The organism is Paraburkholderia sp. Cy-641, assembly GCF_011752945.1.
Taxonomy (GTDB): Bacteria; Pseudomonadota; Gammaproteobacteria; order Burkholderiales; family Burkholderiaceae; genus Paraburkholderia.
In genome coordinates this window covers 56,881-161,713 of record NZ_VWWM01000009.1, presented here as the reverse complement: position 1 = coordinate 161,713, position 104,833 = coordinate 56,881, and the positions used below count along the sequence as shown (strand labels likewise).

Annotated in this window: 80 protein-coding genes, 3 tRNA genes and 2 pseudogenes (1 of these 85 cut by a window edge); 51 read left to right on the top strand and 34 right to left on the bottom strand. The window is 65.3% G+C overall.

All coding sequences use genetic code 11. From position 1 onward, the window contains the following. Positions 1-684: squalene/phytoene synthase family protein (locus F3J20_RS07710; RefSeq protein ID WP_167282889.1), on the bottom strand; the 684-nt coding region annotated here is incomplete at its 3' end. A 230-nt stretch (positions 685-914) separates the two neighbouring features. Here F3J20_RS07710 and F3J20_RS07705 point away from each other — a divergent pair. After that, positions 915-1,001: transfer RNA gene (locus F3J20_RS07705), tRNA-Leu, on the top strand. Between the two features lie 158 nt (positions 1,002-1,159). On the opposite strand, the gene F3J20_RS07700 is transcribed toward F3J20_RS07705, so the two are convergent. From F3J20_RS07700 to F3J20_RS07690, 3 genes are all read right to left on the bottom strand, one after another. Beyond that, positions 1,160-1,447 carry a hypothetical protein gene (locus tag F3J20_RS07700; protein WP_167038285.1) on the bottom strand — a complete coding sequence of 96 codons (288 nt, stop codon included), beginning with the start codon at positions 1,445-1,447 and terminating at the stop codon, positions 1,160-1,162. A gap of 134 nt (positions 1,448-1,581) precedes the next feature. After that, positions 1,582-2,031: a MarR family transcriptional regulator gene (locus F3J20_RS07695; RefSeq protein WP_167038283.1), complete on the bottom strand. Its 450-nt coding sequence runs from the start codon at positions 2,029-2,031 to the stop codon at positions 1,582-1,584. A 63-nt stretch (positions 2,032-2,094) separates the two neighbouring features. After that, a complete protein-coding gene (locus F3J20_RS07690) occupies positions 2,095-3,240 on the bottom strand; it encodes a glycerate kinase (protein ID WP_167282887.1) in 1,146 nt (381 codons plus the stop codon). Positions 3,241-3,760: 520 nt separating this feature from the next. Here F3J20_RS07690 and tig point away from each other — a divergent pair. The 8 genes from tig (at position 3,761) to F3J20_RS07650 (ending at position 13,032) form a co-directional block, all read left to right on the top strand. Further along, positions 3,761-5,107, top strand: a complete 1,347-nt coding sequence (gene tig / locus F3J20_RS07685; protein ID WP_167038279.1) for a trigger factor — start codon at positions 3,761-3,763, stop codon at positions 5,105-5,107. A gap of 191 nt (positions 5,108-5,298) precedes the next feature. Beyond that, the gene (gene clpP / locus F3J20_RS07680; protein WP_167038277.1) at positions 5,299-5,952 is read left to right on the top strand and encodes an ATP-dependent Clp endopeptidase proteolytic subunit ClpP; all 654 of its coding nucleotides are present in this window, start codon (positions 5,299-5,301) and stop codon (positions 5,950-5,952) included. A 198-nt stretch (positions 5,953-6,150) separates the two neighbouring features. After that, the gene (gene clpX, locus F3J20_RS07675) at positions 6,151-7,422 is read left to right on the top strand and encodes an ATP-dependent Clp protease ATP-binding subunit ClpX (protein WP_085481416.1); all 1,272 of its coding nucleotides are present in this window, start codon (positions 6,151-6,153) and stop codon (positions 7,420-7,422) included. A 200-nt stretch (positions 7,423-7,622) separates the two neighbouring features. Continuing rightward, complete coding sequence (gene lon / locus F3J20_RS07670; RefSeq protein WP_167038274.1) at positions 7,623-10,043, top strand: endopeptidase La; 2,421 nt, start codon at positions 7,623-7,625, stop codon at positions 10,041-10,043. Between the two features lie 372 nt (positions 10,044-10,415). Continuing rightward, positions 10,416-10,688 (top strand): HU family DNA-binding protein, encoded by a 273-nt coding sequence (locus F3J20_RS07665; RefSeq protein WP_167038272.1) that lies wholly within the window; start codon positions 10,416-10,418, stop codon positions 10,686-10,688. A gap of 113 nt (positions 10,689-10,801) precedes the next feature. After that, a tRNA-Val gene (locus F3J20_RS07660) sits at positions 10,802-10,877 on the top strand. Between the two features lie 57 nt (positions 10,878-10,934). Continuing rightward, positions 10,935-11,011, top strand: a tRNA-Asp gene (locus F3J20_RS07655). 86 nt (positions 11,012-11,097) lie between these two features. Further along, the gene (locus tag F3J20_RS07650) at positions 11,098-13,032 is read left to right on the top strand and encodes a SurA N-terminal domain-containing protein (RefSeq protein WP_167038270.1); all 1,935 of its coding nucleotides are present in this window, start codon (positions 11,098-11,100) and stop codon (positions 13,030-13,032) included. A 183-nt stretch (positions 13,033-13,215) separates the two neighbouring features. On the opposite strand, the gene F3J20_RS07645 is transcribed toward F3J20_RS07650, so the two are convergent. Next, positions 13,216-13,557 (bottom strand): hypothetical protein, encoded by a 342-nt coding sequence (locus F3J20_RS07645; RefSeq protein ID WP_167282886.1) that lies wholly within the window; start codon positions 13,555-13,557, stop codon positions 13,216-13,218. Positions 13,558-13,674: 117 nt separating this feature from the next. Beyond that, on the bottom strand, positions 13,675-14,379 hold the full coding sequence (locus tag F3J20_RS07640) for an arylesterase (RefSeq protein WP_167282885.1): 705 nt from the start codon (positions 14,377-14,379) through the stop codon (positions 13,675-13,677). On the opposite strand from F3J20_RS07640, the gene F3J20_RS07635 reads away from it, so the two are divergent. Beyond that, positions 14,378-15,064 (top strand): ABC transporter ATP-binding protein, encoded by a 687-nt coding sequence (locus F3J20_RS07635; RefSeq protein ID WP_167038264.1) that lies wholly within the window; start codon positions 14,378-14,380, stop codon positions 15,062-15,064. The two genes, F3J20_RS07640 and F3J20_RS07635, sit on opposite strands and share 2 nt — an antisense overlap. 188 nt (positions 15,065-15,252) lie before the next feature. On the opposite strand, the gene pgi is transcribed toward F3J20_RS07635, so the two are convergent. The 3 genes from pgi to F3J20_RS07620 form a co-directional block, all read right to left on the bottom strand. After that, complete coding sequence (pgi, locus tag F3J20_RS07630; RefSeq protein ID WP_167282883.1) at positions 15,253-16,875, bottom strand: glucose-6-phosphate isomerase; 1,623 nt, start codon at positions 16,873-16,875, stop codon at positions 15,253-15,255. A 521-nt stretch (positions 16,876-17,396) separates the two neighbouring features. Further along, positions 17,397-19,214, bottom strand: coding sequence for an NAD(P)H-hydrate dehydratase (locus F3J20_RS07625; RefSeq protein WP_167282882.1), 1,818 nt, complete (start codon positions 19,212-19,214; stop codon positions 17,397-17,399). Between the two features lie 364 nt (positions 19,215-19,578). Continuing rightward, positions 19,579-20,874, bottom strand: coding sequence for an FAD-dependent oxidoreductase (locus F3J20_RS07620; protein ID WP_167282880.1), 1,296 nt, complete (start codon positions 20,872-20,874; stop codon positions 19,579-19,581). A 289-nt stretch (positions 20,875-21,163) separates the two neighbouring features. Between F3J20_RS07620 and purL the strand changes: the two genes are divergently transcribed. Beyond that, positions 21,164-25,246 (top strand): phosphoribosylformylglycinamidine synthase, encoded by a 4,083-nt coding sequence (gene purL, locus F3J20_RS07615; protein ID WP_167282879.1) that lies wholly within the window; start codon positions 21,164-21,166, stop codon positions 25,244-25,246. A gap of 249 nt (positions 25,247-25,495) precedes the next feature. Here purL and F3J20_RS07610 read toward each other — a convergent pair whose 3' ends face one another. The 5 genes from F3J20_RS07610 to F3J20_RS07590 form a co-directional block, all read right to left on the bottom strand. Further along, positions 25,496-26,275 (bottom strand): peptidylprolyl isomerase, encoded by a 780-nt coding sequence (locus tag F3J20_RS07610; protein ID WP_167038254.1) that lies wholly within the window; start codon positions 26,273-26,275, stop codon positions 25,496-25,498. Positions 26,276-26,284: 9 nt separating this feature from the next. Next, a complete protein-coding gene (locus F3J20_RS07605; RefSeq protein WP_167282878.1) occupies positions 26,285-26,596 on the bottom strand; it encodes a BolA family protein in 312 nt (103 codons plus the stop codon). 1 nt (position 26,597) lies between these two features. Continuing rightward, positions 26,598-27,128, bottom strand: a complete 531-nt coding sequence (locus F3J20_RS07600; protein ID WP_167038250.1) for a septation protein A — start codon at positions 27,126-27,128, stop codon at positions 26,598-26,600. 347 nt (positions 27,129-27,475) lie between these two features. Further along, on the bottom strand, positions 27,476-27,898 hold the full coding sequence (gene msrB, locus F3J20_RS07595; RefSeq protein ID WP_167038248.1) for a peptide-methionine (R)-S-oxide reductase MsrB: 423 nt from the start codon (positions 27,896-27,898) through the stop codon (positions 27,476-27,478). Between the two features lie 85 nt (positions 27,899-27,983). Further along, on the bottom strand, positions 27,984-29,540 hold the full coding sequence (locus tag F3J20_RS07590) for a protein adenylyltransferase SelO (RefSeq protein ID WP_167282876.1): 1,557 nt from the start codon (positions 29,538-29,540) through the stop codon (positions 27,984-27,986). A 304-nt stretch (positions 29,541-29,844) separates the two neighbouring features. Between F3J20_RS07590 and F3J20_RS07585 the strand changes: the two genes are divergently transcribed. The 3 genes from F3J20_RS07585 (at position 29,845) to F3J20_RS07575 (ending at position 35,184) form a co-directional block, all read left to right on the top strand. Further along, the gene (locus F3J20_RS07585; protein WP_167282875.1) at positions 29,845-31,539 is read left to right on the top strand and encodes a 3-(methylthio)propionyl-CoA ligase; all 1,695 of its coding nucleotides are present in this window, start codon (positions 29,845-29,847) and stop codon (positions 31,537-31,539) included. Between the two features lie 162 nt (positions 31,540-31,701). Beyond that, positions 31,702-33,807: a 3-hydroxyacyl-CoA dehydrogenase NAD-binding domain-containing protein gene (locus F3J20_RS07580; RefSeq protein ID WP_167282874.1), complete on the top strand. Its 2,106-nt coding sequence runs from the start codon at positions 31,702-31,704 to the stop codon at positions 33,805-33,807. A gap of 198 nt (positions 33,808-34,005) precedes the next feature. Beyond that, positions 34,006-35,184 (top strand): acetyl-CoA C-acyltransferase, encoded by a 1,179-nt coding sequence (locus F3J20_RS07575; protein ID WP_167282872.1) that lies wholly within the window; start codon positions 34,006-34,008, stop codon positions 35,182-35,184. 290 nt (positions 35,185-35,474) lie between these two features. On the opposite strand, the gene F3J20_RS07570 is transcribed toward F3J20_RS07575, so the two are convergent. After that, positions 35,475-35,768 (bottom strand): contact-dependent growth inhibition system immunity protein, encoded by a 294-nt coding sequence (locus F3J20_RS07570; protein ID WP_167282897.1) that lies wholly within the window; start codon positions 35,766-35,768, stop codon positions 35,475-35,477. A 395-nt stretch (positions 35,769-36,163) separates the two neighbouring features. Here F3J20_RS07570 and F3J20_RS07565 point away from each other — a divergent pair, with 395 nt between their 5' ends. The 4 genes from F3J20_RS07565 (at position 36,164) to F3J20_RS07550 (ending at position 39,715) form a co-directional block, all read left to right on the top strand. Further along, entirely contained in the window at positions 36,164-36,649 is a 486-nt protein-coding gene (locus tag F3J20_RS07565; protein WP_167038238.1) for a PaaI family thioesterase, read from the top strand. A 120-nt stretch (positions 36,650-36,769) separates the two neighbouring features. Next, complete coding sequence (locus tag F3J20_RS07560; protein ID WP_167282871.1) at positions 36,770-37,768, top strand: NADP-dependent oxidoreductase; 999 nt, start codon at positions 36,770-36,772, stop codon at positions 37,766-37,768. A gap of 42 nt (positions 37,769-37,810) precedes the next feature. Beyond that, positions 37,811-38,701, top strand: coding sequence for an SDR family oxidoreductase (locus F3J20_RS07555; RefSeq protein WP_167038234.1), 891 nt, complete (start codon positions 37,811-37,813; stop codon positions 38,699-38,701). A gap of 54 nt (positions 38,702-38,755) precedes the next feature. After that, entirely contained in the window at positions 38,756-39,715 is a 960-nt protein-coding gene (locus F3J20_RS07550) for an alpha/beta hydrolase (RefSeq protein ID WP_167282870.1), read from the top strand. A gap of 12 nt (positions 39,716-39,727) precedes the next feature. Here the strand turns inward: F3J20_RS07550 and F3J20_RS07545 are convergent, their stop codons facing one another. The 5 genes from F3J20_RS07545 to F3J20_RS07525 all read right to left on the bottom strand — a co-directional run bounded on the left by F3J20_RS07545 (position 39,728) and on the right by F3J20_RS07525 (position 43,048). After that, positions 39,728-40,576 (bottom strand): NRDE family protein, encoded by an 849-nt coding sequence (locus tag F3J20_RS07545; protein ID WP_167282868.1) that lies wholly within the window; start codon positions 40,574-40,576, stop codon positions 39,728-39,730. Between the two features lie 231 nt (positions 40,577-40,807). Then, positions 40,808-41,881, bottom strand: coding sequence for a folate-binding protein YgfZ (locus F3J20_RS07540; protein WP_167282867.1), 1,074 nt, complete (start codon positions 41,879-41,881; stop codon positions 40,808-40,810). 159 nt (positions 41,882-42,040) lie between these two features. Further along, the gene (locus tag F3J20_RS07535; RefSeq protein WP_167282866.1) at positions 42,041-42,307 is read right to left on the bottom strand and encodes a hypothetical protein; all 267 of its coding nucleotides are present in this window, start codon (positions 42,305-42,307) and stop codon (positions 42,041-42,043) included. Continuing rightward, positions 42,304-42,738 (bottom strand): DUF2778 domain-containing protein, encoded by a 435-nt coding sequence (locus F3J20_RS07530; RefSeq protein ID WP_240162727.1) that lies wholly within the window; start codon positions 42,736-42,738, stop codon positions 42,304-42,306. The genes F3J20_RS07535 and F3J20_RS07530 overlap by 4 nt, the downstream gene beginning before the upstream one ends. A 4-nt stretch (positions 42,739-42,742) precedes the next feature. Next, on the bottom strand, positions 42,743-43,048 hold the full coding sequence (locus F3J20_RS07525; RefSeq protein WP_167038225.1) for a hypothetical protein: 306 nt from the start codon (positions 43,046-43,048) through the stop codon (positions 42,743-42,745). Positions 43,049-43,253: 205 nt separating this feature from the next. Here F3J20_RS07525 and mltG point away from each other — a divergent pair, with 205 nt between their 5' ends. The 10 genes and pseudogenes from mltG to F3J20_RS07475 all read left to right on the top strand — a co-directional run bounded on the left by mltG (position 43,254) and on the right by F3J20_RS07475 (position 53,389). Further along, positions 43,254-44,264: an endolytic transglycosylase MltG gene (gene mltG, locus F3J20_RS07520; RefSeq protein WP_167282863.1), complete on the top strand. Its 1,011-nt coding sequence runs from the start codon at positions 43,254-43,256 to the stop codon at positions 44,262-44,264. Next, on the top strand, positions 44,264-44,884 hold the full coding sequence (tmk, locus tag F3J20_RS07515) for a dTMP kinase (RefSeq protein ID WP_167038681.1): 621 nt from the start codon (positions 44,264-44,266) through the stop codon (positions 44,882-44,884). Before mltG ends, tmk begins: the two co-directional genes overlap by 1 nt. A gap of 107 nt (positions 44,885-44,991) precedes the next feature. Next, entirely contained in the window at positions 44,992-46,035 is a 1,044-nt protein-coding gene (locus tag F3J20_RS07510) for a DNA polymerase III subunit delta' (protein WP_167282862.1), read from the top strand. A 64-nt stretch (positions 46,036-46,099) separates the two neighbouring features. Further along, positions 46,100-46,615, top strand: coding sequence for a GNAT family N-acetyltransferase (locus tag F3J20_RS07505; protein WP_167282860.1), 516 nt, complete (start codon positions 46,100-46,102; stop codon positions 46,613-46,615). A gap of 141 nt (positions 46,616-46,756) precedes the next feature. Continuing rightward, positions 46,757-47,548, top strand: a complete 792-nt coding sequence (locus tag F3J20_RS07500; RefSeq protein ID WP_167282858.1) for a TatD family hydrolase — start codon at positions 46,757-46,759, stop codon at positions 47,546-47,548. A 51-nt stretch (positions 47,549-47,599) separates the two neighbouring features. Then, a complete protein-coding gene (locus F3J20_RS07495) occupies positions 47,600-48,355 on the top strand; it encodes an ankyrin repeat domain-containing protein (RefSeq protein ID WP_167282857.1) in 756 nt (251 codons plus the stop codon). Positions 48,356-48,597: 242 nt separating this feature from the next. After that, entirely contained in the window at positions 48,598-48,954 is a 357-nt protein-coding gene (locus F3J20_RS07490) for a Rap1a/Tai family immunity protein (RefSeq protein ID WP_167038213.1), read from the top strand. Positions 48,955-49,113: 159 nt separating this feature from the next. After that, positions 49,114-50,342 (top strand): annotated as a pseudogene (locus tag F3J20_RS07485) (mechanosensitive ion channel family protein). A 209-nt stretch (positions 50,343-50,551) separates the two neighbouring features. Beyond that, a complete protein-coding gene (gene otsA, locus F3J20_RS07480) occupies positions 50,552-51,964 on the top strand; it encodes an alpha,alpha-trehalose-phosphate synthase (UDP-forming) (RefSeq protein WP_167038211.1) in 1,413 nt (470 codons plus the stop codon). A gap of 357 nt (positions 51,965-52,321) precedes the next feature. Next, positions 52,322-53,389, top strand: coding sequence for a glycosyltransferase family 4 protein (locus F3J20_RS07475; protein WP_167038209.1), 1,068 nt, complete (start codon positions 52,322-52,324; stop codon positions 53,387-53,389). 116 nt (positions 53,390-53,505) lie between these two features. On the opposite strand, the gene F3J20_RS07470 is transcribed toward F3J20_RS07475, so the two are convergent. The 3 genes from F3J20_RS07470 to F3J20_RS07460 form a co-directional block, all read right to left on the bottom strand. Further along, positions 53,506-54,093 (bottom strand): YSC84-related protein, encoded by a 588-nt coding sequence (locus tag F3J20_RS07470; protein WP_167038207.1) that lies wholly within the window; start codon positions 54,091-54,093, stop codon positions 53,506-53,508. A 441-nt stretch (positions 54,094-54,534) separates the two neighbouring features. Beyond that, complete coding sequence (locus F3J20_RS07465) at positions 54,535-54,984, bottom strand: hypothetical protein (protein ID WP_167282855.1); 450 nt, start codon at positions 54,982-54,984, stop codon at positions 54,535-54,537. Positions 54,985-55,279: 295 nt separating this feature from the next. Further along, the gene (locus F3J20_RS07460; RefSeq protein ID WP_167038203.1) at positions 55,280-55,585 is read right to left on the bottom strand and encodes a PsiF family protein; all 306 of its coding nucleotides are present in this window, start codon (positions 55,583-55,585) and stop codon (positions 55,280-55,282) included. A gap of 567 nt (positions 55,586-56,152) precedes the next feature. Here F3J20_RS07460 and F3J20_RS07455 point away from each other — a divergent pair. The 5 genes from F3J20_RS07455 to F3J20_RS07435 are packed head-to-tail and all read left to right on the top strand — an operon-like array spanning position 56,153 to position 61,281. Beyond that, positions 56,153-58,558: an ATP-binding protein gene (locus F3J20_RS07455; RefSeq protein ID WP_167282854.1), complete on the top strand. Its 2,406-nt coding sequence runs from the start codon at positions 56,153-56,155 to the stop codon at positions 58,556-58,558. Between the two features lie 32 nt (positions 58,559-58,590). Beyond that, positions 58,591-59,322, top strand: a complete 732-nt coding sequence (locus tag F3J20_RS07450) for a methyl-accepting chemotaxis protein (RefSeq protein WP_167282853.1) — start codon at positions 58,591-58,593, stop codon at positions 59,320-59,322. Then, the gene (locus F3J20_RS07445) at positions 59,319-59,858 is read left to right on the top strand and encodes a hypothetical protein (protein WP_167282851.1); all 540 of its coding nucleotides are present in this window, start codon (positions 59,319-59,321) and stop codon (positions 59,856-59,858) included. The genes F3J20_RS07450 and F3J20_RS07445 overlap by 4 nt, the downstream gene beginning before the upstream one ends. 27 nt (positions 59,859-59,885) lie before the next feature. Further along, positions 59,886-60,884 (top strand): chemotaxis protein CheX, encoded by a 999-nt coding sequence (locus F3J20_RS07440; RefSeq protein ID WP_167282848.1) that lies wholly within the window; start codon positions 59,886-59,888, stop codon positions 60,882-60,884. A gap of 31 nt (positions 60,885-60,915) precedes the next feature. Beyond that, positions 60,916-61,281 (top strand): response regulator, encoded by a 366-nt coding sequence (locus F3J20_RS07435; RefSeq protein ID WP_167038193.1) that lies wholly within the window; start codon positions 60,916-60,918, stop codon positions 61,279-61,281. Positions 61,282-61,436: 155 nt separating this feature from the next. Here F3J20_RS07435 and F3J20_RS07430 read toward each other — a convergent pair whose 3' ends face one another. From F3J20_RS07430 to F3J20_RS07410, 5 genes are all read right to left on the bottom strand, one after another. Beyond that, the gene (locus tag F3J20_RS07430) at positions 61,437-62,825 is read right to left on the bottom strand and encodes an FAD-dependent oxidoreductase (RefSeq protein WP_167282846.1); all 1,389 of its coding nucleotides are present in this window, start codon (positions 62,823-62,825) and stop codon (positions 61,437-61,439) included. A gap of 84 nt (positions 62,826-62,909) precedes the next feature. Then, entirely contained in the window at positions 62,910-63,887 is a 978-nt protein-coding gene (locus tag F3J20_RS07425; protein WP_167282844.1) for a cyclase family protein, read from the bottom strand. Between the two features lie 93 nt (positions 63,888-63,980). Then, a complete protein-coding gene (locus F3J20_RS07420) occupies positions 63,981-64,682 on the bottom strand; it encodes an AraC family transcriptional regulator (protein ID WP_167282842.1) in 702 nt (233 codons plus the stop codon). A gap of 368 nt (positions 64,683-65,050) precedes the next feature. Then, complete coding sequence (locus F3J20_RS07415) at positions 65,051-67,225, bottom strand: malate synthase G (protein WP_167282840.1); 2,175 nt, start codon at positions 67,223-67,225, stop codon at positions 65,051-65,053. Between the two features lie 91 nt (positions 67,226-67,316). Next, positions 67,317-67,721 carry a heme-binding protein gene (locus F3J20_RS07410; protein ID WP_167282838.1) on the bottom strand — a complete coding sequence of 135 codons (405 nt, stop codon included), beginning with the start codon at positions 67,719-67,721 and terminating at the stop codon, positions 67,317-67,319. Between the two features lie 382 nt (positions 67,722-68,103). Between F3J20_RS07410 and F3J20_RS07405 the strand changes: the two genes are divergently transcribed. The 8 genes from F3J20_RS07405 (at position 68,104) to F3J20_RS07370 (ending at position 82,959) form a co-directional block, all read left to right on the top strand. Continuing rightward, the gene (locus F3J20_RS07405) at positions 68,104-68,985 is read left to right on the top strand and encodes an MOSC N-terminal beta barrel domain-containing protein (protein ID WP_167282835.1); all 882 of its coding nucleotides are present in this window, start codon (positions 68,104-68,106) and stop codon (positions 68,983-68,985) included. Positions 68,986-69,500: 515 nt separating this feature from the next. Further along, positions 69,501-72,050 carry a nitrite reductase large subunit NirB gene (gene nirB, locus F3J20_RS07400; protein WP_167282833.1) on the top strand — a complete coding sequence of 850 codons (2,550 nt, stop codon included), beginning with the start codon at positions 69,501-69,503 and terminating at the stop codon, positions 72,048-72,050. Between the two features lie 111 nt (positions 72,051-72,161). Continuing rightward, positions 72,162-72,515, top strand: a complete 354-nt coding sequence (gene nirD / locus F3J20_RS07395) for a nitrite reductase small subunit NirD (RefSeq protein ID WP_167038178.1) — start codon at positions 72,162-72,164, stop codon at positions 72,513-72,515. A gap of 14 nt (positions 72,516-72,529) precedes the next feature. Beyond that, positions 72,530-76,774 carry a bifunctional nitrate reductase/sulfite reductase flavoprotein subunit alpha gene (locus tag F3J20_RS07390; protein WP_167282831.1) on the top strand — a complete coding sequence of 1,415 codons (4,245 nt, stop codon included), beginning with the start codon at positions 72,530-72,532 and terminating at the stop codon, positions 76,772-76,774. A 161-nt stretch (positions 76,775-76,935) separates the two neighbouring features. Beyond that, positions 76,936-78,303, top strand: coding sequence for an MFS transporter (locus F3J20_RS07385; RefSeq protein WP_167282829.1), 1,368 nt, complete (start codon positions 76,936-76,938; stop codon positions 78,301-78,303). Between the two features lie 143 nt (positions 78,304-78,446). Continuing rightward, complete coding sequence (locus tag F3J20_RS07380) at positions 78,447-78,908, top strand: SRPBCC family protein (protein WP_167038172.1); 462 nt, start codon at positions 78,447-78,449, stop codon at positions 78,906-78,908. Next, positions 78,892-79,272 (top strand): metalloregulator ArsR/SmtB family transcription factor, encoded by a 381-nt coding sequence (locus F3J20_RS07375; protein WP_167282827.1) that lies wholly within the window; start codon positions 78,892-78,894, stop codon positions 79,270-79,272. Before F3J20_RS07380 ends, F3J20_RS07375 begins: the two co-directional genes overlap by 17 nt. Before the next feature lie 393 nt (positions 79,273-79,665). After that, positions 79,666-82,959, top strand: coding sequence for an autotransporter outer membrane beta-barrel domain-containing protein (locus F3J20_RS07370; RefSeq protein ID WP_167282825.1), 3,294 nt, complete (start codon positions 79,666-79,668; stop codon positions 82,957-82,959). Positions 82,960-83,162: 203 nt separating this feature from the next. Here F3J20_RS07370 and F3J20_RS07365 read toward each other — a convergent pair whose 3' ends face one another. Together F3J20_RS07365 and F3J20_RS07360 are read right to left on the bottom strand one after the other, a co-directional pair. Further along, entirely contained in the window at positions 83,163-83,528 is a 366-nt protein-coding gene (locus F3J20_RS07365) for a hypothetical protein (RefSeq protein WP_167038166.1), read from the bottom strand. Positions 83,529-83,834: 306 nt separating this feature from the next. Then, the gene (locus F3J20_RS07360; protein ID WP_167282823.1) at positions 83,835-86,090 is read right to left on the bottom strand and encodes a hypothetical protein; all 2,256 of its coding nucleotides are present in this window, start codon (positions 86,088-86,090) and stop codon (positions 83,835-83,837) included. 254 nt (positions 86,091-86,344) lie between these two features. Between F3J20_RS07360 and F3J20_RS07355 the strand changes: the two genes are divergently transcribed. Next, positions 86,345-86,968, top strand: coding sequence for a glutathione S-transferase (locus F3J20_RS07355; RefSeq protein WP_167282821.1), 624 nt, complete (start codon positions 86,345-86,347; stop codon positions 86,966-86,968). Positions 86,969-87,181: 213 nt separating this feature from the next. Here F3J20_RS07355 and fabV read toward each other — a convergent pair whose 3' ends face one another. Continuing rightward, the gene (gene fabV, locus F3J20_RS07350; protein ID WP_167038161.1) at positions 87,182-88,378 is read right to left on the bottom strand and encodes an enoyl-ACP reductase FabV; all 1,197 of its coding nucleotides are present in this window, start codon (positions 88,376-88,378) and stop codon (positions 87,182-87,184) included. 1,026 nt (positions 88,379-89,404) lie between these two features. On the opposite strand from fabV, the gene F3J20_RS07345 reads away from it, so the two are divergent. Both F3J20_RS07345 and F3J20_RS07340 read left to right on the top strand, forming a co-directional pair. Beyond that, positions 89,405-91,969 (top strand): transglycosylase domain-containing protein, encoded by a 2,565-nt coding sequence (locus tag F3J20_RS07345; RefSeq protein WP_167282819.1) that lies wholly within the window; start codon positions 89,405-89,407, stop codon positions 91,967-91,969. 139 nt (positions 91,970-92,108) lie between these two features. Then, positions 92,109-92,483: a hypothetical protein gene (locus F3J20_RS07340; RefSeq protein ID WP_240162726.1), complete on the top strand. Its 375-nt coding sequence runs from the start codon at positions 92,109-92,111 to the stop codon at positions 92,481-92,483. A 222-nt stretch (positions 92,484-92,705) separates the two neighbouring features. Here the strand turns inward: F3J20_RS07340 and F3J20_RS07335 are convergent, their stop codons facing one another. Then, on the bottom strand, positions 92,706-93,914 hold the full coding sequence (locus F3J20_RS07335; RefSeq protein WP_240162725.1) for a DNA-binding protein: 1,209 nt from the start codon (positions 93,912-93,914) through the stop codon (positions 92,706-92,708). Between the two features lie 384 nt (positions 93,915-94,298). On the opposite strand from F3J20_RS07335, the gene F3J20_RS07330 reads away from it, so the two are divergent. From F3J20_RS07330 to F3J20_RS07300, 7 genes and pseudogenes are all read left to right on the top strand, one after another. Then, positions 94,299-95,630 (top strand): hypothetical protein, encoded by a 1,332-nt coding sequence (locus tag F3J20_RS07330; protein WP_167282817.1) that lies wholly within the window; start codon positions 94,299-94,301, stop codon positions 95,628-95,630. Positions 95,631-95,699: 69 nt separating this feature from the next. Further along, positions 95,700-95,840, top strand: a pseudogene (locus tag F3J20_RS07325) (DUF488 domain-containing protein); the annotation flags it as partial. Positions 95,841-95,897: 57 nt separating this feature from the next. Next, positions 95,898-96,500 (top strand): uracil-DNA glycosylase family protein, encoded by a 603-nt coding sequence (locus F3J20_RS07320; RefSeq protein ID WP_167282815.1) that lies wholly within the window; start codon positions 95,898-95,900, stop codon positions 96,498-96,500. A 50-nt stretch (positions 96,501-96,550) separates the two neighbouring features. Further along, positions 96,551-97,783 (top strand): tyrosine-type recombinase/integrase, encoded by a 1,233-nt coding sequence (locus tag F3J20_RS07315; protein ID WP_167282813.1) that lies wholly within the window; start codon positions 96,551-96,553, stop codon positions 97,781-97,783. A 364-nt stretch (positions 97,784-98,147) separates the two neighbouring features. Next, a complete protein-coding gene (locus tag F3J20_RS07310) occupies positions 98,148-98,753 on the top strand; it encodes a DUF2760 domain-containing protein (protein WP_167282811.1) in 606 nt (201 codons plus the stop codon). Continuing rightward, complete coding sequence (locus tag F3J20_RS07305) at positions 98,750-100,621, top strand: Hsp70 family protein (RefSeq protein ID WP_167282809.1); 1,872 nt, start codon at positions 98,750-98,752, stop codon at positions 100,619-100,621. Before F3J20_RS07310 ends, F3J20_RS07305 begins: the two co-directional genes overlap by 4 nt. Positions 100,622-100,646: 25 nt before the next feature. Beyond that, complete coding sequence (locus F3J20_RS07300) at positions 100,647-103,607, top strand: Hsp70 family protein (protein ID WP_167282807.1); 2,961 nt, start codon at positions 100,647-100,649, stop codon at positions 103,605-103,607. Positions 103,608-103,688: 81 nt separating this feature from the next. Here the strand turns inward: F3J20_RS07300 and F3J20_RS07295 are convergent, their stop codons facing one another. Both F3J20_RS07295 and F3J20_RS07290 read right to left on the bottom strand, forming a co-directional pair. Next, positions 103,689-103,961 carry a hypothetical protein gene (locus tag F3J20_RS07295; RefSeq protein WP_167282805.1) on the bottom strand — a complete coding sequence of 91 codons (273 nt, stop codon included), beginning with the start codon at positions 103,959-103,961 and terminating at the stop codon, positions 103,689-103,691. A gap of 294 nt (positions 103,962-104,255) precedes the next feature. Further along, positions 104,256-104,833, bottom strand: partial view of a sensor domain-containing diguanylate cyclase gene (locus F3J20_RS07290; protein ID WP_167038143.1) — the 3' portion only. Its footprint extends 415 nt past the window's final position; the window shows 578 of its 993 coding nt (coding positions 416-993); its start codon lies off the right edge, out of view; its stop codon occupies positions 104,256-104,258.

Sequence of the window (104,833 nt, the reverse complement as noted above, 5' to 3'; positions counted from 1 at the left end):
GCCGGCGGGCACCGCGGCGAGCGCGGTCTGCACCGCATCGCGCGCGCGGCTCGTTTCGAAGCGCATCAGCTCCGTGAACGCGTCGGTGTATTTGCGGTTGATCAGATCGGCCGCGGTGACGTTGAAGCGCTGCATCTCGTCGATCGGAATGTAGATGCGCCCGTGGCGTGCGTCGTTGCCCGTTTCCGCGACGAACTGCGCAAGCATCAGCGCCTCGCCGAGCGGCGCGGCCCAGTTCGAATCCGGTGCGGCGTCGTGGGCGGCAGGCGCCGCGGCGCGTGAAACCAGCGCCGCAAAGCTGCCGCCGACGCCGCGCACGTAGCGCCGCAGATTCGGATAGTCGAGATAGCGTGCCTGGTCGAGGTCCATCTCGAAGCCGCCGAGCAGTTCCTGCAATGCCGGATATTCCATCTTCACATCGGGCAGATACGCAGCCAGCGCCTTCGATACCGGATGCGACGGCGAGCCCCCGGCCAGCGCGGCGATTTCGTTTTGCCACCAGGCGAGCTTCGTGCGGCCGATGGTGGGGTCGCTCGTTTCCTTGACCGTCTCCTCGAACTCGCGGCGCAATGCGAAGAGCGCCGTCAACAGCGGCTGACTGGCCGCGCGCGCCTGGCGAAGCGCATAGTAGGTGCCCGATCCTGGCGGCGCCGCTTTCTGCTGGCAGTATTCGTCGAAATTCACTGGCTTGGCGTGTGAGGAAGGACTGACGGGAAGAGTGCTCGGCGGATGTCGCGGCGCCTTTGCATCGAGCCGAAAATTGTAGCATCGGCGCCGCTCGCGCAGATATCGGCAGGGGCAGACAAGCGCGAATCAATCGGTTAGAATCTCGCGCTTACGCTTTTGGGCGCGCCTTGTGCGTGCTTTTGAGCGAACAGGACAAGCGGGCAAGACGCATCGCGGCGTGCCCGGCTGCGAGGGTGGCGAAATTGGTAGACGCACCAGGTTTAGGTCCTGACGCCCGCAAGGGTGTAGGGGTTCGAGTCCCCTCCCTCGCACCATTTATCTGTAGCGAAAAACCCCGTCAAGTCTTTGGACCGACGGGGTTTTTTGTTTTGCGTTCAGACTTTTCGGGCCAGGCTTGTCATACGGCCTGTGCCCGCGGTTGCATGCATGCGGGCGCGGGCGCTGTGCCAGGTGGCCGCTGGCGCCGGGCGATTCAGGCGTCCGGCGTTCCCGGCTGCTGCTGCGAGCCTGGCAACTCCGCCTGAGCGGCGCCTTCGAGGAAACGGCGCGTCGATTCGAAAGCCTGCAGCATCTGATCCGGCCACGGCGTTTGCAGCATGACTGCCTGATGGTTTTCGAATGCCGACGACAGCAGTTTCGCCAGTTCGGGCGAACGAAGATGACGCAGCACGACGCTGAGCGCGATCGCTGTCGCCTGGCTCGCGCCGGCGGTCTGGAGTTCTGACGCGGTGAGTGCCGCGAGCTGTTTGTTGATGTCCACTGCAACTTCCCTGGATGAAAAAACGAATGAAGGCGCGCTGGCCAAGGCCGGATTCTGACATGCGTGGCCGGTTGTCGCGCGGTGGCGCGTTATGCCCGCGCTTGCACTTGCACTCGCCGCGCGTCGTGCAAGCGCTACTCGCGCGCTAGCATCGCATCGATGACCTTGTCGAGTGCGGTGCCGAACGCGGCTTTCTCGTCGTCGTCGAGACAGGCGAACATATCGCCGTTCCACCTGCGCGCGATTGGCATCACCTTGCGATACAGCGCGCGGCCCTCGGGCGTGAGCGACACCAGCACGACGCGGCCGTCGTCGGCGCTCGGCTGCCGTTGCACGAGCCCCTGGCGGATCAGCGCTTCGGCGGCGCGGCTCGCCTGGCTTTTGTCGAGATTGGCGTGCCGCGCCAGTTCCATGATCGAGAACGGCCCGAACGAGCCCACCGACGCAATCACGCGCGCCTCGGGCAGCGTCACGCCGAGCTTCGCCTGATAGCGCTCGCCGATGCCGCGCTCGGCCAGTTTGGTCAGCACATGCAGACGGTACGTGAGGAACTGCTCGAGCCCGGCTTTAACGGAGTCCTTCATGGTCGTCCCGTAGTGAGTGGAGCGGTCGTGGCGTCGTGATTGTTGCCGCAGCCGTTGCGCGGGTCAACGCACGCCGTATTTCAATCGGGTCAGCTGTTCAGCTTCGTTGGCGAGCAGGCGTGCCGCATCGCGAATCGCCACGTCGAGCGTGATCGGCCCCGGTGCCGGCGAAAAGCAGCCGCTGAAGTGTTCGGCAAGGCGCGGCAACGCGGCGGGATCGACGGCGCCCGAGAGCAGCGTGGCAGGCACACCCGCGGCACGTGCATGGGCGCAGGCGATGAAGGGCGCCTTGCCGTGCAGCGTTTGCACGTCCGAGCGGCCTTCGCCCGTAATTAGCCAGTCGGCGCCCGCGAGCGCGGCATCGAGCCCGAGTTGCCGCGCGACCGTTTCCGCGCCGGGCTCGAACTGCGCGCCGAGCATGTGCAGTGCGAAGCCCAGGCCGCCGGCCGCGCCCGCGCCCGGCTGATCGCGCGCGGTGCGCCCGAGCGCGGCTTCGAGCAGATCGGCAAAACGCGCGAGCGCGGCGTTGATCGGTGCGACCTGTTCCGGTTTGACGCCTTTCTGTGGGCCGAAGACGGCGGTTGCGCCGTGCTCGCCGGTCAGCGGATTGTCCACGTCCGACATGCCGACGAAGTTCGTGTCGGCGAGCCGCGCGTCGAGTTGCGAAACGTCGACGCGCGCCACATGGGCGAGCTGTTCGGGCGTACCTTCGAGCTCGTTGTCCTGCGCGTCGAACAGCTTCAGGCCGAGGCCGGTCAGGAGACCCGCGCCGCCGTCGTTCGTGCTGCTGCCGCCCAGCGCCACGAAAAAGCGCCGCACGCCGGCATCGAGCAGCGCGCGAATCGCTTCACCCATGCCGTAGGTGCTGCGCGCCTCGACGGGCACGCCCATTCCCACGGGGTCCGTAATGCCGACGATCTCGGCCGTTTCGACGATCGCGCTGCCGTCCGCGAGCAAGCCCGTAAGCGCTTCACGCAAGGGGCCCGCCGCGCCGCGCACACTCAGCGAGCGGCGTTCGCCGCCGCTCGCGAGCATGGCGTCGAGCGTGCCTTCGCCGCCGTCGGCCATCGGGCAGATGCGCACGCTGGCGTCGGCGCGCGCGCGCTGGATGCCGGATGCAATCGCCTGCGCGACCTGTTCTGCGCTGAGCGAGCCTTTGAATGAATCGGGAGCGATGACGACGACGGGCGAGGGCGACGAGTTCGGCATGGTGTCTCTGAAAAATTTGAGTCGTTGTGAGCAATGGCGCGGCGGGTGAAGCGAGTCGGCGATGGGCAGGCCCAACCGAGGTCGTTAGCTTAGCAGCATGGGCGCGTCGGCTGAATATGTCGAACGGCATAGGCGGAATCGGCCGGAAAGACACGGCAGTCGCATGCGCTCGAACGCAAGTTCGTCAAGCGCTCGCGCACGAGTACGAGGGACTTGCTCGGCGACATCAGGAGGGCATTCGAAAACGGCGCCATGCAGACGAAAAACACCGCGAAATGGCCCACAAAGCGGCCTGAATGCGGGGAAAAATCGATGCAATCATCGAATCCCGGCTAAGCGCGCAAATAGTTTGCTAAAATATTTGGCTCTTTGGACTCAACCGTGCTGCTGGCGGCCTGCAGCCCGCGGCGCAGGCGCGAGATCGATGCAATCGCGGCGCAATCGGCGCGAAGCGACATCGAGCAGCGGCACGGAGAAGATATAACTGATTCGCTCGAATAATTTTAGGACGATTGAAGCCATGGCAAACGTTGTTGAAAACCTCGGCAAGCTCGAACGCCGCGTGACGATTTCCCTGCCGAAGGATGCCGTGCAGAAGGAAGTGGATTCGCGTATCCGTCAACTCGCGAAGAACGTGCGCATGCCGGGTTTCCGCCCGGGCAAGGTGCCGCTCAAAATGGTGACGCAACAGTATTCGGGTCAGGTGGAAGCCGAAGTGCTGAGCGACAAGGTCGGCAAGGAATTCTTCGACATCAGCCGCACGGAGAACCTGCGCGTCGCGGGCCAGCCGAGCTTCGCGCCGAAGGCCGAGGCCGTGGAAGGCAGCTACGCGTTCGACGCGACCTTCGAGGTGTATCCGGAAGTGAAACTGGGCGACGTCGCCGAGGCTGAAATCGAGCGCACCACGACCACGATCAGCGAAGAAGAAATCGACCGCACGCTGGACATCCTGCGCAAGCAGCGCGTGCACTTCCACGCTCGCGGCGAAGCCGGCGAGCACGGCGACGGCGGCGCGGACACGGCGGCTAAAGACGGCGACCGCGTGACGGTCGACTTCGTCGGCAAGCTCGACGGCGAAGCATTCCAGGGCGGCAGCGCCGAAGACTTCGCATTCGTGCTCGGCGAAGGCCGCATGCTGCCGGAGTTCGAAACGGCGGCGCTCGGCCTGAAGGTCGGCGAAGCGAAGGAATTCGACCTGAAGTTCCCGGACGACTACCACGGCAAGGACGTGGCGGGCAAAACCGCGCAATTCACGGTCACGATGAAGAAGATCGAGTGGGCGCATCTGCCGGAAGTCGACGCTGAATTCGCGAAGTCGCTCGGCATCGAAGACGGCGATCTGACCAAGATGCGCACCGAAATCAAGGACAACCTCGAACGCGAAGCGAAGCGTCGCACGCAAGCCATCGTCAAGAACCAGGTGATGGACGCGCTGCTGAAGATCTCGGAACTCGACGTGCCGAACGCGCTGATCGAACAGGATCAGGAGCGCCTCGTGGCGATGGCTCGCCAGGATCTGGAGCAGCGCGGCGTGCCGAACGCGAAGGACGCGCCGATCCCGGCCGCGATGTTCAAGGAGCAGGCAGAGCGTCGCGTCAAGCTGGGCCTCGTGCTGGCCGAACTCGTGAAGGCTAACGAACTGCAGGCGAAGCCGGAGCAGATCCGCGCCGAAGTCGACGAATTCGCGAAAAGCTACGAAGACCCGAAGGAAGTCGTCCGCTGGTATTATTCCAACCAGCAACGTCTTGCTGAAATGGAAGCGTACGTCGTTGAAGCCAACGTCGTCGATTTCGTCCTCGGCAAGGCCAAGGTAACGGACAAGGTGGTGAGCTTCGAAGAACTGGCAAACGCAACGGCGCAAGCTTAAGCGTCGCTGCAACGCGGCGTGCCGGCTGTCGGAGCGACGGCCCGCACGCCGTTTTTTTGTGCTGTGAAGATGCGTAGTGCCGCATGCGATCGCGCGGCGCGCACGCACCGATCGTGCACTTGAATACGGGCTCGTCGCACCAACCTGTCTCGCATCTACATCCAGAATATTTCCAGACAAGGATCCATTGCATGACCTTTCGCGCCCAAATGCTGGACACGTTGACCTCCCAGTCGTCCCGGGATCTCGAAGCGCAGGCACTCGGTCTGGTGCCGATCGTCGTGGAAACGAGCGGCCGGGGCGAGCGCTCGTACGATATCTATTCGCGTCTGCTGAAGGAACGCATCGTGTTCCTCGTGGGCGAAGTGAACGACCAGACGGCCAATCTCGTCGTCGCGCAGATGCTGTTTCTCGAAAGCGAGAATCCGGACAAGGACATCTCGTTCTACATCAACAGCCCCGGCGGTTCCGTGTCGGCGGGTATGGCGATCTACGATACGATGCAATTCATCAAGCCCGACGTGTCGACGCTGTGCATGGGGCTCGCGGCGAGCATGGGCGCGTTCCTGCTGGCAGCCGGCGCGAAGGGTAAGCGCTTTGCGCTGCCGAATTCGCGCGTGATGATTCACCAGCCGCTCGGCGGTGCGCGCGGCCAGGCGTCGGACATCGAAATCCAGGCACGCGAGATTCTGTATTTGAAGGATCGGCTGAATCATCTGCTCGCGCACCATACGGGTCAACCTGTGGAGCGCATCGCGCGCGACACGGATCGCGACAATTTCATGTCCGGCGATGATGCGCAAGCCTACGGTCTCGTCGATCAGGTCGCGCACAAGCGTCCTTGATCTGGTACGGTTTTGCTCCGCTGTTTTGTCCAGAAATTGGGGCAAAAACGTCATCGGCTCGGTTGTGAAATGGTCAACATCCGTCCGGGCGTCTGCGGCAAACGCCGTTATCTTGCTCACTAGTCCTGTCTTGCCCGAACTGCGAGGCGGGGGCAAACGGCGTATCATGTAATCCGGTGTCCGGAGGCTCACACATCTATGGCGGACAAGAAAGGTTCTAACAGCGAAAAGCTGTTGTATTGCTCGTTTTGCGGCAAGAGCCAGCATGAGGTAAAGAAACTGATTGCTGGCCCGTCGGTGTTCATCTGCGATGAATGTATCGACCTGTGCAACGAGATCATTCGCGACGAAGCGGCGGGTGCGGGAATCGAGGCGGGCTTGTCGAAGTCCGACCTGCCGACTCCGCAAGAAATTCGCGAAATTCTCGATCAATACGTGATCGGCCAGGAGCGCGCGAAGAAGATTCTCGCCGTCGCGGTCTACAACCACTACAAGCGTCTCAAGCATCTCGACAAGAAAGACGAGATCGAACTCTCGAAGAGCAACATCTTGCTGATCGGCCCGACCGGCTCCGGCAAGACGTTGCTCGCGCAGACGCTGGCACGCCTTCTGAACGTCCCGTTCGTGATTGCCGACGCAACCACGCTGACGGAGGCCGGCTACGTCGGCGAAGACGTCGAGAACATCATTCAGAAGCTGCTGCAAAACTGCAATTACGAAGTGGACAAGGCGCAGCGCGGCATTGTCTACATCGACGAAATCGACAAGATCAGCCGCAAGTCCGACAACCCGTCCATCACGCGCGACGTGTCGGGCGAGGGCGTGCAGCAGGCTCTGCTGAAGCTGGTCGAAGGCACGATGGCATCGGTGCCGCCGCAAGGTGGTCGTAAGCATCCGAACCAGGACTTCATCCAGGTCGACACGACGAACATTCTGTTCATCTGCGGCGGCGCGTTCGACGGCCTCGAGAAGGTCATTGTCGATCGCACCGAGAAGACCGGCATCGGCTTCGGCGCCAGCGTGAAGAGCAAGCAGGACCGCGACGCCGGCGAAGTGCTGCGCGAAGTGGAACCGGAAGACCTGATCAAGTTCGGTCTGATTCCCGAGCTGATCGGCCGTCTGCCGGTGGTTGCCACGCTCGGCAAGCTCGACGAAGCGGCGCTGATGAAAATTCTCGTCGAACCGAAGAACGCGCTGGTCAAGCAGTATCACAAGCTCTTCAACATGGAGCGTGTCGAACTCGAGATCCGGCCCGCCGCGCTGCAGGCCGTGGCGCGCAAGGCGATCCGCCGCAAGACGGGCGCGCGGGGTCTGCGCTCCATTCTGGAACAGGCGTTGCTCGACGTGATGTACGACCTGCCGCAAATGAAAGGCGTCAGCAAGGTCATCATCGACGACAACGTCATCGATGGCGACGGCAAACCGCTGCTGATCTACGAAGACGCGCCGAAGGTCGCGGGTTCGAACTGATCGGCTTTAGAGTTCTGCAAAAAGGCCGTTCATGGCGACGTGAACGGCTTTTTCGTTTATCGTGTGGTCAGGCTGATTGTTTTCACTATGGAGTCATTGAATCTTCGGAGTCTCTGAACTTTTCCCACACGCGAAGGCTTGCAATATTTTCTGCTGGCCTCACCTATCGAACGAACTGATTCCACTCATGGGGAAATGAAATGTCAGGAACCCAACTCCTCCCGCCGGAACGCATTACGCTGCCGCTGCTCCCGCTGCGCGACGTAGTCGTTTTCCCGCACATGGTGATTCCGCTCTTCGTAGGCCGCCCGAAGTCGATCAAGGCTCTCGAAGCAGCGATGGAAGGCGGCAAGCACATCATGCTCGTCGCCCAGAAAACGGCTGCGAAAGACGAGCCGACCGAAAAGGACATGTACGAAGTAGGGTGTGTTGCCAACATCCTGCAGATGCTGAAGCTGCCCGACGGCACGGTGAAGGTGCTCGTCGAAGGCTTGCAGCGCGCGAAGACGCTTTCCATCGAAGAGCAGGAAACGCAATTCTCGTGCGAAGTCATGCCGCTCGAACCCGACCACGCCGACAGCGCTGAAACCGAAGCGCTGCGCCGCGCGATCGTGTCGCAGTTCGACCAGTATGTGAAGCTGAACAAGAAGATCCCGCCGGAGATCCTGACCTCGCTGTCGGGCATCGACGAGGCCGGGCGTCTTGCCGACACGATCGCGGCGCATCTGCCGCTCAAGCTCGACCAGAAGCAGCACATCCTCGAGATGTTCCCGGTGATCGAGCGGCTCGAGCATCTGCTCGCGCAACTCGAAGCCGAGATCGACATCCTGCAGGTCGAAAAGCGCATCCGCGGGCGCGTGAAGCGTCAGATGGAGAAGAGCCAGCGCGAGTACTACCTGAACGAACAGGTCAAGGCGATCCAGAAGGAACTCGGCGAAGGCGAGGAAGGTGCGGACCTCGAAGAACTCGAGAAGCGCATCACGGCCGCGCGCATGCCGAAGGAAGCGAAGAAGAAGGCCGACGCCGAGCTGAAGAAGCTCAAGCTGATGTCGCCGATGTCGGCGGAAGCGACCGTCGTGCGCAACTATATCGACACGCTGATCGGCTTGCCGTGGCGCAAGAAGAGCAAGGTCAACAACGACCTCTCGAATGCAGAACGCGTGCTCGACGAAGACCACTTCGGTCTCGAGAAGGTGAAGGAACGCATTCTCGAATATCTCGCGGTCCAGCAACGTGTCGACAAGGTCAAGGCGCCGATCCTGTGCCTCGTCGGGCCCCCGGGCGTGGGCAAGACTTCGCTCGGCCAGTCGATCGCGCGCGCGACGAACCGCAAGTTCGTGCGCATGGCGTTGGGCGGCGTGCGTGACGAAGCCGAGATTCGTGGCCATCGTCGTACGTACATCGGCTCGATGCCGGGCAAGATCCTGCAGAGCCTGACCAAGGTCGGCGTGCGCAATCCGCTCTTCCTGCTCGACGAAGTCGACAAGATGGGCCAGGATTTCCGCGGCGATCCGTCGTCGGCGCTGCTCGAAGTGCTCGATCCGGAACAGAACCACACGTTCGCCGATCACTACGTCGAGGTCGACTTCGATCTGTCGGACGTGATGTTCGTGGCGACGTCGAACTCGCTGAACATTCCGCCGCCGCTGCTCGACCGGATGGAAGTGATCCGTCTGTCGGGTTATACGGAAGACGAGAAAGTCAGCATCGCGCAGCGTTACCTGTTGCCGAAGCAGAAGAAGAACAACGGTCTCAAGGATGGGGAGATCGAAGTGACGGAAACCGCGATCCGCGACATCATTCGCTACTACACGCGTGAAGCGGGCGTGCGTTCGCTCGAGCGTGAAGTGTCGAAGATCTGCCGCAAGGTCGTGAAGATGCTTCTGCTGAAGAAGGCCGAAGGCGCGGTGAAGGTCGACGGCAGTAACCTCGACACCTTCCTCGGCGTGCGCAAGTACGACTTCGGTCTGGCCGCAAAGGAAAATCAGGTGGGCCAGGTCACGGGTCTCGCGTGGACGGAAGTGGGCGGCGATCTGTTGACCATCGAAGCCGCAGTGATGCCGGGCAAGGGCAATGTGATCCGCACGGGTTCGCTCGGCGACGTGATGAAGGAATCCGTCGAAGCGGCGCGCTCGGTCGTGCGTTCGCGTTCGCGTCGTCTTGGCATCAAGGACGAAGCGTTCGAGAAGCAGGACATTCACATCCACGTGCCGGAAGGCGCGACGCCGAAAGATGGTCCTTCGGCCGGTATCGCGATGACGACCGCGCTGGTGTCGGTGCTGACCGGTATTCCGGTGCGTGCCGATGTCGCGATGACGGGTGAAATCACGTTGCGTGGCGAAGTTCTGCCGATCGGCGGCCTGAAGGAGAAGCTGCTCGCGGCGCATCGCGGCGGCATCAAGCTCGTGCTGATTCCGGAGGAGAACGTCAAGGACTTGACCGAGATTCCGGACAACGTGAAGAACGCGATCGAAATCGTGCCGGTCCGCTGGATCGACAAGGTGCTCGAACTGGCGCTCGAACGTGTGCCGCAACCGTTGCCAGAAGAAGAGCCGAAGCCGGCAGCGCCTGTCGCGGCCGAGCCAGGCAAGGATTCCGCAACGGAAGTCGTGAAGCACTGACGCTCGCGAGAACGCGCTAAAGCATTCGGTTGCGAAGTGCTCGGCTGAAGCAAAAAACCCGCGGTTACGGCCGCGGGTTTTTTATTGCCTGCGCGAAGTTCATAAAGTCCCGTGAGTGTCTTGCACGCTCACTTCAAAAAGACGCTGAAAGCGCGAACAGCGATTCATCGCAAACACGCACGCCATCGAGCCAGCCGTCGCAATATCGGCTGATCGAAAGGCGCTTCCCAAACAGCGCTCATCCGGCTCAACCCCGCTTGACACGAGGGTTTCGGCTAATTCTAATGAGCCGGCCCGGCATTGCCGCCGGTCGCGTGAAGCAGGCGCTGGAAAGCGCCATCACGATTCCATACACATTCTCGGGGGACAGGAATGAACAAGACGGAATTGATCGATCACATTGCGCAGCAGGCCGATATTTCGAAAGCTGCGGCAGGCCGTGCACTCGATGCCGTGATTACCGGCGTCAAAGGTACGTTGAAGAAGGGCGATTCGGTGACGCTGGTCGGTTTTGGCACGTTCGCAGTCGGCAGGCGTATTGCGCGCACCGGTCGGAATCCGCGCACTGGCGCCGAGATCAACATCAAGGCCGCGAAAGTTCCCAAATTTAGGCCTGGCAAAGCGCTGAAGGATGCGCTAAACTAACGGGCTTGCTGCTTGAGGAATCGCCTGAAATAGGTTGCTTGATCGGATCGCGGATCGGGCGCGTAAATCGGCATAACATCGGCAGCAAGGAATGAAGCACTGAATCACGAAACGGGTGCTTAGCTCAGTTGGTAGAGCGGCGCCCTTACAAGGCGTAGGTCGGGAGTTCGAGCCTCTCAGCACCCACCAGTTTCATGATTCGGCAGCCGTATTTCAGGCAGCGAATGCAGCAAAAGCGCAGTATAAGGAGTGGTAGTTCAGTCGGTTAGAATACCGGCCTGTCACGCCGGGGGTCGCGGGTTCGAGTCCCGTCCACTCCGCCAGTATCCACGAAAGGCGAACTCCGGTTCGCCTTTTTTATTGCCCGCTGTTGTAAGATCGGGCGTTCTGTTTTTGGCACCCCTCACGCATGCTCGATTTCTTCCGCAACCACCAACGCCTGATGATGTTCATGCTCGTCCTCGTCATTCTGCCGGGGCTGGGTTTTGTGGGTATTCAGGGCTTCCGCGGCTTCTTTGACGAGAGCACGAACGTCGCAAGCGTCAACGGTCACAAGATCACTCGCGTGGAGTACGACGACGCGATGCGTCAGCAGCTCGACCGCGCGCGTCAGATGCTCGGCGCGCAGTTCGACATGAAGGCGTTCGATACGCCGGAGCGCCGTCGCGAGATGCTCGACGGCATGATCGAGCAGCGCGTGCTAGCCGACGAAACGCAGCGCCTGCACCTGACCGCATCGGATGAAGCCGTGCGCCGCGCGTTGCTGGCCGACCCGGTGATTTCGTCGCTGAAGAATCCCGACGGCTCGATCGACCTCGACCGCTACAAGCAACTGCTCGCGATGCAGGGCATGACGCCCGACCAGTACGACGAGCGCGTGCGCTACAGCCTGTCGATGCAGCAGCTGCCCGCGAGCATTCAGGCAAGCTCGTTCACCTCGAAGACGCTCGCGCAGCATCTGACCGAGCTGGCCGAGCAGCAGCGTGAAGTGCAGGGCATCGCGTTCCATCCGCGTGACTATGCCGCGCAGATCCAGCCGACCGACGCGCAACTGCAGGCGTATTACGACGCGCATCGTAACGATTTCGCGACGCCGGCCACCGCGACGATCCAGTACATCGTGATGTCGCCGGCCGCACTCAGCGCATCGGCACAACCGAGCGACGCGGACCTGAAGAAATACTACGACGACAACATCGCGCACTTCCGCACCGAAGGCGAAGTGCGTGCGAGCCATATCCTGATCGCGGCGCCGAAAGACGCGAGCGCGGCCGACAAGGCCAAGGCGAAGCAGAAGGCCGAAGAGTTGCTCGCGCAAGTCAAGGCGCATCCGGACCAGTTCGCGCAGATCGCCCAACAGAACTCGCAGGACCCGGGCTCGGCAGCGAAGGGCGGCGATCTCGGCTACTTCGGCCGCGGCATGATCGCGGGTGGCCAGGCGTTCGACGATGCGGTGTTCGCGCTGAAGAAAGACGAGATCAGCGGCATCGTGCAGACCGATTTCGGTTTCCACATCGTCAAGGTGACGGACGTGAAGCCGGCGGTCACGAAGCCGTTCGACGAAGTGAAGGACCAGATCGCCGGCGAGCTGAAGACGCAACTGGCGGCCAAGGCGTTCACCGACAACTCGGAAGGCTTCACGTCGCTCGTCTACGAAAAGGCGAAGAGCCTGCAGCCGGCCGCCGACAAGTACAAGCTGCAGGTACAGACCGCGACGGTCACGCCGCAGCCGGACCCGAAGCTGCCGCCCGACAGCCCGCTGAACAACGCGAAGTTCCTCGCAGCCGTGTTCGCGAGCGATTCGGTGTCCGCGCACAACAACACGCAGGCGATCGACGTCGGCGGCAACACGCTGATCGCCGCGCACGTCACCGACTACAAGCCCGCCGCGGTGCCGGCATTCGATGTCGTCAAGGATGCGGTGCGCCAGAAGGTGATCGCGGTCCAGTCGAACGAGGCCGCGCACAAGGACGGCGCCGCGAAGCTGGCCGAGTTCGAGAAGTCGAAGACGACGGCGGGTTTCTCCTCGCCGCTGAAGGTGTCGCGCAACGACTCGCAGGGCGTGCCGCCCGCCGCACTGAGTGCAATCTACAAGGCGGATGCGCAGAAATTGCCGGCCTACGTCGGTGTCGATCTCGGCGACGATGGCTATGCGATCTATCGCGTCAACCAGGTCGTGGCCGCCGCGCCGGCCGATCCGCAGCGTCTTGCCGCGGCGCAGCAGCAGATCGCGCAGATCGACGCGCAGTCGCAGTCGGAAGCCTTCGTGAAGGCGCTGCGCGAGCGCTCGAAGGTGAAGTACTACGGCTCGCTCGACAGCAGCGCGCAGACGGGCGACCAGTAAGCGGCGCTCGCCAGGGCAAAGCAAAACGAAGCACAGCAAAGCGCCCCGCAGCGTTTTGCACCTACGAAAAAGCCCCGCAATCGCGGGGCTTTTTCATTGGCCGATAGCGCGGGAAGCATGCACGGTGAGTCACGCAACGCGCGGCCTCATCCCCGCTTCATAGCCTCACCTCACAGCCTCACCTTACAAACATCCGCTGATCGCGCCGGTGGCCTCGCTGCCGGCCGCGCCATTGGAGCGGAAACCGACCCACGTGCCCTTGCCGCTGTACGACGGACGCACCACCGCGGCCGCGCCGTTAGGCGGCTGCTGGCCCGGCACGTAGACGTCCACGGCCTGGTCGTTGGCGAGGGTGTTCTGCGAGACCACCTGTTGTTGCGAAGCGTCCGCCCATTTCTGCGCGATGCAGCTGGCGACGGCGCCGGGCGGCTGCTGGCTTTGGCCGACGGATTGAACGCCGGCCGGCGGTTGGGCGGCACAGGCCGAAAGGGCAACGGTCAAAGCGATTAACGGTAGGTATTTCACGTTATCTCCTCAGGAGTCGCTCGGGAAGCGAGCCGGGTCGCACGGGATTGCGGGAGTATCGGGACGACTCCGGCGATCCGTGTTCCCCAAGTTCCGGAAACAAGTCGTTGGCAGTTTTCAGTGCGGCGAACTTGTGCGAAGGAGTGGCTTGACAGCGGGCCACACGTTGTTGAGTAGCAGGGGCTGTGCCTGCACCGCCGGATGAATCTGGTCGGCCTGGAACATCTCCGGTTTGTCCGCGATGCCGGCGAGCAAAAACGGCACGAGCGGCACGTTAAACTCCTTCGACAGCTGGCCGTACAGACCATGGAACTTCTGCGTGTAGTCGGGGCCGTAATTGGGTGGGACGTACATGCCGATCAGCACGACCTTCGCGTGACCCTGCTGCGCCTGTTCGATGATCGTGCGCAGGTTGTCCGCGGTCGTGGAGAGCGGCACGCCGCGCAAGGCGTCGTTGGCGCCGAGCTCGACGATCACGATGCTCGGCTTCAGACGCAGCATCAGCTCGGGCATGCGCGCCCGTCCACCGCTCGTGGTGTCGCCGCTGATGCTTGCATTGGCAACGCTATAATCGATGCGCTTTTCGGCGAGCCGCTGGCGCATCAACGCAACCCAGCCCGTGTCGCGAGGCAGGCCGTATTCGGCGGAGATGCTGTCGCCGAGCACGACGATCACGGGCTTCGCGGGTTCCGGCGCATTGGCCGCATGCGCCGGCGAGGACATCGAAAACACGGCGGCAGCCATCAGGGTCGCGCCGAATGCCGCAGTCAGCGCCGCGGCGCGAGGGGCGATGGCGCGCACTTTCAACCTACGCTTCACCATGCCAAACAGAACTGATCCAGTCATTGAAGTGCGGGGTTTGTGCAAGAGGGTTAAGGATGCGACGGGCGAACTGACGATTCTCGACGACATCGATCTTGCCATCGACGCCGGCAGCAGCGTGGCGATCGTCGGTGCATCCGGCTCGGGCAAGTCTACGCTGCTCGGCTTGCTCGCGGGATTGGACAGCGCGAGTTCGGGCTCGGTTCGGCTGCTTGGCCGCGAACTCACCGAATTGAGCGAGGACGAGCGCGCCGCGCTGCGCAGCGGCTCGGTCGGTTTCGTGTTCCAGTCATTCCAGTTGATGCCGCATCTGACCGCGCTCGAAAACGTCACGTTGCCGCTCGAACTGCAAGGCGGCATCGGCACGCGCGAGGCCGCGGCGCGTGCGCGTCATCTGCTCGAACAGGTAGGGCTCGGGCAGCGTACCGGTCATTATCCGAAGCTCCTGTCGGGCGGCGAGCAGCAGCGCGTCGCGCTCGCGCGCGCGTTCGTCACGCATCCGGCCATCCTGTTCGCCGACGAACCGACCGGCAGCCTCGACGCCGCCACCGGCCACGCGGTGATCGATCTGATGTTCGAGATGAATCGCGCGAACGGCGCGACGCTCGTGCTCGTCACGCACGATATCGAACTCGCGCGCCGTTGCGACACGACGGTGACGATCGAAGCGGGGCGGCTGGCGTGAGCCGCGCATCGGCGTAACCGGACCCGAAGGCGGTCGATGCAAAAACAAAGCGGGCTATAGCAGCCCGCTTTGTTATTCCGCTTCAGGACGTGTATCCGCTTCGCGGCGCGTGGCCCGAGCGCATGATGTTCGCACTCGCACTCGCACTCGAACCCGCACCGAACCCCACGCCATCCACGCCCGATGCTTCAGCGCTTCAACGCCGCGCGCGCCCGTGCGATCAACGCCGACGTCGACGAATCATGCTGCTTCACGTCGGCGCTCGCCGCGCCCAGATCGGCCTCGACGACCTTGCCGAGAATCTTGCCCAGCTCGACGCCCCACTGATCGAACGGATTGATGTTCCACACCGAGGCCTGCACGAGCACCTTATGCTCGTAGAGCGCGATCAACGCGCCGAGCGTGCGCGCGGTGAGCGCATCGACGAGCAGCGTCGCGGTCGGACGGTTGCCGGGGAACGTGAGGTGCGGCGCGAGTTCGGGCTTGTCCGGGCCGGCCACCTTCTTCGCTTCGTCGAGCGTACGGCCGAGCATCAGCGCTTCGCTCTGCGCGAAGCAGTTCGCGAGCAGTTTCGGATGATGGCTCGCAAGCGGATGCTCGGGCGTCAACACCGCGATGAAATCGATCGGCACGATCGTCGGGCCCTGGTGCAGCATCTGGAAGAACGCGTGCTGACCGTTCGTGCCCGGCTCGCCCCACGTGACGGCCGAGGTCGGATAGTCGACCATCGCGCCGTCGAGCCGCGCGGACTTGCCGTTGCTTTCCATTTCGAGCTGCTGCAGATACGAGGGCAGGAAATGCAGCGCTTCCGAATACGGCGCAACGAGGTAGCTTTGCGAGCCGAAGAAGTTGCGATACCAGATGCCGATCATGCCGAGCAGCACCGGCAGGTTCTTTTCGAGCGGTGCGCTGCGGAAATGCTGGTCCATCTCGTTGGCGCCGGCGAGCAGTTCGTCGAACTGCCGCGGGCCGACCGCGATCATGATCGACAGACCCACGGCCGACCATAGCGAATAGCGGCCGCCGACCCAGTCCCACATCGAGAACACGTTCTCTTTCGCAATGCCGAACCTGACCACTTCCGCCGTATTGGCCGACACGCCGACGAAATGCTTTGCGAGCGCGCTTTCCGGGCAGCCTTTCTCGACGAACCAGTCGCGCAGCGAGCGCGCGTTGGTCATCGTTTCGAGCGTCGTGAAGGTCTTGGAGACGATGATCGCGAGCGTTTCTTCGGGATCGATCTGCTGCATCACGTTGTAGAGATCGGCGCCGTCGACGTTCGACACGAAGTGCGTGTCGATCTCGGGCGTCGCGAGATGATGCAGCGCGTGCACGACCATCTTCGGTCCGAGGTCCGAGCCGCCGATGCCGATGTTTACGACGTGGCGAATCCGCTTGCCGGTATAGCCGGTCCACTGGCCGTTGCGCACCTGCTCGGCGAAGGCGGCCATTTTGGCGCGCTCGGCCTGTACCTCGGCGAAGAACGGCGCGTTCGGATCGGTGGCGCGCAAGGCGGTGTGCAGCGCGGCGCGGCCTTCGGTCGGGTTCACCACTTCGCCGGCGAACATCGCGTCGCGGCGCTTTTCAACGCCGGCTTCGCGCGCGAGCTGCACGAGCAGTTTCAGGGTTTCGTCGGTGATGCGGTGTTTCGAGAAATCGGCCGCGAGACCGCCGCCGCCGAACGTGAGGCGCTCGGCGCGAGTGGGGGCGGGATCGTTCTCGGGGGCGAACCAGTCGCGCAGATGCGCATCGCGAATCTTCTCGTAATGCGTCTGCAGCGAGGACCAGGAGGGGAGCGAGTTCTGGGTCATAGCGTCCGTCTAACCAAGGGGCACGAGGAAAAGGCGCGCGCCTGAAGCGCGGCCGAGAGTGATGCGGCGATGCAGTCAGAGCGATGCCGCGCGGCCGGGTTCGTCGGGTGAGGGCGGCGGCCAGTGTGCGGTCAATGCCCGTCAGCCTTGCAAGCTCGCGAATTGCGTGGATTGCATGAATCTCGCGAAAGTGCGATGCATGCGAGCGCTGAATTTCGTCACCCTGCGCGATCGATCCGGCACGCGGCGCAGACAGCCAGTATAGCGGGGATGCGTGACGGGCTGCAGTGCCTTGAGCGCGAACGCAAAGGTTGGGATGAGTGGTGCGGGCGTTGGTGTAAAGGCTGGGGGCGAAAATGCTCAAAGCGAAGGCTCAAAGCGAAAACCGGTCGCCAGCGCTCGACGCGACAGACTTGCGATCGGTCAGCGCAATTCCGGCACACACGATCTCCGCATGAAGCGCACATCGCTCGCGCTTCATGCCCGATTCACGCCCGCTTTATGCCCGCCTCATGTCCCCATCATGCAACCGTCGGCGGATAGAACAACCGGTTGATCAATTCGCGCACCATCGGCGCGAGTTCGCCGGCCGTCAGACCCGCGGGGCCGCGGCCTTGCGCGGTCAGCATGTCGGCGGCGAGGCCGTGCAGATAGACGCCCGCGAGCGCCGCTTCATAGCGCGGCAGATGCTGTGCCAGCAAGGCGCCGATGATGCCGCCGAGCACGTCGCCGGTGCCGCCCGACGCGAGCGCGGCGTTGCCGCTCGGGTTGATCGCGAGGCGGCCGTCCGGCGCCGCGACGATCGTGCCGACGCCCTTCAGCACGACTACGCTCGCGAGGCGCGCGGCGAGCGCGCGTGCGGCGGCAAGGCGGTCGCGCTGCACGGCGGGCGCGTCGTTGCCGAGAAGGCGTGCTGCTTCGAGCGGATGCGGCGTCAGGATGCAGGGATCGCCTTGCGCGCCGCGCGCGGCCACTGCGGCGGCAAGTGCGGGGTCTTGTGCGATCAGGTTCAGTGCGTCGGCATCGAGAAGCTTCGGCACGTCGAGTTGCAGCACGTCGCGCAGCACTTGCGTCGCGCGTTCGCGTTGCCCCATGCCGCAGCCGATCGCGAGCGCGTCCATTGTGTCGAGCGGCAGTGTGTCGGGTGCGTGCAGCATCAGTTCGGGATGCGGTGGATCGTAGGGCGGTGCGCCGTCGCCGAGCAGCGCGACGTGGACCTTGCCCGCGCCCGCGTAGAGCGCGGCGCGCGCCGCGAGGATCGCCGCGCCGCACATGCCGGTGTCGCCGCCGACCACCGCGAGGCTGCCGAACGTGCCCTTGTGGGTCGCGAAATCGCGCGGCGGCATGAAGGCGCCGAAGAGGTCGGGCGCGTTTAGCCGGATGGCGGCGAGCGGGGTGCTGAGGAGGCGGCTGTTTGTGCTGTTGATGGCGTTGCCGTTGCTCGTATCGTTGCTTGTGTCGCTGCCCGTGCCGCTTTCCACACCGCCGCTTGCACCGTGATTCGTACTGCCGCTCGCCGCGTGTCCCATAGCGCGACTCGCAGCGTGGTCCGCATCACTGTTCGCGTCAGTGACAGCCCCACTCGCATCGCCATTGCCACCACCATCGACCCCTCTGCCCAAGCCGATCGGCGCGAGCATCAGATGGCCGGCGAGGTCGCGGCCTTGCGCGGTGAAAAGTCCCGGCTTCGCGCCGATGAACGTGATCGTGTGCGTCGCGCGGACAGTCGCTGCGCCGCTGCCGCCGACCACCGTACCGGTGTCGCCATCGAGGCCGCTCGGCACGTCGAGCGCAAGCACGATGCCGTGCGTCGGACGCGTCGCGCTGCGTTGCGACAGCAGACGCGCGACGCTCGCGAACACGCCATCGAGCGGCCGCACGAGGCCGATGCCGAACATGCCGTCAACGAGCCAGCCATAGCCATCGAGCGAGGCGGGCGCCGCCGCGCTAATCGGCACGCCGGCGGCGCGCGCGAGGTCGAGCGCCCAGCGCGCGTCGGCCGGCTTCACCTCGACCGGCATGCAGAGCTCCACGGTGACGCCAGCCTTGTGCAACTCTGTTGCTACAACCAGCGCGTCGCCGCCGTTGTTGCCGGGGCCGGCGATCAACCAGACACGTTGCTGCGATTTCGTCACCGACGTGTCGGCGGCGATCCGTTCGAGCAGGAAGCGTGCGGCGGTGTGACCTGCGCGCGCCATCAGCGTGTGCTCGGGCAGCGCGGCGGCGGCCTGCGATTCGGCGATCCTCAGATCGTTCAGCGTGAGTAGTGGCAGCGCGCGATGGGGCGGGGCGGTCAACGGACCGAGAAACGTGGGTAGCGAGTTTTCTGCGTCTGTCATGGCGAATCCGGCGGTGCGCCCGCGGCGAGGCGGGCAGGCTTGGGAATCGCTATGGTAGTGCCGATGTCGTGTCGATGGGCGCGTGCTGTGTGGCGACGTCGCCGCGTGCGCGGCGGAACGCCCGGCATGCGAGCGGTGAGGGCGTGCGCCAATGAGTCGGCGTAATGAGGGGCAGCGGATAAGCCCCCAGCCTTGATCGAGGTATCGCGACCGCATGGACCGTCACGCCTTGAGCGCGTCTTGTCGCGACATAGCCGGAGGGAGAAACCGGCCTGCCGGCGTTGGAACTCAAAACGCCAAGAACTAGCAAAACGCCAGAAACCGGCAAGAACCGCCGCCAGCCCCACGCGTCCTGGCACGAGCTTTACTGAAACCGCTCCGGCCGCAACGCCGCGAGCGTTTCCGGCGGAAGCGCCGACGCCTGCTCCGTCATCAGATCGGCGACGAGCCGGCCCGAGCCCCAGGCCAGCCCCCAGCCCGCCGGCCCATGTCCGGCGTTGACGAACAGACGCGGATGCAGCGCGTTGCCGATCACCGGTAAGCCATCCGGCGACAGCAGCTTCACGCCTTCCCACGGCAGCGCCGCCGAAATCCGCGCGGCGCCCGGAATCCAGTCGTGCGTCGCCTGGCCGAGCAGCGCGAGCGCCTCACTGGTCAGCGCCTCGCCGAGCGGCTTGTCGAGCTGGCTCGCGCCTTGCAGCACCGCGCCGCCGGCAATGCGCAGCCGATGGTTCATGCGGCTGATGCCGATGCGCTTGACCGCATCGACGATCGCCACGTGCGGCGCGCATTCCTCGTGCGCGATCGGCGCGACGAGCGTATGGATGCGCAGCGCATGCAGCGGCAGCCGCAGGCCCGCGCGCTCGAGCAGCGCGAGGCTGCCGTGGCCGGCCGCGACCACGACCGCGTCGGCATGCACCACGTCGACTTCGCGTGCGCGCAGCACGTCGTCGCGCGGCGTGAGTTCGACCGTCGCGCGCTGGCTTTCGAGGCGGATCGCCGAGACTTCGCGGCCCAGCATGAACTGCACGCTGCCCTCGATATCGAGAGTCTGTTTGACGAGCTTGGCGAAGAGCGGGCAGTTCGCGGTGCGCTCGTGCTCGAACAGCACGCCGCCCGCGAATGCCGGCTCGGTCGGCACCGCATGCTCGAAGGCCGCGCATTCGGCTGGTGTCAGCACGTGATGCGGCACCTCGAACCGGCGCAGCAGATCGAATGCGGCTGAGTTCTGTTCCCATTCGTGAGCGGCGCGCACGAGGTAAAGCAGTCCGCTTGCCTGTTCGAATTCAAGCCCGAAGCGCGCTTCCACGTCGGCCATCGATTCGCGCGAGGCTTCGATCAGCGGGCGCAGCAGCGCGTACTGGCGCGCGAACGCCTCGGGTTCCTGCAGCTCGGCGAGCCGCTTGACGAACTGCCGCGCGGGCCCGTTGAAGCCGGTCTTGCTGATCACGCCGTTTTTCGCGTTGTGGCGGCTGGCCATGAAGGTCGGGCCGAACCAGACGTCGAGCGGCGTGGGCAGCACGGCGCCGCCTTGTCCGTAAGTGGCGCCTTGCGCGACGGTCGCGTGCCGTTCGACGACGCAGACGCGGTGGCCGGCCGCGCGCAGGTGATAGGCGGTGGCGACGCCCGCTATCCCGCCGCCAATGACGATGACATCCATGCTCTGATTCGATGTGCCGACGGGCCGCTCGCGCGCCTTCCCGTTGGGCGTGACATGCGGCGCGCTACCGCGTGAGACCTCGTTCGCGCGCCGATCGGGTGAAAGGGCGAATGATAGCAGCCAAACCGCCGGCGCGGCGACGCGCACGGCACCGCGCGGCGCGCTTCGCGCGTGCGCCGAAGCCCGCTGGACGCCCGTTCCCGGGGTATAATCCCGGACTTCCTTTCCGCCTCACGTCGCCTGCATGCGCGACTCTCCGGCATCATTGAGCGACGCAACGTCAAGTCCCATGGCCCACTTCTCGTGTTTCCCCGGCGCTTCGGCCCTTTCCGATTTCCGTCAAACCCGCCTGCTCGAAACGCTGACGCGCATCGACGCGAATATCACCGGCGTGCGCGGCCAGTATCTGCACTTCGTCAACGCCCAGACCGAACTGTCCGCTGAAGACAGCGCGAAGGTCGAGGCGCTGATGCACTATGGCGATCCGTTCGAAGCCGGCAAGGAGCGGGGCGCCGTCGAGACCTTCCTTGTCGTGCCGCGCTTCGGCACCGTGTCGCCGTGGGCCAGCAAGGCAACCGACATCGCGCAGCTGTGCGGCCTCGCCCAGGTGCGCCGCATCGAGCGCGGCGTCGAGTACACGGTCACGCTGAAAAGCGGCCTGCTCGGCGGCAAGAAGGCGCTCTCCGACGAAGCGCGCGCGGCCGTCGCCGCGGCGCTGCACGACCGCATGACCGAGAGCGTCGCGCCGTCGCGCGAGCATGCGCTGCATCTGTTCGACGAACTGCCGGCCAAGCCGCTGCAAACCGTCGACGTGCTCGGCCGGGGCCGCGCCGCGCTCGAAAACGCCAACGCGGAACTGGGCCTCGCGCTCGCCGACGACGAAATCGACTACCTCGTCGACGCCTTCACGAAGCTCGGCCGCAACCCGACCGACGTCGAACTGATGATGTTCGCGCAGGCCAACAGCGAGCACTGCCGCCACAAGATCTTCAACGCGGACTGGACCATCGACGGCGAGAAGCAGGACATTTCGCTGTTCAACATGATCCGCAACACCGAGAAGCTGAATCCGCAGGGCACGATCGTCGCCTATTCGGACAACTCGGCGATCATGGCGGGCGGCATGGCCGAGCGCTGGTTCCCGCGCACGCCGGCCGAAGCCGGCGCGAACGGCTTGCCCGAGCACTACCGCCGCGGCGTCGAGCTCACGCACACGCTGATGAAGGTCGAAACGCACAATCACCCTACCGCGATCTCGCCGTTCCCGGGCGCCGCGACCGGCGCGGGCGGCGAAATCCGCGACGAAGGCGCGACCGGCCGTGGCGCGCGTCCGAAGGCGGGGCTCGCGGGCTTCACGGTGTCGAACCTCGAACTGCCGGACGCCGTCGAATCGTGGGAAAACGCGCGCGATGCCGCGCAGCCGCTCGAACAGCGCAATCCGGCCGCGCAGCACGAAGCCTACGGCCGTCCGGACCGCATCGCCTCGCCGCTGCAGATCATGATCGACGGTCCGCTCGGCGGCGCCGCGTTCAACAACGAATTCGGCCGGCCGAACCTCGGCGGCTATTTCCGCGCTTACGAGCAGAACGTCGGGGGCCTCGTGCGCGGCTATCACAAGCCGATCATGATCGCCGGCGGCATCGGCAATATCTCCGACCAGCACACGCACAAGCACGATCTGCCGGAAGGGTCGCTGCTGATCCAGATCGGCGGCCCGGGCATGCGCATCGGCATGGGCGGCGGTGCTGCGAGTTCGATGGCGACCGGCACCAACACGGCCGAACTCGACTTCGACTCGGTGCAGCGCGGCAACCCCGAAATCGAGCGGCGCGCGCAGGAAGTCATCAACGCGTGCTGGCAGCTCGGCGAGAAGAACCCGATCCTCAGCATTCACGACGTCGGCGCGGGCGGTCTGTCGAACGCGTTCCCCGAAGTGGTGGACGGCGCGGGCAAGGGCGCGGTGTTCGAACTGCGCAAGATCCAGCTTGAAGAAAGCGGCCTGTCGCCGCGCGAAATCTGGTCGAACGAAGCGCAGGAGCGCTACGTGCTCGCCATCGCGCCGGCCGATCTGCCGGCGTTCGAAGCGATGTGCCGGCGCGAGCGCTGCCCGTTCGCGGTGATCGGCACGGCCACCGCCGAGCGTCAGCTGAAGCTGATCGATGCGGAGCAGAACGAAGCCGCGCATCAGCCCGTCGATATGCCGATGGAAGTGCTGCTCGGCAAGCCGCCGCGCATGCATCGCGACGTCAGGCGCGTCGAGCGCAAGCTCGAACCGGTCGAGGTGACCGGCCTCGCGCTGCAGGACGTCGCGCAGAGCGTGCTGCGCCATCCGACGGTGGCGAGCAAGTCGTTCCTGATTACGATCGGCGACCGCTCGGTCGGCGGCACGACCGCGCGCGACCAGATGGTCGGTCCGTGGCAGGTGCCGGTGGCCGACGTCGCGATCACGACGATGGACTACGCCGGTTTCCGCGGCGAAGCGATGACGATGTCCGAGCGCACGCCGCTCGCCGTGATCGATGCGCCGGCTTCGGGCCGCATGGCGGTCGGCGAGGCGATCACGAACATTGCCGCGGCGCCGATCGCGTCGCTCGACAAGCTCAAGCTGTCGGCCAACTGGATGGCCGCGTGCGGCGCACCGGGCGAAGACGCGGCGCTCTACGACACGGTCAAGGCGATCGGCATGGAGCTGTGCCCGGCGCTCGGCATCAGCATTCCGGTCGGCAAGGATTCGCTGTCGATGCGCACGCGCTGGGAAGACCGCGGCGTCGCCAAGGAAGTGGTCGCGCCGGTCTCGCTGATTATCTCGGCATTCGCGCCGGTCGAAGACGTGCGCCGCCATCTGACGCCGCAACTGCGCCGGGTCGCCGACGCCGGCGATTCGGTGCTGATCGCGATCGACCTCGGCCGCGGCAAGCATCGTCTCGGCGGCAGCATCCTCGCGCAGGTCACGCAGCAGGTCGGCGACACGGTGCCCGACGTCAACGATCCCGAAGACCTCAAGCGCTTCTTCAACGCGATCCAGTCTCTCAACCGCGACGGCAAGCTGCTCGCGTACCACGACCGCTCGGACGGCGGCCTGTGGGCGACGGTCTGCGAAATGGCGTTCGCAGGTCACGCGGGCGTGTCGCTGAACGTCGACATGCTCGTGCTCGACGCGAACCACGAATCCGATTACGGCGACGCGAAGGACTGGGCCAAGCAGACGAGCGGCCGCCGCGAAGACCGCACGATTCGCGCGCTCTTCAACGAAGAGCTCGGCGGCGTGATCCAGGTGCGCGCGGCCGATCGCGACGCCGTGCTCGGCGCGTTGCGCGAGCACGGCCTGTCGGCCTGCTCGCATGTGATCGGCAAGGTCAACGAGCGCGACGTGATCGAGGTCTATCGCGACGCGAAGAAGGTCTACGAAGCGCCGCGCGCCGAACTGCATCGCACGTGGAGCGAAGTGAGCTGGCGCATCGCGCGTCTGCGCGACAACCCCGCTTGCGCCGATGCCGAATACGACACGCTGCTCGACGCGGCCGACCCCGGCATCGTGCCGGCGCTGAGCTTCGATCCGGCGCAAGACGTGGCGGCGCCGTTCGTGGGCAAGGGCGCGCGTCCGCGCGTCGCGATCCTGCGCGAGCAGGGTGTGAACTCGCACCTCGAAACGGCCTATGCATTCGATCGCGCCGGTTTCGACGCGCACGACGTCCACATGAGCGATCTGCTGGCGGGCCGAGCGAATCTCGCCGACTTCGCCGGCGCGGTCGCCTGCGGCGGCTTCTCGTACGGCGACACGCTCGGCGCGGGCGAGGGCTGGGCGAAGACGATCCGCTTCAACGCGCAACTGGCCGACATGTTCGCGGCGTTCTTCGGCCGTGACGACACGTTCGCGCTCGGCATCTGCAACGGCTGCCAGATGATGAGCAGCCTCGCCTCGATGATTCCCGGCGCCGAAGCATGGCCGAAGTTCACGCGCAACAAGTCGGAGAAATTCGAGGCGCGCTTCTCGCTCGTCGAGGTGCAGGCATCGCCGTCGATCTTCTTTGTGGGCATGGAAGGCTCGCGCATTCCGGTCGCGGTCGCGCACGGCGAAGGCTTTGCGGACTTCTCGCAGCAGGGCGACAAGTCGAAGGTCGCGGTGGCGATGCGTTATATCGATCACCGTGGCGAGGCAACGGAGCAGTATCCGTTCAACCCGAACGGTTCGCCCGAGGGTATTACGTCGGTCACCACGGCCGATGGCCGTTTCACGGTGCTGATGCCGCACACCGAGCGCGTGCACCGCACGGTGCAGATGAGCTGGCATCCGCAAGGCTGGGGCGAGATCGGCACGGACGCGAGCCCGTGGCTGCGTGTGTTCCAGAACGCGCGCCGCTGGCTCGGTTAAGCGACGTGGTGATGCGGCGGTAATGCGTTTGCGTGGACAAGGCACGTCGCCCAGCGCGACGGCCTTGTCGGCTCGGCCTTGCATCCGGGCAGGTTGTAGCGAACGGCCCACATAACGCGAAATTCGCAGCGTCGTGAAGTCCGCCGCGAACTGCTCGCAACGCTACGGCAATAAAAAAGCCGCCCGAGGGCGGCTTTTTTGTTTCTGGCTTCGGAAGAGGCAGGGCTTGCGTAACCTGCTTCCCGGCGCTTACTGAATCTTCGCGTTCTTGCGCAAACCTTCCTCGAACGCCTGCAGCTTTTCCTGCTGGATCTGCTGCACGATCTGCGCGCGCACCTGTTCGAGCGGCGGCGGCGTGATGGCGCGGATGTCGTCGACGCGGATAATGTGCCAGCCGAATTGCGTGTGCACCGGCGTGTCGGTCATCTGGCCTTTCTGCAGATGCGTGGCTGCGTCCGCGAATTCTGGCACGTAGGCCTTCGGGTCCGACCAGTCGAGATCGCCGCCGTTCTTGCCCGAGCCCGGGTCCTTCGAGTACTGCCTGGCCAGGTCTTCGAAGCTCGCACCCGCCTTGATCTTCGCGATCAGGTCCTTCGCCTGCTGCTCGTTGTCGACGAGGATGTGGTGCAGGTGATATTCCTTGCCGCCCGCGTCCTTGATCAGCGCGTTGTAGCGCGCGGTGACTTCGGCGTCGGTCGGCTGGTTGTTCTTCACGAAGTCTTCGATCAGCGCGCGCAGCACGACGGTTTGCTGCGCGACCGCGACTTGCGCCTTGACGTCGGGGCGGTTCGGCAGGCCACGACGCAGCGCTTCCTGCATCAGGATTTCGCGGTTCACCAGTTCTTCGCGCACGGCCTGCTGCAATTGCGGCGTGTTCTGCTGGCCTTGATGAACCAGTTGATCGATCAGCGCATCGGCGCGTGCCTTCGGAATCGGCGTGCCGTTCACGACGGCGATGTTCTGTGCGAATGCAGGTGCGGCCGCGAATGCAGCCAGCAACACCCAGAGGCGGGTTTTCTTCAAGGTCATCGAGAGTTCCTAGCGGGGCAACAAAGCAAATTCTTCGGGCGTATACGCCGTGATGGCAAGGGCATGGATGCCGCGCTGCATGGCATCGGCCAGCGCATCATACACCATGCGATGCCGCGCCACGCGGGCCTTGCCGGCAAATGCGGCGGCCACGATCGTGACACTGAAATGACCGCCGGCCGCAGCGCCGGCGTGGCCCGCGTGCTGCGCGCTGTCGTCGGTGATGCGGATCGACTCGACCGGCGCGAGCGCAGCCGAAAGGCGCGCCTCGATCAGCGCGGCGCGCTCGGCGGTCGTGGCGTGCATGAACAGATCGCTCATGTCATTCTTCCTTCATGTACTTCGACAGCCACAGGCTCTGTCCGACGATGAACACGAGCAGGCAGCCGGTGGCGCCGAACAGCTTGAAATTGACCCACTGGTCGGTCGTGTAGTGATAGGCGACGAACAGGTTCAGGAGGCCGAGCAGCACGAAAAACACCGCCCAGACGAGGTTCAGCTTGCTCCAGATCGCGTGCGGCAGCGTGATCTGCTTGCCCATCATCGCTTCGATCAGGTTCTTGTTGAAGCCGAGTTGCGAGACGATCAGCGCGACGGAAAACGCCCAGTACAGCACGGTCGGTTTCCATTTGATGAAGGTGTCGTTGTGCAGCACGAGCGTCGCGCCGCCGAACACGACGACGACGCCGAGGCTTACCCACAGCATCGGGTCGACCTTGCGATGGCGGAACGCGACCCACGCGATCTGCACCAGGGTTGCGACGATCGCCACTGCCGTCGCCGTGAAAATGCCCCAGATCTTGAAGGCGACGAAGAACAGGATGATCGGGAACAGATCGAACAGGAATTTCATTATCTGGTCGGGAAGTCGGAGAGTGAGTGGAGCGGTAAATCAGGCAACGGGTTGAGTGACGCAGTGCGTGCGGCAATGGCTGATCGCTGCGCGCCCGCCGTTGCGCAAGCGGGCGGCCCGCGCGATAAGACCCGTGACGGCTTGCGGGCGCGGTGCCGCGAGCGGCACCGCCAGCCGGCGGCACGAGGCGCCCTCGCATGCTGCCCAGACACGACCACGTGACGAACACGCTACGGACAGGTCACGAACACGGCCCGAAAGCCGGCTGAAGGGCGCCGCGCGCGGCGCAACGCCCGAATCCCTGGGCCATGCCTGCCACCGGCCTTGCCCTTGGATTTCGCGCCGCGTTACTTGGGCTCGAATTGTAACGCAGCCGAATTGATGCAGTAACGCAGACCAGTCGGCGCCGGTCCGTCTTCGAATACGTGGCCGAGGTGCGCGCCGCACTTCTTGCATTGCACCTCGATACGCAGCATGCCGTGCGAACGGTCGGTCTTCTCGGCGATCACCTCGCCGTCGATCGGCCGGAAGTAGCTCGGCCAGCCGCAGCCCGCGTCGAACTTGGTGTCCGATTCGAACAGCGGGGTGCCGCAACAGACGCAGTCGTAAATGCCGCGCTCCCAGTGATCGTGATAGCGGCCCGTGAACGGGCGCTCGGTGGCCGCGTGGCGCGTCACCTGATATTCGATGTCGGAGAGCTGCTTGCGCCATTCGGTATCGCTTTTCTGGACCGCGGGGGCGTCGTGCTTGAGATCGTCGGGATTGTTCATGGTCGCTTCCTGTCTCGGGTCGGGCCTGGAAATGCCCGGTTTCAGTCTCGGTATGTTGAAGGCGGAGCCGCCCGCGCGTCACGCGTCACGACGAACAGCTGACTTCGAGCGAACTCGCCCAGTCGGGCGGCAGGCCCGCATACGCGGCGTATTCGGGCTGTTCGTCGAACGGGCGGCGCAGCACGGTCGCGAGCCGTTCCACTTCGGAAAAATCCTTTTCCTTCGCGCGCTGGATCGCGGTTTCCGCCAGATGGTTGCGAAGTACGAATTTGGGGTTCACGCGGTTCATTGCAATGGCGCGCGCGGCGTCGTCGCGTGTTTCTTCGGACAGCCGCGCGCGATAGTCGTTCGCCCAGGCGTCGAAGGCGGCGCGGTCGAGGAACAGGTCGCGCACCGGCGCGTCGCTGCTCGCATCGTGTTTCGACAAGCTCGCGAGATGGCGGAACGTCAGCGTGAAATCGGCGCGGTTTGTGTGCATCACTTCGAACAGGCGATTCACGAGCGCGTCGTCGCCTTCGCGCGCGTGTTCGAGGCCGAGCTTCGCGCGCATGCGGTTAGCGAGCTCCGGCGCGAACCGGTCCTTGAAGCCGCCGAGCACGCGTTGCGCGTCTTCGATCGCCTTGTCGCCGCGCACGCTTGCGTCGTGCCGTTCGCCGAGGATCGGCAGCAGCCCTTGCGCGAGGCAGAACAGGTTCCAGTAGGCGACCTGCGGCTGCCGCTGGTACGCGTAGCGGCCGTGCGTATCGGAGTGATTGCAGATGTGGTTCGCGTCGAAGCCGTCCAGGAAACCGAACGGGCCGTAGTCGATCGTGAGGCCGAGGATCGACATGTTGTCGGTATTCATCACGCCGTGACAGAAACCGACCGCCTGCCAGTCGACCATCAGATCGGCGGTGGAGCGCACCGCCTCGTCGAGCAGCGCGAGATACGGGTCGTCGGCTTCGCGGCAATGCGGATAGAAGCGTTCGATCACGTGATCGGCCAGCGTGCGCAGCGCATCGACGCGATCGTTCGCATAGAAGTGCTCGAAGTGGCCGAAGCGCACGAAGCTCGGCGCGACGCGCGTGACCACCGCGGCGGTTTCGATCGTCTCGCGCCGCACCGGCTGATCGGAGCCGATCACGCACAGCGCGCGCGTGGTCGGAATGCCGAGATGATGCATCGCTTCCGAGCACAGATATTCGCGGATCGACGAGCGCAGCACCGCGCGGCCGTCGGCCATGCGCGAATAGGGCGTGAGGCCCGCGCCCTTCAGTTGCAGTTCGAAGCGCTGGCCGTCGTGTGCGAGTTCGCCGAGGCCGAGCGCGCGGCCGTCGCCGAGCTGGCCGGCCCACACGCCGAACTGGTGCCCCGAGTACACCGACGCATACGGCAGCGCCTCAGCGGGCCAGTTGCGCGTCGCGTTGCCGCAGAACAGTTCGATGAAACCCGGATCATGCTCGATGCCTGGCGGCAAACCGAGCAGCGCGGCGGTCTCGGCCGAAAAGCCGACCTGGTACGGTGCGCTGAGCGGCGCGGCGGGCAGGCGCGTGAGAAACGTGCTGCCGAGCCGCGCGAAGGCGTTGTCGGGGGGAGTGGCGAGTGTGTTGGAAAGATCCGTCAAAGCTGCGGATAGCCCTGCAATGCTTGGGGAAAACGACATGTTGAGCGCCTCTGGATTAACCGATATTGTAAGTCCGCGCCCGCGGCGCTGCTGGCTGGCCGCCTGAACGGGTTCGGACGGAGTTGCTTCGTTCGGTGCCGCCTGGTTCAGCCTGGTTCCTTTGGGTCCGTTGGGTCCCATTCGGCCACGGTCGCCGCCGCAACGATTTTCCGCCTTGCGCGCCTCAACCGCTTGCCGATCCGAATCGAAGTAAATTACAGCCAGGCAGGGCGAATCGAAACGCCAGCCGACCGCAACCCGAACGCAATCCGCCCCTATCGACAAGCCGAGGAGACTCCGCCTTATGACGACGCCGTTGCTGGGCCAGATGATGGACGTGCCGCTCACCGTGTCATCGCTGCTCGCGCACGCCGCGCGGCATTTCGGCAGCACCGAGATCGTGTCGCGCCGCATCGAAGGCGATCTGCATCGCTACACCTACCGCGATTGCGAGCAGCGCGCGAAGCAGCTCGCGCAGGCGCTGATCGCGCTCGGCGTCGAGGCGGGCGAGCGGGTCGCGACGCTCGCCTGGAACGGCTACCGGCATCTCGAAGCGTATTACGGCACGGCTGGCTTCGGCGCCGTATGCCACACGATCAACCCGCGGCTCTTTCCCGACCAGATCGCCTACATCGTCAATCACGCGGACGACGCCTACGTGCTGTTCGACACGACGTTCGCCGCGCTCGTCGATACGCTCGCGCCGCAGTGCCCGAAAGTGCGCGGCTGGATCGCGTTGTGCGACGAAGCGCATCTGCCGTCGATGCAAACGCCGGTGCTCTGCTACGAAACGCTGATGGCCGCGCAGGACGGCCACTTCGCGTGGCCCGCGCTCGACGAGCGCCAGGCCTCGTACCTCTGCTATACGTCGGGCACGACCGGCAATCCGAAGGGCGCGCTGTATTCGCATCGCTCGACGGTGCTGCATGCGCTCGGCGCCTCGCTGCCCGATGCGATGTGCCTGTCCGCGCGCGACAGCGTGCTGCCCGTGGTGCCGATGTTCCACGTCAATGCATGGGGCATTCCGCATGCGGCGCCGCTGACCGGCGCGAAGCTCGTGCTGCCCGGCAAGGATCTCGACGGCAAGTCGCTCTACGAACTGATGGAGCGCGAGCGCGTCACGTATTCGGCCGGCGTGCCGACCGTCTGGCTCGGTTTGCTCAACTACCTGCGCGAAGCGGGCGTGAAGTTTTCCTCGCTGGAGCGCACGGTGATCGGCGGCTCCGCGTGTCCGCCCGCGATGCTGCGCACGTTCGAGGACGACTACGGCGTGCAGGTCATCCACGCATGGGGCATGACGGAAATGTCGCCGCTCGGCACCTTGTCGAAACTGACGTGGGAGCAGAGCCAGCGGCCGGTGGCGGAGCAGCGCAAGCTGCTCGAAAAGCAGGGCCATACGATCTATGGGGTCGACATGAAGATCGTCGGCGAGGACGGCCGCGAATTGCCGTGGGACGGCGTCGCGTTCGGCGATCTGCACGTGCGCGGACCATGGGTGATCGACCGGTATTTCCGCAAGGACGACGCGCCGCTCGTCGACGGCTGGTTCCCGACCGGCGACGTCGCGACGATCGACCCCGACAGCTTCCTGCATATCACCGACCGCTCGAAGGACGTCATCAAGTCGGGCGGCGAATGGATCAGCTCGATCGACGTCGAGAACGTCGCGATCGCGCATCCGGGCGTGGCCGAAGCGGCCTGCATCGCGTGCGCGCATCCGAAGTGGACCGAGCGGCCGCTGCTCGTGGTCGTCAAGCGCGCGGGGCACGAGCCCACGCGCGAGGAACTGCTCGCGTTCTATGACGGCAAGGTCGCGAAGTGGTGGATTCCCGACGACGTCGTGTTCGTCGACGAACTGCCGCACACGGCGACCGGCAAGCTGCAGAAGCTCAAGCTGCGCGACCGGTTCCGCGACCATGTGCTGCCGTCCGCGCTGGACGACGCCCGCGATTGTCCGCTAACGCCGCTTGCGGCCGACGCCAGGGGAAACCCTGTCTGACTCTAAATTGAACGATCGTTCTTTTTTGTGTATTCTGTCTGCTGACCCCGGATTCATCGGTCGAAAAAGTCCGACAATGAGCGGACCCGATCACGGACCCGATGAGCCGGACGGGCGGCGCATCACGCGCCGCCTCATTGCATGGATCGCATGGAGGCAGGCATGGCGGTAAACGACGCAGTAGTGGACTACACGACTCATGACGGCGTGGCCGTCATCACGCTGAACAATCCCCCTGTGAATGGCCTCGGACTGTCGACGCGAGCGGGCATCGTCGAAGGGCTCGAGCGCGCGCAGAACGACCCGGCCATCAAGGCCGTCGTGCTGACGGGAGCAGGCAAGGCCTTTTCGGGCGGCGCCGACATCACCGAATTCAATACGCCGAAGGCGACCCAGGAGCCGACGCTCGCGACCGTCATCAAGGCCGTCGAAGGCAGCGCGAAGCCGGTCGTCGCGGCGATTCACAGCGTCGCGATGGGCGGCGGCCTCGAACTCGCGCTCGGCGCGCATTACCGCGTTGCCGCGGCCGGCGCGCAGATCGCGCTGCCCGAAGTGAAGCTCGGCATTTTGCCGGGCGCGGGCGGCACGCAGCGTCTGCCGCGCGCGATCGGTCTCGAAGCCGCGCTGAACATGATCGTCTCGGGCGCGCCGGTGCTCTCCGAAAAGCTCGCCGACTCGGGCCTGTTCGACGAAGTCGTCGCGAACCCGGCCGAACTCGCCGAAGCCGCGCTCGCCTTCGCGCGCAAGGTGGGTTCGAAGGCGGGCCCGCACCCGAAAGTGCGCGAGCGCAAGATCGAGCATCCGAACGCAGCCGGTTTCATCCAGTTCGCGCGCAACAGCGTCGCGGCAATCGCGAAGCATTTCCCGGCGCCGCACAAGTGCATCGACGCGGTGGAAGCCGGCGTGCAGAACGGCTTCGACAAGGGCCTCGCCTTCGAGCGCGAACGTTTTCTCGCGCTCGTGCAGACGCCCGAGAGCCGCGCGCTGCGTCATGCGTTCTTCGGCGAACGCGCGGCGAGCAAGATTCCCGATGTGCCGTCCGATACGCCGGTGCGCGAGATCGGCCAGGTGGCCGTGATCGGCGCGGGCACGATGGGCGGCGGTATCGCGATGAACTTCATCAACGCGGGCATTCCGGTCACGCTGCTCGAAACGAAGCAGGAAGCGCTCGACCGCGGGCTCGCGACGATCCGCAAGAACTACGAGGCGACGGTCAGGAAGGGCAAGCTCAAGCCTGAGGTGATGGAACAGCGCCTCGCGCTGCTGAAGCCGACGCTTTCCTACGACGACCTGAAGAGCGCCGACCTGATCGTCGAAGCCGTGTTCGAAGAACTGGGCGTGAAGGAGCAGGTGTTCCGCCGCCTCGACGAAGTCGCGAAGCCCGGCGCGATCCTCGCCTCGAACACGTCGACGCTCGATGTCGACAAGATTGCCGCGTTCACGAAGCGTCCGCGGGACGTGGTCGGCATGCACTTCTTCAGTCCGGCCAACGTGATGAAGCTGCTCGAAGTCGTGCGCGGCAAGGAGACCGCGAAGGACGTGCTCGCCACCGTGATGAAGGTCGCGAAGAAGATCAAAAAGACCGCGGTCGTCTCGGGCGTATGCGACGGCTTTATCGGCAATCGCATGATCGAGCAGTACGTGCGCCAGGCGCTCTTCATGCTCGAAGAAGGTGCGCTGCCCGCGCAGGTCGACAAGGCGATCGAGAAGTTCGGCTTCGCAATGGGGCCGTTCCGCATGAGCGATCTCGCCGGCAACGACATCGGCTGGGCGATTCGCAAGCGCCGCTATCTCGAGTATCCCGAGATGCATTATTCGAAGATCGCCGACCGTCTGTGCGAAATGGGCCGCTTCGGCCAGAAGACCGGCGGTGGCTGGTACGACTACAAGGCCGGCGACCGCACCGCGTATCCGTCGAGCGTGGTCAACGAGATGATCGGCGCGTATTCGAAAGAGGCCAACGCCGAGCGCCGCAAGATCAGCGACGAGGAAATCGTCGAGCGGCTCGTGTTCGCGCTCGTCAACGAAGGCGCGAAGATTCTCGAAGAGGGCATTGCGTCGAAGGCGTCGGACATCGACATGGTCTATCTGACCGGCTACGGCTTTCCGCTTCATCGCGGCGGCCCGATGCTGTACGCGGACACGGTCGGGCTCTACAACGTCGAGCGCGCGATTCGCCGCTACGCGGCGCGGCCGAACGGCGACGCGTGGAAGCTCGCGGCCAGCATCGCGAAGCTGGCCGCCGAGGGGCGCGGCTTCAACGGCTGAGCGGACGACGGGGATCGGCGCGGCGGCTTCGCGCGGCGCGCCGATCTCACCCGAATCGAGTCTGGATCAGACTCGAATCAGACTCGGATCAAACGACAGAGGCGGCGCGCCCACGCGCATAAAACCGGCATGAAACCGGGATGAAGCGCACGGCATCGAGCCGGCGCGCCGCTCTCGACACTGCAATGGGAGACACGCATGACTGACGCCGTAATCGTATCCACCGCCCGCACGGGTCTCGCCAAATCGTGGCGCGGCGGTTTCAACATGACGCATGGCGCGACGCTCGGCGGCCACGTGACGCAGGCCGCGGTCGAGCGCGCGAAAATCGACCCGGCGCGCGTCGAGGACGTCATCATGGGCTGCGCGAATCCGGAAGGCGCGACCGGCGCCAATATCGCGCGGCAGATCGCGCTGCGCGCGGGCCTGCCGGTCAGCGTGCCGGGCATGACCGTGAACCGCTTCTGCTCGTCGGGCTTGCAGACGATCGCGCTGGCCGCGCAACGCGTGATCGCCGGTGAGGGCGACGTGTTCGTCGCCGGTGGCGTCGAGTCGATCTCGTGCGTGCAGAACGAGATGAACCGCCACATGATGACCGAAGGCTGGCTCAACGAGCACAAGCCGGAAATCTACTGGCCGATGCTGCAGACGGCCGAGAACGTCGCGAAGCGCTACGCGATTTCGAAGGAACGCCAGGACGAATACGGCGTGCGCTCGCAGCAGCGCGCGGCGGCCGCGCTCGAAGCCGGCCGGTTCAAGGACGAGATCGTGCCGCTGACGGTGCTCGCCGGTGTCGCCGATAAAGCGACCGGGCGGCTCTATACGAAGGAGGTGACGGTCAGCAGCGATGAAGGCATTCGCGCTGACACGACGCTCGAAGGCGTCGCGAAGATTCGCACGGCGGTGCCGGGCGGCGTGATCACCGCGGGCAACGCGAGCCAGTTCTCGGACGGCGCGTCGGCCAGCGTGGTGATGAACGCGACGCTCGCGGAGCGCGAAGGTTTGCAGCCGCTCGGTATTTTCCGCGGCTTCGCGGTGGCCGGTTGCGAGCCCGACGAAATGGGCATTGGCCCGGTGTTTGCGGTGCCGAAGCTGTTGAAGAAGGCCGGCCTCAAGGTCGAGGACATCGGCCTGTGGGAGCTGAACGAAGCGTTCGCGGTGCAGGTGCTCTATTGCGCGGATACGCTTGGCATTCCGCACGACCGCCTCAACGTGAACGGCGGCGCGATCGCGGTCGGCCACCCGTATGGCGTGTCGGGCGCGCGGCTCGTCGGCCATGCGCTGATCGAGGGCAAACGGCGCGGCGTGAAGTTCGTCGTGGTGACGATGTGCATCGGCGGCGGGCAGGGCGCGGCGGGCTTGTTCGAAGTGGTCTGAGGTGGCCTGAGGTGGTGGGTGCCGGGCGCGCATCTGTGAGCAAGCTCACGGTGATGCGATGCCCGGTAGCCTCGGTAGCGGCAGGCTAGGCGCGCCCTGGTCGACAAGGGGCATCGTGCGGGTCAGGTCCGCCGGAGAGCTTGTCGCGCGGCAGGTAGTGAATCTGTGCGAACTGCGCGGCGCACGCGAAGGCGAGCGCGTGGCGCATGGAGGCGAATGCGGGCACGGCCAGCGGCATGTGTGCAAGAAGCACCGGGTGACTGAGCCACCCGCGTGCGGAGACAAGGGAACTATGCACTCAGAATACGCTTCAATTCGTCGAAAAACGAAGCAGTTGTATAGCCCCATAGAACCGGGTTGAAATTGAATCCATAGGCTTCATAGAATTTTGTGTCGAGACTCTCACCTGCCTCTTTTTTGAATGTGTCTATTTCCGATAGCGCCTCTGCGATTTCTTCCGGAGAACTGTCTCGCTTGTAGCAAGAGACGACATCTTCCAGCTTATCGCCCCAAAGATCGCTATCCTGGTTGAGATATCCCCCGAACAGCACATAGAACTGGGGATAGGATTTTTCGTTCATCATTGCAGTAGATAAGACAACCTGAGCCGTACTCATATTGATATTCCGGGCGCAATCTCTCGCGCAATTGTGCCTCAGTCCGCCCGACACGCTTTTCGATTGTATGCCCGCCGACCCAGCTACCGTTTTCGCTTCATGCTTCGTCAGTCTGATACGCCTGACTAAACAGATGATGAACGAATGAGGCGCAACCCGTGAGCAACCGATAGGCACCCCATGAGCGAACGAAGAAGCACAGCGACGTGAATGCACCGAAGCGATAGCAGGTATCATTTTTCGCCACGCGCGTATGCGCTTGCGTCCGCGTTTGTGCCCGCGCGCGCCTTGCGCGGCGACCGTCCGCGTGATGCGACCGTTCCAGATGCAGACGCCGCTGACCACGAACTCCGAACACTGCAATGACCGACTCGACCTCATCCGCCCGCAGCGGCAACGCTTCGTTGCCCGAAAGCCCCTTCGTCGACCGCCTCGGCGCGCGCTTGCTCAGCGCCGCCGACGGCGTCAGCGAAGTCGTGCTGCCCTTGCAGCCCGATCACATGAACACCTGGGACGTCGCGCACGGCGGCGTTACGATGACGCTCGCCGACGTCGCGCTCGCGATGGCCGCGCGCAGTCTCGCCGGCGACGGCGTCGGCGTCGTCACGGTCGAGATGAAGGTCAACTTCATGCAGCCCGGCCGCGGCGAGTTGCGCGCGAGCGGCCGCGTGCTGCACCGCTCGACCACGATGGCCTATTGCGAAGGCGAGATCCGCGACAGCGAAGGCCACTTCGTCGCCAAGGCGCTCGGCACCTTCAAGTACATGCGCCGCCTCGCGGTGGGCCGCGACGTGACGCGCCAGCGTCTGCGCAGCGACCCGTCGGCAAAACCCGGTCCGAGCGACTGACCGCGCAACCTCACGGCGCGCGCGAGGCACGACGACGCGCGCGCTGGCCAACCGAACCATCGGCAACTTAATTTGCAACTTAATTTGCAACTCCATCGGCAAACCAGGGAGACGACCCTCATGACCCAGATCAACCGGCAGGTTCTGCTCGCTTCGCGTCCGCAAGGCGAAGTCACGCCCGATAACTTCAGGCTCGTCGAAACGCCGCTCGCCCCGCTCGCCGAAGGCGAGGTGCGCGTGCGCAACCACTTCCTGTCGCTCGATCCGTACATGCGCGGCCGCATGAACGACAGCAAGTCGTACGCGGCGCCGCAGCCGCTCGACGAAGTGATGATCGGCGGCACGGTCGGCGAAGTGGTCGAATCGAAGAACCCGAAGTTCGCGGTCGGCAACAAGGTCGTCGCGATGTTCGGCTGGCAGGAGTACGGCACCTCGAACGGCGCGGGCATGCAGAAGGTCGACGACACGCATGTGCCGCTCCCGGCCTATCTTGGCCCGGTCGGCATGCCGGGCGTCACCGCGTGGTACGGGCTCAACCGCATCATCGCACCGAAGGCGGGCGAGACGGTCGTCGTCAGTGCGGCGAGCGGGGCGGTGGGCAGCGTGGTCGGCCAGCTCGCGAAGGCGGCCGGGGCGCGCGCGGTCGGCATCGCGGGCGGCGCGGAGAAATGCCGCTACGTCGTCGAGACGCTCGGCTTCGACGCCTGCGTCGACTACAAGGCCGGCAATCTCTACCAGGACCTGAAGGCCGCGACGCCCGACGGTATCGACGGCTGCTTCGAGAACGTCGGCGGCGAGGGGCTCGATGCGACGCTCGCGCGCATGAACGCGTTCGGGCGCATCGCGTTGTGCGGTTTCATCGCCGGGTATGACGGCCAGCCGGTACCGCTCAAAAATCCCTCGCTGATGCTGACGCAGCGGCTGCTCGTGCAGGGCTTTATCGTCTCGGAGCATATGGAGGTGTGGCCCGAGGCGCTCGCGCAGCTCGGCACGCTCGTCGCGCAGAAGAAGCTGCATTATCGCGAGACCATCGCGCAAGGGCTCGACGCCGCGCCCGAGGCGTTCATCGGTCTGCTCAAGGGCCGCAACTTCGGCAAGCAGCTGGTCAGGCTGATCTGATCCCGGCGCGGCGTCACCACTCAACCAGGGAGTAGTCCAACGATGTTCGAATTCGCAGGCAAGGTGGCGGTAATCACCGGCGCTGGCGGCGGCTTCGGCCGTGCGTTCGCGCAAAAGGGCGCGGCGCTCGGCATGAAGCTCGTGCTCGCCGACGTCAGCGCCGACGCGCTCGCGCAGACCGTCGACGCCTTGCGCGCGGCCGGCGCCGAGGCGATCGGCGTGCCGACCGACGTCGCCAACGCGGGCGAGGTCGAAGCGCTGGCCGAGGCCGCGCTCGCCGCGTTCGGCAAGGTGCATCTGCTCTTTAACAACGCGGGCGTGGGCTCGGGCGGCTTCCTGTGGGAAAGCAGCGCGAACGACTGGTCGTGGGTGTTCGGCGTCAACGTGATGGGCGTCGCGCACGGCGTGCGCGTCTTCACGCCGATCATGCTCGCGCAGAAGGAGCCCGCGCATATCGTCAACACGGCGTCGGTGGCGGGGCTGCTGTCGCCGCCCGCGATGGGCATCTACAACGCGTCGAAGCACGCGGTCGTGTCGCTGACCGAGACGCTTTATCACGACCTGCGGCTCGCGCAGGCGGGCACGGCTGGCGAGGTTGGCGAGGTTGGCTGTTCGTTGCTGTGTCCGGCCTTCGTGCCGACCGGCATCGCCGATGCCGAGCGCGCGCGCCCGGCCGGGCTGCGCAACGCGGGTCGGCCGACCCGCTCGCAGATCGCGGCGGGCAAGCAGTTGCAGCGCGCGGTGCAGTCGGGCAAGCTGTCCGCCGCCGATGTTGCCGACCTCGCGTTCGAGGCGATTGCCGCGCGGCGTTTCTATATCGTCACGCATCCCGGCATCATGGCGACCGTGAAGCTGCGTCACGAAGATATCGAACAATTGCGCGAGCCGTCCGATCCGATGTCGCTGAAGCCGGAAGTGAAGAACGCGGATTAACCTTTTGACGCATTTGCGCCGCCGGCGCTCGGCGCGCATCACGTTGCCCAAACCATGCCGTTGAATCCGAAGATCGAGCAGGTGCTCGACATGATCGCGCGGGCCAGGCGCCCGCATTATCACCAGATGAGCGCGCAGGCCGCGCGCGCGTCCTACGAGAAAAGCGCGCCGATTCTCGAGATCGCGAGCGCGCCGATGTTTTCGGTCGAGGACCTGCGCGTGCCGACGCGCGATGGCGCGACGATCCGCGCGCGTCTCTATTACCCGGTCGAGCCGGGCTGGGCCGAGCCGCTGCCCGCGTTCGTCTACTACCACGGCGGCGGCTTCACGGTCGGCAGCGTCGACACGCACGACGCACTATGCCGGATGTTCGCGCGCGACGGCCGCTGCGCGGTGCTGTCGGTCGACTACCGGCTCGCGCCCGAGCACCGATTCCCCACGGCGGTCGAAGACGCGTTCGACGCGCTGCGCTGGCTGCACGCCCACGCCGGCGAATTCGCGCTCGACGCGGATCGGCTCGCGGTCGGCGGCGATAGCGCGGGCGGCACGCTCGCGGCGGTCTGCGCGGTGCTTGCTCGCGACGCGGGCATGGCGCTCGCGCTGCAATTGCTGATCTATCCGGGCACGACCGGCCATCAGCAGACCGACTCGCATGCGCGTCTCGCCGACGGCTTTCTGCTGTCGGGCGAGACGATTCAATGGTTCTTCGAGCAGTATCTGCGCGACGCCGGCGATCGTGACGACTGGCGTTTCGCGCCGCTCGACGGCACGCGCGGCGCACCCGATTTTCGGCGCGTCGCGCCCGCGTGGATCGCGACCGCCGAATACGATCCGCTCAGCGACGAGGGCGACGCATACGCGGAGAAACTGCGCGCGCTCGGCAATCCGGTCACGCTCAGGCGCTACGCGGGCATGATCCACGAGTTCTTCAAGATGGGCGGCTTTGTGCCCGAGGTCGCGCAGGCGCACGCGGATGCCGCGGCGGCACTGCGCGCGGCGTTTGGCGTCGGGTGAGGGCGCGGTCTTCTAGCTCGCCCGCTCGACGTTGAACGCGAAGCTGCGTTCGAAATCGCCGGGCCGCACGATGCGGTGCGAACCGTTGTCGTCGCTGCGCTCGGCCACCGCCACGCCGATCACCTCGCCATAGGCGGCGACGCGCAGCGCGGTCGTGCCGCGCGTGCCGTATTCGGGCGATTCGATAAACGCCGCCGACAGCGCCCGCTCGCGTTCGAGCGGAATGCCGGTGGACGGCAGTTCGTCGTCGCGGGCGAGACGCGGATCGCGCATCAGATCGATCAGACGTTCGAGCGGCGGCGCTGCCTCGCGCGCGAGCAATGCGCCGAGTTCCGCGCGCTTTCCGACGAGCTTCGGCCACGCGGTATCGAGCACGGCGTTCGAGATGCCGTGCGTGCCCGGCGCGAGCAGCGCGGGGCCGCTGTGAGCGCCGCCGCGGTTGCAGTACCAGGCGAGCTCGCGGCGCGTCCAGTCGCCGACGAGCAGGTTGAAGCCGTTGTAGATGTCGCCGTCCTGCGCGACGTGGCGGAGATAGTCGAGCGGCGTTTCATGCGGATCGCCGCTGCGGTCTCGCGCGGCGCCGCTCACCCAGTCGCTGACGAGCGTGCCGCGCGTGGGCGCGTCGGCGCGCATCTCGGCCGGCGCGCGGTAATTGGTCAGCGCGGCGAAGCGGCCGTCGCGCGACATGCCGAGCCACGTGCCACCACCCACCAGATCGCGGCCCGCCAGCACGCCCGGCGCGTCATGCCACCAGCCGAGCGGCTCGGCCGTGCGGCGGAAGAACTCGTCGCGATTTGCCGCGAGCGTGAAGAGCGGGCCATCGACCGCGTCGGGTCGCCAGTCGAAAACGATCAGGCACATCGGGGGCGTCTCCCGGTGAGAGCAGGGGCGGCGGGTTTGCCGCAGGCGAGCGGCCGCGCAAGGCGGACGAGGTCAGGCAAGTCGGGTGAAGCGCTGTCGGGTGAAGTGGGCGAGTCGGGCGGCTAGAACAGCCGATCACGGTAACCGGTGAGGCCTGGCGGACAAACCAGCCGACGGCCGATAAAAGACGGCGCTCCATTGAGCGCCGCTTTTCATCGCACCCGCCGCCGCTCACACCTCGGTCGGCAAACCGTACGGCAGCGCGATAAAGCGCAGCGCCGGGCCATCGGCCGAGCCGAGATGCACGGTGCCGTTGTCGAGCGCCGCGAGCTTGATCTCGACGAGCAGATCGACGCCGCCTTCCCGCGCCGCCGCCGCGTTCACGATCATCCCGCATGGCTGGCCCGGATCGTCCGAATGGAACAGTTCCGCGCCGGGGCGCACCGTTTCCAGTTCGCCGTCAACGTGCGCGAGCGACGTGCGCCGCTTGATCGTGCCGCGATACTGGCTGCGCGCGACCACTTCCTGGCCCGGATAGCAGCCTTTGCGGAAATTGACCGCGCCGAGCACGTCGAAGTTAACCATTTGTGGCACAAACTGCTCGACGACCGGCTGCGTGATGCGCGGCTCGCCCGCGCGGATATCGAGCCAGTCCCACACCGCCGGCGAGACGCGCTGGAGCGTGCCGTCGAGCGCGGGCAGCAACGCCTCGACCTGCGCCTTCGGGCCGATCCACAGATAGCGCAGGCGTTCCAGCGCATCCGGCACGCGGATCAGCGAACCCGCCGTGCCGTCGACCTGCACGTGCACGCCGTCGGGCAGCGCGTCGAACACACCGGAGAGCGCGCCGCGCACGTCGCCTGCGAGGCCGACCACCGCGAGTTCGCCGCTCGCGTCGGCGAGCTTCGCCTTCGCGCGCAGCACGAACATCGACAGACGCTTCTGCACGGCCGCCTGCACGTCCTTCGACACCAGTAGGCGGATCGTGTCGCCGCTGCGCCAGCTGAGGAACGACGCGAGCAGGCGCCCCTTCGCCGAACAGTAGCCGGCGAGGCGCGCGTGAGCGGCATCGAGATGCTGGACGTCGTTGGTGAGCTGGCCGTGCAGGAAGCTGGCCGCGTCGTCGCCGGTGACGTCGATCACGCCGAACTGCGTGAGCGGCATATAGGCGCCGTGTTCGAGCACGGCGGCGAACTCGTCGGGCGATGGGCGCGGTGGCAGCGGCAGGGTGGTGGATGCGGCCGGGTTCGGCGTGGTTGGAGCAGCCGAGGCGTTATCTGAAGCGTTACCGAGCAGTGTGTTCATGGATTCCGGGAACAGTCAATTCTGACTTATTATATTCGGTCCAACCTTGCCACGTTTCGCGTATCCGCTACACCCATGCTCATGGCGCTTGCCGCACTTCCTGCATGGCAGCCTGCACCGACTCCGCCAACTTCTTTACTGGTGCGAAAGGAACGAGTTTCAACGTCTTTTCTCAGCATCCCTGCGCCGTCGGAAAATCAGTATAGCCGCAGCGAACCCGAGTACGATTCCAGCCGACGAAACCAGAAAGGCCAGATCGGATTTCTGATAAGCCGTTTTAACGCCGTATACGGAAACCAGCCAGTTCCATACCGGATTTGAAAAATTCAAAGGCGTATCCGGATGCATGATCCACCATATTGCATTGGCAAAGATGGCCAGCGCGAGGCATGGGCCGACGGCGAGAAAGATCAGAATCCTTTTCATGCCACAATCAATTCGCCATATGCTTTAAGCCGCAACCCGGCAATGGGTATTTTCGGCGTGTCGGTAAATATAGAGCGGATACGATTCCAGTCAGTCAGCCGTTCAATCGTTACGCAACCCTCGCTTCTCTCCAGTCTTCCTTTCGGGTGCAGCCTGAACTGGCCGCGAACGATGCCATTGCAGATAACCTCGTCGTCGATATTCCCGTTGATCGCATAGAGCGAATACCATTCGCCCTTTTTATTGCCATTCAGGTCAAGCCGCTCCTTTAGCGGACCGAGGAGGCCGCCCGACTGCCGATCAAAAATGTAGTAGCGGGCGATGGGAATGGCACCATATCCCGGCGTACACATGAGAGCAGGTTGATTGATGTCATTTTCCTGGCCGGAAAAAGCCGGAAACGATAAAGCACCGATTTTTAATTCGCTCATCGGCTTACCATTCAATTTGAATGAGCATTGAAGCATCGGTTCCCCGGATTGACCATTCGGTGCCAAATTCCGAATAGTCAGATGTGATAGGCGGACGCATTGTATCGGCGTATTTTTTTGAGAAGGAAACTGTTTCAGGTTGGATTCGTTGCGCTGGTATTCTCGCGGTCTCGAAACGCGTCAAGCCGGGAAACGCGGGGCAATGCATCGGTTTCGAGCCGGCTCTGTCGGCTGGATCGGCAGGCAGAGCCGCCTTGCGCTCGCGCTTCCAGGCGTCGGCTTCGCGTGATAGCTTGTCGATTCGGGTCACTTCGGGTCGCCCGGCGTCGAGGTGGTACAGTGACTCCGGGGCCGCGGCTGTGACTATCTCGTGTCCACCCCTATACAATACGGGCCAATACGGACCGAAAAAACCCGCAAGGGCCGCAAGACGGCGCAGTCTCCATGCCGATCGGCGCGAGGCTTTCCCGTTGAAAATCAGTTCGTTGCAATCTAAACGCTAATTCTGTCCTGACGTGTCCCTTCTGAAGAAATGCTTCATTGTCGGCGCAGTCGTCGTTGTGCTGGCCGCGGCGGCCGTCGCCGCTGGATATCACTGGGCCACGAGCCCGCTCGAACTGAACCCGGCGCAACTCGACGTCACCGTCAAACCGCATAGCAGCCTGCGCAGCGTCACGTTGCAACTCAAGCGCGGCGGCGTGCCGCTCGAACCCGAGCTGTTTATCGCGATGACGCGCGTGCTCGGCCTGCAAAGCGAACTGAAATCGGGCAACTACGAGTTCAAGAGCGGCGTCACGCCCTACGAGGTGCTGCAGAAAATCGCACGCGGCGACGTCAACGAATACGTGGCGACGATCATCGAGGGCTGGACCTTCAAGCGCATGCGCGCCGAGCTCGACGCGAATCCCGCGATCAGGCACGACACGGCCGGCATGAGCGACGCCGACCTGATGAGCGCGATCGGCGCGCCGGAGGCGTCGATCGGCAACGGCGAAGGGCTCTTTTTCCCCGACACCTATCTGTTCGACAAGAACACGAGCGACCTCGACATCTACCGCCGCGCGTACCGTCTGATGCACGTGCGTCTCGACGAGGCGTGGCTCGCGCGCGCGCCGAACCTGCCCTACAAGACGCCGTACGATGCGCTGACGATGGCCTCGATCATCGAAAAGGAAACCGGCAAGCCGGGCGACCGGCCGCTCGTCGCTGCGGTATTCGCGAACCGCCTGCGCGCGGGCATGCCGCTGCAGACCGACCCGAGCGTAATTTACGGAATGGGCGAGAGCTACACCGGCCACATCAGGAAAAAAGACCTGCAGACCGACACTCCCTACAATACCTACACCCGCATGGGCCTGCCGCCCACGCCGATTTCGCTGCCGGGCGTCGCGTCGCTGCAGGCGGCCCTGAATCCGGCGCAAAGCAACGCGCTGTACTTCGTATCGCGCGGCGACGGCAGCAGCATTTTTTCTGACACGCTCGGCGAGCACAACAAGGCCGTGGACAAATACATTCGAGGACAATGATGGCGCGCGGCAAATTCATTACGTTTGAAGGCATCGACGGTGCGGGCAAGACCACCCATCTAGGCTGGTTCCGCGAACGGCTCGAGGCCAGGATCGCGGCGACCGGCCGCTCGGTCGTCATGACGCGCGAGCCGGGCGGCACGCCGCTTGGCGAGCAGATCCGCGAGATCGTGCTGCATCAGAAGATGGACCTCGAAACCGAGGCGCTGCTGATGTTCGCGCTGCGCCGCCAGCATCTGGCCGAGGTGATCGAGCCGGCGCTCGCGCGCGGCGACTGGGTGCTGTCGGACCGTTTCACCGATGCGACCTTCGCCTACCAGGGCGGCGGCCGCGGCTTGCCGCGCGACAAGCTGGAAGCGCTCGAGCGCTGGGTGCAGGGCGGTTTTCAGCCCGACCTCACGGTGCTGTTCGACCTGCCGCCCGCCGTCGCGAACGAGCGGCGCAGCGCGGCGCGCAATCCGGATCGCTTCGAGAGCGAGTCAGCGGCGTTTTTCGAGCGCACGCGCGCCGAATACATGCGCCGCGCGGAAGAGGCGCCGTACCGTTTCGCTATCATCGATTCGTCGCAAAGCATCGCGCGTATCCAGAAACAGCTTGAGGAATTGATTACAGTTCTTTGATTTTTAAAGAATATAATTTCAAGCTTATAACGTTGTGCGAGCGCGTACCGTATTTGAGGACAAATCTCGGGAAGCGCTGTCAACCCACTGATTCAAAAAGAGAAACGATGATCTATCCGTGGCAAGCCGATGACTGGAACCGCCTGCAGCAGCTGCGCGGCCACTGGCCGCACGCGTTGCTGCTGCATGGCCAGGCGGGCATCGGCAAGCTGCGTTTCGCGCAGCACCTCGCCCAGGGGCTGTTGTGCGAGGCGCAGCAGGCCAACGGCGAGCCGTGCGGCGCCTGTGTGGCCTGCAACTGGTTCGCGCAGGGCAATCATCCCGATTACCGCATCGTCGTGCCAGAAGCGCTTGCCGCCGAAGCCGGCCCGGCCAACACCGCCAATGCCGCCGACGAGAAAGCCGACAAGGCCGACGCAGACGAAGGCAAGAAGACCCGCACGCCGAGCAAGGAAATCAAGATCGAGCAGATTCGCGGTCTGCTCGATTTCGTCGGGGTCGGTTCGCACCGCGGCGGCGCACGCGTCGTCGTGCTGTATCCGGCCGAAGCGCTCAACGTCGCGGCTGCCAATGCCTTGCTGAAGACGCTCGAGGAACCGCCCGCGGGGGTCATATTCCTGATGGTGTCGGCGCGCATCGACCGGCTTTTGCCGACCATCATCAGCCGCTGCCGCCAATGGCCGATGAGCGTGCCCGCGCCCGAGGCGGCCACGCAGTGGCTCGCCGCGCAAGGCGTGGCCGATGCGCCGGCATTGCTCGCCGAAGCCGGCGGGGCGCCGCTCGCGGCGCTCGCGCTCGCCAGCGACGAAAACCGTCCGCTGCGCGACTGGACTTTGAAGCAACTGGCGGCCGGCGCCGGGTGTGACGCGTTCGCCTGCGGCGAGGCGCTGCAGAAGCTGCCGGTGCCGCTCGTGCTCGGCTGGCTGCAACGCTGGATGTACGATCTGCTCGCGCAGCGCACGGCCGGTGCGCCGCGTTATTTCCCGCAGGCGTCGGCGGCGCTTGCGCAGTGCGCGTCGCAGGCCGAGGCCAATGCGTTCGCGCGCTTTCTGCGCAGTGTGACGCGCCAGCGCGCGGTCGAAAACCATCCGCTGAATGCGCGCCTCGTGTTCGAGGAACTGTTTATCGGCTATCGCGCGCTGTTTGCATAACACCTTTTTTGGCCTTTTTGCGCTGTTTTCCCGTCTCCACGTCAACGTTTCAAGCCAACGCACCATGAGCCTTTCCTACCGCGACGCCACGCTCGACGATCTGCCCGCGATCGTCGCCATCTACAACTCGACCGTCGCGTCGCGGCAAGTCACCGCCGACCTCGAACCGGTCAGCGTCGAAAGCCGGCTCGCGTGGTTTCACGCGCATGGCCCGCAGAAACGTCCGCTGTGGGTCGTCGAAGATCCGCGCGCGCCGGGCCGCGTGATCGCGTGGCTGAGCTTTTCGGATTTCTACGGCCGCCCGGCCTACCAGCGCACCGCTGAGGTCAGCATCTATCTCGACGAAAGCGCGCGCGGCCAGGGGCTCGGCAAACAGTTGCTGGCCGCGTCGCTCGAAGCGGCGCCGGGCCTCGGCATCGACACGGTGCTCGGTTTCGTCTTCGGTCACAATGAGGCGAGCATGCGGCTTTTCCGCGGCTTTGGCTTCGACGTGTGGGGCTCGCTGCCGCGCGTCGCGGTGCTCGACGGCGTCGAGCGCGATCTGGTGATTCTCGGCAAGCGCCTCGCGCAAGCCAGCTAGGCAAAGCCAGCGGGACGGGCGAGCGAGGCGCGCAACCGGGCAAGCCACGCAGCCGGCCGCGGCCGCGCCATGTCCTGGCTACCTGATCGTCCGCCCGTCCGCCGGTCAGCTCACCAGCCCATTTTTTCGCAGGACCTCATCATGTTTGTCGACTCGCACTGCCACATCAACTTCGAAGGACTCGCGGACCGTCTGCCGCAAATCCTCGAAAACATGCGCAGCCATTCGGTCACGCACGCGCTGTGCGTGTCGGTGGACCTGGAAACGCTGCCGTCCGTGTTGGAGATCGCCGCGCGCCACGACAACGTCTACGCGTCGGTCGGCGTGCATCCCGATCACGAGGACATGCGCGAGCCGAGCGTGGCCGAACTGGTCGAGCTGGCCGCGCATCCGAAAGTCGTGGCGATCGGCGAGACGGGGCTCGACTATTACCGCCTCGAAGGCCGCTCGATCGCCGACATGGAGTGGCAGCGCGAGCGCTTTCGCACGCACATCCGCGCCGCGCACGCGACGAAGAAGCCGCTGATTATCCACACGCGCTCGTCGTCGGAAGATACGCTGCGCATCATGGCCGAGGAGCGCGCGGGCGAGACGGGCGGCGTCATGCATTGCTTTACCGAGCCGTGGGCCATCGCCGAGCAGGCGCTCGCGCAGAATTTTTACATCTCGCTGTCGGGCATCGTCACGTTCAAGAACGCGACCGAGGTGCAGGACGTCGCGCGCCGCGTGCCGCTCGCGCGCCTGCTGATCGAAACCGACTCGCCGTATCTCGCGCCGGTGCCGTATCGCGGCAAACCCAATGAACCTGCGTACGTAAGTTATGTCGGACGCTTCATCGCGCAGCAACGCGAGATGTCGGACGAGGCGCTGGCCGCCGCGACCACGCAAAACTTCTTCAGGCTGTTCGGGATTCCGGCGCCGGTCGGCGCTTGAGTGTAAAGTCGAGTAACATCAAAGGGATAGGGAAGTCTCCTAAAGCAAAACATGAAAAATATTTCGATGTCGTCCGCTGCTTTCCAACCCGCTTCGGCACCGGCCGCGCGCCGTGGCGCGGGCCTTGCCGCGGCGTTCGCGCCGGTGCGGTGCGCGGCGTTTGCCGCGACGCTCGCCTGCGCGGCGCTGACCACGCTGGTCGCCGCGCCCGCGCAGGCCGCACCGATCGACTCGCTCATCAAGGCGGTCAAGTTCGACGACATCGACGGTGTCAACAAGCTGATCGCGAAGGGCATGGACCCGAACAGCGTCGACAACCAGGGCATCCCGCTGCTCGTGATCGCCGCGCGCGAAAAGTCGGACAAGGTGGGCGCGGCGCTCGTCGCGAATCCCAAAACCAATATCGAGATCGAGGACAAGTCGGGCGAAAACGCGCTGATGATGGCCTCGCTTGTCGGCGACATCAACTTCGTAAACCTGCTGCTCGCGAAAGACGCCGAGGTCAACAAGAAGGGCTGGGCGCCGCTGCACTACGCGGCCGCGAACGGTCATGACAACATCGTCAAACTGCTGCTCGATCACTCGGCCTACGTCGACGCGGGTTCGCCGAACGGCACCACGCCGCTGATGATGGCCGCGCGCGGCGGCCATATGTCGACGCTCAAGCTGCTGCTCGACAACGGCGCGGATATCGGCGTGAAGAACCAGATCGGCATGACCGCGCTCGATTTCGCGAAGCAGTACAAGGAGCCGGACGCCGTCGAAGGGCTGACGGCGCGCATGCAGCAGGCGCAGCAGCAGAAGTAACCGGCGGCGAGCCGGCACGGGCAGTGTGCGGCGCAAACTCGCCGTGGGTGAATCAGCCGATGAGTTCGCCAGTGAATTAGCCAGTGCGCCCGGTCGGTCGCCGCCATTTGCCGGTGCGTGATGGCGGCCTGCCTGCTGCCGTCGCGTAAAACAGTGCAGAATGACGATCTCGGCGCGCCACGCGGTGTGCCGTCTGGACGCGGCGAAAGACCGCGTGATAAACAAACCTGGAAAGGAACACCATGCTGCGGGCTTTGATTTTCGCCGGCGCGCTTGCTTTGCCGCTATCGGCAGCCGCGTTTACGGGAGGCGACCTCAACAAGCTGTGCACCAAGACCGACGTGGCTTCGCGCAGCGCATGCGCGGCCTATATCGAAGGCGCGGCTGACGGCATCTTCAACACGATCGATGCGATCGGCGGCACCACCGGTCCGCGCGTCGGCCAGTATTTCTGCCTGCCGGCGGACGCACGCTCGGCGCAATTGACCGACGCGGTGCGCCGGTACATCGCCGACAATCCGAACGCCGCCGGCTACAACGCGAGCACGGCGATTTCGCTCGGACTCGGCAAGGCGTTTCCCTGCCGAAGCGGCGGCTGATCCGCCGCGCCGGGCCTTCCGCCCGGCATCCCGATAGCCCGGCAAACGCGCGCCGGGTGCCGCGGCGGCCGTTCTCCCTCAGGCGGGAGCGGCCGCCCGGGAAGTGAGTAGTCCCGCAGGCGTGCCGCCGTCGCTCGAGCCCGGAGGAAGATGCCCGTTATGCCTACTTTCGACGACTTCAGCCGCGTGGCCGCCGCGCCGCTGCACTCATGGCTCGGCGCGCTGGTCGTCACGGCCATCGTGACGGTGGTGGCGATCGGCTTTCATCGCTTCGGCTCGCGCATCGTCATGCGCATCGCCGAGCCGCATACGCTCACGAGCGTGGTGCTGCGCTACATCGACAAGCCGACCCTGTTCGTCCTCGTGATCTTCGTCTTCGCGTGGGTCTGGTCCGAGGCGCCCGATTCCCTCCATTTCATCGAACCCGTACGCGACGTCACCTCGATCGCGCTGATCGCCGCGCTCACGTGGCTGTCGGTGCGATCGGCGAGGCAATCATTCGCGCCCATCCGCTCGATACCGCCGATAACCTGCAGGCGCGCCGCATTCACACACAGGCGCGCGTGCTCGCGCGCTCGGTGATGATCGTGATCGTTATCGTCGGCATGGGCGGCGCGCTGATGACCTTGCCGGGTGTCCGGCAGATCGGTGCGAGTCTGCTCGCATCGGCCGGGGTGGCCGGTCTCGTCGCCGGTATCGCGGCGCGGCCGGTGCTCGGCAATCTGATCGCGGGCTTGCAGATCGCGCTCTCGCAACCAATCCGCCTCGACGACGTCGTCGTGATCCAGGGCGAGTGGGGGCGTATCGAGGAAATCACCGGCACGTACGTGGCGGTGCGTCTGTGGGACCAGCGCCGCCTGATCGTGCCGCTGCAATGGTTCATCGAAAACCCGTTTGCCAACTGGACGCGCAGCAGCTCGCAGATCATCGGCACGGTGTTTCTGTTCGTCGATTACCGGATGCCGCTCGCGCCGCTGCGCGAAGAGCTGGCGCGCATCGTCGAGCACGCGCCCGAGTGGGATCGCCGCGTGCAGGTGCTGCAGGTCACCGAGGGCACCGAGCGCGCGATGCAGTTGCGCGCGCTCGTCAGCGCGTCCGATTCCGGCCTCGCGTGGGATCTGCGCTGCCGCGTGCGCGAAGGGCTGCTCGATTTCATTCAGCGGCACTATCCCGAGTACCTGCCGCGCGCGCGGGCCGAGGTGTCGGCGGAACCGGAAAGCGGCGACGGCGCCCGTCTCGACCGGCTGCCGCGCGGCAGGCAGGCGCCGGCCGGCAGCACGGCCGCGCATACCGAAGCCGATCCGGTGGCGAGCCGCGTCGGCCGGCCGGAGGGCACAGCCGATGCCGCTGCTCTCGCTGCAGCGAGGAAGGCGCAGGAGCGGGCTTAGCCACGCGCTGGTTCGTGCTATGGGTACATTTGGGTAGGGCTTCGGCTGAGGGGCGCCCGGCAATGCAAGCCGTAGCCGTAATCGTTCGCACGGACCGACCAGCGCAATTCGACCAGGCACACGGTTTGCTGTCCATGCGTGCGCCGCGTCCACAGCCGCGAACGAGCCGGACCGGCGCGCATCCCGGCAACCCAAGGAGGATAGGCAAGATGGGCCGACTGATCGTCGTGTCGAATCGCGTCGCGACGCCGACGGAGACCAAAGGATCGGCGGGCGGGCTCGCCGTCGGCGTATTCGGCGCGCTGAAGGACGCGGGCGGCGTCTGGTTCGGCTGGAGCGGCGACGTAGTCAGTGAAACCGTCGCCAATGCCGGGCCGACGCTCGACCAGGACGGCGCCGTGACCTTCGCGACCGTCGGCCTCACGCGCAAGGACTACGACCAGTACTACCGCGGCTTTTCCAACGCGACGCTATGGCCCGTGTTCCACTACCGCAACGACCTCGCGCGCTACGAGCGCGAGGAGTATGCGGGCTACCGGCGCGTGAACGCATGGCTCGCGCACAAGCTCGTCAAGCTGCTCGAACCCGACGACATCATCTGGATTCACGACTACCATCTGATCCCGTTTGCCGAGGCGCTGCGCAACGAGGGCGTCGCAAACCGCATCGGCTTCTTCCTGCATATTCCGTTTCCCGCGCCGCAGATCCTGCTCAACATTCCGCCGCACGAGGAGCTCGTGAAGTCGATGTCGTGCTACGACCTGCTCGGCTTCCAGACCGCCACCGACCAGCAGGCGTTCCACGACTACGTGGCGCGCCATGCGCGCGGCACCGTGAGCGCCGATGGCGTCGTCGAGGCGTTCGGGCGCAAGCTGCGCACCGGCGTCTACCGGATCGGCGTGTTCCCCGACGAAATCGCCGCGCAGGCGAAGCGCTACGAGAGCCGCCAGCATGTGCTCGACCTCAAGCAGAGCCTCGAAGGGCGCAAGCTCATCATGAGCGTCGACCGGCTCGATTATTCGAAGGGGCTCGTCGAGCGTTTCCGCTCGTTCGAGCTACTGCTCGAACGCTCGCCCGAATGGCGCGGCAACGTCACGCTCGTGCAGATCGCGCCGCCGACGCGCTCGGACGTCGCGACCTATCAGAAGATTCGCCAGGACCTCGAATACGAAGCAGGGCGCATCAACGGCCGCTACTCGGGCCTCGACTACACGCCGATCCGCTACCTGAACCAGCAGTACGACCGCTGGAAGCTGATGTCGCTGTTCCGCGAATCGCAGATCGGCTTCGTCACGCCGCTGCACGACGGCATGAATCTCGTCGCGAAGGAGTACGTCGCCGCGCAGAATCCCGACGACCCCGGCGTGCTCGTGCTGTCGATTTTCGCGGGCGCGGCTGCGGAGCTCTCCGGTGCGCTGCTCGTCAATCCGCACGACTCCGTCGGCATGTGCGAGGCTCTGCAACGCGCCTTGCAGATGCCGCTCGACGCACGCCAGCGGCGCCACGAGATCAACATGGCGGCGCTGCGCAAGAACGACCTCGGCGTGTGGCGCGACACCTTTCTCGACGATTTGCGCCGAGTGCCGCTGCGCAAGCCGGGCGAGGGCGGCGGACATGGCTAGGCGCGGGCCGCCTGGCTCGCCCGACCTGTCGTCTTCGGCCGCCCGCTTGCGCGCCGCGTGCCGGGCGGGTTGCGGCCCCGCTTTGTCGTCCTGCCTGGTCGTCCCGCTTTGCCCCCTCGCTACAGTTTGCCGCGCCCGTCACCGGATGTAAGCCGGGTGTAACAGCACCGAGCAAATGCAAGACCGGCGGCTTTTCCCTAGCCACCAGGAAATAATGAGCCTTGTCCGACGATGTGCGAACGATGGACGCCTGCCTGGGCGAAGCGCGCATTGATCGCGGGTAACGGCGCTGTCATACTCGGCGTCGCCGGCGCGCACCGCCACGAGGCGCAAGCCGCCGGCTCATGGAGACAGACTATGAAGATTGCGCAGATCGCCCCGTTGACCGAATCCGTGCCGCCGAAACTCTATGGCGGCACCGAGCGCGTCGTGTCGTACATCACCGAGGCGCTGGTCGAACAGGGCCACGACGTGACGCTGTTCGCGAGCGGCGACTCCGTCACGAGCGCGAAGCTCGAAGCGGTTTGGCCGCGCGCGCTGCGTCTCGACCCCGGCATTCGCGACCGCATCGCGCCGCATATGCTGCTGATGGAACTCGTGCGCCGCCAGGCCGAAGAGTTCGACGTGCTGCACTTCCACCTCGACTATTACTCGTTCTCGGTCTTCAAGCGGCAGGACACGCCGTTCGTCACGACGATGCACGGCCGGCTCGATCTGCCCGAACAGCAGCCCGTGTTCGACACCTTCAACACCGCGCCGGTGATTTCGATCTCGAATGCGCAGCGTCATCCGCTGCCGCAGGCGCGGTGGCTTACCACCGTCTATCACGGCTTGCCGGAGCAGTTGTACACGCCGCAGCCGGTCGAGCAGAAGTACCTTGCGTTTCTCGGCCGGATTTCGCCGGAAAAGCGCGTCGATACCGCGATTCGTATCGCGGGGCGCTGCGGCATGCCGATCCGCATCGCCGCGAAAGTCGATGCGGCCGACCGCGAATACTTCGAGCGCGAGATCCGGCCGTTGCTCGATCTGCCGTATGTCGAATACATCGGCGAGATTGCCGACGGCCAGAAGGCCGAGTTTCTGTCCGGGGCGCACGCGCTGCTGTTTCCGATCGACTGGCCGGAGCCGTTCGGCCTCGTGATGATCGAGGCGATGGCGTGCGGCACGCCGGTCATTGCATTCAATCGCGGCTCGGTGCCCGAAGTGCTCGAAGACGGCGTGACGGGCTTTATCGTCGAGGACGAGATCGGCGCGGTCGCAGCGGTGGCCCGGCTGCACAAGATGCCGCGCGCGGGTGTGCGGCGCCGCTTCGAGGAGCGCTTCACTTCGCACCGGATGGCGCGGCAATACGTGGAGGCGTATCAGTCGGTGATTCGCGCGCAGAAGCGCTCGCGCTTCAAGGTGATCGATACGTCGGGAAGCTGATCTTCGCCGGCGGCGAGGCTGACTGCGGAGCGGTGAAGGGGGAAAAGAAAAAGCGGCGGTGCATCGACAGACGCACCGCCGTTTTTATGGCCGCACTAGCGCATTCGGACCCGCGCTCAGATCTTCAGGCGCGTGACCTTCGTACCTTGCAGCGACACGTCGCCCATCAGGCCCGCGTTGGTCATGACGAAGACCTCCACCGGGGCCGTGGCCGTGTTCGTGTCGATCGCGCCATTCGCACCGACCTTCACGAGCGCGACCGATGCATCGGCGCCGGCCGACCAGCCGTCCGCGTTGCGGAATTTGTCGAGCGAGTCCTGCGTCATGAACATGAAGATGAGCGCCTTCGACTGCGCGCCGGCCTGCAGGCCGAACGAGCCCGACACCGTGCTGTAGTAGCCGACCGTGGCACCGCCCACGCGCAACGCGCCTTCGCCATACTGGCCGCCGACGATGAAGCCCGCCTGCAGCACCGAAGGGAACACGAGTACGCCGCGCGCCTTCGAGACCAGCTCACGCGAGCCCGGTACGGTGGTGAACAGCTTGGACATCGTGCCGTCGACGCTGGCGTCGATCGATTGACGCTTCGAGGCGTTCGTGGCGGCGGTGGGATTGCTGTTGCCCGTCGTCGTGCAGCCAGCGAGTGCAAGGCCTCCGACAGCGAGTGCGGCGGTCGTCTTCAACATGAAGTGTCGTCTTTGCATCGTTTTTCTCCATTTTCTTCATCATGGATCCGTGGCGCAACCGCGAATGGCTTCGCCCGGTCGCTTTTAAGTTATAACACAGGCGACGCATAAAGGCGTGTGGCATGCGCATGCGAAAGCCTTATGGGATGGGGCTTTGAGGCCGATGAAGACAGACCGGCGAGTAATTTTGACTGGCTTCGAAGGGCGCCCTGGAGGACATGGAAAAACCTCCAAAGGTGCTGCGCGAGCGGGGCGTGGACGTATTGACGGCGAGATGCGCGCTGCGTGCTGCGATCCTGGCGATGCGCCGGCGAGGCATGGACGAAGCGACACGAAGGCCCGTTTTTACCGATTTTCTGTGCAAGGCACTACGCGATTGGCATCGCATTGAAATGGCCGCACTCGTGCCGCCATTTCGCGAGGCAAGCCGCCCATGCCGCCCATGGCAAAGCGTGCCGCTTACCCGTGATTCGCCGGACTCTTGACCGGCGGCGGACGCCGCAGCGCGCGGCGCACCATGCCGATAATCACGCCGATCAGGAACAGGATCGCCGCCGGCACCACCCAGTAGCCGACGAACGCGTGCCACAGATAAGCCATCAGCGTCGAGCGGCGCACGCTGTATTCGTTGATCGCATCCTGCTGGCGCGCCGCGTTGGCGGCCAGCACGTCGGCCGGGCAGCCGGCGGCTTTCGCTTCGTCGGGCTTGCCGTGGCAATGCGCGGGCGCACCGGCCGCGCGTTGCGCGTCGGTGAAATTCCAGGTGGTCAGCGCGCGGTCGAGATCGACGGCGTTATACGACATTTCCTCGCGGATCTCGTTGACCGCAACGATCGCCACGGGCACGGCCCAGAATACGATGACCAGCAACCACCGCCTCAGCCAGCGGTTTTTATACTTCGATACCATCCTTGCCTCCGGTCGATGCTCAGCAGCACGAACGACAAGATGGCGGCCCGTTTGATCCGGTTGTGTCGGGTAGGTGAGGGTGGGCCGTCTCCGCAGCCATCATAGAAGAAAAACGGCGGGTTCGTGCGGGCGGACAGCGAAGGAAGGCAAAGCGCGAGCCGTGCCGGCAAGCGCGCGGCCGGGCCGCGATGGGCGAGGCAGGCCCGATGCGCCGGCGCCCGCGTGCTCGACACAGGCGCCGGCGGGCGCCGGCAGATGCCGACGCCGTGGGAGACGGCGATTTCGTGCGGGCGTTCTAGTTGGCAGCCGCCGGCGCCGATGACGACAGGCAGGTCTTCATGAACGCCTTGCGGTCGTCGCCTTTCTTGCCGGTGGCCTGGGCGTTGCACGCCTTCATCTTGTCCTGCTGGCTCATCGGCGCGGCGGCGGCCGGCTTCGCGGACAGGCAGGTCTTCATGAACGCCTTGCGGTCGTCGCCCTTCTTGTCGCCGGCCTGCTTGTTGCAATCGGCCATTTTGGTCTGCTGGCTGTTCTGCGCGAACGCCGGTGACACGAGTACCGCGCCGAGCACCAGCGCAGCGATAGCGGATTGAATCTTCATGGGACACTCCATCGGTGGTGAAAACGTTTTTGGTCGTTCATGCGCGCGGGCGTCGATAACGGAGAGGCCCCGGCGCATCCATTATGGCGAATGCCGTCTGCGAGAACGTAGAAAAATGCCATCCGGTTGACAAGGGGCGCCGCTCGTTTTCCCTTAGGGGCCCGGTTCATGCGGCATGGTCATGTGCTGTCCATGCACTCTGCGGTGCTGTACGGCCCCGTACCCGAGTGCAAAAAGAGCGGCATGAGAAAGCCGTGAGTCCGCTCTTCCCAGGCTGTTATCGAAGCTCGAACCCGCGCTTTGACGATCAGCAGGCTTCATCCCGCCACAGGCCCAGGAGAAAACCATCGAGCATGAATAACGGCAGTTCTTTCCCGAACTTGAGCCCATATCGGCCTCTGAAAATTTTTTTTCGGCAAATCCTTAAATCGCACTCTTTTACGGGGATTTCGTCACGTCCTCGTCACACGCCCGCGACGATAATCCCCGCGCCCGCAAGTACAAAATCACACGGGCGACCCGCAAAAAGCGGGGGATTTTGCATTTCCAGATCTCGGGGATCTTCAGATGACCATCCGTCACCGCATCACGCTTCTCGTCGTTCTGATGCTCGTCGCGCTATCCGCCATTGGCGGCTACGCCGTGCTTCAGACCCGCAGCAGTGCCGTCAATGTGCGGCAGGTTACTCAAGGTGTCGTGCCGAGCGCGCTCGCGTCGGCGGACCTCGTTTCGCAGGTCAAGGACGTGCAGCTCGCGATGATGACGCTCGTCTATGCGCCCGACGCGAATATGGTTGCGCAGGCCCAGGCGCTTCTGAAGAGCAAGGAAGCCTCGTTGCAGGCCGCACTCGATGTGCAGGCCCGGGCCGCGCAAGGTCAGGCGCAAACGGGGCTCGTGAGCCAGGCGCGCGAGAGCCTCGCGAATTATTTCAACGCGGTCAATGACACCGCGAAGATGAAGGCCGAAGGCAAGAACGAACTTGCGCAGGCCTATCTGTTCGCGAACGTCGCGGAGTATCGCGACGAACTCGAAGGTATCGTCGAGACGCTGCGCATCGAGAAGAATCGCCAGAAGGACGCCGCGATCGGGACGCTGAACGACGCGCTCGCCACCACCACGACCGCGATCGCCGCCGCGACCGGCGCGGCCATCGCCGTGCTGGTGCTGATCAGCGCGCTGCTGTATCGCCAGATTACGCGTCCGCTGAGCCGCATGCAGGTCGAGATGAGCGAGATCGCGGCGAGCCAGGACTTCACGCGGCGCGTGCCGGTCGGCCGCATGGACGAGATCGGTCATTCGATCGTCGCGTTCAACGGCATGATCGAAAAGATCCAGCAAAGCTCGCTGCAACTGAAGCAGAAGACCGCCGACATCCAGGCGATGCTGCAGAACATGCAGCAGGGCATTCTGACCGTGGTCGAAGGCGTGGTCGTGCATCCGGAGTACTCGGCCTATCTCGAAGCGATCTTCGAAACGCGCGAGATCGCGGGGCGTCCGCTGCTCGATCTCGTGTTCGGCGGCACCGGCATCGGCAGCGACAGGCTCGCGCAAATCGAGGCCGCGCTCGCAGCATGCCTCGGCGAAGACAGCATGAACTTCGAGTTCAACCAGCATCTGCTCGTCAACGAAATCACCAAGCCGATGGCCGATGGTCGCGTGAAGACGCTCGATCTGAGCTGGTCGGCCATCACCGACGAAAACGATGTCGTATTGCGCCTGATGCTGTGCGTGCGCGACGTGACCGAGTTGCGCGCGCTCGCTGCCGAAGCCGGCGAACAGAAACGCCGCCTCGAAATGATCGGCGAAATTCTCGCGGTGAGCCAGGAGAAATTCCATCACTTCGTCGAAAGCGCAACGGGCTTTATCCACGAGAACGAGCGCATCATTCGTCAGCATCACGAACCGAGCCACGAGGCGGTGGCCGAACTGTTCCGCAACATGCATACGGTCAAGGGCAATGCGCGCACCTACAGCTTTGCGCATCTGACCGGCGTCGTGCATGAAACCGAGCAGCGCTATGACGCGTTGCGCCGAGAGAACAGCAGCGAAACGTGGGACCAGCAGTTGCTGATCGAAGACCTGCAACGCGTGAAGGCGGCGCTCGAAACCTATGCGACGATCAACGAGGTGAGCCTCGGCCGCAAGGGACCGGGCCAGCGCGGCGCGATGGAGCGCTATCTGATGGTCGATCGCGAACTGATCCAGAAGCAGTTGAACGTGCTCGACATGCTCGGCAGCGCCGACCCCGCCGATCAGCGCGAACTCGCGACGTTGCGCGAATCGTTGCAGCGCGAGTTGCGTCTGCTCGGCACCGAATCTATCTACGAGGCACTCGCGGGCGTGATCGAATCGCTGCCGTCGCTGGCAGCCGAACTCGGTAAAGAAGCGCCCACGGTGCGTATCGACAGTAACGGCTATCGTGTGCGCAGCGAGGCGAGCAACACGCTGCGCAACGTGTTTACGCATCTGCTGCGCAATTCGGTCGATCACGGGATCGAGGCCGCCGTCGAGCGTCTTGCGAACGGCAAGCCGGCGGCCGGCGTTATCGATCTGGAAGTCGGTGTCGATCATCACGCGCTGCAGATCACGATTAGCGACGACGGGCGCGGCCTCGCGCTCGCGAAGATTCGCGCGGCCGCCGTCGCACGCGGCTGGATCGAGGCCGATGCCGCGCTCAGCGACGAAGCGATTGCGGAGATGATTTTCCGTCCCGGCTTCTCGACCGCGCAAAGCGTGAGCGAGATTTCGGGGCGCGGGGTCGGCATGGATGCGGTGCGCGATTTCGTGCGGCGCGAGCAGGGCCGCATCGAATTGCGTTTTACCGACGAGCGGCGCGGCGCGGACTATCGCCGCTTCCAGACCGTCGTGTATTTCCCCGAAAACTGGGCCGTGGACAGTCTCGACAAATCCGCCGATGCAGCGCAATCGCACGAGCGTGACGCGGATGCTGCCGCGGGCCGGGTCGTGTGTTGAGCGTATGTTGAGTGTAGCGAGGGGAGCCGGTCGTGCTTGAACATTATCTTCTGGCCGCATGCGTGGGCGGCATCGTCGCGGCATTGGCCACGGGAATTTTTTATCGCCGCAAGCTCAAGGCAGGCGAACAGGTGCAGCGCCTCGCGCGCGAGCGCGTCGCGGCGCTCGAAGCGCAACTGGAAGCCGCGCACGGCCTCGCTGAAGAGGCCAGCCGCGAGCATGCCGCGCTCGAAACGAGGCTTGCCGATCTGCGCGCCGAGGCACAGCAGGGCGCGCACGAGCGCGATGCCTTGCAGACCTCGCTCGACGCCGCGCGTGCCCACGGCGACGAATGGTTGCAGCATGCCACGCGGATCGCTCAGGAAGCGGCTCGTCTGAAGACGCTGTGCATCACGTTCGAGCGCTGGCACGAGCAGATGATTTCGCTGATGTCGCAGAACCGCGACATGCACAAGAAGAACCAGGAACTGTCCTCGATCGTGCAGCACGTGCTGATCGTGTCGCTCAATGCGTCGATCGAAGCGGCGCGCGCCGGCACGGCCGGCCGCGGCTTCTCGATCGTCGCGGGCGAAGTGCGTTCGCTCGCGTCGCGTTCGCAGGACCTGTCGAAAAGCTATCGCGAGAGCCTGCATCGCAACGATCTGACGACGGCCGCGACGTTTCAGGATATTCAGGCGGGCGGCAAGATGATTACGGCCTCGCTCGGCGGCGTCGAGGCGCTGGCGACGCAGTTTCAATCCCGCCTCGAACAGGCCGCGGCGTGATTACCGATCAGGCGAAGCAAAGCATCGCGGACATCTTCTGCCACGCCGCGCGCGCGCGTTTGCCCGCGACGCCGGGCGATGCGTGCGAGATCGCCGCCGTGCCGAGGTGGAATCGCGATCGTCCGGCCGCGCCGTGCGCGACGGTCCTGACGATCTCGTCGATCGGCTTCCGGCTGCTGTTCGTGCTGCATTTCAGCAAGGACGAGGCGACGCGCGCGTATTACGTCGGCGACGACACGACGCGTTCGCTGCCGGAAACGCTGATGGAACTCGGCAACCTCTGTTGCGGCTATATGAACCAGCAACTGGTGAACGTCTTCCCCGATCTCGGCATGTCGACGCCGTATGAACTGCATAGCGCATGCGTCGAGTATCTCGACGAATTGCGGCCCGATCAGGTGTGGACGTATGAGTTGACGATCGGCGGGGCGGTCCGGCTCGGCGTCACCTTATGTCTGTGCGCCCAGGCGCCGCTCGATTTCAGGGTCGAACTCGCCACGGCGGACGAGAGCGAAGGCGCACTCGAACTTTTCTAGCGACACTGCATTCGCACACTGAATACGATGAATCTCAGCAAGCCCGTCAGTAAGGTGCTCGTGCTCGACGACAGTCCTGCACACGCGGAAGCCCTGAAGCTCTTTTTCGATGAGCACAATCTCATTGCGCTGAAGGTGCGCGACAGCCGCCGCCTGAGCGCGGTATTGAGCACCAGCATCGACCTCGGCGGCGTGCTGCTCGCGGACGATTACGGCGGCTCGCTCGACGAGGCCGCTGCGGCTGCGGCGCGTATCAATACTTTGCGTCCCGAACTGCCGGTCATTCTGCGCTTGAGCGGCAACACGCCGCCCGAACAGTTGCCGCACGCATTGAAGAACGCGGCCTGCGCGAGCTTCGATGCCGCGAACATGAGCGCATTGTGCGCGGCTGTCGATCAATACATCTTCAGCCTCGACTTTCCGAATGCGCTCGTGCGCGGTATCGCGGAGATCACGGAAGCGCGGCTCGCGACGCTATTCGACGGCGTCACGGTGCGCCGCGACGCGCCCAGCGTCGTGCGCGATCGCATTATCTTCGGCGAGGTGTTCAGCCTGATTCCGCTCGAAGGCACATGGTGCCGCGGCTACATGCTGATGCAGGCGCAGGAGGACCCGCTGCTCGCGATGATCGAACGCGACCGCGCGGCGCGCCGGAGCGGTGCAAATGGTGTGAGCGGCCCGGGCGCGGCGGAAGCGGGCTTTCGCGATCTGAACAACCTGCTCGGCGAGTTGACCAATCTGATCTGGGGCGCCTTCAAGGACCGCTTCCTCGGTCCGCAGAGCGCGCGCGAAGCGAGTCAGGTGCAGGTGCCGCTGCTGGTCAATCACAAGCATCGCTACATCTCGTTCGGCTCGGACAATCCGCAACTGCGTTTCCAGTATCTGTTGCACGACGAGACGAGCGGCCAATCGGTCGCGATCGACCAGCGCTTCGTGTTCAACCTGAGCTGGTCACCCGAAGATTTCTCTGAAAACACGCTGGATATCGACGATCTCGTCGAATCGGGCGAGCTCGATCTGTTTTGATACAACGCGTCGGCGACGCAAGGACATTGGCATGGCAAAGATTCTGGTGGTAGACGATTCGAGCACGGTTCGCGATGAAGTCGCGGGCTTTCTGACCAAAAACGGTCTGGACGTCGCGACGGCCATCGACGGCAAGGATGGTCTCGCGAAACTCAGGACGGATTCGAATATCCGGCTGATCGTGAGCGACGTGAACATGCCGAATATGGACGGCCTGACGATGGTCGAGAAAATTCGCGGCGAACTCGCGAACAAGACCGTCAACGTCATCATGCTCACGACCGAAAGCAGCCCGGCGATGAAGGAGCGCGGCAAGGCGGCCGGTGTGAAGGGCTGGATCGTCAAGCCGTTCAAGGGCGATGCGGTGCTCGAAACGTTCAGGAAGCTGGCGGGCTGAGCGGCGGCGGACCGCCGATCGCCGGCCTGTGGGACGTCAGGGCGGTGCGCGGCGGCCGCTCACCGATGCGACATCGGAACGTCTCGTGGTGCTCGTTGCGCACGAGGTTCGCCTGCCTCATCTCTTGCGGTCATTGATCGCGGTCATTGAGTCAGTCAGGCATGACGCGAAGGCTGATCGCCTGCGATCGTCGGCAACGGCAAGGCCGACCTGAACGCGTTGTCCGGATCGAACCGGCGCTTCAGCTCGACGATACGCGCGGCATTTGCGCCGAAGCTTGCCGCCGCATGTGCCGGCTCCCCATTCGCCAGCAGATTGGCATAACACCCCGGCAACGCATGCGTGGCTAGTGCGCTCGACAGACGGGCAACCCAGTCGGCGTGGCGTGCCTCATCGTCGTCACTGCCGGCGTTCCAGCCGGCGACGATCTCGATCAACAGGTGGGGCTCGCGCATCGCGAACGCGGTCGCGTCGGTGGCGATGCGCGTGGCTTCACCGCGGAACTCGTGCGTAACGATCGCGCAGCCGCTGGATGGACGTCGCGCGAACGCATCGAGCAGGATCTCGATCACGGCAGGAGACAGGGCAGGCAGCGAACGGGTGTCCATCAGCACGCGCTGGCCGTTCACGATGTGTGCGTCGAAGAGGGTATTCGATGCACCGTAAGGCTGATGCGCGATCATCGACATGAGTGGATCGCTGGCCGCGAGGAGTGGCGCGACCTGCGCCTCGGCGTCGCCGGGCTTACCACTCCACGTCGGCGCGACGAGCAGCACCGGCGAACCGTCGGGCCCACTGAGCAGACCGAACTGGACTGTCAGCGCATCCGGCCGGTCCGAGGCGATGCTCGCGTAATTCGCCAGCACGGCAGGTGCGGCTTGAATCGGGTAGAAGAGCGGACCGCTGTAGACCGTTTCGAGTCGATGCAGCCGGTGCTCCATCGAAACGACGACACCAAAATTGCCGCCCCCGCCGCGCAACGCCCAGAATAGATCCGCGTGTTGCGTGTCGCTTGTGTGGACGACGGAACCATCGGCCAGCACAACCTCGGCAGACACCAGATTGTCGAGTGCGAGCCCGAAACGGCCAACCAGCGACCCGTAGCCGCCGCCGAGCGTCAGTCCGGCCATCCCGACGGCACCCGATGCGCCGGTTACGACAGCCATCCCTCGCGGATCAGTCGCCGCGAACACGTCGGACGCCAGCGCACCGCCACCGATCTGGATCGTTCGACCATGGTCGTGGGGCTGCACGTTGCGCATCGAGGTCAGATCGATCACCAGCCCGTCGCACAGCGCGCGACGCGCCCAGTCGTGGCCTCCGCCTCGCACCGACACGGCAAGCCCGCAGTCGCGCGCGATACGCAATGCGGTCTGGACGTCGGCGGCCTGACGGCATACATAGACGCCGGCAGGCCGGCGGTCGCGGCCGCCCGCCCAGATATCGACGGCGTTCTCATAGGACGGATCGCCGGGTATGGCGATCGGCGCATCGGGAAAGGTTTGCCGAAACGTACGGCTCGGGAACGGAGAAGCAGGGGGCATGGCTTGATCTCGCAAGGACAACGAACACGGGGAATATGCGCAAGCGGCGCGAGCCGCTGGCCGCGCCGCTTTGCGTGGGATACGTCAACGGGAACGGGCCGCTGGCCGGGGCGTGCCGATCGCGACAGGACGCACGATCGAACCCGACGCGCCGCGCAACGCGAGCGGGACGACGATGGCCGCGAAGAGCCAGACGCGATCCCGCGCGAGATCGTCGAGCTTCAGGTTCTGGATTTGCAGTACCCCGGCTTCGACGAGATTGAAGTGATGCGTACCGAACGGCGCATCGGTCCGCATGCCGGCAGGCGGCGCGCTCGCACCCTGGAGCTGCCCGTCGTTCACCGGGTCGGTGAACGGGTTGTCGAGCCCAACCACCACGGGTTCGGACGCAGCGAGGAATGCCGCGCCCGCGGCAGACAACCCCGGGCCGCTGGTGTAGTAGGCGCCGTATCGGGCGTCGCTCCAGCGTCGACCCCAGCCGGTGTGGATGAACACGACATCGCCGGGAAGAATGCCGCGTTCGAGCAGGTCCTGACGCGCCAGCATCGCGGTGAGATCCTTCTCGGTGATTTCGAAACCAGGCGGCAGTTCGTCGACGCCATGGTAGCCCGCTGCATCGAGCAGAATTCCCGTGCTCAGGAGCGGTGGCACCTCATCGATTCCCAATCTCGCGAGACGTCCGTGCGGATCGGGTTTGACGACCCGTTGCGGCAGGCCGCCGAAATAGCTCACCTCGTCGGCCGGGAGCGGGCCATGCCCGTCCCAGACGTCTTTCAACACGCCGAAATGACCGAGCGCGTCGATATGCGTGCCCTGCTGGCCGAGCGAGCCGGTGACTGTTTCGAGATTCCCCGCGTGAAGGGTTCCGGGTATCCCCTGTGTCGAGCCGAATTCGAACGACAGCGGTTGCGCGAACGGCGACGACGGCGCGGTGTCGTCGATCGGGTGCGCGAGGTCGTAGCAGCGGGCGCCGCCGGAAAGGAATGGCGCGCAACGTGTCCATGTATCGGGGCCGATGTAGCGCCAGTTGCCGCGGATATCGTCAGGATAAGAAGGGGGCATGTCATCTCCATAGAGACGACCGATATTGGATGTAACGCCAGATTCTGTATTGGACGGATGTGCTCAGGCCGCGACGGACTAGGACCCGCTTTTTCAATTCCCCCTTCTCAGTTCCCCCGGCGCCATGCCGTGGACCTGGCGCATCCATCGCGACAGATGGCTCTGATCGGTAAAGCCGGTCGCGGCGGCAACCTCGGAGAGAGGCTGCGCGCTGCCGCGCAGCAAGTCCACGGCATGCGTTACGCGCAGGCGCATCACGTAGCGATGCGGTGTCATGCCGGTCGCGTGCCGGAACAGCCGGGAAAAATGGAAGCGGCTACAGCCCGCCACCGCGGCGAGTTCGGCCACTCCGATCGGTTCGCCGATATGCGCATGAACATAGTCGGACAACATGTTCAATGCCCGCCGACTCAACGCGCCGTGCACGGGGACGAGCGGCGCGGCGACGTGATGCGTGGCGACATGCCGGAAGATCTGGTCCGACACGCTGCTCCAGAACAGTGGGCCGTTCGGAAGCCCCGCTGCGGTTTCCGCGAGCAGCAGGCGCGCGAGGCGCAACAGAGGGTCGTCACGGCCGTGCAGGCGCTCGACCAGGCGCGGTTCGGCGATGTCCGCCCGTAGTGCCTCCATCGCGAAGCACTCGGACGACAGGACCAGCGATACGGCATCGATATCGTCCGGTGCTTCGACGCCACAATCCGCGTTGGCGGGGCAGATGGACAGCGAACCCGCTACCGCCCGATGTTCAAGGCGGCGCCCAGCGATCGCACACCGCAGCATCGACGGTGCCGACATATGGAAGCTGATCAGATGTTCGCCGCAGTGGCCGGCAAGATGCGCGCCGCCGGCAAAACGCAGTGCCGCGACTGCCACCCCGAGGTCGCCCGGTGAGCGACCGTCGACGAGTACCGCAGGTGCCGCGCCGTCCGCCTGGATAGCGTGCAGGCCTTGTCCGTTCAGCGTTCGTTGTGCATCCAATCACCGCCTCCTGAATGAGCGAATCCGCCCGTGTCGATACACGAGCGCCGTGCATTCACATCCATGAGCAGATTCGCAAACGCGTCGAATGTAACTTGGAAATGAAAAACGGGCGCTGCATCATGCAGCGCCCGTCGACGTTTCAGCCATGCTTCTGCCGGAACCTCGTCCCGGCAGAAACGGCATCAGCCCTGTTGCTTCACCTCGAGCCGGAACTTGTGCAGCAGCGGCTCCGTGTAGCCGCTCGGCTGCTGGCGTCCCTCGAACACGAGCGCCTGCGCGGCCTTGAACGCGATCGTGTCGTAGCCCGGCGCCATCGGCTGGTAAAGCGGGTCGCCCGCGTTCTGGCCGTCGACGACCTTCGCCATGCGCCGGAACGTCTCCTCGACGAGCTCGCGCTGGATCACGCCGTGATGCAGCCAGTTGGCGATGTGCTGGCTCGAAATACGCAGCGTCGCGCGGTCTTCCATCAGGCCGACGTCGTGAATGTCCGGCACCTTCGAGCAGCCGACGCCCTGGTCGATCCAGCGCACCACGTAGCCGAGAATGCCCTGGGCGTTGTTGTCGACCTCGGCGCGGATTTCCGCGTCGCTCCACTGCGCCTTTTCGACGACCGGAATCGTCAGCAGGCCGTCGAGCAGTTCGTCGCGCACGCTCGCATAGTCGGTGCGTTCGAGTTCCTGCTGAACCGCCTGCACGTCGACCTGGTGATAGTGCAGCGCATGCAGCGCGGCGGCGGTCGGCGAGGGCACCCATGCGGTGTTCGCGCCGGCCTTCGGATGCGCGATCTTCTGTTCGAGCATCGCGTGCATGAGGTCCGGCATCGCCCACATGCCCTTGCCGATCTGCGAGCGGCCGCGCAGGCCCGCGCTCAAACCGACCAGCACGTTGCTGCGCTCGTACGCGGCGATCCACTGGCTCGACTTCATGTCGCCCTTGCGCATCATCGGGCCCGCTTCCATCGCCGTGTGCATCTCGTCGCCGGTGCGATCGAGGAAGCCCGTGTTGATGAACGCGACGCGCTCCGACGCTTCGGCGATACAGGCGAGCAGGTTCACGCTGGTGCGGCGCTCCTCGTCCATGATGCCCATCTTGATCGTGCTGCGCGGCAGCTTCAGCAGGTCTTCGACACGCGCGAACAGCTCGCTCGCGAACGCGACTTCGGCCGGGCCGTGCATCTTCGGCTTGACGATATAGATCGAGCCGGTGCGCGAATTGAGCTTGTTGTTACGGTCGTGCAGCGCGCACAGCGTCGTGATGACCGCGTCGAGAATGCCTTCCGGAATTTCGCGGCCGTCTTTCGTGAGCACGGCCGGGTTGGTCATCAAATGGCCGACGTTGCGAATGAACAGCAGCGAGCGGCCATGCAGCACGACCGGCGCGGCGCCGTTCGCGGCGACGTACACGCGGTCTTCGTTCAGGCGGCGCGTGAAGGTCTTGCCGTTCTTCGTGACCTCTTCGGTCAGGTCGCCGTTCATGAGGCCGAGCCAGTTGCGATAGAGCTGGACCTTGTCGTCGGCATCGACGGCCGCGACCGAATCTTCGCAATCGATGATCGTGCTGACCGCGGCCTCGACCACGACGTCCTTCACGTGCGCGGCATCGGTCTTGCCGATCGCGTCGTTGGCGTCGATCTGGATGTCGAAGTGCAGGCCGTTGTGCTTGAGCAGCACCGACGACGGCGCGCTTGCCTCGCCCTGATAGCCGATGAACTGCCCGGGCGTCTTCAGCGCGCTCGTGCCGTTCTTCAGCGTGACGACGAGCTGGCCGCCCTCGACGCCATAACGCGTTGCATCGGCGTGCGAGCCGTTCGCGAGCGGCGCGGCTTCGTCGAGGAACTTGCGCGCATAGGCGATCACGGCCGCGCCGCGTACCGGGTTGAAGTCCTTGCGCCTGTCGGCGCCGTTCGTCTCGGGAATCGCGTCGGTGCCGTACAGCGCGTCGTAGAGGCTGCCCCAGCGCGCGTTCGCCGCGTTCAGCGCATAGCGCTGGTTCGACAGCGGCACGACGAGTTGCGGGCCGGCCTGTTCGGCGATTTCGCTATCGACGTGGTCGGTCGTCGCTTTGACCTGGGCGGGCACCGGCACGATATAGCCGATGCTTTCGAGAAACGCGCGATACGCGCGCAGATCGCGCACCGGGCCGGGATTGGCGTGATGCCAGTTGTCGAGTTCGGTTTGCAGGCGGTCGCGCTCGGCCAGCAGAGCACGGTTTTTGGGCGCCAGCTCGTGCACGAGGGCGTCGAAACCCGACCAGAAAGCGGCGCTGTCGAGTCCGGTGCCGGGCAGGGCTTCGGTTTCGACGAACTGGTCGAGATTGGCGGCGACCTGCATTGCGCCGCGCGGGTTCATCTGGGTCATCGACTGCTCCATCAGTTTGAATGGGACCGGCGAGGGGGCACCGGTCCGGGCTTGACAAAATTGCACTACGGGATTGCTCTACGCACTCGCGTCAGACCGCGAGCGCCTGAATGCCGGCCTTCGCGATCTGCACGTCCTGCTCCGACTTGACGCCCGACACGCCGACCGAGCCGATCACCTGGCCGTCGACGATGACCGGCACGCCGCCTTCGAGCGTGCCGAGCAGCGGCGCGCTCAGAAACGCGGTGCGGCCGTTGTTGATCATGTCCTCATACACCTTGGTCTCGCGACGGCCGAGCGCCGCGGTGCGCGCTTTCTCGGTCGCGATGTAGGAGCTCGCCGGCGCGCAGCCGTCGAGACGCAGCAGCGCGAGCGGATGGCCGCCGTCGTCGGCGACCACGATGGCGACGGCCCAGCTGTTTTTCTCGGCTTCCGCGCGGGCGGCGTCGAGAATGCGGGTCGTGTCGGCCACGCTCAATACGGCTTTGCTCAGCATGATGATTGTCCTGTCTCGGTGAGGGTAGGGAAGCGTCTAACGGTTTCTTGTCCGGTGAGCGGCGCGGCGGCGGCGTTGCCGAGGCGCGCGATGAGGGCCGGGCGTGGGCCCTCGGGGGTCTCTCGGCGGCGTCGGGTCTCGATCCGGGCGCCTTCCGGCGGCCTTCCCGCGCGCGTGATGCCCGGGGATTTTACGTCCAAGCGCGCCGGGGCGATACGGCGGCTTCACTGGGCGCGAGGCAAGCCGCCGGCGCCGCGCCCGACAACCCCGGTCTCCCGCACACGACGCACACCGGCTTCGGCGCTACTGGAAGCCCGCATGCGCGGCGTCTTACAATCGCCTCTCGACCTTAAAAACGCGCTTTTCACGCGCCGTACCGATCATGCCGACCATCCGCGAACTGTTTGTTTATCCGATCAAATCCTGCGCGGGCATTGCGCTCGACGCGGCGCGGCTGTTCGCGACGGGCCTCGAATACGACCGCGGCTGGATGGTCACCGACCCGCACGGCGCGATGCTCACGCAGCGCGCGTATCCGCGCATGGCGCTGATTCGCGTCGAGATCGGCGCGCAGGAACTGATTATTCGCACGCCCGGCATGAGCGAGTTGCGCACGCCGCTCGATGCCGCGCGGCTTGGCGCCGCGCCGAAGGTCGAGACCGTGGTGTGGCGCGATGCGGTCTACGGCCTCGACACCGGTGCGCAAACCGCCGCGTGGTTTACGGCCTTTCTGGGGCAGCCCGCGCGGCTCCTGCGCTTCGATCCGGCGCGCGAGCGCAGCGTCGATGGCGATTACACCGCGAGCGTCGGCGGCGCCACGACCTTGTTCGCCGATGGCTTTCCGCTGCTGGTGGTCGGCCAGGCCTCGCTCGACGACCTCAATGCGCGCCTGAACGGCAAGGGCGCGCCGTCGATCGGGATCGACCGTTTTCGGCCCAACATCGTGCTCGACGGACTCGACGCCTACGAGGAGGACTATGTGGAGACGCTAAGCGCCGAGGCGCAGGCGCACGGCGAAGCGGGCGTCGAGTTGCGGCTCGTCAAGCTATGCACGCGCTGCCCGATGCCGACCATCGATCAGGCGCGCGGCGCGCCCGATCCCGACTGGCCGAACGAGCCGACCGATACGATGCTCGGCTATCGCGGCAGCGCGCGCTTCGACGGCGCGGTCACGTTCGGCAACAATGCGCTCGTCGCGAGCGGCAGCGGCGCATGGCTGCGGGTCGGGCAGCGGATCGAGGCGGAGTTGGGGTTTGGCGATTGAGCGGTGCGATCAGCGTTGCCCGGTTGAACCCGTGCGGGATGGCTAGGTGTTTCTAACTGCATGTGCATGTGCATGTGCATGTGCATGTGCATGTGCATGTGCATGTGCATGTGCATGTGCATGTGCGGTCGCTGCCGCTGCTGTTGACTGCATGAGCGTGGCGTCAATGCATGCCCCATCGAGCAGCCGGTAGGTCGCCCGCTACTTTTCCCCACTGCGTCACCGATCCGCATCACAACGAGATTGCCGGGCTGCCGAAGCCCGTGCTCGCTCCCGGAACTCGCCCTGACTCCCCCCGCATGCAGGCTCGTATCGCGCACGCGCACAGTGCTGCGTCGCACCATCGCTGTGCTTTGCCGCCTCGGAACGCATCGCCTCAGCACATTCTTCCGGACACGCCCGATCCGGCGCAAAGTCCCACCGCACGGTGCTCAAACGCACCTTGAGCGCAGGTTTCGCGCGATTGGCACAGTCTTTGCATTAAGCCTCGCCAGCTACCCAAGGACATCGCGCTCATGAAAATCATCGTTATCGGTCACGGGATGGTCGGCCACAAGCTGGTCGAATGCCTCGCGCGGGACGGCGCGCACGGCCTCGATATCACGGTGCTCGGCGAGGAATCGCGGGCGGCCTACGATCGCGTGCATCTGTCCGAATTCTTCGCGGGCAAGACCGCCGACGATCTCTCGCTCGTCGAGCCCGGTTTCTTCGAGCGCCACGGCATCCGCCTGAAGCTCGACGCGCAAGTCGTCGCGGTCGATCGCGACGCGCGCACGGTGACGATCGCCGGTGGCGAAACGCTGCCCTACGACCGGCTCGTGTTCGCCACGGGCTCGTATCCGTTCGTGCCGCCGGTGCCGGGCCGCGAGCGCGCCGATTGCTTCGTCTACCGAACCATCGACGATCTCGAAGCGATGCGCGAATGCGGTGCGCGCGCAAAGACGGGCACCGTGATCGGTGGCGGGCTGCTCGGTCTCGAATGCGCGAAGGCACTGCGCGACATGGGCCTGCAAACGCATGTGGTCGAATTCGCGCCGCGTCTGATGGCGGTGCAGGTGGACGACGGCGGCGGGCGCGTATTGCGCAGCCGGATCGAAGACCTCGGCGTGACCGTGCACACGCAGAAGAACACCACGGCGATCGTCGACGGCGAAGCGGGCACGCATCGCATGCAGTTCGCGGACGGCAGCCATCTCGACACCGACATGATCGTGTTTTCCGCGGGCATCCGTCCGCGCGACGATCTCGCGCGTGCCTGCGGGCTCGAACTCGGCGCGCGCGGCGGCATCGCGATCGACGATACCTGCCGCACGAGCGATCCGCACGTCTATGCGATCGGCGAATGCGCGCTGTGGAACGGCCAGGTGTTCGGGCTCGTCGCGCCCGGCTACGAGATGGCGCGCGTGGTCGCGAAGCAACTGCTCGGCACGGCCGCCGCCTTTGCGGGCGCCGATATGAGTACCAAACTGAAGCTGATGGGCATCGACGTCGCGAGCATCGGCGACGCGCACGGCAATACGCCGGACAGCCGCACCTGGCAGTTCAGCGACGAACGCAAACAGATCTACAAGAAGCTCGTCGTGTCCGGCTGCGGCAAGCATCTGCTCGGCGCGGTGATGGTCGGCGACGCGAGCGAATACGGCACGCTCCTGCAGATGATGCTGAACCGCATCGAGCTGCCTGACGCGCCCGAATTCCTGATCCTGCCGCAAGCGGACGGCAACGCGAAACCGGCACTCGGCGTCGAGGCCTTGCCGGCCGCCGCGCAAATCTGTTCGTGCAACAACGTCTCGAAGGGCGCGTTGTGCGCGGCCGTTTGCGCGGGCGCGGCCGATATCGGCGCGTTGAAGAGCGCGACCGGCGCGGGCACGTCGTGCGGCGGCTGCGTGCCGCTCGTTACGCAGGTGATGAAAGCCGAGATGAAGAAGCAGGGGCTCGCGGTCAACAACCACCTCTGCGAACACTTTCCGTATTCGCGCCAGGAGCTCTATCACCTCGTGCGCGTCGAGGGTCTGCGCAGTTTCGGCGCGCTGCTTGCGAAGCACGGTCACGGGCTCGGCTGCGATATCTGCAAGCCGGTCGTCGCGAGCATTCTCGCGTCGTGCTGGAACGAATTCGTGCTGAAGAAGGAGCACGCGTCGCTACAGGACACCAACGACTACTACCTCGCCAACATCCAGCGCGACGGCACCTATTCGGTCGTGCCGCGCATGGCGGGCGGCGAAGTAACGCCTGACGGCCTGATCGCGGTCGCCCAGGTCGCGAAGAAATACGGCCTCTATACGAAGATCACCGGTGGCCAGCGCGTCGATCTGTTCGGCGCGCGCGTCGAGCAGTTGCCGTCGATCTGGGAAGAGCTGATCGCGGCCGGTTTCGAATCGGGCCATGCGTACGGCAAGTCGCTGCGCACCGTGAAGTCGTGCGTCGGTTCGACGTGGTGCCGCTATGGCGTCGGCGATTCGGTCGGCCTCGCGGTCGAACTCGAGAATCGCTACAAGGGACTGCGCGCGCCGCACAAGATCAAGTTCGGCGTCTCGGGCTGCACGCGCGAATGCGCAGAAGCGCAGGGCAAGGACGTCGGCGTGATCGCGACCGAGAAGGGCTGGAATCTCTATGTGTGCGGCAACGGCGGCATGAAACCGCGCCACGCGGAACTGCTCGCGGCGGACCTCGATCACGCGACGCTCGTGCGCTATATCGACCGCTTCCTGATGTTCTACGTGCGCACCGCCGACCGTCTGCAACGCACGAGCGTGTGGCGCGACAACCTCGAAGGCGGGCTCGACTATCTGATCGACGTGATCGTCAACGATCGCCTCGGTGTCGCCGCCGAACTCGAAGCGGAGATGCAGCACGTGATCGACACCTACGAATGCGAATGGAAGAAGGCTGTCACCGATCCCGAGACGCGCAAGCGCTTTCGCCATTTCGTCAACAGCAGCGAAGCCGACGGCCATGTCGCGTTCGTCGAGCAACGCGGCCAGATCCGGCCGGCGACGCAAGCCGAGCGGCAGACGCGGCTCGGCGAGAGGCCGGTTATTCCGGTGGTTGCCGAGACGGTTTGACGGCGCCGCTGCTGCTGTTCCGTTGTTATTCCGCTGTTTGTCTACTGTTCGCCCGCTGTTCTCCCGTAGCTTTCCCGCTTGTTCGACGATCTTTCAACGAGGACCCGAGCCATGAAAAACGACTGTTTGCCGCGCCCCTGGACCGCGATCTGCCCACTCGACGACATCGTGCCGAACACCGGCGTCTGCGCCCTGGTGAACGGCGCCCAGGTCGCGGTTTTTCACGTGGACGACGGCGCGGACGACAGCACCGTCTACGCGATCGATAACTTCGATCCGGGTTCGCATGCGGCGGTGCTGTCGCGCGGGCTGGTCGGCAGTGTCGGCGAGCGCATCGTCGTGGCGTCGCCGATCTACAAGCACCACTTCGATCTGCGCACGGGCGAGTGCATCGAGACGCCGTCGTATTCGGTCAGCGCCTTCGCCGCGCGCGTCGAAAACGGCCAGGTGTGGGTCGCGGTTTGACGCGGAATTCGCGCATGTCCGCCACCAACGTAAAAACCGTGTGTCCGTATTGCGGCGTCGGCTGCGGCATGGTGCTGCACGTCGAGGACGGCCAGGTCGTGAAGATCTCCGGCGACCGCGAGCATCCGGCCAACTTCGGCCGGCTCTGTACGAAAGGGCAGTCGGCGCACATCGCGCTGCGTCAATCGGGCCGCCTCGAAGGCGCGTTCGTGCGCCGCGCGCGCGGCGAAGACCCAGTGCCGTTGCCGATGGCGCAGGCGCTCAGCAGCACCGCGGCGCGCTTGCGTCGCCTGCTCGACGAACACGGTCCCGACGCATTGTCGTTTTACGTGTCGGGACAGATGTCGCTCGAAGCGCAGTACCTCGTCAACAAGCTCGCGAAGGGCTTTATCGGCACCAACAACATCGAGTCGAACTCGCGTTTGTGCATGGCGAGCGCGAGTAGCGGCTACAAGCTGTCGCTCGGCGCGGACGGGCCGCCCGGTTCGTACGACGACATCGATCACGCGGACCTGTTCTTCGTGAGCGGCGCGAATATGGCCGACTGTCACCCGATTCTGTTTCTGCGCATGATGGATCGCGTGAAGGCGGGCGCGAAGCTGATCGTCGTCGATCCGCGCCGCAACGCGACCGCCGAGAAAGCCGATCTGTTTCTGCGGATCAAGCCCGGCACCGATCTCGCGCTGCTCAACGGCCTGCTGCATCTGCTGCACGAAAACGGCGCGACCGATGCCGCGTTTATCGACGCCTTCACCGAAGGCTGGGACGCGATGCCCGCGTTTCTCGCCGACTACACGCCGGAGTACGTTGCGCGCATCACGGGCCTCGCGGCCGACGACATCCGCCGTGCGGCGCAGATGATCGGCGCGGCGCAAGAGTGGATGAGCTGCTGGACCATGGGCCTCAATCAGAGCACGCACGGCACCTGGCACACGAACGCGATCTGCAATCTGCATCTGGCGACCGGGCGCATCTGCCGGCGCGGCAGCGGACCGTTCTCGCTGACGGGGCAGCCGAATGCGATGGGCGGCCGCGAAATGGGCTACATGGGGCCCGGTTTGCCGGGGCAGCGCTCGGCGCTCGTCGCGCAGGACCGCGCGTTTGTCGAAGACCTCTGGGACATTGCGCCGGGCACGCTGAAACCCGACGCGGGCACGGGCACGATCGACCTGTTCGCGCGAATGGCGGCGGGCGAGATCAAGGCGTGCTGGATCATCTGCACGAATCCGGTGGCGAGTCTCGCGAACCGGCAGAACGCAATCGCCGGTCTGCGTGCGGCCGAACTCGTGATCGCGCAGGACGCGTTCCTCGACACCGAGACCAACCGTTACGCGGACGTGCTGCTGCCCGGCGCGCTGTGGGCCGAGGCCGAAGGCGTGATGATCAATTCCGAGCGCAATCTGACGCTGATGCAGAAGGCGCTCGAACCGCCGGGCGCGGCCTTGCCCGACTGGCAGATCATCGCGCGCGTCGCCTGCGAAATGGGCTTTGCCGATGCGTTCACCTATGCGAGCGCCGACGCAGTATTCGACGAGATCGCGCGCGCGTCGAATCCGGCAACCGGCTACGACCTGCGCGGCGCGAGCCATCGCCGCCTGAAGGACACGCCGCTGCAGTGGCCGCTGGCTTCCGCAGATTCGGACTCGCGCAATCCGGTTCGTTATCTGAACGACGGTGTGAGCCAAACGTTGCGGCTCGCCGCCGATGGCACCTATCCACGTCTCGCGTTTCCGACCGCGAGCGGCAAGGCGAAGTTTTTCGCGCGGACCTATGCGCCCCCGGCCGAATTGCCGGACCACGCATTCCCGATCGTCCTCAACACGGGCCGCGTGCAGCATCAATGGCACACGCTGACGAAGACCGGCAAGGTGGCGATGCTCAACAAGCTGAACCCGGGTCCGTTCGTCGAGATTCATCCCGACGACGCGGCCGCGCTCGGCATTCGCGCGAAAGACCCGGTCGAGATCCGTTCGCGCCGGGGCCGCGCGGTCCTGCCGGCCGTCGTGACCGAGCGCGTCAGCGCGGGCCAGTGCTTCGCGCCGATGCACTGGAACGACGTATTCGGCGACGACCTCTGCATCAACGCGGTCACGAACGATGCGACCGACCCGATTTCTCAGCAACCCGAACTGAAATGCTGCGCGGTGGCGTTGAGTCCGGTGACGGTTCCGGTCAGCGCCGATGACGTTGCGGACGCATTCGAGCGCCGCGCCGAGGCCGTTACTAAGACTTCTGCCGATGCCTCTGCCGAAGCCTGTGCGGATGCACACACAGCAACGCCGACCGCCAGCGCCAAGGACCTACCCATGCCCCGTATCGAAGCCCTCACGAGCCTGCTGCAACTGCGGCCCGAGCCGGCGCCGTCGCTCAGCGAGGCCGAGCATGCGTATCTGGCCGGCTTCGTGAGCGGCTTGCGTTCGGCCGAAGCGCAGGGCATCGAGAGCGTGCCGGTGCTGCCGGGCAGCGCGCCGTTCGACAGCGCGAAGCGATGTTACGTCGACGGTTTGCTCGCCGGTCTTTATAGCCGCAGCATGACGAACACCGCTTCGTCCGCGGCATTGACCGGCAGCGCACCGGCGACGCGGGGCGCGGAACCGCGCGAAGCCGGCGCGCCCAATATACGGATCGTCCGCGCGCGTCCGAAGGTCACCTTGCTGTGGGCCTCGCAAACCGGCAACACCGAATCGCTGACCGAGCGCTACGCGACGCGTCTGATGGAATCAGGCTTCGAAATCCGCACCGCGTGCATGGCGGACTATCCGTTCGCGACGCTCGCGAAGGCGCAATACGTGCTGCTGATGACAAGCACATTCGGCGACGGCGACGCGCCCGACAACGCCCAGGACTTCTGGACGCAGTTGCAGGCCGACACGGCTCCCAAGCTCGATGGCGTACGCTTCGCGGTGCTCGCGCTTGGAGACCGCAACTACGACCCGTTCTGCGGCCACGGCCGCCGGCTCGACGAAAGGCTCGCCGCGCAGGGCGCGCTGCGTCTCGCCGCGCGCGTCGATTGCGATACCGACTACCAGGAGGTGGCCGATGCGTGGCTCGAACGCGTGATCGCGCGCATCAAGGAAGAAGACGCGGCGCTGCATGCGGTGCCGCCGGGCGGCATGATCAACGCGGTGGTGCCGGGCATCGTGCCGACGAAAGCGCGGCCGGCCGCCTCGCGCCTCGTCGGCAATCTGCGCCTGAACCGGCAGGGCGCCGCGAAGGACACGCGCTACGTGTCGCTGCATACCGCCGAGGCGAACCTCGAATACGAAGCCGGCGATGCGCTCGGCGTGTGGCCGAGCAACTGCCCCGAGCTCGTCGACGAACTGCTGACGCTGAGCGGCCTGCCGCGGGAAGCGCCGGTACAGGTCGCGGGGCTCGGCGAGATGCGGCTCGCCGATGCGCTCGCGAGGCACTACGAGATCGCGCGGCCGAGCCCGGAAGCGCTTGCGTTTGTCGCCGCGCGCAGCCGCGACGGCGCGCTGCGCGATCTGCTCACGCCCGCGCGCAAGGCCGATCTCAAGCAATGGCTATGGGGACAGCAGCTTGCCGACGTGCTGCACGAGTTTCCGGTGAGCCTCACGGCAACCGAACTCACGAGCGTGCTCAAACGCCTGCAGCCGCGGCTCTATTCGATCGCGTCGAGTCCGAAAGCGCATCCGGGCGAAGTGCATCTGACCGTTTCGGCGGTGCGCTACAGCAATGGGCGGCGGCATCGTAAAGGCGTGTCGTCGACGTTTCTCGCGGACCGCGCCGACGAGACCGACGTGCCTGTTTTCGTGCAGACATCCGCGCATTTCCGGCCGCCTCGCGAGGCCGGCACGCCGGCGATCATGGTCGGCCCCGGCACCGGCATCGCACCGTTTCGCGGCTTTCTGCACGAGCGGCGCGCACGCGGCGACCGGGGTCGCAACTGGCTGTTTTTCGGCGAGCAGCATGCCGCAAGCGATTTCTACTATCGCGACGAACTCGAAGCGATGCGCGCGAGCGGCCTGCTGACGCAACTCGACGTCGCCTTCTCGCGCGATCAGGCCGACAAGGTCTACGTGCAGGACCGCATGCGCGAGCACGGTGCGCAACTGTGGGCATGGCTCGAAGACGGTGCGCATTTCTACGTGTGCGGCGACGCGAACCGGATGGCGCGCGACGTCGACGCGGCGCTCAAGGACGTGATCGCGACGCACGGCGGCATGAGCGAGGAGAGGGCGCTCGAATACGTGAGCCGCCTCACGCGTGAAAAGCGTTACGCCCGCGACGTGTATTGATCGCGCTGCGCCATGAAGCGTGACGCAAGCGCGCCGGCACACATGGCATGAGGCTTGCATATTCATGCGCGACGGCGGAATGAGCAGCTCGCGCATATCGACGCGCGCTGCAACGAATCCGATCGTTCGACGACAGGCAATCAGTTTGATAAGGATCTCTGATGAACAACGTGATGAACTCTCTTAAAAGCGGAGACTGGCGCGCACTCGTTGCCTGCTTCCTGTATTTCGACACCGGCTTTACCGTCTGGGTACTCTATGGACCGCTCGCGCCGTTCATCAGCAAAAGCATCGCGATGACGCCCGCGCAACAGGGCCTGCTCGTCGCGGTGCCGGTGCTCTCGGCGGCGATTCTGCGCGTGACGCTCGGCAATCTCTATCAGTCCGCGCATGGCAAGCGCATTGCGCTGATGGGCGTGCTGCTCTCGGCCGTGCCGACGCTCGTGCTGCCGTCGTTGCAAACGGTGCCGTCGTACGAGATGCTGCTCGTGCTCGGCGTGTTCCTCGGCGTCGGCGGGGCGAGCTTCGCGGTGGCGTTGCCGATGGCCGGCAGCAACTATCCGCCGAAAGTGCAGGGGCTCGTCCTGGGACTCGCGGCGGCCGGCAATATCGGCGCGGTGCTCGACGGCTTCCTGTTTCCGCAACTCGCGACGCGCTACGGCTGGCAGATGGCCGCCGGCGGTGCCTTGCCGCTGCTCGCGATCGCCGCGATCACGCTGTATTTCTGGGCCAACGACGCGGGCGTCAAGAGCGGCAGCGTGCTGCGCGCGTTCGGCAGCTTCGCGGCGACGCTCGTCGGCCTGATCGTGCTCGTGCTGTTCGTCGAAGCGGGGCTGTTCGGCGCCGGCAAGAGCGGCGTGCTGCTGTTGCCGGTGATCGGCGCCTTGCTCGCGATCGCGGTGCTGCCGAAGCGCTATCGCTCGGTGCTCGGCGAGCGCGATACGTGGGTCATCATGCTTGTCTACAGCATCACGTTCGGCGGCTTCGTCGGCATGTCTTCGTATGTGTCGCTGCTGCTGACGAGCCTCTATCAGCTGAGCAAGATCGACGCGGGTCTGTTCATGGCGCTGCTCGCCGCGACCGGCGCGATGGTGCGTCCGCTTGGCGGACTGATCGCCGATCGCGTGTCCGGCGTGCGCGCGCTGACCGTGCTGCTCGCGATCATCGCCGTGTGCGACTTCGTGTTCGCCGCCGCGATGCCGTCGCTCGCCGGCGGCATCGCGCTGCTGCTGTGCCTGTACGTCGCTTTCGGGCTCGGCAACGGCGCGACGTTCCAGCTCGTGCCGCATCGCTGGGCGGGCCGCACGGGCCTGATGTCGGGCATCGTCGGCGCGGCGGGCGGTATCGGCGGCTTCTATCTGCCGGTCGTGATGGGTATCGCCAAGGAAAGCACGGGCAGCTATCAGATGGGCTTCGCGACATTCGGCGCGCTGGCCGCCTGTGCGTTCCTCGCGATCGTCGCGCTGCGCCGGCCGTGGATGGCCTGGTCGATGCACACGGGCGTCATGCACGCGCACGTCGCCGAATAACGCGCCGAGAAATGTGCCGAGAAACGTGCGCCGGGAAAGGGCCTGCTCCGATGCAGACTCTCATGGCGATGCCTCAAAAAAAGCGCAGCCAAACACTTGCATATCGCGGGTCGTGTTTCTAATATGCAGTCAGGAGGCTGCATATGAACTCATCGACCGATCGCATCGAAAAACAGATTCTGCTGAATGCGCCGCGCTCGCGCGTTTGGCGCGCGCTCTCGAACGCCGAGGAATTCGGCCAATGGTTTGGCGTGAATCTGACCGGCAAGCAGTTCGTCGCCGGACAATCCGTGCAAGGGCACATCACCTATCCGGGCTACGAGTATCTCGTCATGGACGTGTTCGTCGAACGCGTCGAGCCCGAGCATCATCTGTCGTGGCGCTGGCATCCGGCCGCGGTCGATATGGCCGTCGACTACACCCCCGAGCCGACCACGCTGGTCGAATTCGATCTGAGCGAGGTCGGCTCCGGCACGCTGCTGCGCGTCGTCGAATCGGGCTTCGATCGATTGCCGCTCGCGCGTCGCGAGGCAGCGTTCCGTCTGAACGACGGCGGTTGGACGCAGCAGATGGGCAATATCGAACGACATGTCGCCCAAGGCTAAGGCCACGCCGGCGCGATCGGGCCTCGATAGACCGGGCCTCAAGGCCGCGACGCTGCGCAACTGCGCGCCGGTGTTCGCGGCGCTCGGCGACGAAACGCGTCTGCGTTTGCTCGCCGCCCTGTGCGCGGGCAGCGCGATGTCGATTGCGCAACTGACGGCCGGCACCGAGATCACACGGCAGTCGGTCACGCAGCATCTGCAGGTGCTGGCCGACGCGGGCCTCGTGCGCGACGTGAAGGTAGGGCGCGAGCGCCTGTGGGCGTTCGAGTCCGCGCATCTCGATGCGGCGCGGCGCGCGCTCGACGCGATTTCGCAGCAATGGGATCAGGCGCTGCTGAAGCTGAAGGCCGCCGTGGAACCGTGAATGGCGCGGCGGATTAAAGGGCGACGAATGTTGAATTCGCCTTTTAGATTCGGGTTCTAAAACGGGATTTTCAATCGAAATACAACAGCCCGTGAACGACGCCACATGCGCCCCGGATTTTTTAAGGGGTCAAGACGCAACGACAACCCGGACACGGCCCGCTCACGCCCCAACCACCGAGCCCCGCCGGATCGGCCGCGCCAGCGGTTTTCAAACAGTCCCGCCGAACGCCACCGGCTCCGAGGCATCGAGCTAGCAGATTGGCGAGCCAAAAAAAAGAGACAAATTTGCAACGGTGAAATATTTTACGAATAATCCGTTACGCATCCTGCGATCTTGTAAGTGGATGCTATAAACCGGAAGCCAAAATATTCAACTTCAGGGACAAGAAGAATGAAACGCAACGTGTGGAGTGCGGGACTGTGGGGTGGCGCGTTCCTGGCCGGCGGCATGCCGGTCTACGCGTGGGCGGCGTGCTCGCCGCCCAACACGTCGCCGTCGAGCAATGCGACCATCGCCTGTAGCGGCGCGAGCGTGCCGTCCGTCGTGGCGATGACGGGCAGCACCAATGTCACGATCAATCTCGATAGCACCGCGAGCGGCAGCTATGTGCTCTCCAGCACGGCCACGCCGTTTTCCGTCGATACGTCGAGTTCGATCACCAATAACGGCAATCTTTCGCTGTCGGGTAACGGCACGGGCGTCGCGAATCGCGGCGCGATGCTGATCGGCATGAGCAGCGGCAATACCATTACCAACGGCGCGAGCGGCGTCATTTCGACCACGGGCGCGTACAACGACGGCATCGCCGCGAACGGCGACAACAACACGCTCGTCAACAACGGCACGATTACCACGAGCGGCGCGAACTCGTACGGCATGACGGCCGCGTGGGGGCAAAGCAATACCGGCGCGTCGGGCAATACGCTCATCAATACCGGCTCGGTGACGACCTCGGGCAGCAACGCGCGCGCGGCGTCATTGCTCGGCGGCAGCGGCACCATCAACAACAGCGGCACGCTGACGGCCTCGGGCAGGGACAGCACTTCGGTCTACATGCAGGGCAACAACGATACGCTCGTCAACAGCGGCACGATTCGGACCACCGGCACGGCATCGAGCAGCGGCAACGTCGACGCGGTGGTGTCGAACACGATCGGCAGCTCGTTTACGGCCACCATCACGAACGAGGCGGGCGGCCAGATCATCAGCGACAACGGTATCGGCGTGCGCTCGACCAACGGCAATACGACGATCACCAACGCGGGCCTGATTCAGGGCGGCGGCGGCACGGCCATCAAGAACGGCAACGGCAACGACTCGCTGATCCTGCAAACGGGCTCGCAGATCATCGGCACGGCCGATGGCGGCGGCGGCGCCAATACCGTGCAGCTGCAAGGCAGCGGTACCGCGTCGAACGCGTTCGTGAACTACCAGAGCCTGACGATGGCGGGCACCGACTGGACGTGGGCCGGCACCGGCACGTTCGCGACCGCGCTCGTGCAGAGCGGCACGCTGAACCTGACCGGCACGCTCGGCACGACGACCGCCACGGTCGTCGCGACCGTCGATAGCGGCGCGACCTTGCAGGCGAATGCGGCGAACCTGCCGCTCTCGGTGACCGACAACGGGCTCGTGCGCTTCCAGCAGGACAGCGGCGGCACCTACACCGGGCTCATCTCCGGGACGGGGGCGGTCGAGAAAACCGGCGCGGGCACGCTGACGCTCGCACCCGCCGCGGCGGGCGGCAACACCTACTCGGGCGGCACGACGATCACTCAGGGCACGCTCTCCGTCGCGGCCGACAATGCACTGGGCGCAGCAACGGGCGCGCTGACGCTCAACGGCGGCACGCTGCAACTCGGCGCCAGCTTCGATCCAGCGGCCAGCCGCGCGCTGTCCATCACCGCGAACAACGGCACGATCGACACCCAGGGGTTCCAGTCCACGATCGCGCAGAACATCACGGGCGCGGGCTCGCTGACGAAGCTCGGCACCGGCACGCTCACGCTCAATGGCGCCGCCAACAGCTACGCAGGCGGCACCCAGGTCGACGCGGGCACGCTGGTCGTGGGAGACGCGGGCAATGCGGCCGCGCTGCTGTCGGGCGGCGGGCCGGTCGCAGTCGCGGCGGGCGCGACGCTCGGCGGCTATGGCGGCGTGAACGGCAACGTCACGAACAACGGCACGATCGCGGTGGCGAATGCAATCACCAGTCTCGCGAGCGGCCCCGTCGGCAATTTCCAGATCAACGGCAATCTCACCAATGCGGGGCTCGTGCGGCTCGGCGGCAGCGGCGTGGGCAATACGCTGACCGTGGCGGGCAACTATGTCGGCCAGAACGGGGCGATCGCACTGAACACCTATCTGGCGGGCGACGGCGCGCCCTCGGACCGGCTCGTCATCAGCGGCGGCACGGCAAGCGGCGCGAGCACGCTGAACGTGACGAACGTCGGCGGCCCGGGCGGCGAGACGCTCGCCAACGGCATCGAGGTCGTGCAGGCCGCGAACGGCGCGACCACCGGCGCGAACGTGTTCTCGCTCGCGGGCGGGACCGTCAAGGCGGGGGCCTACGAGTACTACCTCGCGAGAGGCGGGGTCAGCGCCGGCACGGGCGACAACTGGTATCTGCGCAATACGATTCCGGAAGCCACCCAGCCGCCGATCACCACGGCGCCGGGCACGCCGGAGTCGATCGTCGACGAGGTCGACAAGGCCGAAGAGGGCACGCCGGTCTACCGCACCGAGGTGCCGCTTTATACGGAAGCGCCGAGCGTGGCACGTCAATTGGGTCTCCTGCAGATCGACACCTTCCACGACCGCCAGGGCGAGCAGGGCCTGCTGACCGAAAACGGCCGCGTTCCCGCTGCATGGGCGCGCGCGTGGGGGGCGTACAGCAATATCGCGCAGGGCGGCACTGTGAAGCCCTCGTTCGACGGCTCGGTGTGGGGCATGCAGGTCGGCCAGGACCTCTACGCGGACACCCGCGCGGACGGCTCGCGCAATCACTATGGCTTCTTCCTCGGCTTCGCGCGCGCGGTGGGCAGCGTGAACGGCCTCGCGCTGGAGCAGTACGACTACGATGCCGGCTCGCTGCAGGTCAATTCGTACAACCTCGGCGCCTACTGGACGCACATCGGCGCGGGCGGCTGGTACACCGATGCGGTCGCGATGGGCAGCGCGCTTACGGTACGCACCCATTCGACCGACGGCATCGGCGGCTCGACCGACGGCAACGCGTTTACGGGTTCGCTCGAAGCGGGCTTGCCGATCGCGCTGGCGCAAGGCGTGACGCTGGAGCCGCAGGCGCAGCTGGTGTGGCAATGGCTCGGGCTGAGCCGGTTCAACGACGGCGTCTCGGACGTGAACTGGAATAACGGCAACACCTTCCTCGGCCGCCTCGGCGCGCGCCTGCAATGGGCATTCGACGCGAACGGCGTCAACTGGAAGCCGTATCTGCGCATGAACGTGCTGCGCTCGTTCGGCGCCGACGACAAGACCACCTTCGGCGGCGTGACGACGCTGGGTACGCCGGTGGGGCAGACCATGGGGCAGGTCGGCGTGGGCGTCGTCGCGCAACTGACGAAGCGCGGCAGCGTATTCGTGACCGCGAGCTATCTGACCAACCTCGGTGGCGAGCATCAGCGCGTGATCGGCGGCGACGCCGGCGTGCGCTGGGCGTGGTGAGCATGCGTGAACATGCGTGAGCGAGCATGAAGGGGCCTCTTGAGGGGACTTCGACCCGAGGGGCCCTGATAAGCGGGGATTGAGGCCAGGGACTGAATTGCGGGGCTGAAACCGCAGGACTGAAACCCGTGACCGGGAAGAGGGAGCGGGACGCGGGAACGATGCCGGGAGCCCTGCCGCGAGGGCTCCGCTTCCAGGGGAGGCTAGTCTGCGAGCCGCTTGTCCGCGAGCGCGTTCTGGCAGTCGGCCAGCACCTGCTTGAGCAGCCGGGCTTGCGGGTCGATTTCGTCGGTATCGAGAATTTCTTCGACCGCATCGCGCGCCCAGTCGGCCTCGACGAAGCGCGCGTGGCGCCGCGCGATTTCGACCGCGGTGGCCGACAGCTTCGCGATAGAAAGCCAGTCGGCTTCGCGTGCGCGGCGATCGAGCCACTTGTGCGCGGACTGCACGTGAAACGCCGCGTCGGGCCAGTCTTCGTTCAGATAATAAGCGCCGAGGCTTCCGCACGTGAGCCAGCACAACAGCTCGAGGCGGTCACGGGGACTCAGATGTTGGCGTACATCACTCATGGCGACGCTCGCTGCGGTAAATGGCTTCCCGGTGAGGACGGCGCTGCGCCATCCCCGGCTTTCATCAAACGCTTTAATCAAACATTAGCACGCGGTATTCCCGGGCGGCAATTCCTGACCTACCCTGGCGCGCGGCGCGGCCGCGGGCCAGAGTAGGAGAGGGGATGCGTGGCGCGCAGGGCCGATGCGCCACACGTTTGCCACGCGAAAACAGCCGGCCCTGAATGGCCTCGCGTGCCTGATTTGCCGTTTTCCGAAGCCGCCTTCCGAGGCCATCTTTCGACGCCACCCTGGCCCCGAGCCGGACTACCCGCGCGCTTCGGTCCCCAAGGCCGTTGCCGCGCCGGCGAACGTGGAGGCCATCGCGGCATAGTGGTGCCACTCCAGCTTGTGGCCGAGCCGGAAGACCATGAAGGCGTTGCTGAGCGCCATTCTCAGGGCTTCCATCATGAGCCGGTCGGTGGTGACTGACGGGGTGGCCCGCAGCGGCGCCTCGGGAATCTGGCCCTTCAGCTTGCTGCCCATTTCGGCGAGTGTCGTCGAGATCGTCAGCGGCACGAACTCGATGGGCAGGAACCGGGTGTTGCGTCCCCAGTCCTTGGCGAACTGGAGGACCGGGTTGTCGTTCTCGCTGTCGAGGCCGATTTTCAGAACACGCATCAAACGCCCGTCCTCCGGTTTCGCACCGCCGAGGAACTGGCCGAGGTTGGCGAGGTTCTGCCCGATAGAGGACGTCAGGCCCGCGATCGCGGCGCGGTTGTTGACGTTCGACAGCCACTGGTTGCCGGTGGGCGGCCCGATGAAGCTCAGCAGCAGGCCGGTCGCGCCCAGGCTGGTCATGCCGCGCAGGAACGCGGTCTCGTGCGTCGTGAGGTTCTTCGACGCCTTGGTCACCGCCTCTGCCATCTTCGTTGCATCCTGGAACACCGTCTCGATCTGGGCCCGCAGTCCGTCGTTCTTGGGCAGGCTGTTGCTCACGTCAGTCGCCGCCTTCCGGATCGAATCGAGGTCCTGCTTGAATTTCTCCATCTGCGCCTCGTGATCGTGGGGCGAGACGGACTGCAACATGGCCCGGCTGGTTTCCATTGCCGCCGCCTCGGCGATGTCCTGCGCCGATCCGGCCGGGGCGGTGAGGGCCCGATGCACGCCGGACATGGAGTCGAAGGCCCGGACGATGTGCGCCTGCATGGCCGGGACCTGACTCGTCCACAAGTCATTAATCAGGGTATTCACATCGGTATTGCCGCGCCCGCCTTGCGTCACGAGCCCGCGGCCGTCTTCCAGGTCGATGTCGGATGCTTCGATCGGAAGAGCCCCGGCGGGTGCCTGCTGGCTTTGGGCCGCTCTCAGTTCGTCGGTATTGACGAATTCGATGGGCTGTCCGGCCTTATCGTTGCCGCCGCGCAGATGGCCGATGGCGCCGAGGACCGGCTTGTTCAGCGCGCCCGTCTGCAGCACGCCGCCCAGCCCAACCAGCCCGAAGCCGGCGATCTGCCCGAACGAGGGGGCGGCCTGTCCGCTCGCCGCATTGGTTCCGAATTGCCCGGCGAGTGTAATGAGCTGATCGATGGCCTGGCCGAATCCCTGGATCGTTTTGATATCTCCGCCGGCTTTGGCCCAGCGCCTCGGCCCATCGGTACCGGGGATGTACTCGCCGACCCCGGCGAGAGTCAGGGATAGCAGGATGCGCTGCGTGACCAGCAAGGCGGTTTTGGCGGTGGTTTCGAACGCGCTGGCCTTGCCCGGGAGGATGGCCTCCACGCCGTACCAGGCACCGAACTTGAAGCCCATCGCGATGGCAACTTCCGCGGCGGCGATCGCTTTCTGCACCGGAGTGGACTTCAGCCATTCGGTCCAGCTGCGACTCTTCGCCGTGTCGGCCTTGCCGGACCCCAGGGACTGGGTCAGGTGGTCGCGCAAGTGGTCCAGCCCCTGTTTTTGCAACTGCATCATGGATATCCAATGCTGGACCTCTTCAAGATGCCGGATCTGGGTGTCGTGCGGGACGGGGCGATCCGCCTTGTTCAACGCCGCCTTCACACGGCCGTGCATCTTGCCGATGTCGCGCAGCGAATCCGTCAATGTCCTGGACAGATCGTCGAGGTTGCTCAGCATCGTTTGCGCTTCTTCATGGCCGAGGCGCGCGAGCTGACCGGTCGACATATTCCGCAGTTCGATCTCGGGCGCCGTGCCGGCGCTCGCACCGGTGGCGGCCGGCGTCGCGGCCTCCGTCGAGGAGCGTTCCCGGCCGGACAGAGGCAACGACCCGCGCGGCCTGTTGGCGGTGGCCAGGCTCGGGTTCGAGCTCGGGCCTGAGTTCGTCGCGTCGCCCGAGTTCTGTGCCGTGTCCTGCGCCGGATTCTGCGACCTCGCACTGTTCTTCCTGCTGGTGCTGCGCGCAGGCAGGTGCGAGAAACGATCGTCCTGCGATCCTCGGGGCTGGACGGACGGAGTCGTCGTTCGTCGCGCGTCCTGAACGTCGTTGTCGTGCCCGGATGAGAGCACGCTGGCGGCTGCGCTGGAATCGCTGAAACGGGAGGAGGAGGTGCGGATTTCGGGCATGATCGGATGTCGGGTTGGGGAGTGGGACAAACGGCCTGTCCATCACCACTCCGGCCTGACGATCGGAAAAGATCGCGGACCCTGCACGCAGACTCATGCAGTGCTCGATGTGAACATACGGCTCGTCGACTATCGTTGCGAAAAAGACTGGCAGCGATAGTCGGCCTCCTGACGATTTCGTTCTTCCCTGGTCGCGAAATTACGGACGATAATCCGAATCCATCGGCTCAACCTCGCTCCACCCATAACAACCCATGCTGCGAATACTCGGCAAGACCACCTCGATCAACGTGCGCAAGGTGCTGTGGACCTGCGCGGAACTCGGACTTGCGTTCGAACAGGAAGACTGGGGCTCGGGCTTTCGCTCGACCGAGGTCGACGCATTTCGCGCGCTGAATCCGAACGCGATGGTGCCGGTGCTGTGCGACGGCGACTTCGTGCTGTGGGAGTCGAATTCGATCATCCGCTACCTCGCCAACCGTTATCGCGGCGCGTGGCTTTATCCCGCCGATCCGTGCGAGCGCGCGCGTTGCGATCAATGGATCGACTGGCAGGCGAGCGAGCTCAATCGTTCGTGGAGCTACGCGTTTCTGGCGCTCGTGCGGCGCTCGCCCGAGCATCAGGCCCCGCGGCAGATCGAGCTGTCGCGCGCGAACTGGGCGAAGCATATGGGGATCGTCGAGCAGCAACTCGAACGCACGGGCGCGTATATCGCGGGGCAGGCGTTTTCGCTCGCGGATGTGCCGATCGCGTTGTCGGCCAATCGCTGGCTCGACACGCCGATACGGCATGACGATTTTCCGGCGCTCGCCGCGTATATGGCGCGGCTGGCCGGGCGGGACGGTTATCGCGCGTATTGCCGCAACGGCACGCCTTGATTGGCAAGCTTTTACGCTTGGGTTTTCGGCGTGCGGTGTACTGCATGAGGTGTGCTGCGCGCGATGTACTGCATGAGGTGGCAGAGCAGGTCATGCAGTCACACCGCATGCAGCCACACCGCGAGCGCGGCGAAGAACCGCAGTAGGGACGAGACCAACCGGAACGCAACACCGGGAGCGGAATCGACAGATCGACTCCGCGCCCTCGCTCCATCAAACCTGCACGAGATTCGGAATCTGCACGTCCGGGTTGACGTCCGCGTCGTAATCGACGCCCTTCATCTCGAAGCCGAACAGACGCAGAAAATCGCTCTTGTAGCCGGCGAAATCGGTCAGTTCGTAGAGGTTGTCGTTGGTCACCTGGTTCCACAGTTCCTGCACGCGGCCTTGCACCTGCGGATCGAGTTCCTTGTAGTCGGCACGCAGACGGCCTTCGTCGTCGAGATGCGGCTGGCTGCCGTAGAGGCTGTCCTTGTAGAGGCCGTAGACCTGCTCGATGCAGCCCTCGTGCGTGCCTTTTTCCTTCATGACCTTGAACAGCAGCGACAGATAGAGCGGCATCATCGGGATCGCCGAGCTGGCCTGCGTGACGACCGCCTTCAGCACCGCGACGCGTGCATCGCCGCCCTTGGCCGCGAGCTTTTCACGAATGCCGAGCACCTTCTGGTCGAGGTCCTTCTTGGCCGCGCCGATCGAGCCGTTCCAGTAGATGTCGTGCGTGATCTTCTCGCCGAGGTAGGTGAACGCGGTGGTTTTCGCGCCGTCGGCGAGCACGCCGGCTTCGGCCAGCGCGTCCATCCACATCTGCCAGTCTTCGCCGCCCATCACCGCGACCGTATGCGCGATTTCTTCCGGCGTGGCCGGTTCGAGCACGGTTTCCTTGATGACTTCCTTGTCGGTGTCGATGCCGCGCAGGTTCACCGCCTTGCCGATCGGCTTGAGCACCGAGCTGAATACCTCGCCCGTCTTCGGATGCTGGCGCTTCGGCGCGGCGAGGCTATAGACGACGAGATCGACCTGGCCGAGATCGCGCTTGATGGCTTCGATCGTGCGCGCCTTCACCGCGTCGGAGAACGCATCGCCGTTGATGCTGGTCGCGTACAGGCCTTCGGCCGTGGCGAGCTTCTCGAACGCGGCGGTGTTGTACCAGCCGGCCGTACCCGCCTTGGTCTCGCTGCCGGCGCGCTCGAAGAACACGCCGAGCGTCGCCGCGCCCGAGCCGAACGCGGCGCTGATGCGGGCGGCGAGACCATAGCCCGTCGACGCGCCGATCACGAGCACCTTCTTCGGGCCGTTGGCGATGGGGCCGCGTGCCTTCACATACTCGATCTGCTCCTTGACGTTGGCTTCGCAGCCGGTCGGATGGGTCGATACACAGATGAAGCCACGCACACGCGGTTTGATGATCATGAAGCACCTCTTGTCGGAATTGCCGACATTATAGTGGCCCCGCCGCCGTGGCCGGGCATTCGCGCGGGGGCGGGTCGGCGCCGGTGCAGCGCGTGTTGCCACTCCGCGCAGCGCCGGGCAGCCTCAACCGAACCGTCCGTACGTGCGGACGTGCGAACCATCAGGCCAAAGGCCTATGCCGTTTCGAAGCGTGATTCGCATTCCGCAACCAATCTTCGGTATCCGGATATGTCACGCATAGTCGAGCGCGACACTACAGACACCATCCTTTATGTTCGGTTTGCCGAATCCGTGCACCTTTTTCGGAGATTTCCATGCGCTCCCGCATTCCGCCGCAAATGCCGCAAATGCCGCGAGTTACCGATCATCCTCAATGGGCCCAGGATCCCGGTCACCCCGTCGTCCCACAACAACCGGTCTGGCGAGGTCCGGCTCCAAACGAGCTCTTCCAGAACATGCCGCAGACAAGACAACGGCGGCCGTCCCTGGCGCCGGCAGGTCCGTTTCCGGTGATTCCGGGGACGGCGCATCAGCCCGTTATCCCAGTCACGCTGCAGACCCATATACGGAGATGATTGCCCACCGCCGAAAGATTACCAGCGATAGCCTGGCTGTCGACGACCTGTCGGCGCGCAAGTAAGAATAGATAAAACGCGCCCGTGGCCGGTTCGGATCGCCTTGATCGCGGATGGCCTCGAACATGAACCGTGCGGTGCGCCGGTCTCGCTTCGGGCGATGACGGTCCGCACGCAGCCGGCTCGCCAGTTGCGCCGCCCACTCGTCGTCGACGCTCGGGCTGGCGTGCGTCGGACACGTCGGCTCGACGACATTTCTCGAAGTCCCGATACAGCGATCCCTGACATGGAAGACGGTGAGCACGCGCGAAACGCATGGATGGAAGAATTGCCGCCGTGCGCGGCCCACATAACAGGCTATTGAAGCGGCACTGAGCATTCGAGCATCAAAAATCGGCGCCCACCCCACATCTTGGTACGATTGCGCCTTTCCCCGCGGACGACAGCAAGCGTGAAGCGCCTCATCTCCTCATTTCTGGCCGCCCTCGACCGAGGGTTGACCCTCGCGAACCCGCTTATCGCACAGGGCTGGTGGCATCTGCGCCATCCGACCCGCCGTACCGTCGCCTGGGGCTTCGCCGCGCTGCCGGTGCTGTTCGTGCTGTATGTGCTGCTGCTGATTCCGTTCACGCCGAGCATCGGCGACATCCGCAAGGCGAAGATCGAGCAGCCCGCGCAGATTCTCTCCGCGGACGGCAAGCTGCTCGCCGAATTCAAGCCGTCGAACCGCGAGTGGGTCAGCCTGAAGGACATCTCGCCGACCGTCGTGAACGCGCTGATCGCGACCGAGGACCACCGCTTCTACGAGCATTTCGGCCTCGACTGGCGGCGCACCGCGTCGGCCGCGCTGCACACGTTTTCGGGCGAGCGCCAGGGCGGCTCGACGATCACGCAGCAGCTCGCGCGCAATCTCTATCCCGACGAAATCGGCCGGGCGCCGACGCTCACGCGCAAGCTCAAGGAAGCGATTACAGCGGTCAAGATCGAGATGCTCTATACGAAGCCCGAGATTCTCGAGACCTATCTGAACACGGTGCCGTTTCTCTACAACGCGTACGGCATCGAGATGGCCGCGCGCACCTATTTCGACAAGTCGGCGGCCGATCTGAACGTGCTCGAAAGCGCGACGCTCACCGGCATGCTGAAGGGCAACAGCTACTACAACCCGGTGCTCAATCCCGAGCGCGCGCTGCAACGGCGCAACACGGTGCTCGGGCAGATGGTCAAGTACGGCAAGCTGACGCCCGCGCAGTACGACATCCTGAGCCGCAAGCCGCTGCGCCTCGATTTCGAGCGCCAGATCGAGCCGCCCGGACCCGCGCCGCATTTCACGCAGCAGTTGCGCAAGTGGCTCGTCGCATGGGCCGATCGCAACGACTACAACATCTATTCCGATGGACTCGTCGTGCGCACGACGCTCGATTCGCGTTTGCAGACGATGGCGACGCAGGCCGTCAAACTGCAAGGCAACCAGTTGCAGGGCATCGCGAACTCGGCATGGGGCACGCGCACGGGCTGCTCGGCGGACAAGGATCTGCTGCGCACGTTTCTGCGCGAAACGCCCGACTTTCGCGCCGCCAGAGACACGGGCCTGTCCGACGACGATGCCCTGAAGCATCTGCTCGCCGACCGCCCGCTCGTGCAGAACGTCTGCGAGACGAAGACGCGCGTGCAGGCCGACTTCCTCGCGATGGATCCGCGCACCGGCGAAATCAAGGCGTGGGTCGGTAGCCGCGACTTCAGCGAGGACCCGTTCGATCACGTGCAGCAGGCACGCCGTCAGCCGGGCTCGACCTTCAAGCCGTTCGTCTACGCGGCGGCGTTCGAGGCGGGTGCGAAGCCCGACGACAAGCTGCCCGACAACCCCGTCGAAATCCAGTTGGCGGGCGGCGAAGTCTGGAAGCCGAACGACGAGGACGAACCGAGCGGCCGCATGATCAGCCTGCGCGACGCGCTCGCGTATTCGCGCAACCGCATCACCGCGCAGGTGATGGAATCGGTCGGACCGCACAAGGTCGCGAGGCTTGCGCGCGCGATGGGCGTGCGCGACAGCGAGCTCGATCCGGTGCCGTCGCTCGCGCTCGGCACGAGCCCCGTCACGCTGAAGGAGATGGTCTCGGCGTACGGCACGATCGCGAACCTCGGCAATTACGTCGAGCCGCTGATGGTCACCCGCATCGAGGACCGCAACGGCAACGTGCTGGCCGAATTCGCACCGGCCGCGCCGAAACGCGAGCTGCCCGCCGATACCGCGCGTACGCTCGTCGACGTAATGCGCGACGTGGTCAGCCGCGGCACCGGCGCGAGCATCCGCACGCGCTTCGGCGTGCGCGGCGACGTCGCGGGCAAGACCGGCACGACCCAGGGCAACGCGGACGGCTGGTTCATCCTGATCCAGCCGCAACTGGTGGCGGGCGCGTGGGTCGGCTTCAACGACAGCCGCGTGACGCTGCGCAGCGATTACTGGGGGCAGGGGGCGCATAGCGCGCTGCCGATCGTCGGCGATTTCTTCCAGCGCGCGCAGCGCTCGCGGCTCGTCGATCCGCGCGTGAAGTTCGATACCGAGCAGCCGCCCGGCTGGTTCGCCGAGCGCGCGGAGCGGTTGCGCGACTGGATCGAGCATCTGTTCGCGCGCACGCCACAGAAGCAGGTGGTTGTGCATGCGCCGGCGCGCAAGGCGTCGGCGGGGACGTCCGGGGAGGCGTCCGTTAGTTCGCCTACTCCGCTTACTCCGCTTACTCCGCTTACTCAGGTTATTCCGGTTGTTCCGGTTGTTCCGGCTCAACCGGGGTCTGCGGCGGCCGGCGCTTCGGCGGCGCTGGCCGAACCGCGCGAATTGCCGCCGTTGTTGCCGACGCCGGGAACCGCTCCCGCGCCGGCCACCGGCAATGCCGTCGACGGCGAAACGCATGGCGGCGGCGCAGCGGCCATCGCGCCGACGCCCACGCCCGACGACGTCGTGCCGCCCGATGCGGCAGGTCAGGGCGGACAAGGACAAGGGGCCGCCAACTTCTGAGTGGCACGGCACCTGCATTGTTAAAAGACACGCAACAGTGTTTTCGGCGCGAGCGGCTGATCTCGCGCGATCGATTGCCGATAATCGAGGCTTGCTAAATCAGGCCGGGCAATCGGTCAAAAAATGCAGGTGCTGCACAATGTGTGATCTGAATTCGAACGGTATTCCCGGCTCGTGCGCGCGAAAGCCTGAGCCGGCAGAGAAGAGGGTGCCGCTCGCGGCCCGCGTGCGTGGTTTCGCCGCGGCGGTGCTCGCATGCGCGAGTCTCGCTGGATGTGCATCGAGTACCGACGTCGTCGCGACCGATAAACCCGGCACTTACACGGTCGCGGCAAGCGCAACCGGTGGACGCATGGCATGGGCCCGCGCGCATGAACTCGCGATGAACGAAGCGCGCGACTATTGCGAGCGCCGCGGTATGCAAAGCAGCGTAATGGCGGAAACCGTGAGCGGCGTGAGCGTGATGACCGAGCATGGATCGTCGGTCAATTTCGAGTGCCATCCGAAGTTCTGACGACAATGCCTGCGCTGAGGCGCAAGCGCACGCCGGTGCAGGTGTATCGACGAGGCTGGCGATATAGTCAGCGCCCCTACAGGTTCGATTCCTGTGTCGTTTGAATCCCCCGACGAAAATCGCGAGCCGTTTTGCGGATGCGCTCGCATTCTCTTTAATCATATGAGTCATGTGAGGCGCGCCGGGATTTCAGGTCCACGATTCGCCTTGCTGCCACTGTGCTCACTTCCTGGTACTCGTTCCCCGTTTGACGAATGACGCGCCTGCAAAGTCTGTCGTCGTTCGCCCCTGCGAGGCGTTTTTTTCACGCGAACGACGGGTAGGGCGTGTGGACGTTTTCGGCGCCCGTGCCGCTTCCAGCTTCCGCGACATCGTCTCGATGCGCTGCCGCAAGAGATCGGCCCTGGCAGTGCGTTCGGCCAGCAGTGCGTCCTTTTCCGCGAGTTGCGCGCCGCTCAGCGCATGCCGTGCGTTCGATGTGGCCAGCTCGGCCTTTGTCGCCGCGAGTTCGTCACGTAAGCCGTCACGCTGCGCGCGCGATTCGGACTCTAGCGTCGCCGCCCGCTCATGGCTGGCCTGAAGCTCCTTGCGCAGCCGCTGCGCCACGGCCCGTTCGCTCTCGATTTCGAGCAACGCGCGCTTTTCGGCGGCCGCAAGCCGTTGTTCGTTCTGTTCGTGCGCGCGGCGCAGCTTGGCCAGTTCGTCGGCGAAATCGCGGCGGGCGTCGGCCAGCGCGGCGATGCCCGCCGCAGTTTCCTGCTTCGACGCGGCAAGTTGCGCCGTCAGCATCGCGTTGGCGGTTTGCAGCTCGACGATGCGCGCGTCGAGCCCGCCGATCTGCGCACGCAGCGCGGCGGCGTCGTGCGCCGCCTGTTCCGCCTGCTGGCGCGCGTCGAGCCGCTGCGTTTCCCGTTCCCGTGCCTCGTCGCGTGCCGCCGCGATTTCGCTCTGCGCGTCCTGTCTGAACACGTCCAGCGCTGCGCTTGCGACGTCGTTGGATAGCCGCCAAAGCTGGGCCGCCAGATCGCCGGCCGCCGCCGCGACCTCGGGCGGCAGGTCCGGGCGTCCAACGTCGACGCGAGTCTTGTCGCGAACCTCGCCCCAGAAATCGCGCAAGGCCTTGGCCGGCGCGCTCATGCTGCCTTTGCGCACCAGTTGATAAAGCCGGTTCGCGGTCGGCGTTTCACCGTAGCGGAAAAACAGCAGTGCGCAGACTTCGCGGTATAGCACCTGAGTGTCGGATGCGCGTTCGCGGGCGGCTTCGATGTCGGATTCGAGCGTCATGGCGTGTTTGAGGCTACGGAATGAACGATAAATTGATAATACAACGTAATACGATAAAAATACTACACTTTCACCTCTTAAAAACGACATTAGTACTATAATGTCGTGTTTAAATTTATGGGAAAGCATCGACGGCGGTTCGCTCATCCCTGGGCGCGGCGACGTACAGAACGGGATTGCGATCCGTGTGACGTGGTAGCCGCCAACAGTAAAACGACCGCACCGGACTTTCCTGCTTCGCCGCATTGCACGGCTATTCGTCTTTGGAGCACCAAAAGATATTCAACGCGAGAAACTGTCCAGCCGGTCATCCGAGATGTATTCGCATCTAAAGAAAGAGTCATGAGCCCAACAATCGACGGACTCCGCAACCGGTCCGTATCGGCGTCACACCTTGCTGACGAGGCGTCTTCCGAGACGGCCAAGCCTGAGTCAAGTGCGATAGGAAGCTCGGCAAGTCCCCGGAGTCATCCCGTACTCAATGGCTTGAGCCCCCGGCCAAAGAAACTGCTGACATCCGCCGAGGCGCCTTTGGCCGCCTATGCGGCAGCCAGAACCCTTGTCGGCGAGGCGCTCGATCCCGAGTCAACTACCCAGCTTCGCAAGGCGAATGACGCGATGGACAAGGCGCGTCGCGCATTGTCAGCCGGAGCGGGCAATATCGCGCGAACCGGGAGCCCTGGCAACATGGATGCGCTACGGCGTACGAACGCGACGCGTGCGTTAGCAAAGGCGTTGAGTCACTCGCTGTGCAATCCAGGCGAAGAAACGGCGGCGCTCGTCCGTTGCTGGCCGCACCAGATGCTCAGCGAAGTCTTGCGGGACATGAGCGCAGAGGAAAGGAGCGACTTGCTGAATCATGTGGTGGCGGCAGCAACGGCGTTGTATGGAAAAAGTGGCAACTGCGACGAGTTTGCCGCAGTGACGGCCAGCTACAGCGAAGTACAAACGGCAAAGCGCACGCATGCCATCACGGCGGACGTGCCATTCGACCATGTCTGGGCGGAAAGCCGTCACGACGATGGCATTGCCCGCCCCCATGATCCCATTCTGGATAGCTGGCTGGACGGGCCACCCGTCTTGCGGGAGAACGCCCGCTTCGCAAACGCGGCCGAAGCCGATCAGCAGCATACCGCCGCAAATGATCCGCGCGTGTCTGCCGCAATCGATGAGATGGCGCATCGCCTTGGCAAAAGTCCAGAGGCGAAGGAGCTTTTCGATAAAGCCATGGATATGTCGGCTGAGGACATCGAACGTGAGAGTACCGGCAATTTTGAGCCGATGTCGTCCATGAACGATCGATTCATTTCCAATGCTCGAAGGAACCTTGGAAAGCAACAGCAGGCAGCGAGGCCTGAGTTGCTGGGTGACATTCAGGCGGTCGGGGTCGGACGGCAGTTCGATCTGCCGATCGCGTCCGCGACCAACAAGGGCAATGTCGCTCTGATTCGCGACCAGTTAGAGACTTTGACTCGTGCGGGCGCGTCGTTCGCGTCATTATCGCAAGCAGACGGCTCGCGGTTGGCCTCGCGTCCGATTGGGCTGCCGACAGGTCCCCGGATGGGCTTGCCGTCGGGTCCTCGGCCGGGATTGCCTTCGGGTTCGCGAATGGGCCTGCCGTCAGGTCCCCGGCCGGGGTTACCGTCGGGTCCGCGGATGGGCCTGCCGTCAAGTCCCCGGGCGGGGTTACCGTCGGGTCCGCGGATGGGCCTGCCGTCAAGTCCCCGGGCGGGGTTACCTTTGGGCCAACGGCCGGGGCTACCGTCTTCAAGGACCGTCGGTGCAGTTGCTGGCCCACGGTCTGATGGGTCGTCGCTTTCCGCACCTACAGAAACCGCAGCGAGGGACGCATCAAATATTTAACGATCTTTGTTCGCGGACAACCAGCGCTATCCTGAGCGCAACCCGTCTGGTCCCGTCCTGTGGCTCGGCCACCGGCGTATCATCACGGACTATCTGCTGGCTCGCCGCGAAACCGTGCTGCACATCATGGACGCGCATTACACGAGCGCCGCCACGATGACGCCGGGCGCGCAACCGCAAGCCGACGGCACGTTGATCTATCCGGCTTAGTCACCGGGCTGAGCCGTTCCAGGGCACCCCGGTCCATCCGTCACCTTGCCCCACAGAATGGCTGTCAAGAAACCCACAACGCTCGAAATCCTGCTCCGCGACATCCGCTCCTGCACCCTGTGCGCGCCGACGCTGCCGCATGCACCGCGACCGGTGCTGGCTGCCTCCGAGCAGGCGCGCATTCTGATCGTCGGCCAGGCGCCGGGCGCGCGTGTGCATGCGTCCGGCGTTCCGTGGAGCGATGCGAGCGGCAAGCGCCTGCGCACGTGGCTCGGCGTCGACGACAGCACCTTTTACGACGCGTCGAAATTCGCCATCGTGCCGATGAGTTTCTGTTTTCCGGGGCGCGGCCCGAGCGGCGATCTGCCGCCGCTGCCCGCGTGCGCCGAGCGCTGGCATCGCGAGCTGCTCGGCCACCTGAGCGCCGTGCGGCTCACGCTGCTGATCGGACAGTACGCCCAGCGCTTCGGTCTCGGCGCCGCCTATGGACCCAGCATGACCGATACGCTCGTCCGCTGGACCGAGTTTGGACCACGGATCATGCCGCTGCCGCATCCCTCGCCGCGCAACATCGCCTGGTTCAAGCGCAATCCGTGGTTTGACGCCGATGTTTTGCCGACATTGCGCGAGCGGGTATCCGCGGCCCTGGCGGCTCATTAAAATAAGCGCAATTACGCAACCGGCGTTCGTCCCCAGGAACTCTCCGAATCGTGTCCAAAGCCTTGCCGACAGCCGCATCCAGCGCCGACCTCGTCACCGTTCAGCCCGTCGAATCGCTCGTCGTGCCGGAACTGCTCGATGGCCGCGACGGCACCAATCGCGGCGCAAGCGAAAACTCGCAGCTGTCGGCGCGCAACGATCTCGACGCCGTGCGCGCATGGCTCTCCAATTACGCGGACACCAAGACCACCTTCGACAACTACCGCAAGGAAGCCGAGCGTCTGCTGCTGTGGGCCGTCGTGCAGCTCGGCAAGCCGCTGTCGTCGCTGACGCACGAGGATCTGCTGCTATTCAAGGCGTTCATCGCCGATCCGCAGCCCGCCGCGCGCTGGGTGTCGGCGAGCGGCGGCAAGTTCGCCCGCAGCGACGAACGCTGGCGGCCGTTCAACGGCCCGCTGTCACCGGCCAGCCAGCGCCAGGCGCTGATCATCCTCAACGCGATGTTCACGTGGCTCGTCAACGCCGGCTATCTGCGCGGCAATCCGATGGCGCTGCTGCGGCAACGCGCGAAGCGCTCGGCGCCGCGCGTCACGCGCTATCTGTCGACGTCGCTATGGGACGAAGTGAAGCTGTTCGTCGAGCAACTGCCGCAGGACACCGACGCGCAACGCGCCTACTACGCGCGCTGCCGCTGGTTGACCACGCTGTTCTATCTGCAAGGCATGCGGATTTCGGAAGTCGCGGGCGGCCAGATGGGCCAGTTCTTCAGACGGCTCGGCGCCGACGGTCAGGACCAGTGGTGGCTCGAAACGCTCGGCAAGGGCGACAAGGAGCGGATCGTGCCGGTGTCGGCGGAACTGATCCAGGAGCTGCGCAATTACCGCACGCTCAACGGCCTCGCCGCCTTGCCCACGCGCGCCGAGGAAACACCGCTCGTGCTGCCGTTCAAGGGGCGAAGCCGCTGCCTGTCGCGCTCGGCGGTGCATGATGCGATCAAGGGCATCTTTGCCGGCGCGGCGATGTGGCTGCGCGCGCGCGGCCCGGAATTCGCCGATCGCGCCGATGAGCTCGAACGCGCGTCGGCGCACTGGCTGCGCCACACAGCCGGTTCGCATCAGGCCGATGGCGGCGTCGATCTGCGCACGATCCGCGACAATCTCGGCCATGTCTCGCTGAATACGACCAGCCTTTATCTGCATACCGAGGACGATGCACGGCATACGCAAACCGTCAAACGTCATCGCATGAACTGGGATGCGGCGAAATCGAAAGACGGCAATTGATCAACCCGCCGCTTGAGCCGCTCCCGCTTTCCCCGCATTTGCCCGTTCTTCCCCCGGCTTCGCGCCAATCCCGCCCCATTGCCCGCTAGAATTATCGGCTTTGCCCGCGTCGGGCGCGCCGCAAGGCAAAATACGGGTTTTGCGCGCGCCGTATGCGCCGCGTCGGCGTATTGCGAATTGCCCCGCGGGGTGCCGCGAACTGCCTTGCGGCGCTGGCCTGCCCGGCGGCCGGACGGCGTTTTTCCTGCGGCGCGCGAATCCGCATCATCACGGCCCTGCCCGGCCCGTCAAGGCTTCGCGGCCTCTGACGCCCGTGGCGCGGCGAGGACGGCTCGTCCTTTGACAGAGCCCATCAGGAGCATTTATGAGCAATTCGAACCCATCCTTCCTCGGCCGGATTTCACTGGCTGTCGGCACGTTTTTCAGCATCCTCGGCAATGGCGGCTTCGCGGCCGACGTGCTGCGCCTGCGCAACGGCGAACCGGTCGGCGCGGCGCCCGCGCCCACGCCGGCCCCTGCTGCAACGCCGACGCCGACGCCGGCGCCTGCTCCGCAGCCGAAGCCGCAACCGGCCCCGGTGCTGAAAGAAGCGACGCCCGACGCCGCCCTGCAACTGCTTGGTCTGCTGCAACGCGATGCGCGTTTCATCGACTTCGTCGAGGAAGACATCAAGGGCTATAGCGACGCCGACATTGGCGCGGCCGCGCGCCTCGTCCACGAAGGCTGCCGCGCGACGCTGCGCGAGCACTTCACGATCCGCCCGGTGCGCGACGAAGCCGAGGGCAGCCGCGTCACGCTGCCCGCGGGCTTCGATGCGAGTTCGGTGCGGCTGACCGGCAACGTCGTCGGCAGCGCGCCGTTTAACGGCAGCATCAGCCATCGCGGCTGGCGCGTCGACGAGGTGCGTCTGCCGAAGCTCGCGGACGGCCATAACGCGAAGGTCATCGCCCCGGCCGAGGTGGAGCTATGAGCGACGCCCGCTATTCGATCGGCATCGACCTCGGCACCACGCACTGCGCGCTGTCCTACGTGGACACACACGCGAGCGACGGCGAGAAAACCACCCAGGACGTACTGCCGATCGCGCAGCTCACGGGCCCCGGCGCGATCGACAATCTGCCGCTGCTGCCCTCGTTCCTTTATCTGCCGCACCCCGACGAACTGGCTTCGGGCGACCTCTACCTGCCGTGGACCGGCCAGCGCGAATTCGCGGTCGGCGAGTTCGCGCGCAGCCGCGGCGCCGGCACGCCGATCCGGCTCGTGTCGAGCGCGAAAAGCTGGCTGTGCCATCCAGGCGTCGACCGGCGTGCGGGGATTCTGCCGAACGATGCGCCGCCCGAAGTCGCGCGCGTCTCGCCGCTGGAAAGCTCGGTGCGCTATCTGACGCACCTGCGCGAGGCGTGGGACCACACGCACCCGGACGCGCCGTTCGCCGACCAGGACGTCACGGTAACGATTCCCGCCTCGTTCGACCCGGCCGCGCGCGAGCTGACCGCCGAAGCGGCCCAGGCCGCCGGCTTCACGCGCATGACGCTGCTCGAGGAACCGCAGGCGGCGCTCTATAGCTGGATCGAGAAAAGCGGCGGCCAGTGGCGCAAGCAGGTGCGGGTCGGCGACATCATCCTCGTCGTCGACGTCGGCGGCGGCACGACCGACCTCTCGCTGATCGCAGTGATCGAGCGCGACGGCAATCTCGAACTGCATCGCGTCGCGGTCGGCGATCACATCCTGCTCGGCGGCGACAACATGGACCTCGCGCTCGCGCACGTGGTCGCACGCAAGCTCGCCGCGCAGGGCACCCAGGCCGACGCGTGGCAGTTGCGCGCCCTCACCTACGCGTGCCGTTCGGCGAAGGAAACGCTGCTCAGCGACGCCGCCACCGACACCGTGCCGCTCGTCGTGCCGAGCCGCGGCTCGAAGCTGATCGGCGGCTCGATCCGCACCGAACTGACGCGCACCGAACTGACGCAGACGATCCTCGAAGGCTTCTTCCCGCAAGTCGATAGCGCGGCGCGTCCGGTGAGCCGCGCGCGCGTCGGTCTGACGCAGCTTGGTTTGCCGTATGCGCAGGACGCCGGCATCACGCAGCATCTGGCGGCGTTCCTCGGCAGGCAGGTCGGTGCGCTGGCCGAACTCGCAGGGTTCGGCGGTGTGGCCGCCAATGACGCGGCCAACGCGGCCGCGCAAAATGCGAGCTTCCTGCATCCGACCGCGGTGCTGTTCAACGGCGGCGTGTTCAAGTCGGCGCTGCTGGTCGAGCGCCTGATGGGCACGCTGAACGGCTGGCTCGCGGCCGAAGGCGCGGCAAGCGCGCGTCTGCTCGAAGGCGCGGACCTCGACCTCGCGGTCGCGCGCGGCGCGGCCTACTACGGCTACGTGCGGCGCGGCCGCGGCGTGCGGATTCGCGGCGGCACCGCGCGCGCCTACTACATCGCGATCGAATCGGCGATGCCGGCCGTTCCCGGTCTCGAACCGCCGGTGCAGGCGCTGTGCGTCGCGCCGTTCGGCATGGAAGAAGGCACCGAGGCGGAACTGCTCGCGCAGGAGTTCGGCCTCGTGGTCGGCGAACCCGTGCATTTCCGCTTCTTCGGTTCGTCGGTGCGTCGTCAGGATCAGGTCGGCACCTTGCTCGATTACTGGAGCCCCGAGGAATTGCAGGAGCTCGAGGAAATCCAGGCGACCCTGCCGGCAGCCGGCCGCGCGACGGGCGAGGTCGTGCCGGTGAAGCTGCACGCGCGCGTGACCGAGGCCGGCACGCTCGAACTCGAAGCGATCCCGCGCGGCTCCGAGGAGCGCTGGAAGGTCGAGTTCGACGTGCGCGGCGGCGCGCAGGCATGAGCGAGCGAGTGAGAAGGCTGCGCAGATGAAGCGATACAGCGTCGGCATCGATCTCGGCACCAGCAACACGGTGCTCGCCTACGCGGAAACCGGATCGCACGAGATTCGCGTGTTCGGGATCGAGCAGCTCGTGAGTCCCGGCGAAGTTGCGGCGCGTCCGCTGCTGCCGTCGGTGCGCTATCACGCGGCCGAAGGCGAGCTGAGCGCGGCCGATCTGCCACTGCCGTGGTCCGCTGCGAGCGCCGCCGCAGGCCACGGCAGGGACGCCGCACAGCCGGTGGTGGTGGGCCGGCTCGCGCGTCTGCTCGGCGCGCAGGTGCCGGGCCGGCTCGTCGCGAGCGCGAAAAGCTGGCTCTCGCACGCCTCGGTCGATCGCATTGCGCCGATCCTGCCGTGGGGCGCGCCCGACGAGGTCCGCAAGGTCTCGCCGGTCGAGGCAAGCGCGAGCTACCTCGCGCACGTGCGCGCCGCGTGGAACCAGCAGTTTGCCCACGCGCCGCTCGAACAGCAGGACGTCGTGCTGACGGTGCCGGCTTCGTTCGACGAAGGCGCGCGCGCGTTGACCGTCGAAGCGGCGCGGCTCGCGAGTCTGCCGTCGCTGCGGCTGCTCGAGGAGCCGCAGGCCGCGTTCTACGACTGGCTGTTTCATCATCGCGAGCGCCTGGCCGGCGAACTCGCGAAGACACGGCTCGTGCTGATCTGCGACGTCGGCGGCGGCACGACCGATCTCACGCTGATCGAAGTCGCGTTGCGCGGCGACGGCGAGCCGCAGTTGACGCGCATCGGCGTCGGCAATCACCTGATGCTCGGCGGCGACAACATGGACCTCGCGCTCGCGCATCTGGTCGAGGCGCGGCTGCCGGGTGGGGCCGGCGGTGCCGCTGGCTCCGGTGACGTCAGGCAGGCGCCGCAGCGCTTGTCGGCGGCGAGCCTGTCGCAATTGGTCGAGCGCTGCCGCAGCGCGAAGGAACAACTGCTTGGCGTGCAGGCGCCGGAGTCGGCTTCGATCACGCTGCTCGGCGCCGGGTCGAAGCTGATCGGCGGAGCGCGCAGCGCGCAGGTCACGCGCGACGAGGTCGAAAAGATCATCGTCGACGGGTTCTTTCCGAAGGTCGCGGCGCACGAACGGCCGGGGCGGCCGCGCGGCGCGATTGTCGAATTCGGTCTGCCCTATGCAACCGACGCGGCGGTCACGCGCCATATCGCGGCGTTTCTTGAGCGCTTCGCGGCGCAGTCGCGCAAGGCGCTGGCCGTGGGTGCAGAAGCGGATGCGAACGCAGATGCGCCGGCGGATACGGCCGGCGCGTCGGGCCCTGGCAACGCAACCGCCCTGCCCGTGCCCGACACGCTGCTGCTCAACGGCGGCGTGTTTCGCGCCGACGCGTTGTCGCGCCGTCTCGCCGAAACGCTCGGCGACTGGCGCGGCGCACCGCTCAACGTCCTGCACAACGACAATCCCGACGTTGCGGTGGCGCGCGGCGCGGTGGCCTATTCGCTCGCGCGCGCGGGCTTGGCGCCGAAAATCGGCGGCGGTTCCGCGCGCAGCTATTTTCTCGTGCTCGACGAAACCGGCGCGGGCAAGCCGGATTCGGCACACGGCTCAACCCAGGATTGCGCGCCGAACCCGCCACACGACACCCCACCCGCATCGCGCGGCATCTGCCTGCTGCCGCGCGGCACCGAAGAAGGCCACGAGATCCTGATCGCGGAGCGTACCTTCGCGTTGCGGCTCGGGCATCCGGTGCAGTTTCACCTCGTGTCGTCGAGCGCGGACACCGTTTATCAGCCCGGCGAACTCGTCGATCTCACGGGCGGCGACTTCATTCGTCTGCCGCCGGTCGCGACCGTCGTGCAGCCGCGCGACGGCCAGAATGCGCGCGAGACCACCGTGCGCATCGCGACGACGCTGACCGAAGTCGGCACGCTCGACGTGCACTGTCTCGCGCTCGACCACCCCGCGCAACGCTGGCGGCTCGAATTCCAGTTGCGCCGCGACGCCGCGCAGGTGGATCTGCCGGCGGATGCCGCGCACGAACGCCATCCCGCGCTCGATCGCGCGATCGAACTGATCGACCGCTGTTTCGGCTCGCGCGCGCAAAACGTCGATCCAAAGGAAATCAAACGGCTGCGCGCGCAACTCGAACAACTGCTCGGACCGCGCGATAGCTGGAACAGCGCATTGCTGCGCGAGCTGTTCGGCGCGCTCTGGGAACGCGCGCGCCGCAGACGGCGCTCGGCCGATCACGAACGGCTCTGGCTCAACCTCGCCGGCTATTGCGTGCGACCGGGCTTCGGCTATCCGCTCGACGAATGGCGCGTCGAGCAGCTGTGGTCGCTGTTCGACGACGGCATTCAGTACGTCAACGATAGCCAGGTCTGGTCCGAATGGTGGACGCTGTGGCGCCGCGCGGCGGGCGGCCTCGGCGAGGACGCGCAACTACGCGTGCTCGAGGCGATGGACTATCTGGAGAAGGCCGCGCAAGCGCGCCACAAGTTGCCGTTCGATGTCGCCAAGACCGGTTTTGCCGATAGGGTGCGGCTGTCCGCCTCGCTCGAACGGATTCCGGCCGAGCGCAAGATCGAACTCGGCGAGGCCGTGCTCGCGCGCCTGAAGAAGCCCGCGGAAAACCACCAGAGCTGGTGGGCGGTCGGGCGTATCGGTGCGCGGCAGCCGTTCTACGGCAGCGCGCATAGCGTCGTGCCGCCCGCGGTCGCCGCGCAATGGCTCGACGCGATTCTCAAGCTCGATTGGAAGAAGATCGACCCCGCCGCATTCGCCGCCGTGCAGATCGCGCGCATGACCGGCGACCGCTCGCGCGATCTGCCTGACGATCTGCGCGCGACGGTCGTGCGGCGGCTCGAAGCGGCGAGTGCGCCGCGCGCGTGGGTCACGATGGTCAGCGAAACGGTCGCGCTCGATAACGCCGATGAAGGTCGTGTGTTCGGCGAGTCGTTGCCGGCGGGGTTGAAGCTGATCGGCACTTGAGGCTTGAGGTTGGAAGCCTCAAGCCGAGGCGTTTTTTGCGGGCAGCGCGCCTGCGCTGTTCCGCCCCGGTTTTCCCGCGCTCTATTGACGCAATCTGAAACTCAGCACCGCCTGCGCCGCGTCGAGATCGCCTCGCTCCTGAAGTCTCTCCGCGAGCAGTTCGCGAAACATCGGCAGCTTGTTCGCGTCGTGTTGCTGGCTGAACTCGCGCAACACCTCGGCAATTGCCGCATGCTGGCTTTCCGGCGTCAGCGTACTCGCGACGTACGAACTGCCGCGCGCCAATTCCAGCAGATAAAGCAACCGGCAATGCGTCTTCTCGGCTTGCCGGCCAGGTTTGCGTCCACGGGGCATCGTTATTGTTCGCAGCCGTTATTCATAAGGTTATCTCAACAGTGCAAGCTTAAGAAAACCTTATGACCGTTCGTGCAGCGGCAATTTGCGCGTACGATTTTGATCGTACGCATTAACGGGGAAGTAATGGGGAATGCGTTGCCTGCGATAGGCAGGCATGGTACGCATCGCCGGCCGGAAACGGGAAAACAGCGAACAGCAAGCGCAGGCAGCGCTCAAGGCAAGCCAACTGCGTGCCCGATCGTCAGGATCGCTGATGATCGGGTACGCCGCGCCGTACTATGGTTTTACGCTTTACGCCATCGTTACGCGGTTGCGCCCGCTATGCTTCGAGCGATACAACGCCTGATCCGCACTCGCGAAACCATCGCGATGCGCGGGCCGCGACGACTCCGTGATGCGCGTCAGCGACGCGCCCACGCTGACGGTCACGATGCCGAGCGGCGACGCGCCATGCTCGATCGCGAGGTCGGCGACACCACGGCGCAGCGCTTCGAGCGTGTCTTCGAGTTCGAACGCTCGCGCCTGCAGCACGAGCAGCCCGAACTCCTCGCCGCCCATGCGTCCGGCGACGATGCGCTCGTTGTCGGCGGCGGCCTGCATGACCGAGGCGACCTTGCGCAGACATTGATCGCCGGCCTGATGCCCGTACGTGTCGTTGTACTGCTTGAACCAGTCGACGTCGACCACCACCGAGCCCATTACGTCGCCCTCTTGCGCTTCTTTCCAGCGGCGCGCGATGCTGTCGAGCAGGAAGCGGCGGTTATAAAGCTGCGTGAGCGGATCGATCGCGGTGGCGGTGCGCATCTTCAGATCGTTTTCGATCATCGCGCGCAGATGGTAGAACACGCCGCGTTGCCCGGCATCGAGCC

Excerpts from the sequence above, each read along its gene's own strand:
- F3J20_RS07410 (WP_167282838.1), bottom strand. The coding sequence starts at position 67,721 with ATGCTGAGCAAAGCCGTATTGAGCGTGGCCGACACGACCCGCATTCTC.
- F3J20_RS07540 (WP_167282867.1), bottom strand. The coding sequence starts at position 41,881 with ATGAACACACTGCTCGGTAACGCTTCAGATAACGCCTCGGCTGCTCCA.
- nirB (WP_167282833.1), top strand. The coding sequence starts at position 69,501 with ATGAAAATCATCGTTATCGGTCACGGGATGGTCGGCCACAAGCTGGTC.
- F3J20_RS07610 (WP_167038254.1), bottom strand. The coding sequence starts at position 26,275 with ATGACCTTGAAGAAAACCCGCCTCTGGGTGTTGCTGGCTGCATTCGCG.
- F3J20_RS07465 (WP_167282855.1), bottom strand. The coding sequence starts at position 54,984 with ATGGTATCGAAGTATAAAAACCGCTGGCTGAGGCGGTGGTTGCTGGTC.
- F3J20_RS07575 (WP_167282872.1), top strand. The coding sequence starts at position 34,006 with ATGACTGACGCCGTAATCGTATCCACCGCCCGCACGGGTCTCGCCAAA.
- pgi (WP_167282883.1), bottom strand. The coding sequence starts at position 16,875 with ATGACCCAGAACTCGCTCCCCTCCTGGTCCTCGCTGCAGACGCATTAC.
- F3J20_RS07550 (WP_167282870.1), top strand. The coding sequence starts at position 38,756 with ATGCCGTTGAATCCGAAGATCGAGCAGGTGCTCGACATGATCGCGCGG.
- F3J20_RS07375 (WP_167282827.1), top strand. The coding sequence starts at position 78,892 with ATGTCGCCCAAGGCTAAGGCCACGCCGGCGCGATCGGGCCTCGATAGA.
- F3J20_RS07530 (WP_240162727.1), bottom strand. The coding sequence starts at position 42,738 with ATGAGCGAATTAAAAATCGGTGCTTTATCGTTTCCGGCTTTTTCCGGC.
- F3J20_RS07295 (WP_167282805.1), bottom strand. The coding sequence starts at position 103,961 with ATGCCCCGTGGACGCAAACCTGGCCGGCAAGCCGAGAAGACGCATTGC.
- F3J20_RS07405 (WP_167282835.1), top strand. The coding sequence starts at position 68,104 with ATGCCGACCATCCGCGAACTGTTTGTTTATCCGATCAAATCCTGCGCG.
- F3J20_RS07370 (WP_167282825.1), top strand. The coding sequence starts at position 79,666 with ATGAAACGCAACGTGTGGAGTGCGGGACTGTGGGGTGGCGCGTTCCTG.
- F3J20_RS07590 (WP_167282876.1), bottom strand. The coding sequence starts at position 29,540 with ATGTCGTTTTCCCCAAGCATTGCAGGGCTATCCGCAGCTTTGACGGAT.
- F3J20_RS07355 (WP_167282821.1), top strand. The coding sequence starts at position 86,345 with ATGCTGCGAATACTCGGCAAGACCACCTCGATCAACGTGCGCAAGGTG.
- F3J20_RS07460 (WP_167038203.1), bottom strand. The coding sequence starts at position 55,585 with ATGAAGATTCAATCCGCTATCGCTGCGCTGGTGCTCGGCGCGGTACTC.
- lon (WP_167038274.1), top strand. The coding sequence starts at position 7,623 with ATGTCAGGAACCCAACTCCTCCCGCCGGAACGCATTACGCTGCCGCTG.
- F3J20_RS07585 (WP_167282875.1), top strand. The coding sequence starts at position 29,845 with ATGACGACGCCGTTGCTGGGCCAGATGATGGACGTGCCGCTCACCGTG.
- F3J20_RS07495 (WP_167282857.1), top strand. The coding sequence starts at position 47,600 with ATGAAAAATATTTCGATGTCGTCCGCTGCTTTCCAACCCGCTTCGGCA.
- clpP (WP_167038277.1), top strand. The coding sequence starts at position 5,299 with ATGACCTTTCGCGCCCAAATGCTGGACACGTTGACCTCCCAGTCGTCC.
- F3J20_RS07690 (WP_167282887.1), bottom strand. The coding sequence starts at position 3,240 with ATGCCGAACTCGTCGCCCTCGCCCGTCGTCGTCATCGCTCCCGATTCA.
- F3J20_RS07695 (WP_167038283.1), bottom strand. The coding sequence starts at position 2,031 with ATGAAGGACTCCGTTAAAGCCGGGCTCGAGCAGTTCCTCACGTACCGT.
- F3J20_RS07505 (WP_167282860.1), top strand. The coding sequence starts at position 46,100 with ATGAGCCTTTCCTACCGCGACGCCACGCTCGACGATCTGCCCGCGATC.
- F3J20_RS07640 (WP_167282885.1), bottom strand. The coding sequence starts at position 14,379 with ATGGTGAAGCGTAGGTTGAAAGTGCGCGCCATCGCCCCTCGCGCCGCG.
- F3J20_RS07555 (WP_167038234.1), top strand. The coding sequence starts at position 37,811 with ATGTTCGAATTCGCAGGCAAGGTGGCGGTAATCACCGGCGCTGGCGGC.
- otsA (WP_167038211.1), top strand. The coding sequence starts at position 50,552 with ATGGGCCGACTGATCGTCGTGTCGAATCGCGTCGCGACGCCGACGGAG.
- F3J20_RS07580 (WP_167282874.1), top strand. The coding sequence starts at position 31,702 with ATGGCGGTAAACGACGCAGTAGTGGACTACACGACTCATGACGGCGTG.
- F3J20_RS07430 (WP_167282846.1), bottom strand. The coding sequence starts at position 62,825 with ATGCCCCCTGCTTCTCCGTTCCCGAGCCGTACGTTTCGGCAAACCTTT.
- F3J20_RS07510 (WP_167282862.1), top strand. The coding sequence starts at position 44,992 with ATGATCTATCCGTGGCAAGCCGATGACTGGAACCGCCTGCAGCAGCTG.
- F3J20_RS07475 (WP_167038209.1), top strand. The coding sequence starts at position 52,322 with ATGAAGATTGCGCAGATCGCCCCGTTGACCGAATCCGTGCCGCCGAAA.
- F3J20_RS07600 (WP_167038250.1), bottom strand. The coding sequence starts at position 27,128 with ATGAAATTCCTGTTCGATCTGTTCCCGATCATCCTGTTCTTCGTCGCC.
- F3J20_RS07470 (WP_167038207.1), bottom strand. The coding sequence starts at position 54,093 with ATGCAAAGACGACACTTCATGTTGAAGACGACCGCCGCACTCGCTGTC.
- F3J20_RS07420 (WP_167282842.1), bottom strand. The coding sequence starts at position 64,682 with ATGTCGGCACCGTCGATGCTGCGGTGTGCGATCGCTGGGCGCCGCCTT.
- F3J20_RS07490 (WP_167038213.1), top strand. The coding sequence starts at position 48,598 with ATGCTGCGGGCTTTGATTTTCGCCGGCGCGCTTGCTTTGCCGCTATCG.
- clpX (WP_085481416.1), top strand. The coding sequence starts at position 6,151 with ATGGCGGACAAGAAAGGTTCTAACAGCGAAAAGCTGTTGTATTGCTCG.
- F3J20_RS07300 (WP_167282807.1), top strand. The coding sequence starts at position 100,647 with ATGAAGCGATACAGCGTCGGCATCGATCTCGGCACCAGCAACACGGTG.
- F3J20_RS07305 (WP_167282809.1), top strand. The coding sequence starts at position 98,750 with ATGAGCGACGCCCGCTATTCGATCGGCATCGACCTCGGCACCACGCAC.
- F3J20_RS07535 (WP_167282866.1), bottom strand. The coding sequence starts at position 42,307 with ATGAAAAGGATTCTGATCTTTCTCGCCGTCGGCCCATGCCTCGCGCTG.
- F3J20_RS07620 (WP_167282880.1), bottom strand. The coding sequence starts at position 20,874 with ATGGATGTCATCGTCATTGGCGGCGGGATAGCGGGCGTCGCCACCGCC.
- F3J20_RS07310 (WP_167282811.1), top strand. The coding sequence starts at position 98,148 with ATGAGCAATTCGAACCCATCCTTCCTCGGCCGGATTTCACTGGCTGTC.
- F3J20_RS07455 (WP_167282854.1), top strand. The coding sequence starts at position 56,153 with ATGACCATCCGTCACCGCATCACGCTTCTCGTCGTTCTGATGCTCGTC.
- F3J20_RS07380 (WP_167038172.1), top strand. The coding sequence starts at position 78,447 with ATGAACTCATCGACCGATCGCATCGAAAAACAGATTCTGCTGAATGCG.
- F3J20_RS07635 (WP_167038264.1), top strand. The coding sequence starts at position 14,378 with ATGCCAAACAGAACTGATCCAGTCATTGAAGTGCGGGGTTTGTGCAAG.
- F3J20_RS07545 (WP_167282868.1), bottom strand. The coding sequence starts at position 40,576 with ATGTGCCTGATCGTTTTCGACTGGCGACCCGACGCGGTCGATGGCCCG.
- purL (WP_167282879.1), top strand. The coding sequence starts at position 21,164 with ATGGCCCACTTCTCGTGTTTCCCCGGCGCTTCGGCCCTTTCCGATTTC.
- fabV (WP_167038161.1), bottom strand. The coding sequence starts at position 88,378 with ATGATCATCAAACCGCGTGTGCGTGGCTTCATCTGTGTATCGACCCAT.
- F3J20_RS07625 (WP_167282882.1), bottom strand. The coding sequence starts at position 19,214 with ATGACAGACGCAGAAAACTCGCTACCCACGTTTCTCGGTCCGTTGACC.
- F3J20_RS07570 (WP_167282897.1), bottom strand. The coding sequence starts at position 35,768 with ATGATGAACGAAAAATCCTATCCCCAGTTCTATGTGCTGTTCGGGGGA.
- F3J20_RS07385 (WP_167282829.1), top strand. The coding sequence starts at position 76,936 with ATGAACAACGTGATGAACTCTCTTAAAAGCGGAGACTGGCGCGCACTC.
- nirD (WP_167038178.1), top strand. The coding sequence starts at position 72,162 with ATGAAAAACGACTGTTTGCCGCGCCCCTGGACCGCGATCTGCCCACTC.
- tig (WP_167038279.1), top strand. The coding sequence starts at position 3,761 with ATGGCAAACGTTGTTGAAAACCTCGGCAAGCTCGAACGCCGCGTGACG.
- F3J20_RS07365 (WP_167038166.1), bottom strand. The coding sequence starts at position 83,528 with ATGAGTGATGTACGCCAACATCTGAGTCCCCGTGACCGCCTCGAGCTG.
- F3J20_RS07360 (WP_167282823.1), bottom strand. The coding sequence starts at position 86,090 with ATGCCCGAAATCCGCACCTCCTCCTCCCGTTTCAGCGATTCCAGCGCA.
- F3J20_RS07320 (WP_167282815.1), top strand. The coding sequence starts at position 95,898 with ATGGCTGTCAAGAAACCCACAACGCTCGAAATCCTGCTCCGCGACATC.
- F3J20_RS07425 (WP_167282844.1), bottom strand. The coding sequence starts at position 63,887 with ATGCCCCCTTCTTATCCTGACGATATCCGCGGCAACTGGCGCTACATC.
- F3J20_RS07335 (WP_240162725.1), bottom strand. The coding sequence starts at position 93,914 with ATGAGCGAACCGCCGTCGATGCTTTCCCATAAATTTAAACACGACATT.
- F3J20_RS07605 (WP_167282878.1), bottom strand. The coding sequence starts at position 26,596 with ATGAGCGATCTGTTCATGCACGCCACGACCGCCGAGCGCGCCGCGCTG.
- F3J20_RS07665 (WP_167038272.1), top strand. The coding sequence starts at position 10,416 with ATGAACAAGACGGAATTGATCGATCACATTGCGCAGCAGGCCGATATT.
- F3J20_RS07650 (WP_167038270.1), top strand. The coding sequence starts at position 11,098 with ATGCTCGATTTCTTCCGCAACCACCAACGCCTGATGATGTTCATGCTC.
- tmk (WP_167038681.1), top strand. The coding sequence starts at position 44,264 with ATGGCGCGCGGCAAATTCATTACGTTTGAAGGCATCGACGGTGCGGGC.
- F3J20_RS07435 (WP_167038193.1), top strand. The coding sequence starts at position 60,916 with ATGGCAAAGATTCTGGTGGTAGACGATTCGAGCACGGTTCGCGATGAA.
- F3J20_RS07340 (WP_240162726.1), top strand. The coding sequence starts at position 92,109 with ATGTGTGATCTGAATTCGAACGGTATTCCCGGCTCGTGCGCGCGAAAG.
- F3J20_RS07565 (WP_167038238.1), top strand. The coding sequence starts at position 36,164 with ATGACCGACTCGACCTCATCCGCCCGCAGCGGCAACGCTTCGTTGCCC.
- F3J20_RS07390 (WP_167282831.1), top strand. The coding sequence starts at position 72,530 with ATGTCCGCCACCAACGTAAAAACCGTGTGTCCGTATTGCGGCGTCGGC.
- msrB (WP_167038248.1), bottom strand. The coding sequence starts at position 27,898 with ATGAACAATCCCGACGATCTCAAGCACGACGCCCCCGCGGTCCAGAAA.
- F3J20_RS07560 (WP_167282871.1), top strand. The coding sequence starts at position 36,770 with ATGACCCAGATCAACCGGCAGGTTCTGCTCGCTTCGCGTCCGCAAGGC.
- F3J20_RS07440 (WP_167282848.1), top strand. The coding sequence starts at position 59,886 with ATGAATCTCAGCAAGCCCGTCAGTAAGGTGCTCGTGCTCGACGACAGT.
- F3J20_RS07415 (WP_167282840.1), bottom strand. The coding sequence starts at position 67,225 with ATGACCCAGATGAACCCGCGCGGCGCAATGCAGGTCGCCGCCAATCTC.
- F3J20_RS07500 (WP_167282858.1), top strand. The coding sequence starts at position 46,757 with ATGTTTGTCGACTCGCACTGCCACATCAACTTCGAAGGACTCGCGGAC.